Annotated in this window: 81 protein-coding genes, 3 tRNA genes and 1 pseudogene; 50 read left to right on the top strand and 35 right to left on the bottom strand. The window is 70.7% G+C overall.

Features of this window, described 5'->3' with window-relative positions; translation table 11 throughout:
- Nucleotides 1-215: 215 nt before the first annotated feature.
- The 5 genes from gyrA to ABZ780_RS29880 all read left to right on the top strand — a co-directional run bounded on the left by gyrA (nt 216) and on the right by ABZ780_RS29880 (nt 4,169).
- Complete coding sequence (gyrA, locus tag ABZ780_RS29900; protein WP_357003193.1) at nt 216-2,738, top strand: DNA gyrase subunit A; 2,523 nt, start codon at nt 216-218, stop codon at nt 2,736-2,738.
- A 4-nt stretch (nt 2,739-2,742) separates the two neighbouring features.
- A complete protein-coding gene (locus ABZ780_RS29895) occupies nt 2,743-3,654 on the top strand; it encodes a DUF3566 domain-containing protein (protein WP_357003195.1) in 912 nt (303 codons plus the stop codon).
- Nucleotides 3,655-3,803: 149 nt separating this feature from the next.
- Nucleotides 3,804-3,877 (top strand) — tRNA-Ile (locus tag ABZ780_RS29890).
- 42 nt (nt 3,878-3,919) lie between these two features.
- On the top strand, nt 3,920-4,048 hold the full coding sequence (locus tag ABZ780_RS29885; protein ID WP_357003197.1) for a DLW-39 family protein: 129 nt from the start codon (nt 3,920-3,922) through the stop codon (nt 4,046-4,048).
- 45 nt (nt 4,049-4,093) lie between these two features.
- Nucleotides 4,094-4,169: transfer RNA gene (locus ABZ780_RS29880), tRNA-Ala, on the top strand.
- 43 nt (nt 4,170-4,212) lie between these two features.
- Here ABZ780_RS29880 and ABZ780_RS29875 read toward each other — a convergent pair.
- Nucleotides 4,213-4,443: a tyrosine-type recombinase/integrase gene (locus ABZ780_RS29875; protein ID WP_357488182.1), complete on the bottom strand. Its 231-nt coding sequence runs from the start codon at nt 4,441-4,443 to the stop codon at nt 4,213-4,215.
- Here ABZ780_RS29875 and ABZ780_RS29870 point away from each other — a divergent pair.
- Nucleotides 4,418-4,633, top strand: coding sequence for a hypothetical protein (locus ABZ780_RS29870; RefSeq protein WP_357488181.1), 216 nt, complete (start codon nt 4,418-4,420; stop codon nt 4,631-4,633). The genes ABZ780_RS29875 and ABZ780_RS29870 overlap by 26 nt on opposite strands.
- A 153-nt stretch (nt 4,634-4,786) precedes the next feature.
- On the opposite strand, the gene ABZ780_RS29865 is transcribed toward ABZ780_RS29870, so the two are convergent.
- Complete coding sequence (locus ABZ780_RS29865; protein WP_357488180.1) at nt 4,787-9,271, bottom strand: HAD-IC family P-type ATPase; 4,485 nt, start codon at nt 9,269-9,271, stop codon at nt 4,787-4,789.
- A 281-nt stretch (nt 9,272-9,552) separates the two neighbouring features.
- Here ABZ780_RS29865 and ABZ780_RS29860 point away from each other — a divergent pair, with 281 nt between their 5' ends.
- The 5 genes from ABZ780_RS29860 (at nt 9,553) to ABZ780_RS29840 (ending at nt 13,389) form a co-directional block, all read left to right on the top strand.
- Nucleotides 9,553-10,932 carry an MFS transporter gene (locus ABZ780_RS29860; protein WP_357488179.1) on the top strand — a complete coding sequence of 460 codons (1,380 nt, stop codon included), beginning with the start codon at nt 9,553-9,555 and terminating at the stop codon, nt 10,930-10,932.
- A gap of 53 nt (nt 10,933-10,985) precedes the next feature.
- Nucleotides 10,986-11,639 carry a GAP family protein gene (locus ABZ780_RS29855; RefSeq protein ID WP_357488178.1) on the top strand — a complete coding sequence of 218 codons (654 nt, stop codon included), beginning with the start codon at nt 10,986-10,988 and terminating at the stop codon, nt 11,637-11,639.
- A gap of 94 nt (nt 11,640-11,733) precedes the next feature.
- Nucleotides 11,734-12,513: an NAD(P)H-binding protein gene (locus ABZ780_RS29850; protein ID WP_357488177.1), complete on the top strand. Its 780-nt coding sequence runs from the start codon at nt 11,734-11,736 to the stop codon at nt 12,511-12,513.
- Nucleotides 12,514-12,550: 37 nt separating this feature from the next.
- Entirely contained in the window at nt 12,551-12,745 is a 195-nt protein-coding gene (locus ABZ780_RS29845; RefSeq protein ID WP_357003217.1) for a hypothetical protein, read from the top strand.
- A gap of 95 nt (nt 12,746-12,840) precedes the next feature.
- Nucleotides 12,841-13,389, top strand: a complete 549-nt coding sequence (locus ABZ780_RS29840) for a YbaK/EbsC family protein (protein ID WP_357488176.1) — start codon at nt 12,841-12,843, stop codon at nt 13,387-13,389.
- A gap of 65 nt (nt 13,390-13,454) precedes the next feature.
- Here the strand turns inward: ABZ780_RS29840 and ABZ780_RS29835 are convergent, their stop codons facing one another.
- From ABZ780_RS29835 to ABZ780_RS29810, 6 genes are all read right to left on the bottom strand, one after another.
- Entirely contained in the window at nt 13,455-14,102 is a 648-nt protein-coding gene (locus ABZ780_RS29835) for a DsbA family oxidoreductase (protein WP_357488175.1), read from the bottom strand.
- 8 nt (nt 14,103-14,110) lie between these two features.
- The gene (locus ABZ780_RS29830) at nt 14,111-14,539 is read right to left on the bottom strand and encodes a SufE family protein (RefSeq protein WP_357003223.1); all 429 of its coding nucleotides are present in this window, start codon (nt 14,537-14,539) and stop codon (nt 14,111-14,113) included.
- 75 nt (nt 14,540-14,614) lie between these two features.
- The gene (locus ABZ780_RS29825; protein WP_357003225.1) at nt 14,615-15,040 is read right to left on the bottom strand and encodes a CBS domain-containing protein; all 426 of its coding nucleotides are present in this window, start codon (nt 15,038-15,040) and stop codon (nt 14,615-14,617) included.
- 57 nt (nt 15,041-15,097) lie between these two features.
- Entirely contained in the window at nt 15,098-16,867 is a 1,770-nt protein-coding gene (locus ABZ780_RS29820; RefSeq protein ID WP_357488174.1) for a proline--tRNA ligase, read from the bottom strand.
- A 55-nt stretch (nt 16,868-16,922) separates the two neighbouring features.
- Nucleotides 16,923-17,981 carry a hypothetical protein gene (locus ABZ780_RS29815; RefSeq protein WP_357488173.1) on the bottom strand — a complete coding sequence of 353 codons (1,059 nt, stop codon included), beginning with the start codon at nt 17,979-17,981 and terminating at the stop codon, nt 16,923-16,925.
- Nucleotides 17,945-19,084, bottom strand: a complete 1,140-nt coding sequence (locus ABZ780_RS29810) for a transporter substrate-binding domain-containing protein (protein ID WP_357488172.1) — start codon at nt 19,082-19,084, stop codon at nt 17,945-17,947. The genes ABZ780_RS29815 and ABZ780_RS29810 overlap by 37 nt, the downstream gene beginning before the upstream one ends.
- Nucleotides 19,085-19,332: 248 nt before the next feature.
- On the opposite strand from ABZ780_RS29810, the gene ABZ780_RS29805 reads away from it, so the two are divergent.
- The 3 genes from ABZ780_RS29805 (at nt 19,333) to ABZ780_RS29795 (ending at nt 21,524) form a co-directional block, all read left to right on the top strand.
- On the top strand, nt 19,333-20,100 hold the full coding sequence (locus tag ABZ780_RS29805; protein ID WP_357003233.1) for an SGNH/GDSL hydrolase family protein: 768 nt from the start codon (nt 19,333-19,335) through the stop codon (nt 20,098-20,100).
- Between the two features lie 2 nt (nt 20,101-20,102).
- The gene (locus tag ABZ780_RS29800; RefSeq protein ID WP_357488171.1) at nt 20,103-20,549 is read left to right on the top strand and encodes a hypothetical protein; all 447 of its coding nucleotides are present in this window, start codon (nt 20,103-20,105) and stop codon (nt 20,547-20,549) included.
- Nucleotides 20,550-20,621: 72 nt separating this feature from the next.
- Nucleotides 20,622-21,524, top strand: coding sequence for a sulfurtransferase (locus ABZ780_RS29795; RefSeq protein ID WP_357488170.1), 903 nt, complete (start codon nt 20,622-20,624; stop codon nt 21,522-21,524).
- A gap of 40 nt (nt 21,525-21,564) precedes the next feature.
- On the opposite strand, the gene ABZ780_RS29790 is transcribed toward ABZ780_RS29795, so the two are convergent.
- From ABZ780_RS29790 to ABZ780_RS29780, 3 genes are all read right to left on the bottom strand, one after another.
- Nucleotides 21,565-22,746 carry a hypothetical protein gene (locus ABZ780_RS29790; protein WP_357488169.1) on the bottom strand — a complete coding sequence of 394 codons (1,182 nt, stop codon included), beginning with the start codon at nt 22,744-22,746 and terminating at the stop codon, nt 21,565-21,567.
- Nucleotides 22,743-23,294, bottom strand: coding sequence for a SigE family RNA polymerase sigma factor (locus tag ABZ780_RS29785; protein ID WP_357488168.1), 552 nt, complete (start codon nt 23,292-23,294; stop codon nt 22,743-22,745). The genes ABZ780_RS29790 and ABZ780_RS29785 overlap by 4 nt, the downstream gene beginning before the upstream one ends.
- 68 nt (nt 23,295-23,362) lie before the next feature.
- Nucleotides 23,363-23,944: a TetR family transcriptional regulator gene (locus ABZ780_RS29780; RefSeq protein ID WP_357488167.1), complete on the bottom strand. Its 582-nt coding sequence runs from the start codon at nt 23,942-23,944 to the stop codon at nt 23,363-23,365.
- 108 nt (nt 23,945-24,052) lie between these two features.
- Here ABZ780_RS29780 and ABZ780_RS29775 point away from each other — a divergent pair, with 108 nt between their 5' ends.
- Both ABZ780_RS29775 and ABZ780_RS29770 read left to right on the top strand, forming a co-directional pair.
- Nucleotides 24,053-25,210 carry an FAD-dependent oxidoreductase gene (locus ABZ780_RS29775; RefSeq protein ID WP_357003245.1) on the top strand — a complete coding sequence of 386 codons (1,158 nt, stop codon included), beginning with the start codon at nt 24,053-24,055 and terminating at the stop codon, nt 25,208-25,210.
- A 9-nt stretch (nt 25,211-25,219) separates the two neighbouring features.
- A complete protein-coding gene (locus tag ABZ780_RS29770) occupies nt 25,220-25,783 on the top strand; it encodes a VanZ family protein (RefSeq protein WP_357003247.1) in 564 nt (187 codons plus the stop codon).
- Here the strand turns inward: ABZ780_RS29770 and ABZ780_RS29765 are convergent.
- Nucleotides 25,677-26,942, bottom strand: a complete 1,266-nt coding sequence (locus ABZ780_RS29765) for an MFS transporter (RefSeq protein ID WP_357488166.1) — start codon at nt 26,940-26,942, stop codon at nt 25,677-25,679. The two genes, ABZ780_RS29770 and ABZ780_RS29765, sit on opposite strands and share 107 nt — an antisense overlap.
- Nucleotides 26,943-27,063: 121 nt before the next feature.
- Here ABZ780_RS29765 and ABZ780_RS29760 point away from each other — a divergent pair, with 121 nt between their 5' ends.
- The 5 genes from ABZ780_RS29760 (at nt 27,064) to ABZ780_RS29740 (ending at nt 34,999) form a co-directional block, all read left to right on the top strand.
- Nucleotides 27,064-28,851, top strand: a complete 1,788-nt coding sequence (locus ABZ780_RS29760) for an HSP90 family protein (protein WP_357003251.1) — start codon at nt 27,064-27,066, stop codon at nt 28,849-28,851.
- A 2-nt stretch (nt 28,852-28,853) separates the two neighbouring features.
- Entirely contained in the window at nt 28,854-31,754 is a 2,901-nt protein-coding gene (locus tag ABZ780_RS29755) for a hypothetical protein (RefSeq protein ID WP_357488165.1), read from the top strand.
- 132 nt (nt 31,755-31,886) lie between these two features.
- Nucleotides 31,887-32,456, top strand: coding sequence for a TetR/AcrR family transcriptional regulator (locus tag ABZ780_RS29750; RefSeq protein ID WP_357004793.1), 570 nt, complete (start codon nt 31,887-31,889; stop codon nt 32,454-32,456).
- 70 nt (nt 32,457-32,526) lie between these two features.
- Nucleotides 32,527-33,864 carry a biotin carboxylase N-terminal domain-containing protein gene (locus ABZ780_RS29745; RefSeq protein ID WP_357488164.1) on the top strand — a complete coding sequence of 446 codons (1,338 nt, stop codon included), beginning with the start codon at nt 32,527-32,529 and terminating at the stop codon, nt 33,862-33,864.
- Between the two features lie 223 nt (nt 33,865-34,087).
- Nucleotides 34,088-34,999 carry a hydroxymethylglutaryl-CoA lyase gene (locus tag ABZ780_RS29740; RefSeq protein WP_357004795.1) on the top strand — a complete coding sequence of 304 codons (912 nt, stop codon included), beginning with the start codon at nt 34,088-34,090 and terminating at the stop codon, nt 34,997-34,999.
- A gap of 61 nt (nt 35,000-35,060) precedes the next feature.
- On the opposite strand, the gene ABZ780_RS29735 is transcribed toward ABZ780_RS29740, so the two are convergent.
- The 9 genes from ABZ780_RS29735 to ABZ780_RS29695 all read right to left on the bottom strand — a co-directional run bounded on the left by ABZ780_RS29735 (nt 35,061) and on the right by ABZ780_RS29695 (nt 49,069).
- Entirely contained in the window at nt 35,061-35,636 is a 576-nt protein-coding gene (locus ABZ780_RS29735; protein ID WP_357488163.1) for a snapalysin family zinc-dependent metalloprotease, read from the bottom strand.
- Between the two features lie 130 nt (nt 35,637-35,766).
- Entirely contained in the window at nt 35,767-36,750 is a 984-nt protein-coding gene (locus ABZ780_RS29730; RefSeq protein WP_357488162.1) for an aldo/keto reductase, read from the bottom strand.
- Complete coding sequence (locus ABZ780_RS29725; RefSeq protein WP_357488161.1) at nt 36,707-37,948, bottom strand: GNAT family N-acetyltransferase; 1,242 nt, start codon at nt 37,946-37,948, stop codon at nt 36,707-36,709. The genes ABZ780_RS29730 and ABZ780_RS29725 overlap by 44 nt, the downstream gene beginning before the upstream one ends.
- Nucleotides 37,948-39,264 (bottom strand): diaminopimelate decarboxylase, encoded by a 1,317-nt coding sequence (lysA, locus tag ABZ780_RS29720; protein WP_357003264.1) that lies wholly within the window; start codon nt 39,262-39,264, stop codon nt 37,948-37,950. The genes ABZ780_RS29725 and lysA overlap by 1 nt, the downstream gene beginning before the upstream one ends.
- 59 nt (nt 39,265-39,323) lie before the next feature.
- On the bottom strand, nt 39,324-41,477 hold the full coding sequence (locus ABZ780_RS29715) for a GNAT family N-acetyltransferase (RefSeq protein ID WP_357488160.1): 2,154 nt from the start codon (nt 41,475-41,477) through the stop codon (nt 39,324-39,326).
- Nucleotides 41,478-41,580: 103 nt separating this feature from the next.
- Nucleotides 41,581-42,846 carry an MFS transporter gene (locus tag ABZ780_RS29710; RefSeq protein WP_357488159.1) on the bottom strand — a complete coding sequence of 422 codons (1,266 nt, stop codon included), beginning with the start codon at nt 42,844-42,846 and terminating at the stop codon, nt 41,581-41,583.
- Between the two features lie 11 nt (nt 42,847-42,857).
- Nucleotides 42,858-44,432 carry a cobalamin-dependent protein gene (locus ABZ780_RS29705; RefSeq protein WP_357003270.1) on the bottom strand — a complete coding sequence of 525 codons (1,575 nt, stop codon included), beginning with the start codon at nt 44,430-44,432 and terminating at the stop codon, nt 42,858-42,860.
- A 16-nt stretch (nt 44,433-44,448) separates the two neighbouring features.
- The gene (locus ABZ780_RS29700; protein WP_357488158.1) at nt 44,449-46,002 is read right to left on the bottom strand and encodes a cobalamin-dependent protein; all 1,554 of its coding nucleotides are present in this window, start codon (nt 46,000-46,002) and stop codon (nt 44,449-44,451) included.
- Nucleotides 46,003-46,030: 28 nt separating this feature from the next.
- Nucleotides 46,031-49,069: an amino acid adenylation domain-containing protein gene (locus ABZ780_RS29695; protein ID WP_357488157.1), complete on the bottom strand. Its 3,039-nt coding sequence runs from the start codon at nt 49,067-49,069 to the stop codon at nt 46,031-46,033.
- A gap of 472 nt (nt 49,070-49,541) precedes the next feature.
- Between ABZ780_RS29695 and ABZ780_RS29690 the strand changes: the two genes are divergently transcribed.
- From ABZ780_RS29690 to ABZ780_RS29675, 4 genes are all read left to right on the top strand, one after another.
- Nucleotides 49,542-50,360 carry a basic amino acid ABC transporter substrate-binding protein gene (locus ABZ780_RS29690; protein ID WP_357003276.1) on the top strand — a complete coding sequence of 273 codons (819 nt, stop codon included), beginning with the start codon at nt 49,542-49,544 and terminating at the stop codon, nt 50,358-50,360.
- A 138-nt stretch (nt 50,361-50,498) separates the two neighbouring features.
- Nucleotides 50,499-52,031, top strand: a complete 1,533-nt coding sequence (locus ABZ780_RS29685) for an acyl-CoA carboxylase subunit beta (protein ID WP_357488156.1) — start codon at nt 50,499-50,501, stop codon at nt 52,029-52,031.
- A gap of 69 nt (nt 52,032-52,100) precedes the next feature.
- On the top strand, nt 52,101-53,249 hold the full coding sequence (locus ABZ780_RS29680; protein WP_357003281.1) for an acyl-CoA dehydrogenase family protein: 1,149 nt from the start codon (nt 52,101-52,103) through the stop codon (nt 53,247-53,249).
- A gap of 213 nt (nt 53,250-53,462) precedes the next feature.
- Nucleotides 53,463-56,117 carry a helix-turn-helix domain-containing protein gene (locus tag ABZ780_RS29675; RefSeq protein WP_357003283.1) on the top strand — a complete coding sequence of 885 codons (2,655 nt, stop codon included), beginning with the start codon at nt 53,463-53,465 and terminating at the stop codon, nt 56,115-56,117.
- 233 nt (nt 56,118-56,350) lie between these two features.
- On the opposite strand, the gene ABZ780_RS29670 is transcribed toward ABZ780_RS29675, so the two are convergent.
- A complete protein-coding gene (locus tag ABZ780_RS29670; protein ID WP_357003285.1) occupies nt 56,351-56,857 on the bottom strand; it encodes a MarR family transcriptional regulator in 507 nt (168 codons plus the stop codon).
- Between the two features lie 98 nt (nt 56,858-56,955).
- Between ABZ780_RS29670 and ABZ780_RS29665 the strand changes: the two genes are divergently transcribed.
- Nucleotides 56,956-57,537 carry a YceI family protein gene (locus tag ABZ780_RS29665; protein WP_357003287.1) on the top strand — a complete coding sequence of 194 codons (582 nt, stop codon included), beginning with the start codon at nt 56,956-56,958 and terminating at the stop codon, nt 57,535-57,537.
- 282 nt (nt 57,538-57,819) lie between these two features.
- Nucleotides 57,820-59,298, top strand: a complete 1,479-nt coding sequence (locus ABZ780_RS29660; RefSeq protein ID WP_357003289.1) for a glutamate--cysteine ligase — start codon at nt 57,820-57,822, stop codon at nt 59,296-59,298.
- A 33-nt stretch (nt 59,299-59,331) separates the two neighbouring features.
- On the opposite strand, the gene ABZ780_RS29655 is transcribed toward ABZ780_RS29660, so the two are convergent.
- Nucleotides 59,332-60,786 (bottom strand): hypothetical protein, encoded by a 1,455-nt coding sequence (locus ABZ780_RS29655; RefSeq protein WP_357003291.1) that lies wholly within the window; start codon nt 60,784-60,786, stop codon nt 59,332-59,334.
- 123 nt (nt 60,787-60,909) lie between these two features.
- Between ABZ780_RS29655 and ABZ780_RS29650 the strand changes: the two genes are divergently transcribed.
- Nucleotides 60,910-61,608, top strand: a complete 699-nt coding sequence (locus tag ABZ780_RS29650; RefSeq protein ID WP_357003293.1) for a PASTA domain-containing protein — start codon at nt 60,910-60,912, stop codon at nt 61,606-61,608.
- Between the two features lie 188 nt (nt 61,609-61,796).
- On the top strand, nt 61,797-62,723 hold the full coding sequence (locus tag ABZ780_RS29645) for a PASTA domain-containing protein (RefSeq protein WP_357003295.1): 927 nt from the start codon (nt 61,797-61,799) through the stop codon (nt 62,721-62,723).
- Nucleotides 62,724-62,730: 7 nt separating this feature from the next.
- Here the strand turns inward: ABZ780_RS29645 and ABZ780_RS29640 are convergent, their stop codons facing one another.
- Together ABZ780_RS29640 and ABZ780_RS29635 are read right to left on the bottom strand one after the other, a co-directional pair.
- Nucleotides 62,731-63,156, bottom strand: coding sequence for a hypothetical protein (locus tag ABZ780_RS29640; protein WP_357003297.1), 426 nt, complete (start codon nt 63,154-63,156; stop codon nt 62,731-62,733).
- Between the two features lie 98 nt (nt 63,157-63,254).
- A complete protein-coding gene (locus ABZ780_RS29635; protein WP_357003299.1) occupies nt 63,255-63,539 on the bottom strand; it encodes a hypothetical protein in 285 nt (94 codons plus the stop codon).
- 623 nt (nt 63,540-64,162) lie between these two features.
- Here ABZ780_RS29635 and ABZ780_RS29630 point away from each other — a divergent pair.
- The 3 genes from ABZ780_RS29630 to ABZ780_RS29620 all read left to right on the top strand — a co-directional run bounded on the left by ABZ780_RS29630 (nt 64,163) and on the right by ABZ780_RS29620 (nt 65,845).
- Nucleotides 64,163-65,038 (top strand): helix-turn-helix transcriptional regulator, encoded by an 876-nt coding sequence (locus ABZ780_RS29630; protein WP_357003301.1) that lies wholly within the window; start codon nt 64,163-64,165, stop codon nt 65,036-65,038.
- Nucleotides 65,008-65,229, top strand: coding sequence for a DUF397 domain-containing protein (locus ABZ780_RS29625; RefSeq protein WP_357003303.1), 222 nt, complete (start codon nt 65,008-65,010; stop codon nt 65,227-65,229). The genes ABZ780_RS29630 and ABZ780_RS29625 overlap by 31 nt, the downstream gene beginning before the upstream one ends.
- A 214-nt stretch (nt 65,230-65,443) precedes the next feature.
- On the top strand, nt 65,444-65,845 hold the full coding sequence (locus ABZ780_RS29620; RefSeq protein WP_357003306.1) for a hypothetical protein: 402 nt from the start codon (nt 65,444-65,446) through the stop codon (nt 65,843-65,845).
- Here ABZ780_RS29620 and ABZ780_RS29615 read toward each other — a convergent pair.
- Nucleotides 65,813-66,412 carry a hypothetical protein gene (locus ABZ780_RS29615; RefSeq protein ID WP_357003308.1) on the bottom strand — a complete coding sequence of 200 codons (600 nt, stop codon included), beginning with the start codon at nt 66,410-66,412 and terminating at the stop codon, nt 65,813-65,815. The two genes, ABZ780_RS29620 and ABZ780_RS29615, sit on opposite strands and share 33 nt — an antisense overlap.
- A 215-nt stretch (nt 66,413-66,627) precedes the next feature.
- On the opposite strand from ABZ780_RS29615, the gene ABZ780_RS29610 reads away from it, so the two are divergent.
- A complete protein-coding gene (locus tag ABZ780_RS29610; protein ID WP_357003310.1) occupies nt 66,628-68,184 on the top strand; it encodes a S8 family serine peptidase in 1,557 nt (518 codons plus the stop codon).
- A gap of 70 nt (nt 68,185-68,254) precedes the next feature.
- Here ABZ780_RS29610 and ABZ780_RS29605 read toward each other — a convergent pair whose 3' ends face one another.
- From ABZ780_RS29605 to ABZ780_RS29595, 3 genes are all read right to left on the bottom strand, one after another.
- The gene (locus ABZ780_RS29605; RefSeq protein ID WP_357003312.1) at nt 68,255-69,061 is read right to left on the bottom strand and encodes a WecB/TagA/CpsF family glycosyltransferase; all 807 of its coding nucleotides are present in this window, start codon (nt 69,059-69,061) and stop codon (nt 68,255-68,257) included.
- Nucleotides 69,058-70,173 (bottom strand): NAD-dependent epimerase/dehydratase family protein, encoded by a 1,116-nt coding sequence (locus tag ABZ780_RS29600; protein WP_357003314.1) that lies wholly within the window; start codon nt 70,171-70,173, stop codon nt 69,058-69,060. Before ABZ780_RS29600 ends, ABZ780_RS29605 begins: the two co-directional genes overlap by 4 nt.
- Before the next feature lie 66 nt (nt 70,174-70,239).
- Nucleotides 70,240-70,325: transfer RNA gene (locus tag ABZ780_RS29595), tRNA-Leu, on the bottom strand.
- Between the two features lie 208 nt (nt 70,326-70,533).
- Here ABZ780_RS29595 and ABZ780_RS29590 point away from each other — a divergent pair.
- From ABZ780_RS29590 to ABZ780_RS29525, 14 genes are all read left to right on the top strand, one after another.
- Nucleotides 70,534-71,322: a DUF3662 and FHA domain-containing protein gene (locus ABZ780_RS29590; protein WP_357003316.1), complete on the top strand. Its 789-nt coding sequence runs from the start codon at nt 70,534-70,536 to the stop codon at nt 71,320-71,322.
- A gap of 6 nt (nt 71,323-71,328) precedes the next feature.
- Entirely contained in the window at nt 71,329-71,814 is a 486-nt protein-coding gene (locus ABZ780_RS29585; RefSeq protein ID WP_357003318.1) for an FHA domain-containing protein, read from the top strand.
- The gene (locus tag ABZ780_RS29580; protein WP_357003320.1) at nt 71,811-73,283 is read left to right on the top strand and encodes a protein phosphatase 2C domain-containing protein; all 1,473 of its coding nucleotides are present in this window, start codon (nt 71,811-71,813) and stop codon (nt 73,281-73,283) included. The genes ABZ780_RS29585 and ABZ780_RS29580 overlap by 4 nt, the downstream gene beginning before the upstream one ends.
- 30 nt (nt 73,284-73,313) lie before the next feature.
- Complete coding sequence (locus tag ABZ780_RS29575; protein WP_357003322.1) at nt 73,314-74,804, top strand: FtsW/RodA/SpoVE family cell cycle protein; 1,491 nt, start codon at nt 73,314-73,316, stop codon at nt 74,802-74,804.
- Nucleotides 74,801-76,306, top strand: a complete 1,506-nt coding sequence (locus ABZ780_RS29570; protein WP_357003324.1) for a penicillin-binding transpeptidase domain-containing protein — start codon at nt 74,801-74,803, stop codon at nt 76,304-76,306. Before ABZ780_RS29575 ends, ABZ780_RS29570 begins: the two co-directional genes overlap by 4 nt.
- Before the next feature lies 1 nt (nt 76,307).
- The gene (locus ABZ780_RS29565; protein WP_357003326.1) at nt 76,308-77,723 is read left to right on the top strand and encodes a protein kinase; all 1,416 of its coding nucleotides are present in this window, start codon (nt 76,308-76,310) and stop codon (nt 77,721-77,723) included.
- On the top strand, nt 77,720-79,534 hold the full coding sequence (pknB, locus tag ABZ780_RS29560; RefSeq protein WP_357003328.1) for a Stk1 family PASTA domain-containing Ser/Thr kinase: 1,815 nt from the start codon (nt 77,720-77,722) through the stop codon (nt 79,532-79,534). The genes ABZ780_RS29565 and pknB overlap by 4 nt, the downstream gene beginning before the upstream one ends.
- A 24-nt stretch (nt 79,535-79,558) precedes the next feature.
- Nucleotides 79,559-80,239, top strand: coding sequence for an ElyC/SanA/YdcF family protein (locus ABZ780_RS29555; protein WP_357003330.1), 681 nt, complete (start codon nt 79,559-79,561; stop codon nt 80,237-80,239).
- A gap of 285 nt (nt 80,240-80,524) precedes the next feature.
- A complete protein-coding gene (locus tag ABZ780_RS29550; protein WP_357003332.1) occupies nt 80,525-80,986 on the top strand; it encodes a hypothetical protein in 462 nt (153 codons plus the stop codon).
- A gap of 215 nt (nt 80,987-81,201) precedes the next feature.
- Nucleotides 81,202-81,648 (top strand): hypothetical protein, encoded by a 447-nt coding sequence (locus tag ABZ780_RS29545; RefSeq protein ID WP_357003334.1) that lies wholly within the window; start codon nt 81,202-81,204, stop codon nt 81,646-81,648.
- Nucleotides 81,649-81,729: 81 nt separating this feature from the next.
- Nucleotides 81,730-82,677, top strand: coding sequence for a hypothetical protein (locus ABZ780_RS29540; protein ID WP_357003336.1), 948 nt, complete (start codon nt 81,730-81,732; stop codon nt 82,675-82,677).
- A 224-nt stretch (nt 82,678-82,901) separates the two neighbouring features.
- The gene (locus ABZ780_RS29535; protein ID WP_357003339.1) at nt 82,902-84,245 is read left to right on the top strand and encodes a peptidoglycan-binding domain-containing protein; all 1,344 of its coding nucleotides are present in this window, start codon (nt 82,902-82,904) and stop codon (nt 84,243-84,245) included.
- A 5-nt stretch (nt 84,246-84,250) separates the two neighbouring features.
- Entirely contained in the window at nt 84,251-84,913 is a 663-nt protein-coding gene (locus ABZ780_RS29530) for an ABC transporter ATP-binding protein (RefSeq protein ID WP_357003340.1), read from the top strand.
- A gap of 74 nt (nt 84,914-84,987) precedes the next feature.
- Entirely contained in the window at nt 84,988-86,166 is a 1,179-nt protein-coding gene (locus ABZ780_RS29525) for an ABC transporter permease (RefSeq protein ID WP_357003342.1), read from the top strand.
- Between the two features lie 186 nt (nt 86,167-86,352).
- On the opposite strand, the gene ABZ780_RS29520 is transcribed toward ABZ780_RS29525, so the two are convergent.
- Together ABZ780_RS29520 and ABZ780_RS29515 are read right to left on the bottom strand one after the other, a co-directional pair.
- Nucleotides 86,353-87,015: a hypothetical protein gene (locus tag ABZ780_RS29520; RefSeq protein WP_357003344.1), complete on the bottom strand. Its 663-nt coding sequence runs from the start codon at nt 87,013-87,015 to the stop codon at nt 86,353-86,355.
- 12 nt (nt 87,016-87,027) lie between these two features.
- Nucleotides 87,028-89,166: a glycoside hydrolase domain-containing protein gene (locus ABZ780_RS29515; RefSeq protein WP_357488155.1), complete on the bottom strand. Its 2,139-nt coding sequence runs from the start codon at nt 89,164-89,166 to the stop codon at nt 87,028-87,030.
- A 530-nt stretch (nt 89,167-89,696) separates the two neighbouring features.
- On the opposite strand from ABZ780_RS29515, the gene ABZ780_RS29510 reads away from it, so the two are divergent.
- Nucleotides 89,697-90,041 (top strand): hypothetical protein, encoded by a 345-nt coding sequence (locus tag ABZ780_RS29510; RefSeq protein ID WP_357003348.1) that lies wholly within the window; start codon nt 89,697-89,699, stop codon nt 90,039-90,041.
- A gap of 19 nt (nt 90,042-90,060) precedes the next feature.
- Here the strand turns inward: ABZ780_RS29510 and ABZ780_RS29505 are convergent, their stop codons facing one another.
- The 4 genes and pseudogenes from ABZ780_RS29505 to ABZ780_RS29490 all read right to left on the bottom strand — a co-directional run bounded on the left by ABZ780_RS29505 (nt 90,061) and on the right by ABZ780_RS29490 (nt 93,710).
- Nucleotides 90,061-90,711 (bottom strand): aminodeoxychorismate/anthranilate synthase component II, encoded by a 651-nt coding sequence (locus ABZ780_RS29505; protein ID WP_357003350.1) that lies wholly within the window; start codon nt 90,709-90,711, stop codon nt 90,061-90,063.
- 2 nt (nt 90,712-90,713) lie between these two features.
- Nucleotides 90,714-90,992 carry a hypothetical protein gene (locus ABZ780_RS29500; protein ID WP_357003352.1) on the bottom strand — a complete coding sequence of 93 codons (279 nt, stop codon included), beginning with the start codon at nt 90,990-90,992 and terminating at the stop codon, nt 90,714-90,716.
- A 4-nt stretch (nt 90,993-90,996) separates the two neighbouring features.
- Nucleotides 90,997-91,920, bottom strand: a pseudogene (locus ABZ780_RS29495) (class E sortase); the annotation flags it as partial.
- Between the two features lie 986 nt (nt 91,921-92,906).
- Nucleotides 92,907-93,710: a DUF881 domain-containing protein gene (locus ABZ780_RS29490; protein WP_357003354.1), complete on the bottom strand. Its 804-nt coding sequence runs from the start codon at nt 93,708-93,710 to the stop codon at nt 92,907-92,909.
- 222 nt (nt 93,711-93,932) lie between these two features.
- Between ABZ780_RS29490 and ABZ780_RS29485 the strand changes: the two genes are divergently transcribed.
- Together ABZ780_RS29485 and ABZ780_RS29480 are read left to right on the top strand one after the other, a co-directional pair.
- Nucleotides 93,933-94,196 (top strand): cell division protein CrgA, encoded by a 264-nt coding sequence (locus tag ABZ780_RS29485; protein WP_357003356.1) that lies wholly within the window; start codon nt 93,933-93,935, stop codon nt 94,194-94,196.
- A 290-nt stretch (nt 94,197-94,486) separates the two neighbouring features.
- Complete coding sequence (locus ABZ780_RS29480; protein WP_357003358.1) at nt 94,487-96,685, top strand: (Fe-S)-binding protein; 2,199 nt, start codon at nt 94,487-94,489, stop codon at nt 96,683-96,685.
- The last annotated feature ends 165 nt before the right edge of the window (nt 96,686-96,850 follow it).

Here is a 96,850-nt window from a genome sequence, read left to right as displayed (position 1 = left end):
TGTTGGTTTGGGGGTTGTTTTCGTGGGGGGGGGCTTGTTTCCCCCCCCCCCCCCCCCCGCGCCGGGGGGTTTATTTATTTCTGCGGGCCGGGGGGGGGGGGGGGGGCGCCCCCCCCCCCCCCCCCACCGATCCACAGAGTTATCCACAGCTTGACCGGTATCCACAGCGGTTATCCACAGCACGAAAACGACTTTGAGTCTGATAAGGGTATACAGTGACCGATTCTCCCGAGTCCACACCGAACGAGCCCGAGGTCCCCGCCGAGGCCATCGCCGCCGTGGTCGCACACGACCGGATCGAGCCGGTCGGGCTCGAGGTGGAGATGCAGCGCTCCTACCTCGACTACGCGATGAGCGTCATCGTCGGTCGTGCGCTGCCGGACGTCCGGGATGGGCTCAAGCCGGTCCACCGCAAGATCCTCTACGCCATGTTCGACTCCGGCTACCGACCGGACCGGGGCTACGTGAAGTGCTCCCGCGTCGTCGGCGACGTGATGGGCCAGTTCCACCCGCACGGCGACTCGGCGATCTACGACGCGCTGGTCCGGATGGCGCAGCCCTGGTCGCTGCGGTACCCGCTTGTCGACGGCAACGGCAACTTCGGCTCGCCGGGTAATGATCCGGCCGCCGCGATGCGCTACACCGAGTGCAAGCTCGACCCCCTCGCGATGGAGATGCTGCGGGACATCGACGAGGACACCGTCGACCTGCAGGACAACTACGACGGCCGGGCCAAGGAGCCCACGATCCTGCCGTCGCGGATTCCGAACCTGCTGGTGAACGGCTCCGAGGGCATCGCGGTCGGCATGGCCACCAAGATTCCGCCGCACAACCTGCGGGAGATCGGCGCGGCGGTGCAGTGGTGCCTGGAGCACCCGGAGGAGGACGAGGAGACCACCCTTGAGGCGCTGCTCGGCATCGTCAAGGGTCCGGACTTCCCGACCCACGGTCTGATCGTCGGCACCACCGCCATCCAGGACGCGTACCGCACCGGTCGCGGGTCCATCCGGATGCGCGCCGTGGTGGAGGTCGAGGAGGACAAGCGGGGTCGGCCCTGCCTGGTCGTCAGTGAACTGCCCTACCAGGTCAACCCGGACAACCTCGCCGAGCGGATCGCCGAGCTGATCAAGGAGGGCAAGCTCGCCGGGATCGCCGACATCCGCGACGAGTCCTCCGGGCGTACCGGCATGCGGATCGTGCTGGTGCTCAAGCGCGACGCGGTCGCCAAGGTCGTGCTGAACAACCTCTACAAGCACACCCAGCTTCAGGAGACCTTCGGCGCCAACATGCTGGCCCTGGTCGACGGGGTGCCGCGCACGCTCAACCTGGCCCAGTTCATCCGCTACTACGTCGAGCACCAGATCGACGTGATCCGCCGGCGGACCGCGTACCGGCTGCGTAAGGCTGAGGAGCGGGCGCACATCCTGCGCGGTCTCGGCAAGGCCCTCGACGCGCTGGACGAGGTCATCGCGCTGATCCGGCGTTCGCCAACCGTGGACGACGCCCGCCAGGGCCTGATCCGGCTGCTGGAGATCGACGAGATCCAGGCGACCGCGATCCTCGACATGCAGCTGCGCCGGCTCGCCGCCCTGGAGCGGCAGCGGATCGTGGACGATCTGGCCAAGCTCGAGATCGAGATCGCCGACCTGAAGGACATCCTCGCCAAGCCGGAGCGGCAGCGCAGGATCGTCTCGGAGGAGCTGGGCGAGATCGTCGCCAAGTGGGGCGACGACCGGCGTACGCAGATCATCCCGTTCGACGGCGAGGTCTCGATGGAGGACCTCATCGCCCGGGAGGACGTGGTCGTCACGATCACCCGGACCGGGTACGCGAAGCGGACCAAGGTCGACCTCTACCGCTCGCAGCGGCGCGGTGGCAAGGGCGTCAGCGGCGCCACGCTGCGGCAGGACGACATTGTCAGCCACTTCTTCGTATGCTCCACCCACGACTGGATTTTGTTCTTAACGAACAAGGGCCGCGTCTACCGGGCCAAGGCATACGAGCTGCCGGAGGCCAGTAGGGTAGCCAAGGGCCAACACGTGGCCAACCTGCTCGCCTTCCTGCCCGACGAGCAGATCGCCCAGATCATCGAAATTCCGAACTACCAGGTAGCCCCCTATCTGGTACTGGCCACGAAGAACGGCCTGGTGAAGAAGACGCGGCTCGAGGAGTTCGACTCCAACCGTTCCGGCGGAATCATCGCGATCAACCTGCGCGATGAGGACGAGCTGGTCGGTGCTGCGCTGGTGGCACCGGAGAACGACCTGCTGCTGGTCTCCAAGAAGGCACAGGCGATCCGGTTCAACGCCTCCGACGAGGCGCTGCGGCCGATGGGCCGGGCCACCTCGGGCGTGATCGGCATGCGCTTCACGGACGACGATGTCCTGCTCGCCATGGAGGTCGTCCGGGACGGTCGGGACGTCCTGGTGGCCACGAACGGGGGATACGCGAAACGCACCCCGATCGAGGAATACCCGGTGCAGGGCCGGGGAGGTAAGGGCGTGCTGACTGCGAAGATCACCGAACGGCGCGGTGGTCTGGTCGGTGCCGTGGTGATCGACCCGGACGACGAGCTGTTCGCGATCACCAGCAACGGTGGTGTCATCCGGACTCCGGTGAAGCCTGTACGCCGTACACGTGACCGGAACACAATGGGGGTCAAGCTGATGGACCTCCCGGACGGCGTGACTATCGTGGCGATTGCTCGCAATGCCGACGAGCCTGACGAACAGGACTAGTTGAATGACGGAGACACAGGCGAAGTCGGGGAACACGGGGACCTCGGCCAACCCGGTCGACGAGGAGGCCGCCAAGAGCGGCACACCAGCGACCGGCCGCGCGGCCGTGGGCCGGGCTACGGTTCCCGCCGACGCGCCTGCCCCGAAATTCACCCGGGCTCCCGGTATGACACCACCACCGGAGCAGCCCGGCGAGGACGGCGGCTCGGGCGACAACAAGGCGGAGAAACCCGCTGCCGAGGCGCCGGCGTCCGCCGGCCCAGCCCCGGCGGCGGCCGCCCCGAGCCCGGCTCGACCGACGACCACCCAGCCGATCAGCACCCGGCCGGGTCAGGCGACCTCGACCGGTGCCACCGGCACCCAACCCCGGATCATGCCGGGCATGACGCAGCCGCAGCCGGATTTGGGTCGTACCTCCGCTGCCGGCCGTCCGGCGAGCGGCGGCGGCCTGCCTCCGGGGATCGGCAACGCGTCCGCCGTCGGGGCCGCTCGCGTCGGTGAGGCGGTACGCGCCGCGCGTAGCTCGGTCAGTTCGGCGGCGTCCCGCGGGCCGCGCCGGGCCCGGCTGAACCTCAAGCGGATCGACCCCTGGTCCGTGATGAAGTTCGCGTTCGCCGTCTCGGTGGTGCTCTTCATCGTCGTGGTGGTCGCCACCTCGGTGCTCTACCTGGCGTTGGACGCGATGGGTGTGTTCCAGAGCGTCAACGACAGCCTGAGCGACCTGGTCAACGCCGGTGGTGGGCAGAGCACCAGCGGCTTCCAGATCACCGCCAAGGGCGTGATCCTCAGCTCGGCGCTGATCGGCCTGGTCAACGTGGTGCTGTTCACCGCGCTGGCCACGCTGGGAGCGTTCGTCTACAACGTCTGCGCCGACCTGGTCGGCGGCATCGAGCTGACCCTCGCCGAGCGGGACTGAGTGACCGGGACGCCGGGACACCGCAAAATTGCGGTCGCTCCGGCGTCCCGTACTCGGGTAGGTTTCACGGTGTCGACGGCCCGGCTCGCGGGGCCGACCCCGATTTGGGGCCGGCCAAGCGGATGGGTTAATCTTGCTCGTCGCAACACGGGGCTATAGCTCAGTCGGTTAGAGCGCAGAGCTGATAACTCTGAGGTCGCTGGTTCGATTCCAGCTAGCCCCACCGAATGTCGTCCGACGGTAGTCGAGCGCGAGGGGTCGCCCCATGATCAAGAAGCTGCTGATTCTGGCTGGCGTCGTCGGCGTGGCCGCCGTCGTCTACAGCAAGGTCAAGGCCTCCAACGACGAGCGTGCGCTGTGGCACGAGGCCACCACCTCGCCTGACCTGCGCTGACGCCCGGCCTGCGGCGAACGGTTCATCGACTGCCGCGGCCACCACGGGGCCCTAGCTCAACTGGCAGAGCACTGCCTTTGCAAGGCAGGGGTTAGGGGTTCGAGTCCCCTGGGCTCCACCAGCACTTTCCTTGGTTGACCTCGGCCCCGAGTACAGCCAAGCGGTCACACCATCTCCTCTTGGCCGAGAATCCGGTCAATGGCTGAGGCAGCCTGACGAGCCCGCGTCGGCAGGACATGGCCGTAGGTGTCGGCCGTCATCCGGATCGTGGAGTGCCCGAGCAGTTCCATGACGGTCCGCAGATCCTCCACCTGGTCGAGCAGGAACGTGGCGAAGGCGTGCCGCAGGTCGTGCAGGTGCGCTCTCGCCGTGCGGGAGCTTCGAGCCGCCGACATCGACTGGTCCACCGAGGAGGACGACCTCGCAACCGCCGTCGAGGAGTTGCGAGTCGATCTCGCCAACTCCCTGGCCGGTGTCGTGGACATCAGCAGGCTCGCGGACGGCATCCCGGGGGTGGAGTTCCGCGGCGGCCTCTGCTGGGCAGAGCAGGCACCGGCCCGCGACCCGTTCCGGACGATGGGGTAGTCGCGGCCGAGCCGGTGGGCCCGATTTGCCGTTGGCGTGGGGTCGCCCCGAAAAGCGTGATGCCTCTGCGGCATCAATATGTCTCTGAGACATCACGCTCGAACCAGCGACAGCCACAGCCACAGCGGCTCCCTCCAAGCGGCCGGGCGATGGTCAGCCCTGGGATTCGGCCGGTTTGGCGTCGCCGGCCGCCGGCTCCGCGTCATCGCCCGAAGGGTGCCCGTCCCCCGCCGACGGCAGGTTCTCCATCAGCCTGGTGAGCGCGCCGTTGGCGAAGGTGGCGCCGAGCGCTGACCCGGCTCCGATGGTCCAGCCGACCGGCCCGAGAGGCGTACAGCCGAAGAACTGACTGAGCCCCGGCGTCTGCACCACCACGACCAGCACACCCAACGAAGCCGCCGTGGACGCCAGCACCGCGGGGCTGGTGCCGCCCGCCAGGATGGTCTGGCCGAGTTGGGTGCCGACCAGCGAGACGAGAGCGACCGTTCCGGCCCGCTGCCGGCGGCCGGTGTACCGGGCCAACGTCCATCCGGCTGTCGCGCCCAGCGTGGTGGCCGCCGCACGCAGCCCGATCTCCCGGGTGAGAGTCGCGCCGAGGGACGCGTCCGGACCCTCCTTGAGTAGTCGGTCGGCGCGGTCCGCGGCAGGCGGACGGACCGCGATGGCCAGCGCCGGTGCCAGGTCGGTGAGGAGGTTGACGAGCAGGAGTTGTCGTCCGGTGAGCGCGGAACGGCCGGTCGCGGCGGCGCTCAGGACGCTGAACGCGATCTCGCCGAGGTTGCCGCCGACCAGGATGCTCAGCGCGTGCCGTACCGACGACCACATGGCCCGACCTTCGACCAGGGTGGCGATGATGGTCTCCAGCCGGTCGTCGGTGACCACCAGGTCGGCGGCGGCTCGGGCTGCTGGCGTGCCCCGCTTGCCGAGCGCGATACCCACGTCGGCCAGCCGGATCGCTGGCGCGTCGTTGGCGCCGTCGCCGGTCATCGCCACGGTCCGCCCGCACTTCTGCAACGCCTGGATGATCCGTACCTTGTGCGCGGGGGTGCAGCGGGCCACCACGTCCGTGCTCGCCAGCCGTTCGGCGAGCGCCTCGTCGTCCAGCTGGTCCAGCTCACCTGCGGTGACCACCCGCTGCACGTCGTGCTCGCTGATGGTGGCGGCGATCGCCTCGGCGGTGGCCGGGTGGTCGCCGGTGATCATGATGGTGTGTACGCCGGCCTGCCGGATGCGGCGTACCGCTGGCGCGGCGCTCTCCCGAACCCCGTCGGCCATGGCGAGGAAGCCCACGAAGGTCAGATTCCGCACGTCGCCGTCGGTGACGTCCGGGCCGTCGACGGTGCACTCGGCGACGGCCAGGATCCGGTGCCCCGAGCCGGCCCGATCGGCCAGCATCTGGTGCAGCTCGGCGCGGCCGGCGTCGTCCAGCGGCTCCTGACGACCGTCGGTGCGTCGGGCCGCGCAGCGCGGCAGCACTGTCTCCGGTGCGCCCTTGACGCTCAACAACAGGTGACCGTCGGTCTCCCCGACGCTGGCGTGGTAACCACGGGACGGCTCGAACGGCAGCCCACCAGCCGCTCGCCAGCCGGCGGCGCCGGTCTGCTCCACCACCCCGGCCGTGGTGGCGCCCCGCCGGACCGCCCGGTCGGTCTGCAACGCCAACTCCTCCGGGTTGGCCGCCGCGGGTGTCGCCCGCAGCGCCGCAGCCAGCGTCAACCGGAGTCGGTCGTCCAGCCGGTCCACCGGCGCGTACAGGTCGCCGACGCCGTCACCGACCCCGGCGAGCAGCAACTGGCCCTCGGTGAGGGTGCCGGTCTTGTCGAAGCAGAGCACGTCCACCCGGCCCAGCGCCTCGATCGTGCGCGGATTGCGGACCAGGGCCCCGTGCTCGGCCAGCCGTCGGGCGGCGGCCAACTGCGCCGCGCTCACCAGAAACGGCAACCCCTCCGGCACCGACGCGACGGCCAGGTTCGCGGCGGTCGCCGCCGTCTCCCGCAGCGGTACGCCGCGCAGCAGGCCCGCGCCGGCCACCGCGATCGCCGAGCCGGCTGCCAACGGAATGGCGGCTTTGGTCAACGAGCCGAGCCGGGCCTCCACCCCGCTCGTCGGCGGCGCCTGCCGGACCAGCGCCAGGCTGCGACCCGCCTCCGTGCCGGTGCCGGTCGCCACCACCACGGCAGTGCCGTGGCCGGCGGCGATCGTGGTCCCGTCGTAGAGCATCGAGTGCCGGTCGGCGACGTTGGCGGCCACCACCGGGCGGTCGGTCTTCGCCACGGGCAGCGATTCACCGGTCAGCGAGGACTCGTCCGCCTCCAACCCCACCGATTCGAGCACCCGGCAGTCGGCGGGCACCGAATCCCCTGATTCGACGACGATGACGTCCCCGGGCACCAGGTCCTCCGCGGCGATCACCCGCTCGGTGCCGTCCCGCCGGACCCGGGCGGTCACCGCCGAGCGGGACAGCAGCTCGGCCAGTGACCGTTCGGTGTTGCGTTCGTGCACCGCCCCGATCAGTGCGGAACCCCCCACCACGCCGCCCACCAGCGCGGCGTCGACCAGTGAGCCGAACGACGCCGAGAGCACCGCCCCGGCGGCGAGCACCGGGGTGAGCGGATTGGCCAACTCGTCCACGAAGGCGCGCAGCAGGCCGCCGGACGGGGCGTTGTCGCCGGGCGTACCGTCCCCGCTCTGCCGGCGGGACGCCTCCGCGCTGCCCAGACCGTCCGGCCCGGTGCGGAGCCGTTCCAGGACCGCGTCGACCGGCATCAGGTGCCAGGCTGTCTCCACCGGCGCCGGGGTGTCCGTCTGGTCCGGCACCCGGCCGGCCCGCCACACACCGTGGGCGAAGGCGAGCGCCGCCGCGCCGTTCACCGATGCCAGCGACCGTAGGGGCAGCTGGGTCGGTGGGGCGGTGAGTGCCCCCAGCGTGCCGAGGCCGGCGCCGGCCAGGGCCAGCCGGATGTTCTGCCCGGCCATCCGTCGGGCCACCCCGGCCGCCTCCACGAGCAGCGCCACCACCCGCAGGTCGGTGCCGACCAGCAGGTGTGCACCCCACGGTGGCAGGTCGTCCGGCCCGCTCAGGCCCAAACCGCAGTCGGAGGCGGCGAGCCCCGCCCGGTTCGCGGACACCAGCATCACCACCGCGCCGTCGCGTTGCAGTGTCCGCACGGAGTCGGCCACCCGGTCACCGCCGGGGAGCACGGCGTCGGCGAAGCCGTACCGCTGATCGTCCGGGCCGGCGATCACCAGTCGCAGCCCGGCGTGCCGGGCCGCGGTCGGCAGGCCGTCGACGCCCGGCGCGGGTTCCGGTTCGACGCGCAGCAGCGCGGCCAGCCGGTCGCCGTGCGCCAGGCCGAGCAACTGACCGCCGGACGATCGCAGCCGGCCACTGTCCGGTGTGTCGCCCGGATCGGCGGCGTGCAGCTGCTCCAGTGGGCCGAGTCGCCAGCCGTCGGCCTCCCGTGACCCGTCCGGTGCGCTCGGGTCGAAGAGTGTGAACGCCCGCTCCGCCACCTGGTCCACGTCGGCTCCCGGCAGCGGTGCCAGGTCGGTGAGGACACCCCGGTCGGAGCCGAGTACGGCGGCGTCGAGCACCAGCGTGTCGATCCGGTCCAGCTCCCGCAGCACGCTGCGGTCCATGGCGATCACGCCGCGGCGGGCCAGGATCCGGCCGAGCTGGGCGGCGTACCCCTCGCGGCCACTGCCCGGGGCCTTGGGCAGTGCGGAAAGGCCGACCGAGGCGGCGCGTTTGTGCCCGGCGAACGGCATCGCCGCCACGCCGCCCGCCACGCCGGCGATCAGCGAGCGGTTGACGTACCGCTCGATCGGGCCGTCCGGCTTTGGCCGGGGACGGTCGCTGACCTGCCACCGTGCGCAGGCCCGGTCCGGGTCGCCGGTCAACCGTGGCTCGGCTCGCTGCCAGGCCTGCAACTGTGCTCGGGCCTCGCCCCACTGCACGATCCGCTGTGCGCCGTCCAGCACGATGCCGATCCAGCCACCGGTCAGGCCCTGCACCACCGCCTCGGTGAGTGGAAACAGCACTTCGGCGCGAGGGTCGGCGCGGAGCCCCCGGTCGGCCAGCGCGTGCAGCTTCGGATGCAGGTCCACGGCGCCGACCAGCCCGACCACCTCACCGGGCACCGGCGTGAGCGGCAGGATCCGGGTCGCCGCGGAGATGGTCAGCCCCAGCACGTCGGAGGCCAACGCCCCGAGGGTGCGCGGCGTACGCGGCCCCTCCGCGGGCGGGTGCGGCGGTGGGACCTCCGGATCGGGTTCGTGATCGCAGGTCCGTTCGATCCGTTCGATCGCCGTGATCAGGTCGCGCAGCTCGGGCTCCGGTGTCCGCACCGCGACCACCACCCGGCCCGAGGGCGCGTTCACCCGGGCCCAGGCGACCCCGGGCAGCCCTTCCAACGCGTTCTCCACCTGCCGGGCCAGCTTGTCGCCGCCGGGTTGGCAGACGCCGTGCACCTCGATGTGGTGCCGGCCGGGCAGGGAGCGCACCTTGCGGCGGGTCAGGCCGGTCAGCCGGGCCAGCCGGGTCGCGGTCGGGCCGACGGTGCGGGACGCCGCACCGACCAGGTTCGGCACATTGACGGACGGCAGCAGGCGGCCGGCGGCGCGACCCACCGCCGTCATCGAGGCGTACGGCCGGAGGGGTGCCGACCCAGCTCCCTACCGCCGCTGCTTCTGCCGTCGGCCATCTTCGCCCTCCCGCTGCCTCGGATACGGGCGGCTGGCTTCCCGACGTGGCGTCCGTTATGCCCTGCGAGGAGGGGAAGTTTCCGCAGCGCGGCGTCGGGGCGAGAGGCGGGTCACCCCGGTTGACCTCAATCCGGGTTGAGGTCGCAGGCTTGGTCCATGCCGAGTAGAACGCCCCCGACCCTCTGGACGACCGACGATCCGACGGCGGGCCGCCGGTGACCGCCACCGCTGTTGCGCCGGAGTCGGGACTGTGGGCACCCCGGCTGCGGGCCATGACCGTGGGCAGCGTCGCGCTGATCTCGCTTGTCGCGTTCGAGGCGCTCGCAGTCGGTACGGCGATGCCGACGGTGGCGCGCAGCCTGGACGGTCTCGCGCTGTACGGGATCGCGTTCGGCGGGGCGTTCGCCGCCAGCGTGATCGCGATGGTGGTGTCCGGCATCTGGTGTGACGCGCGGGGACCTCGGGCGCCGATGTGGCACGGCGTGGCCTGGTTCGTCGTCGGATTGGTGGTGGCCGGAACGGCACCGGTGATGGGTCTGCTGGTCGTCGGCCGGGTGGTGCAGGGCTTCGGCTCGGGCCTGCTCTCGGTGGCGCTGTACGTGATCGTCGCTCGGGCGTACCCGGAGGAGTTGCATCGGCGGATCTTCGCGGCGTTCGCCGCCGCGTGGGTCGTGCCGTCGCTGGTCGGCCCGGCGCTGGCCGGTCTGATCGTCGAGCACCTGGGCTGGCGCTGGGTGTTCCTCGCGGTGCCGGCGGTGGCCGTCCCAGCGGTGTTGTTGATCCACCCCGGCCTGCGGTCGTTCGGCAGTACGGCCGTGAGCCGGGTGCCAGCCGGGGCGGTGGCCCGGATCGCCTGGGCGTGCGGGGCGGGGGCGAGCGCCGCGCTGTTGCACATCGGGGGACAGCAGCGCGGCGTCACCGCCCTGGTGTTGGTCACCCTCGCCGTGGCCGGCCTGCTGGTCAGTGCTCCCCGTCTGCTGCCTGCCGGGTTCCTGCGGGCCGCCCGAGGGCTGCCCACCGTGATCGGCCTGCGCGGCCTGGCCTCGGCGGCCTTCGTCGGCGCCGAGGTCGTCATCCCGCTGCTGCTCTCCCGGGAACGCGCGTTCTCGCCGACGGCCGCCGGGCTGGTCCTCACCGTGGGGGCGTTGGCCTGGTCGGTAGGTTCGTGGGTGCAGGGCCGTGTTCCGGTGCCCGCCTCCCGGGCGAGCCTGCCCCGCGCCGGGCTGACCTTCATCACGGTCGGCATCGCCACGGTGGCGCTCGCCGTCCAGCCCGAGGTGCCGGTGGCCGTGGTGGTGCTGGGCTGGGCAGCGGCCGGCGTGGGCATGGGTCTGCTCTATCCCTCGCTGTCGGTGCTCACCCTGGAGTTGTCCGCCCCCGGCGAGCAGGGCCGCAACAGTTCGTCGCTGCAACTGGGCGACTCGCTCTTCGCGGCGACCGTGCTGGCGCTCACCGGCGCCGTGCTGGCCTCCGGAAGCGCGCCGGGCCGGGGCAGTTACACGGTGACCCTGGTGGTGGCCGCCGGCCTGGCGTTGGTCGGTGCGCTGTTGGCCGGCCGGGTGGTGGTGGGCGGACGTACGCGGCCGGGTGGGTGATCCACCCGGATTCGACGGTGTGACGCCCGGTCGGGCCGGGAGGATGGCGGGCGATGAGCTTCCTGACCGTCCTGCCACTGGCCGTGGTGGTGGCCGCCGGGACGAAGTTGGTCGTGGCGGTCTTCCTCGCGTCGTCGGACCGGCCTCGGGCCGCTTCGCTGGGGTTCCTCGCCGGTGCGGGGCTGGTGGTGGCCGCCGGAGTGACGGTGAGCTGGCTGCTGACCCGGTGGCTGGGTGGGCTGGCCGCCGACGCCAGCGCCGTCGCGGGCAGGGCCGACCGCGGCCGTGTCATCGACGTGGTGGTGCTCGTCCTGCTGGTGAGTCTGGCCGTGGTGGTCTGGCTGCGCCGAAACCGGGCCGGGTCGGGCCGGTGGCTGGGCAGCATCGGGCACGCGAACCCGCGCTCGGCGCTGCGAATGGGCGCGCTGCTCGTCGTGGTGGCACCCACCGACGATCTGACCCTGGCCGCCGTCGGTGCGAGCGTGGCCCGGCGTGACCTGCCGTGGTGGCACCTGCTGCCGTTCGTTCTGGTCACGGTGTTCCTGCTGGCGTTGCCGCTGCTGGCGTTGCTGGTGCTCGGCGATCGGGCGACCCGGGTGCTGATGGATATGCGGCGGTGGGCCGAGGGGCACGCGTGGGTGGTCAACGAGGTGGTGATCGCGTTCTTCGGGCTGCTCACCGTCCTGGACCTGGTGCGCTCGGGATGAGCCGGGGCGAGTCGTGGAGTGAGCCGCCGCACATCAGGTCACGTGTCGTCCCTGAGCGCCGTCATCTGCCATGGCGAGGGACGGGAGGACGAAGATGAGGGTTCTGGTCACCGGAGCGGGTGGTCATCTGGGTCAGGCGGTGCTGGCCCGGCTCCGCGACGACGGGGTGGACGTCCGGGCCACGAGCCGGCGGTCGCGTACCGCCTCCGACGTGCAGTGGGTGGTGGTCGACCTGGCCACCGGGGACGGGTTGGCCGAGGCGGTGGCCGGGGTGGACGCGGTGCTGCACCTGGCGTCCTCGCCCCGAGGGAAGACCCACCAGGTGGACGTGCTGGGCACCCGTCGGCTGGTGGTGGCCGCCGCTGCGGCAGGCGTCCAGCACCTGGTCTACATCTCCATCGTCGGGGTCGACCGGGTGCCGATTCCGTACTACCGGCACAAGCTCGGCGCCGAGCAGGTGATCGCGGCCGGGCCGGTGCCGTGGTCGGTGCTGCGGGCAACCCAGTTCCACCAGTTCCTGGACGACATGTTGGCGACCAGCGCACGGCTGGGCCCGGTGATCGGTGACCGGGCGGTGCTCGCCCAGCCGGTCGACCCGGGCGAGGTGGCGGCCCGGCTCGCGGCCCGGCTGGTCGCCGGCCCGCTGGGCGGCATCGAGGAGTACGGCGGCCCGCAGGTGCTCCGCTTCGACGAGGCGGCCCGTGCCTGGCGAGAGGCCCGGGGCGGACGCCGGCCGCTGCTGCCGGTGCGGATTCCCGGCCGGCTCGGCCGTGAGCTACGCGCCGGTGGCCTGGTCACCGAGGCCCTGCCGCGCGGCGTACGGACCTGGGCCGATCACCTCGCCGACACGTACGGGGGAACCGGGCAGAGATGAGACGGATACCGGTTCACGTTCGCCTTACGGTGACGCCATGTTCTCCGTCGTCATCACCGTGATCCTTTATGTCGCTGGCTTCGTCTTCCTCTACGGCGTGATCCGGCTGGGTGTCCGGCACGCGTTGGAGGACCTGGAGCTGCAACGGGCCAAGGCCCAGCGCGAAGAGGAGTTGGCGGCAGCCCGTGACCGCTCCTTCATGCGCGATAACGCCTTCCTGTCCGGCAGCTGAGTCGCAGCCCGGTGCAGTCCGACCAGGTGGCGTCGTGGGACGGCTCGGAGGTCGCAGGGCCGTCTGACGCGACGGGTGCGAGGATCGCACCCGTGATGGGAACGCTGAAGACTGAACCGGCCCGTACCCGCCTGGACCTGCTCGCCGCGCCGGTGGCGGAGGCCATCGCCCAGTGGCCCGCCGAGGCGCCGGTGGACGTCGACGACGTGCTTGTCGCGCCGATCGACGCCGACCTCGCCGACACCTCGGCCTTCTGCGCCGCGTACGAGGTGGGGCTGGAGGTGTCGGCCAACTGTGTCGTGGTGGCCGGCAAGCGTGAGGGTGTGGTCCGCTACGCCGCCTGCGTCATCCTGGCCACCACCCGGGCCGACGTGAACGGCGTGGCCCGGCGGGCGTTGGACGTGCGCAAGGCGAGCTTCGCCCCGATGGACGACGCGGTCGAGTTGACCGGCATGGAGTACGGCGGCATCACGCCGATCGGGCTGCCGGCCCAGTGGCCGATCCTCGTCGACGCGCGGGTGATCGCCACGCCGCATGTGATCATCGGTTCCGGCGTACGGCACAGCAAGATCGCGCTGCCGGGGCCGGCGCTGGGCGCGCTGCCCGGCGCGCAGGTCGTCGAGGGCCTGGCCAGACCCGCCTGACCAGCCACCGGCGTCGATACCGTTGCACGTGAAACATCGCGTCGGTCGATGCGCCGGCTGCCGGCTCAGTGGGCTGCGGACTCCCGCTGCTCGACCTCGGCCAGCGCGGCGAGCAGCGTCTGCGTCTCCTGTGCGCCGGAGACCGCGTACTTCCCGGCCAGGACGAAGGTCGGCACGCTGCTGATGCCCAGGTCCCGCGCGGTGGCCAGCTGGGCGGTGATGTCGGCGACGCGCTCGTTGGATTCGAGGAACCGGCGTGCGTCGGCGGCGTCCAGGCCGATCTCACCGGCGAGGGTGGCCAGTGCCTCCCGCGAACCGATGTCGACGCCCTGGACGAAGTGCGCCTGGTAGAGCGCCTCCACCATCTCGGCGGCCCGCCCGTGGTCGGTGGCGTAGGAGACCAGCCGGTGCGCGTCGAAGGTGTTGGCGATCAGCGCGCGGTCGAAGTCCAGTCGCAGCCCGTCGCCCGCCGCGACCTGGGTCACGTGGTCGAACATCTGCCGTGCCCGCTCCGGCCCGCCGAACTTGGCGGCCATCGCCTCCACCGTCGGGCGGGGCTCGGGCACCGGTGACGGGTCGAGCTGGAACGGCCGGTAGCGAACCGTCACCTCGCCCTCGTACTGGGCGAGAGCCTCATCCAGCCGGCGCTTGCCGATGTAGCACCACGGGCAGACGACGTCGGCGTAGATCTCGATCTCCATGATCGGTGACAACCGCCCGATCAGCCCAGTTGTTCCCGGACCTGCCGCTTGAGCCGGCCCAGGATCGCCGTGCCGCCGCGTACGCGCAGCGGGCTGATCGCCTGCGCCAGGCCCATCCGCTGATAGAGGTCGTCCGGAACGGCCAGCACCTCCTCGGCGCTCGCGCCGGCCAGTCCTTCGGCGAGGATCCCGGCGAACGCCCGAGTGGTCGGCGCCTCCGGCGGGCAGTCGAAGAGCGTGTCGACGACCCCGTCCGGCGTCACCCGGGCGCGCAGGAAGAACGCCGTCTGGCACTCCGGCACCTGCTCCATGCCCTCGCGCTCGGGGGCACCCTCGGGCAGCGGCGGGATGACGTCCGCGTACTCAAGCAGCATCTCCAACACCAGGTCGCGGGGCGCGGCGGCGAACTCGTCGACGATCTCGGCCAGTCGGGCCGGCATGTCAGCCATGCGTCGAGGCTACCGCCGCCAGGGTGGGAGCCCTTGCGCTACCCGAGACGATCGGAAGGGCCCCTCCCCGGCAGGTCAGGCGGTCGAGGACTGCTCGCTGATCTCACTGAGGGCGCTGGTGGGGTCGAGCTGCATGGCCAGGTCCCCGAGCGAGACGATCCCGACGAGCTTGCGGTCGCTGTCGCAGACCAGCACCCGCCGGATGCCCCGGTCCCGCATCAGCGCCGCCGCCTCGCCCGCCGTGCAGTGCTGCTCGATCATGACCACCTCGCGGGTGACGATCGAGCCGATGCTGGTGGCCGCCGGTGAGCTGTTCTCGGCCACCGCCCGGACCACGATGTCCCGGTCGGTGAGCATGCCGGCGAGGGTGGCGCCGTCGGTGACCACCACGTCGCCGATGTCCGCCTCCTTCATCACCTTGGCCGCCTCGTCCAGGGTGGTCTCGGCCGGCAGGTACACGACCTGCTTGGTCATCACGTCACTGACCCGGTAACCGGTCATGAGCTCCTCCGAAGACGTTTTCACCCGATCGAACTGCGGTACCCCGTCACGTGGTGGCTACACCAGGTTCCCACGTTCGCTGTGTACTTCGTGGACGATGCGTTCCACCAGTCCTTCCAGCGGCAGTTCGACGCGGCTGTCGCCGACCCGCTCACGCAACTCCACGTACCCGTCGCTCAGGCGGCGACCGACCACGACGCTGCGCGGGATGCCGATCAGCTCGGCGTCGGTGAACTTCACCCCGGCCGAGACGTGCGTCCGGTCGTCGACCAGCACCCGCACGCCGACGGCGGCGAGGCGTCCGCCGAGCTCCAGCGCCGCGTCGAGCTGCGGCCCCTTGCCCGCGACCACCAGGTGTACGTCGCACGGCGCGACCGCCGCCGGCCAGCGAAGCCCTCGGTCGTCGTGGTGCTGCTCGGCGATCGCCGCAACCGCCCGGGACACCCCGATGCCGTAGCTGCCCATGGTGGGCCGGACCGGCTTGCCCTCCGGGCCGAGCACGTCGACCGCGAACGCGTCGGTGAACCGGCGGCCAAGTTGGAAGATGTGCCCGATCTCGATGCCCCGCCGGATGGTCAGCTCGCCGTCGACGCAGTCGGGGCAGGGGTCGCCGGCGCGTACCTCGGCCGCCTCGATTGTGCCGTCGGGCGTGAAGTCCCGCCCGCAGACCACGCTGGTCGCGTGTCGACCCGGCTCGTTCGCGCCGGTCAGCCATGCCGAGCCGGGCACCACCCGAGGATCGACAAGGTAGCGGACGCCCAGCTTGTCGAGCCCCTGCGGGCCGATGTAGCCGCGTACCAGCTCCGGATGCTCGGCCCACTCCTCGAAGACGGCGACCTGGGCCGGGTGCAGCGCGGCACCTACCCGCTTCAGGTCGACCTCCCGGTCACCGGGCAGCCCGATCATCAGGGGTTCGGCCCGATCGGCGCCCGGCTGGCGCACTGTCAGCACGACGTTCTTGAGGGTGTCGGCGGCCGTCCAGTCGTCGCGGCCGCCCAGCCGTCGGGCGTTGGCCAGCTCCACGAGGCTGGCGATCGTCGGGGTCTCAGGGGTGTCGTGCACCTCGACGGCCGGCTGTGCGACCGGATCGCCGGCGGCCGGCGCCCGCGTGACGACCGCCTCGGTGTTCGCCGCATAGTCGCAGGCGGTGCAGCCGACGAAGGTGTCCTCGCCGACCGGCGTCGCCGCCAGGAACTCCTCCGACGCCGAACCGCCCATCGCGCCGGACATGGCGTGCACCACCGTGTAGTCCAGGCCCAGCCGGTCGAAGATCCGCTGGTACGCCGCCCGGTGCCGCGCGTACGCCTCCCGCAGGCCCGCGTCGTCCAGGTCGAAGGAGTACGCGTCCTTCATCAGGAACTCTCGCCCGCGCAGCAGACCGGCCCGGGGCCGCGCCTCGTCGCGGAACTTCGTCTGCACCTGGAACAACGTCAGCGGGAAGTCCCGGTACGAGGTGACCAGGTCCCTGACCAGCAGCGCCGCCAGCTCCTCGTGGGTGGGTGCCAGCAGGTGGTCGGCGCCGCGCCGGTCGGCGAGGGTGAAGATGTCGTCGCCGTACTCCGCCCACCGGCCGCTCGTCCGGTACGGCTCGGCGGGCAGCAGGGCCGGGAAGTGCACCTCCTGGTCGCCGATCGCGAACAACTCGCTCCGCACCACCTCGGTGATCCGGTCCAGCACCAGCTTGCCCAGCGGCAGCCAGGTGTAGCCGCCCGGTGCGGCGCGACGGATGTAACCGGCGCGCAGCAGCAGCCGATGGCTCGGCACCTCCGCGTCGGCCGGATCCTCGCGAAGGGTCCGCAGCAACAGGGTCGACATGCGTAGCAGCATCCGCGCAGCCTAGAACGGGTGCCTCGAAAACGGCGATCCAATTCGTTGCCCGGGATCACCCCTCGCCGGGAAGTCGGCCCGCGCAGCGCACGTCCGGATCGGTCAGCGGTCGCCGGGGCATCATCCAGTCCAGGGCGGTCTCCTCCACGGGCCAGCCGCGCACCGACACCAGGCTGTAGGGCACCGCCGCCGCCTGCGGGCAGAGGACCTGCGACCGGACCTGACCGTTCGGCAGGAAACGTACGCCGGCGGTCTGGTCCAGCACGATCGTCGACGTGTCGGTGACCGTGATGAGCGCCCCGAGCACCACCTCCGTGCCGACCTCGCCGGCCGGGGGCGCGGCGGGCGCGGTGGCCCCGGCGTCCGGGGCGACCTCGACCGCGTCCGCCTCCTTCGGCGCCACCTCGATCGCGGCCGTGGGCAGCAGCGGCACCCGGAGGAAGACCGCCCCCATCACCACCGGGAGCACGGCGGCGACCGTGAACGCCAGGCCGTGGGTAAGCGCCGGGGCGATCCAGCCGGGGATCGGGCCGGTGAGCAGCACGGTGGCGGCGGGCGGCACCGCCAGCAGTGCGGCCGTGGCCAGCTCGCCCTCCTGCACCGCCGACCAGATCGCCGGGCCCAGCACGCTGTACGCCAGGACCGCCGCCGCCAGCGGCAGCGCCACACTGACCAGCAGGATGCGCGTCGGCTCCTGCGGGTGCAGGTAGCGGGTGCGCAGCGCGAGCAGCCAGAGACCGAGCATCAGCAGCGATGGCAGGAAGCGGAGCTGCCAGGTGAGCGCGCCCAGCGCGACCGCCGCGGTGAGCACCCAGCCGGGGGTACGGGCCGTTCCCGAGGCCAGCAGCGAGCGCTCCGGGTCGAAGCGGTCAGGGGCGCTGAGTCGGAGCAGCCGGCCGAGCACGCCGAACGTGAGCACGACCACGGGGAACGCCCACACCAGGGCGATCAACAGGGCGCTGAGCAGGCCGAGTGGGCTGACGTACTGCACCAGCAGCAGCATCGTGGACATGTCCTGTCGGCTGAGCTGCCACAGGCGCAGCACCAGGAGCAGGACGGGGAACGCGGGAAGTAGGGTCAGCAGCCACTGCTGCGCCTGCCGCGCCCCCGCCATCCGGCGCGGTTGGCCAGCGTCGGCGGGGTCGCTGGCGATCCGGGGTGCGCCGGGGTGGGCAGCGCGATCCTCTCCCACGGCCACTGTCGCACCTCCACCTTCCGCGCCTCGGGCTGCTGCTGTTCCGCGACCGGCTGCGGGAGGTTGTATCCCTGCTGCCAGCGGAGGTTGGCGTTGTACGCGTTCTCCCAGGTCGAGTCCTTCTCGTCGTGGGCCGAGACGTAGAGCGCGAGGTCGACCAGGTCACGCAGCGCCTTGTTGGGGCCGGTGTTGACACCCCACCTCTCCTGCGGGGACGAGCCGATGTCCCAGTGCTGTAGCGGCTTGACGTTGCGGAGCGTGACCGGGAAGCGCTGGCCGTCGTCGTCCGGCTGGTCGCCGGTGACGAAGCCGGCGAGGATCGCCGCGTCGGTGGTGACCGCCTCCACCGTGCCGTCGTACAGCATCTGGATGCACTCGCTGATGCGGTTGCGGCCGGTCGGCTTGGCACCGGCCTCACCGAGGCGCTGGATGGACGTCGAGGTGGTGAGCGAGCACACCGTCCGTCCGTCCAGGTCCTCCAGGCTGCTCACCTGCCCCTTGAAGCTCTTCAACGTCACCACCGACTGCTCGGTGTGCAGGTACGAGGAGGAGAACACCGCTCCCTCCTCCTCGCGCTTGGCGTTGATGCTGTACGAGGCGATGACCAGGTCGACGGTGACGAAGCCGTCGTTGTCGCGGGCCTGTCGACGCGCCCGGTCCTCGCTCTCGATCGGCAGGAACCGCACCTGGGAGTGGTCGAACCCGAGGAAGCTGGCGATCATGTAGGCGATGTCGACGTCGAAGCCCTTCCAGACGTTGTTGCCGAAGCGCTGGGAGATGCCGGGCTGGTCGTCCTTCACCCCGATGACGAGCTGCTGCTTTCCCTTCATGCCGGCCTGCTCCAGCAGTTCGTCGCGGGTCGGGGGGCCGGCGGCGAGCGCGATCGGGACCAGGGCCGCCGCCAGGACGGCCAGCGCGACCGTGAGCCCCACGAGGCGGATCTGGCGGGTCCGGGTGGTGCGCGGCGAGGTGGTCGTCGCCGGGGCCGGCCCGTCGGGGCTCGGCTCGCTTGCCTGACTCAACTAGGCCTCCCCTTGCGCGGCCCGGTGACCGGCCCTCCATTGTGGGGCCCGCAGGCGAGCCGACGCGACCCTTACCGAGCCGGATATCCGACCGCCGGTGCTGTCGTGGTCGACCCGGTCGGTGCGGTCGAGGGGATGGGCATCGGCCCATGATGTCCACCACGTCGTCCGTCCGGGGGCACCGACGACTGCCGCATCTGGTGACAGACTGATCGCCGCAGGCAACGGGTGGCGTGAGGGGGGCGCGGGTGCGCTGGCGCAGTTATGTCGCGGTCGGGGACAGCTTCACCGAGGGAATGGACGACGCGTACCCGGACGGCACCTACCGGGGCTGGGCCGACCTGGTGGCGACCCGGCTCGCCGCCGAGGCCGGCCCCGACTTCCGCTACGCCAACCTGGCCATCCGGGGTCGGCTCTTCCCGAGCGTGGTCGCCGAGCAGGTGCCCGCCGCGGTGGCGATGAAGCCCGACCTGATCAGCTTCGCGGCCGGCGGCAACGACGTGCTCCGCCGCACCTTCGACCCGGACAGGCTGGTCGCCCGTTTCGACGACGTGGTTCGCCAACTGCGCTCGGGCGGCGCGGATGTCCTCCTCTTCCGGTTCGCCGACGTGATGGCCCGACTCCCCGGCCAGCGCCTCGTCGCACCCCGGGTGGAGCTGCTCAACCAGGCGGTCGGTGAGACCGCCGAGCGGCACGGCGCCACCCTGGTCGACCTGTACGCCGACGACACCTTCCTCAACCCGATGCTCTGGAGCACCGACCGGCTGCACCTGTCCCCGGCTGGGCACCGGCGCGTCGCGGGGCAGGTGTTGAACGCGCTCGGCGTGGGCTGCGACGAGGAGTGGCTGATGGTTCCGCCGCATCCGGCGCCGTCGCCGTGGCTCGCCGCCCGCGCGGCCGACCTGCGCTGGGCGGGGCGGTACCTCGCCCCCTGGGTGAAGCGGCGGCTCACCGGCCGGTCGTCCGGCGACACGGTGACCGCGAAGCGTCCGCTGCTCGGGCCGATCGTCGACTGAACGTGCGAACCCTGCACACCGCGCCACTGCTGCGGCGCACCCCCGGCGGTGAGCCGGCGCCGGGCCACGCGGTGCTGGTCGGTGGCGACCGCATCGAGGCCGTGGGTCCGCTGACCGAGCTGACCGAGGCGTACGCGGGTGTGCGGGTTCGCCGCTGGCCCGGCACGCTGGGGCCGGGGCTGGTGCACGACGGCCCGCTGCCAGCGGCGCCGACCCCGCGCGAGCGGGTGCACGCGCTGCTGCGGCGCGGGGTGACGGCGGTGCTGGCCGAGCACCTGACCGACCCGGCGCTGCGGGCCGCCGTCGACCGGAGTGATCTGCTGGTTCTGCTCGCCTCCGTGCCGCCGCACCTGCTTGCGGGCGGCCGGGCCGACCTGGCGGTGCACGACGCCGACGGCACCTGCCTGGTGACCGTGGTCGCGGGCCGGATCGCCCACCGTCGCGCCTGAGCAGCCCTCACGTGCGCCGCGTCGCACCCGATGGCCCGCTGCGGGGCGGTATCGCGGCGTACCTTGGGGATCATGTCTGTGCCGAACGATCCTGATCCCCGCCTCCAGTCGTACGCGGACCCGCAGCGGCTGGTCACCACCGAATGGCTGGCCGAGCATCTGGGCGACGAGGGCCTCGTCGTGGTCGAGTCCGACGAGGACGTGCTGCTCTACGAATCCGGTCACATCCCCGGCGCCGTCAAGGTCGACTGGCACCTCGACCTGAACGACCAGGTGACCCGGGACTACCTCGACGCCACGCGCTTCGCCGAGATGTGCGCCGCCAAGGGCATCGGCCGGGGTGACACCGTCGTCTTCTACGGCGACAACTTCAACTGGTGGGCCGCGTACGCACTCTGGGTGTTCTCGCTCTTCGGCCACGTCGACGTACGACTGCTCGACGGCGGCCGGCAGAAGTGGATCGCCGAGGGGCGCGAGGTGACCCGCGACAAGCCGAACCGGCCGCGCGCCGACTACCCGGTGCCGCTGCGCGACGACGCGCCGCTGCGGGCGTTCCGCGAGCAGGTGATGGCGCACATCGCCGTCGGGCGGCCGCTTGTCGACGTCCGGTCTCCGGGCGAGTACACCGGCGAGATGCTGCACATGCCGGACTACCCGCAGGAGGGCGCGCTGCGCGGCGGGCACATCCCGGGTGCGGTGAACAAGCCGTGGAAGTCCGCAGCCAACTCCGACGGCACGTTCCGGTCCGCCGACGAGCTGCGCGCGATCTACGCCGACCAGCTCGGCCTCAGCCCGGACGACGACGTGATCGCGTACTGCCGGATCGGCGAGCGGTCCAGCCACACCTGGTTCGTGCTGCGGCACCTGCTGGGCTACCCGCAGGTGCGCAACTACGACGGTTCGTGGACCGAGTGGGGCAACCTGGTCCGGGCGCCCGTCGCGAAGGGCGACCAGCCCGGCGGCATCGCCGCCTGACGGTCCCGCCGGCACCGGCCGGTTGAGCGTCCGAGGATGCTCAACCGGCCAGGGCCAGGACGCCGGTCAGGTTGTCGACCACGCCGGTGATCTCGCCGGTCTCGGGGTGCCAGCGCGCCAGGGCGGCCGGCTCCAGGCGGAGCAGCACGGCACCCTTGTTGTCCCAGCCCAGCACCGGACAGCAGCCCTTCGCCCGGTCCCGGCCGAGGTCGAGCACGTGCGCCACGGCGCCGGTCCGGGCGTCCAGCACGGCCACCCCCTCGGCGCCGTCGATCTCGCCGTTGGTGATCCAGGCCGCCTGGGCCAGCCGTTCGCCGTGCAGCCACCCCCGGCCGTAGAACTCGTTGACCTGGTACGGGGCCGGCAGCAGCTCACCCGTGACGCGTTGTTCGGAGCGGAGGGTGCCCTCGCGGGCGGTCCGGCTGCGCACGATCAGGCCGTCCCGTTGGCCGCTCGTCTCGATCAGTGCCGCCTCGCGGCCCGCCTCCGGGTCGGGTGTGACGACCTCCCACGCCGACACGTCGATGGTGCTCGCCGCTTCGGTGTCCCGCTCCACCGCGTACGTCCGGTCGTCGCCGCCGACCAGCACCCGGTCGTTCGCCCAGACCACCAACTCCAGGTAGCCGTCGAGCGGGATCCGGCGCACGCCCGCCTTGGTCAGGTCGACCATGATCAGCTCATTGGTCTGCGCGAAGGCGGCCCAGCGGCCGTCCGGCGACAGCACGCCCGGCTTCAGGGCGGGCGCCTCGTTACCGTCCTGGTCCCGGGTGGGCGCCAGCGTCACCACGTCGAGACTGCGTACGACGCCGTCGTCGCCGAGGACCCGGACCGGGCCGTCCGCGCGGTACTCCTCGTCCACGGGTTGGAACAGCGCCAGCGCCCGCTGGACCGGTCGCTCGGACAGCCGCACGGTCGCCGGTTTGCTGAGCCGGGCCAGCGGATCGGGTGGGAAGGTCAGCTGGGCCGGTGGGTGCTGCACGGGATCGGCGTGGGTGGGCTCGACGGTCGGTGCCACCGGATGGCCCGGCGGCGGCCCGGCGGGCGGGCGCAGGGCGGCCACCGTGCCGCCGCCGACCAGCACCACGGCCAGGGCGACCGCTCCGACGGCTCGACGGGTACGTCGGGTGCGCCGGGCTCGCTCCCAGCCGGCCGCCGCCGGCTGGCTCGGCCGGATGTCCTCGACGCTGACGGTCAGCAGTTGCCGCAGGTCCTGCTCGTTCATGGGTTCACCTCCAGGCCGGTGGCCAGGTCGCCGGAGAGGGCTCGGCCCGGCCGCTTGCCCGGGGCGAGGTCCGGTGCCACCTCGCGGAGGCGGCGCAGCGCGGCGTGGCACTGGCTCTTCACGGTGCCGACGGTCACGCCGAGCGCTTCGGCGGTGGCGACCTCGGTCAGGTCCTCGTAGTAGCGCAGGACCAGGACAGCCCGCTGCCGGGGCGGCAGTTGGCCCAGCGCGTCGTGCAGCGTCAGCCGCAGCGCGCCGTCGCGGTCGACGGTCACCCGGTCCGGTGGTGCTGCGCTGAGCCACTCCCGGCGTCGGCGACGCCACCACGACACCGCGTCCCGGTAGAGGATGGCCCGTACGTAGGCGGCGGGGTCGCCGTCGCGGACCGAAGCCCAGCGCAGCGCCAGTTTCAGCAGGGCCTCCTGGAGGAGGTCCTCGGCCTGGTGCCGGTTGCCGCAGATCAGGTATGCCGCGCGGAGCAGCCGGTGTTGGTGGCTCTCCACGAAGGCGAGGTAGCCGTCGCGTCCGTCGTTCGCCGTCGGTGCCATCCGCCCCCCTCCCGGCCGTCTCGGTGCGCGTCACCTGGCAGACGCACGGGGAGGGGTAAAAGGTTGGGTCAGTTCTCGGCCAGCCCGGTCAGGTAACGCTGGAGGGTCGGTGCGATCCAAGAGACCAGCTCCTCCGGTTCCACGTCCACCATGGGCGGCAGCCGAACGATGTAGCGGGTGAAGGCGAGGCCGAGGATCTGGCTGGCGACCAGGCCGGCGCGTCGGGCGGTCGTCGTCGGGTCCGTGCCGAAGGTGGCCACGGTCGCGGTGAGCTGGTCGGCGAAGATGCCGCGCATGCGTTCGGCCGCGCCCGGGTTGGTGCTGGCGGCCCGCAGCAGCGCCACAAGCGTCTCGTCGCCCTCCCAGCGGGTGAGGAAGTGCCGGATCAACGCCTCGCCGCGTTGCCGGGGCGGCACGGCGGCCAGGTCCGGCAGTCGGAGGTCGAATTCGGCCGCCGCCGCGAAGAGCCCCTCCTTGCTGCCGTAGTAGCGCATGACCATCGACGGGTCGATCCGGGCGTCGGCGGCGATGGCCCGGATCGTGGCCCGCTCGTAGCCGTCGGCAGCGAAGCGTTCCCGGGCGGCTCGCAGGATCGCCGCGCGGGTGGCGTCCGAGCGACGGGGCTGGGTCTGGTGGGCGCGCGCTGTCATGTCAACGACCGTATGCCAACGCATGTTGACACTCAACGAGTACCCGCCCTAACGTTGCCAACAAGCGTTTGCCAACGAGTGTTGGCATTGGTCGAACCGGAGGTGGCCATGCTGCCCAGGAATACCGACGTTCTGGTGGTGGGAGCCGGCCCCACCGGCCTCGCCACCGCACTGACACTGGCCCGACGCGGGGTCGACGTGACAGTGCTGGACCAACTGGCCGAGCCACCGATCACCTCCCGAGCGGCAGTCGTGCACGCGTACACCCTGGAGGTGCTGGACCTGGTCGGCGCCGCGGCCCCGCTGGTCGCCCAGGGGGTGCGGTCGCCGGGCTTCACCGTGCGCGACCGGGACCGGGTGCTGCTGAGGGTTCCGTTCCACGACCTGCCGTCCCGCTTCCCCTACGCGCTGCTGGTCTCCCAGGCGGTCACCGAGGCGGTGCTCGCCGGGCAGTTGGCCGACCTCGGTGTGCGGGTACGGCGGCCGTCTCGGCTGACCGGCCTGAGCCCGACCGGCGACGGGGTGCTCGCGCAGGTCGACGGGGAGGCGCTGCGCGCCCGGTACGTGGTCGGTGCCGACGGCCTGCACAGCACCGTGCGGCAGGCGGCCGGCATCGGTTTCACCGGCCCCACCGACCAGGAGTCCTTCGTGCTCGCCGACGTGCGGGTGGACAGTGCGCTGCCGTGCGACGAGGTGGCGCTCTTCCTGGCGCGCTCCGGACCGCTGGTCTGGGCGCCGCTCCCGGACGGGGTGGTCCGGCTGGTCGCCGCCGTGCCGACGGCACCGGCCGACCCGGACCGGGCGTATCTCCAGGCGCTGCTCGACGAACGTGGCCCGGCGCGGCGGCCCGACCGGGTGACCGACGTGCTCTGGGGCTCCCGCTTCCGGGTGCACCACCGGATCGCCGACACCTACCGAGCTGGGCCGGTGCTGCTGGCCGGCGATGCCGGGCACGTCCACAGCCCCGCCGGTGGGCAGGGCATGAACCTCGGCATCTGCGACGCGGTCGCCGCCGGCACCGCGCTGGCCGACGTGTTCGCCGGTGGCCCGGAGACCCTGCTCGACGACTACAGCACCCGCCAGCGTCCGATGGCCGAGGACGTGCTGAGCCTCGCCGCCAACCTGACCCGGCTGGCCAGTGCCTCCCCCGTCCGCCAGCCGGCCCGCGACGTGCTGCTCCGGCTGATCGGTCTGGTGCCGCCGGCCCGCCGGAAGGTCGCGCTGCGCCTGTCCGGGCTGTCCCACCGGGAACTGACCCCGGGCTAGGCTGCGCCGATGGATCAGGTCTGGTGGGACTGGGCCGCCGTGCTGTTCGCCGTGCTGGCCGGCCTCGCGCTGCTGGCTCTGGTCATCGTCAGGCTCGTCCGTGTCCGGCGCGAGGTGCCGGCCGGCGCGGCACGGCGACGCGGTGTCGCCGAGGTGGGCGCCGTCGCCGGCACCCTGCCCTGGGTGTGGATGACCCTCGCCCCGCGTCCCGCGCCGCGCGACGTCCATCTGGTGCCGCTGCGCGACCTGGCCGACCTGCTCACCGCCCCACCGGCGACCGCCGTGGTGCAGGTGGTCGGCAACCTGCTGGTCTTCGCCGCGCTGGGCTTCTTCGCCCCGGTACGCTTCGCCGCGCTCGCCGGCATCGGCCGGCTCTTCCTGCTCGGTGCCGCCGGTTCCCTGCTGATCGAGTCCCTCCAGTACGTGCTGCACCTCGGTCGGGTGTCCTCGGTGGACGATGTGCTGCTCAACGCGACGGGTGCGGCGCTGGCCGGGCTGCTGTCGCGCCGCTGGTGGGCGCGACCGTCGGCGTTGGTGCGGCCGGTCGCAGTGCCCACCACGCCGCCAGCGTGACAAGCGCGAACGTGCCCGCCGCAGCGCCCGCCACCGGCACCGTCCCGTAGCCTGCGGCGACCAGCCCGGCCAGTGCCGCGCCGACCGGAGCCGTGAGCATCCCGAGCATCCGCTGGGCGGCACCCACCCGGCCGAGCAGTCCACTCGGCACCTCACGCTGCCCGTACGACGCCCACAGGCTGTTCCACACCACCGTGCCGGCGGCGAAGACGGCCAGCGCGATCCCGCCCGGCACCGGATGTCGGGCCATCGCGAACCCGACCAGCGCGACGGTCTGCGCGGCGAGCACCGCGCGCAGCGCGGACACCGTGCCGAGCCGCGCGGCGAGCCGACCCGCCCCGAGCGCCCCCGTCAAGCCGCCGACGATGGCACCCGCCGCGAACAACCCGTACCCGGCAGGCGGCACCCGCAGTACGTCCAGCGCGTAGAGCACCTGCACCGCCAGGAGGCCGCTGATCGCCAGGTTGCTCGCGGCCGTGAGCAGGGTGACCCGCCACAGTGTTCGGTGACCCCGCAGCCATCGCACTCCCTCGACGATCTCGTTCCACACCGAGCCACGCCGCGGAGGCGTCGCCACGACCACGGCGGGAGGCGGGCTGAGAGCCAGCACGAGCAGGGCGGCCAGGGCGAAGCTGACGGCGTCGATGGCGAACGGGAGCGCGGGGGCGAGGGCGAACAGGACGCCAGCGGCCGGCGCGCCGAGGAAGCCGCCGGCCACCGCGCTCCCGGCCTGGAGACGCCCGTTCGCCCGGGGCAGTGCGGCCGGCGGCACCACAACGGGCAGCAGCGCGAACGAGGCCGAGTCGAAGAGGGTGCCGAGTGAGGCGAGGAGGAACGCCGCCACCAGCAGCACCACGATGGGCGCCCGGTCGAGGGCGACAGCCACGGCCAGGGCCGCCACCACCACGGCGCGTACCCCGTCGACAAGGGCCATCGTCCGTCGCCGGTCCCAGCGGTCCGCGTACACGCCGCCGAGCAGACCGAACAGCAGCGGCGGCAACTGCCCGGCCACGGTGACCGCCGCGATGACCCGGGGGTCGCGGGTCAACGTCGCGGCCAACAGCGCCAGAGCCGGGGTACGCAGCGCGTCGCCGAACCGGGACGAGACGGCGGCGGACCACAGGAGCCGGAAGTCCCGGCCCAGAGCGGAGGAGGTCATGCCGGCGACCGTGCCGGCTCGACCCGGTCGAGGGTCAAGCCGCCGCCCGAAAGGGGGGCCACGCACGTCGGTGGTCATCGGTACGGTTGGCGCCGGCATCGGGACCGGGGAGAAACCAAGCGTGGACCACACTTTCCAGGTCGACCTTCGAGGCGTGGTCGACCTGCTCAGCCATCATCTCTACGGCAGCCCACGGGTCTACGTCCGTGAGCTGCTGCAGAACGCGGTGGACGCGATCACCGCCCGACGTGCCGTCGACCCGGACGCGCCAGCGCTGGTACGCATCGAGCCACCGGACAGCACCGGCGACGGAACGCTGCGCGTACACGACACCGGCATCGGCCTGACCGAGGCGCAGGTGCATGAACTGCTGGCCACCATCGGCCGCAGTTCCAAACGCGACGAGCTGGGTTTCTCCCGGCACGAGTTCCTCGGCCAGTTCGGCATCGGCCTGCTCTCCTGCTTCCTGGTGGCCGACGAGATCCAGGTGCTCACCCGGCACGGCGACGACCCCACGGTCCGCTGGACCGGCTACGCCGACGGCCGCTACGCGGTGAGCGTCGCGCCGCCGGAGGCCGCCCGGGCCGAGGTGGGCACCACCGTCACGCTGGTGCCCCGCCGCGACGCCGACCAGTGGTTCAGCACCCCGACCGTCACCGACCTGGCAAGACTCTTCGGGTCGCTGCTGCCGGTCACCGTCCGGGTCGGCGACGTGGTGACGACCACCGGCGAACCGCCGTGGTCGACCGCGCCGGGCGCGCCGCTGGACCGCGCGGCGTTGATCCGGTACGCCCGGGAGACACTCGGCGTGGACCCGTTCGACGTGCTGCCGCTGGCCGTGCCGGAGGCCGGGCTGACCGGTGTCGCGGTCATCCTGCCCACCCCGGTGAACCCGGCGGCACGGGCCGGGCACCGCGTCTACCTCAAGCGGATGCTGCTCACCGAGAACGCCGACGGGCTGCTACCGGACTGGGCGTTCTTCGCGCACTGCGTGGTGGACGCGACCGAGTTGCGCCCCACCGCCAGCCGGGAGGCCCTCTACGAGGACACCCTGTTGACGGCGACCCGGGAGGCGCTCGGCGACCAGATCCGGGGTTGGCTGGTCCGGCTGGCACGGCACGACCCGCGCCGGCTGGCCGAGTTCCTCCAGGTGCACCACCTGGGGGTGAAGGCACTGGCACTGCACGACGACGAGATGCTCCGGCTGGTCGACCGGTGGTGGCCGATGGACACCAACGTCGGCACGCTCACCCTCGCCGAGTTCCGGGAGCGCTACGGGGTGGTCCGCTACGCGGCCAGCCTCGACGAGTTCCGTCAGCTCGCCGCGGTGGCCGCCGCGCAGGACCTGGCGGTCGTCAACGCCGGCTACACGTACGACACCGAGCTGATCGAGCGGCTGCCGGTGGTGGACCGCTCGGTGCTGATCGAGCGGCTGGAGCCGAGCGACCTCACGACCCGCTTCGAGGCACTCGACCCGCAGGTGGAGTTGGCGCTACGGCCGTTCCTCACCGCCGCCCAGCGGGCCGTCGAGCGGTCCGGCTGCGAGGTGGTCGTGCGGGCGTACGATCCGGTTTCGCTGCCCGCGCTCTACCTGGTCAGCCGGTCGGCGGCGTTCAACGACCAGCTCGCGGCGAGCCGGGACCGGGCCGACGAGCTGTGGGGCGGGGTGCTCGACGCGCTCGCCGCCACGGCCCCGCCGGACCGCCCGCAACTGGTGCTCAACCACCGCAACCCGCTGGTGCGCCGGGTGGCCATGCTGAGCGACCCGGAGTTGGTCGGGCTCGCCGTCGAGGCGCTGTACGGGCAGGCGCTGCTGCTCGGCCACCACCCGATCCGCGCGGCCGACGCCGCGTTGTTGAACGATTCCTTCCTCGGCCTGCTCGGCCGGGCTGTGCCGGGACGGGAGTGAGCATGAGCGACGAGGATCTGTGGCGGGTGCTGCGCGGCATCGCCGACATGCCGTACGGGGCGGGGCAGATCGCCGCGCTGGAGCAGTTGCTGCGCCGGGTGGACACGGCCGACGACCGGCACCTCGCCTTCGTCACCCGGATGCAGGCCACCACCGGGTACGTCTACGGCGGTGAGCCGGCGAAGTCGTTCGTGAGCTTCTCCTGGTGCCTGTCCGAGTTCGACCGGGACCCGCAGCCCTACCACCAGGGCCACCTGCACCAGTTGCTGTGGCACTTCAAGTACATGGTGTCCGGCCTGCTGAAGTTCCCCGAGGTGCCGTTGGACCGCACGTACGCGGTGCTGGACGACATGGAACGGCGCTACCGGGCCGGCGGGCACAGCCTGCAGACCGTCCACAAGCACCGGTTCCGCGTGGCCGACCACGTGGGCGACGCCGAGGCCGCCGCGCACTGGTACCGGCTCTGGCAGACCACCCCCCGCGACGACCTCTCCGACTGCGCGGGCTGCGACCCGACGAGTCAGGTCGGCTACCTCGCCGAAACCGGGCGGGACGCCGAGGCGGTGGCGCTGGCCGAGCCGGTGCTCGCCGGCCGGCTCACCTGCACCGAGCAGCCGCAGGCGATCCTCACCGCGCTGCTCCTGCCGTACCTGCGCACCGGCCGGGGCGAGGCGGCGCGGGACGCGCACCGCGAGGCGTACCGCCGGCTGCGCGGCAACCTCGCCGACCTGTGGGACATCGGCGACCACATCGAGTTCTGCACGCTGACCGGCAACGAGGGGCGGGCGGTCGAGCTGGTCGAGCGGCACCTGGACTGGCTGGACCGGCCGCCGTCCCCGGCCGCCGCCATGCACTTCGCGGCGACCGCCGCCGCCGCGCTGCGTCAGGCCGGAACGGCGACCCTGTACCGCCGTGCCGCCGAGGGCCGGCCGGCCGCCGAGGTGCCGGCGTCGGCGCTGGCCGACGAGTTGACCGAGACCGCGACCGGGCTGGCGGCCCGGTTCGACACTCGCAACGGCACCACCTGCCAGTCGGAGTGGATCGGCCGCCGGCTCGCCGTGCGGTCGAGCGGCGAGCACCTGCCGCTCTCCGCGAGCGTCCGCCGCCGGCCGGCCCGCCCGGTCAGCCCGGCGCGACCGGCCGGGGACGAGCCGGCCGCCAGTCAGGGTGGGTCGTCGTCCGGCGATCGGGGCGAGGGTGTCCGCGCCGGCACCGGCGAGCCGCCGACCGTGACCCTGCCCGCCGACGCCGGCCCGGACGACCTGCTGGATCTCGCGGAGATGAGCTGGGGGCGGCACGACCGGGCCACGTTCCGGGCGGCGTTGGTCGCCTTCGACGACCGGTTCGGCGCTGACGACCTGCCCGCGCGCACGGCCGCGCACCGGTTGGCGCTGCGCGCGGCCGAGCATGGCGACGAGGACGACATCGCGGGCGCGGTCGAGATGAACCGGGCCGCGCTGGAGCTGTACCGGGAGGCGGCCGACGAGGTTTCGATCCAGGTGGTCGCCGGGCGGCTCGGCGTGCTGTTGACCCGGTCCGACGAGGCCGCCGAGGAGGGGCTGACGCTGGTCCGGGAGGCCGCCGAGGCGCTCGATCGGCTCGGCGACGACCGGCAGCGGGCGGCCGGGCACGACCGGGTGGCGTTGGCGCTGCTGCACCGGGAACGCTGGGCGGACGCCCTCGCGGCGCTCGACCGGGCACCGGCAGACGCGGGTGGCGACCAGCACCTGACGGCCCGGATCGCACTGCACCGGGCACACCTGCTGGAGCAGTCGGACCGCGCCGACGAGGCTCGCGTCGCCGCCGGTGAGGCCCGTCGGCTCGCCGGTGAGCTGGGCATCGGTGAGTTGGTCACGGCGGCCTGCCTGGCGTACGCGCGGCTGGTCGACGATCCGGCCGACGCCGTGGACGCCTGCGACGAGGCGCTGCGATCGGCGCCCGCGGAGGCGGAGTTGCCGGTGCGGGTCGCTCGCGCACGGGCGCTGCTCTCCGCCAACCGGGCCGCCGACGCGGTGGACGACTTCGTCGAGGCGGTGACGCTCTGCGTGGAGCGGGGCGCCGAGGGGGACGCGTTCCTGCGCTGGGAGCTGGCGAATGCGTACCGGATGGTGGGCCGGCTCGCCGAGGCGGCCGAGGTCGCCGAGGAGGCCGTGCTCGGTTTGGACCGGTTGGGTGCGCAGGCGGAGGCGGACCGCTGCCGGCATCTGCTGGCCGGCGTCTACGCCGGGCTCGGTGAGATCGATCCGGCTGTGGCACTCCTGGAGCAGTTGGCCGAAAACCTCGATGGACCGGACAATCTCCCGCATCGGGCGCAGGTGTTGGAGGAGGCCGGCGGGATTCTCTACGACGTCGACCGGGACGCGGTGGCCGCCGAGCGGTTCGCCGCAGCCGCCACCGCGTACCGGCTCGCCGACCTGCGGCTGGACGAGCTGCGGGCTCGTCGGCGGGAGGCGTACGCCTGGTTCTGGTGCGACGACCGGCCAGCGGCGCTGCGCGCCGTCGAGCAGGTGGACGAGTTGGCGGCGACGCTGGCCGAGATGGTGGAGCCGGCGGCGACGTACGAGCTGGCGATGGCGGCCGAGGCCGGAGCCCGGGTGCTGACCGTGGAGGACCGGCCGGACGAGGCCCTGCGGCGGCTCGCCGGGGTGCCTGACCGGCTGCGGTCGATCGAGGCGTTCGGCGAGGCCGCCCAGGTGGAGATCCTCGCCGGTGAGCTGTTGCTGCGCCTGGACCGGCCGGCGGAGGCGGAGCCCTTGCTGCGCCGCGTACTCGGTGGGCTCCCGGCCGACTCGCGGCCGGTCCGTCAGACGGCCTGGCTGCTGGCGCGTGCGCTGGACCTGCTGGATCGACCGACGGAGGCCGCCGCGCTACGCGCGGAGCACCACCTGGACGAGGACCACTGACCCTCGTCGGCCGCCCTCTGCCAGGCCAGCGGGCGGCCGACGGTGGGGCGGGCGCAACTGACCGGTAACCATCTGGGGCTGATCGCGGTCTACGCTTGCCCGGTGAAGGTGGAACAGCAGGCACGGGGTGCGGTGGGTGCGGGTCGACGCCGGTCGCGCAAGGACGAAATCCTGGAGATCGCGGTGGGTCTGTTCGCCGCCCGCGGCTACCACGGTGTGTCGATGGACGACATCGGCGCGGCCGCCGGGGTCACCGGTCCGGCGCTCTACCACCACTTCGCCGGCAAGGAGGCCATGCTGGCCGCCGCGCTGATCCCGGTCAGCGAAGGGCTGCTGGCCGGCGGGCGGGAGCGCTCAGCCGGGCACCCGGACGACCCGCGCGGCGTACTGGAGTCGTTGATCGACTTCCACGTCGAGTTCGCGTTGGCCAATCCGGCGGTGATCGCGCTGCACCTGCACGAGCTGGACCGCCTGCCGGAGGAGCCGCGACGGCGGATCCGCCGCCTGCAAAGGCTCTACGTCGAGGAGTGGGTGACCGTGCTCACCGCGCTGCACCCGGGCATGCCCGACGGTGAGGCCCGGGTGCTCGCCCACGCGGCGTTCGGCCTGATGAACTCGACCCCGTTCCTCGGTGGTGAGGTGGACCGCCGGCGCCGCGCCGAGTTGCTGCGCGGTGCCACCCTCGCCGCGTTGCTCGCCTGAGCCGACTCGTCAGAAGCGGTCCGGTCATGGTTCCCTGAGGCGTCCCGACATTCGGACACCTGGAGGAAAGATGATCGAGTCACTGCTGGTCGCCAATCGGGGCGAGATCGCCCGCCGGATCATCCGGACCGCCAAGCGGCTCGGCATCCGAGCGATCGCGGTGTACTCGGAGGCCGACGCCGACCTGCCGTTCGTCGCCGAGGCGGACGAGGCAGTGCTCATCGGCCCGCCGAACCCGACGCAGAGCTACCGCAACACCGAAGCGATCCTCGCCGCCGCGAAGTCCACCGGCGCGCAGGCCATCCACCCCGGCTACGGCTTCCTGTCGGAGAACGCCGAGTTCGCCCGTACCGTCGAGTCGGCCGGGCTGATCTGGGTCGGGCCCGGCGCGGACGCGATCACCGCGATGGGCGACAAGATCAATGCTCGGAACCTGATGGCGGCGGCCGGCGTCCCGGTCGCGCCCGGCACCACCGACCCGGCCGCCGACCTGGAGGCGGCGGTGACGGCCGCTGCCGAGATCGGCTATCCGGTGATGGTCAAGGCCGCCGCTGGTGGTGGCGGTATGGGCATGGGCGTGGCCGTCGACGAGGCCGCGCTGCGCACCGAGTACGACAAGGTGCGCGCGTTCGCCGAGCGGATGTTCGGCGACGGTTCGGTGTTGATCGAGCGGTACTTCCCCCGGGTACGTCACGTCGAGGTGCAGATCCTCGGCCTCGCCGACGGTCGGGTGGTGGCGCTCGGCGAGCGGGAGTGCTCGGTGCAGCGGCGCAACCAGAAGTTGGTCGAGGAGTCGCCGTCCCCGGCGGTCTCGCCCGAGCTGCGGTCGCGCCTCCTGGCGGCGGCGGTACGCGCCGGTGCGGCAGTCGGCTACCGCAACGCGGGCACGGTGGAATGCCTGCTCGATCCGGCCACCGAAGACTTTTTCTTCCTGGAGATGAACACGCGGTTGCAGGTGGAGCACCCGGTGACCGAGTACGTGTACGGCGTCGACCTGGTGGAGGAGCAGTTGCGGGTGGCGTCCGGGTTGGCGCCGACGTTCGACCCGGATGCGTTGACCCCGCGCGGGCACGCCATCGAGCTGCGGATCAACGCCGAGGACCCGAAGCGTTTCCTGCCCGGCCCCGGCAAGATCACGACCTGGGTGGAGCCCACGGGTGAGGGTGTGCGGGTGGACTCCGGCTACACCGAGGGCAACACGGTCACCCCGTTCTACGACAGCCTGCTGGCCAAGCTGATCATCAGCGGCGACACCCGCGACGAGGTGATCACCCGTGCGCGGGCCGCGGTCGCCCAGTTCCAGATCGTCGGCCCGAAGAACAACGTCCCCTTCTTCGCCGAGCTGCTGGAGAACGACGAGTTCCTCTCCGGCGCCTACGACACGGCCATCGTCTCCCGCATGCGCTGAGCCGGCCGCGCCGTCGACGGCCGGTGGTTGCCGGGCCGGCGGGTTGCTGCCCCGGCGGCGCGGCGACACTGGCATCCGCGCCCTTTGCTCTGCTTACCTGGACGCAACACGGGATGTCCGGATACCGGACGATCGGTGTTGCGTCCGTTGAAGCAGTGCAAAGGGGGCGTGCACCCGACCTCCGTCCCGATCCGACGTCACAGCGAGGTGACCGATGAGCCAGTTGCCAGATTCCGTCTCGATCCGCGAGGTCGGGCCGCGGGACGGGTTGCAGAACGAGGACCCGATCCCGACCGACGCCAAGGTGCGGCTACTCGACGCGCTCTCCGGCACCGGCGTACGCCGGATCGAGGCGGTGTCGTTCGTGCATCCGAAGGCGATCCCGCAGATGGCCGACGCCGACGAGGTGTGGCAGCGTGCGGCGAAGGCCGACGGGGTGCGCTACTCGGCGTTGGTGCCGAACACGCGGGGCGCGCAGCGGGCCCTGGCCGCTGGGTTCACCGAGATCGAGGTGGTGGTGTCGGCCAGCGACACGCACAACCGGCGCAACGTCAACCGCTCCACCGACGAGTCGCTGGACGACATCGCCGAGCTGATCGACCTGCTGCACGGCGCCTCCGCGCGGGTCGAGGTGATCGTGGCGACCAGCTTCGGCTGCCCGTACGAGGGGGACGTCGACCCGGAGCGGGTGGCCGGCATCGTGGACCGGGTCGTCCGCGACGGCGCGGACCGGGTGGCGTTCGGTGACACCACCGGCATGGCCACTCCGCGTCGGGTCCGCGAGCTGCTGACCGCGGTACGCGACCGCAACGCGCACGTGCCGGTGCTGCTGCACTTCCACAACACCCGGGGCACCGCGCTGGCCAACCTGCTGACCGCCCTGGAGCTGGGGGTGACCGAGTTCGACGCCAGCGTGGGCGGCCTGGGTGGCTGCCCGTACGCGCCGGGCGCGAGCGGCAACCTGGCCACCGAGGAGGCTGTGCACATGCTGCACGACATGGGCATCGACACCGGCATCGACCTGGCGGCGCTGATCGAGGCGGCCGAACTGGCCGAGGAGTTGCTCGGCAAGAAGCTTCCCTCCGGGGTGCTGCGGGCGGGTCCGCGTACCCGACTGACGCCGATGCCGAGCTGACGCGCCGCGACGTGGTGGAGGGGCCGGCAATCGCGCCGGCCCCTCCGTCGTTCCCGGTCGGTCAGCTCACGGAGGTGAGCATGCTCGGCCAGCTGTCGCGGAAGATGTCCGCCCCGGCGCGGTCCGCGCTGCGCTCGGTGGCGGCGAAGGTGCCGGCGAAGAGGTTGCTCACCCGGTTCGCCTCGGCGGTGCTCGGGTACGCGTTGGTGCAGCTGGTGCCGGCGCTACCGCCGGACATCAGGAGCGAGCAGTTGCCGTTGTAGTTGTCCGGCAGGCCGAGGATGTGCCCGATCTCGTGGGTCATGATCCGCAGCACGCTGTACTGGGCGGCCTGCTGGGTGTCGATGTAGACCCGGCCGTTGCCGAGGCTGGTCCGGACGGCGTACGAGCCGCCACCGGTGATCCGGTAGATCCGCAGGTTCGAGCCGCAGTTCGCCGAGAGTGTCAGGTTGACGGTGGCGTTGTTCCAGATCGTGGCGGCCTGGTTGGCGACGCTGGCGTAGCTTCCGGCCTGGCTGGTGTTGTAGCAGATGGTCATGGCGGCGGACGCGGGCGCGGGGTTGGCGACCGTGATGCCGAGGGTGGCGAGTGCCGTCGCGAGCGACGCGACCGCGAGCCGCTTGAGTCGTGAGGTCATCGCTGACTCCAATCTGGGAGGGGGTGCCAGGAGCCTATCCACGGACATCTATAAACTTCAATGCCCACTTCGCTGGCGCCTGGTCATCCGCCTGTCGTCACCTCCCGGATTGGTTGCCGGCGCGCAGCCGCTACTGCGACCACCAGGTCGGCTGGCGGGACCAGCGGTGCCGACGCAGGGTCGACAGCACATCCGGCTCCAGCGGCTTCCCGTCGCTCACGGCGATGTTGCTCTCGACGTGCGTGATCCGCCGCATCCCCGGAATGGTGGTGCAGACCCGGGGGTCCGCCAGGATGAAGCGCAGCGCCGCCTCCGGCATCGGCATCCCGGCCGGCAGGTCCCTGCTGAGCGCCTCTGCCCTGGCGACGCTCTCGGCGAGGTTCTCCGGCACAAAGTACGAGTTGCGCCAGTCCCCCTCCGGCCAGGTCGAGTCGAGGGTCAACGTGCCGGTCAACGTGCCCTCGTCGAACGGGACCCGCGCGATGACCGCGACGTCGTGCGCCTCGGCCACCGGGAACAACTCGTCCTCGGGATCCTGGTCGAAGATGTTGTAGATGACCTGGACGGCGTCGACCAGCCCGGTCTCGATCGCCCGTACGCCGTTCCACGCCTCCCAGCGGTTGACCGAGATGCCGATCCCACCGATCAGGCCACGGTCCCGCAGCCCGGTGAGCGTGTCCCGCCAGCGCGGGTCGTCCGTCCAGGAATCCTCCCAGACGTGCAGGTGCAGCAGGTCGATCGACTCCAGCCCGAGATTGTCCAGGCTCTTGTGGACGTACTCCTCGATGTGGTCCGGCGGGAAGACGTCATCGAGGGTCGATTCGCGGGTCGACGGCCACCGCATGTCCTTCGGCGGGACCTTCGTGGCCACGTAGAGCCGGGTGCCGGGGTTGGCCCGCACCAGGTCGCCGAGCACCTGCTCGCTGTGCCCGCGCCCGTACACCCAGGCCGTGTCGAAGAAGTTGCATCCCAGGTCGACGGCCCGCTGGAGCGCGGCCAACTTCTCGTCGTCCTCGACGCCGGTCCAGCCGTGCAGGCCGCCGCCGACCCCCCACATGCCGTACGAGATCTCACTGACCTGCCAGCCCAGCCGGCCGAACCTGCGGTATTGCATGGTCACCTTCCTGCTGCGAGGGGATGGCGGAGACGGGCCCGCCCCAGGTCCGCACCGCCTGCCGGTAGTCCGAACCGGTGATCGCGAAGGCCCGCACGAGCTCCTCGGGGACGCCCGCCGGAGGCCGGACCAGGCCCGCCGTCCACCGCGGCTCGGCACCCCGGGCGCGCTTGGCGCCGTACGTGCCGGCGCCGAGGTGCACCACGGGCAGGCCACGCTCCGCCGCCAGATCCCGGGGGCGGTACATGGTCAGGTTGAAGTACGAGTACGCCGCGGCCCGCTCCTCGAAGCCTGCCGCGCGGACGTACACCCCGTCCGGCCACAGGTAGTTGAGGCTGAACCCGACCACGTCGTCGCCGGCGTGTTCCAGGAGCACCAGGCTGTACGCGTCCAGCGCCGGGACCTGGGACGCGAAGTAGCGCTGCATGTCGGCGTCGGTGTCCGGGCCGCCGTACTTGCGCTGCGTCGCGCCGAGCAGCGGCGCGATCACGTCCACGCACTCGGAGAGCCGTACCGACTCGACCCGGTCGACCGCGTCGTCGTACCGCCGGCGTTCGCGTCGCCACTCCCGCCGGCCCGCCGCCTCGGCGGCCCGGTCGGAGACCTCGCCGCCCGGCGCGGGCAACACCGCCTCCGCGGACAGCATCGACGGCACCGGACCACGGCCGGCCGGGCCGACTGCCCGCTCCCAGGCCGCCTGGTACGCGGCCACGTTCTCCGTCGGGGTGTAGAGCAGGGCGACGCTGGCCGCACCGAGCCGCGCGGCGAGCGCCTCCACCTCGGTGAAGAGCGCGGTCAGCACGGCGTCCCGCCGGTCGCCGGTCAGCTCCTTGGAGATCGCGACAGCGCCGTGGTAGCCGGCCCGTGAACCCACCAGCAACGCGGGCAGGAACGCCGCGTGCTCCTCGGGCGACAGTGGCCGTTCCAGATTTTCCTCGGCGATGTGACTTGGGCTGTACGCCAGGTTCATCGACGGCACGCTCGCGCCGCCCCAGAGATATGTCGCCACCGCCGCCACGACGGATCCCGTGGCGTCCCTGGCCACCAGGTAATTGGTGACAAACGACGGGTCGGTCTCGGCCCAGGCCATCCACGGGTAACCGAGGTAGAACCCCTCACCCTCGGCGAGGCCGTTCCACACCTGCTCGCCGATCTCGCGGACTGATCGCAGGGCCGTGACCGACACGTCGCCGTTCATCAGCCGTCCTGGTCGCGGCCGTCGTCGAGCAGCTCCAGGGCAACCAGGTCGTCGTACGTCTCCCGCCGCCGGATCAACGAGACCTGGTCGCCGTGCACCAGCACCTCGGCGGGCCGCAACTGACTGTTGTAGTTGCTGGTCATCGTCATGCCGTAGGCGCCCGCCGTGAAGATCGCGAAGAGAGCGCCGGCCTCCAGCACCGGCAACGACCGACCCCGGGCCAGGTAGTCACTCGACTCGCAGATCGGACCCACCACGTCGTACGTCGTCAGACCCTCGAGGCCCGACACGTCGCGGGAGGACGGGACCGCCCCCGCAGCGGGCTGCACCGGCCACATGAAGTGGTAGCTGTCGTACATCGCCGCGCGGGCGATGTGCGTCATGCCGGCGTCGATCACGGCGAGTTGGTGGTCGCCGGCCTGCTTGAGATAGCGGACCGTGCTGAGCAGGATCCCGGCATTGGCGGCGATGGTACGGCCCGGCTCGAAGATGACCTGACCGCCGTCCCGGGTGAACCCGGTGAGCCGGTGCACGATCACTTCGGCGAAATCGTCCCAGCTCGGTGCGGTGCGGTCGATGTACTCGGCCGGAAAACCACCGCCCAGGTTGAGCGTCGTGATGCGGTGCCCGACCGCCTCCAGCCGCGCGACGAGGGCGAGCAGGCGATCCAGGGCCACGGCGTACACCTGCGGGTCGAAGATCGGGCTGCCCAGGTGGACGTGGAAGCCCTCGATCCGCAGCGCCTCGTCGGCGGCGGCACGCGTGAACAGCGCCTCGGCCCGCTCGATGTCGACGCCGAACTTGCCGCCCCGGGTGCCGGTGGTCGTGCGGGCCGGGGTGCGCTGGTCGGGCGCGACATCGGGGTTGACGCGGATCGCCAGCCGAGGACGTGCGCCCTCCTCACGGGCGATCCGCGACAGCAACTCCACCTCTGCCTCGGACTCGACGTTGATGCAGCGGATGTTGCGGCGAACAGCCTCCCGAAGCTCGGCCTCGGACTTGCCCACCCCGGCCAGCACCGTCCGCTCGGGGTCGATCCCCGCCACCATCGCCCGGTGCAGTTCACCCCCGCTGACCGCGTCGATGCCGGCGCCCTCCCGGCCGAGCAGCCTGAGCAGGTGCACGTTGCCCAGCGCTTTCGCGGAGAAGCACACCAGTGGGCTGATCGCGTCGAAGGCCTTGGCGAACCGGCGGTAGTGATCGATAAGGGTGCTCGCGGAGTACACGTATGTGGGTGTGCCGAACCGCTCGGCCACCGAGGTCAGCGACACCCCTTCGCACCAGAGGGAGCCGTCGCGATAGGTGAACTCATCCATCAAATCCTCATTCGGGAGATCAGCGATCAGGATATCGCCCACTCAACGAAGAGCTACCCCTATCCGTACTCGTACAGGCCGTCCTGTTCGAGGGCGCGGATCCGCTGGTAGTCCTCCTCCAGCCGGCCCGGATCGTCCGCGATCAGGTAGAGATGGCCGGGCGAGGTGAACAGGTCGACGGTCCGGTGCACAGGGGTGCCGGGCACCAGGTCCAACGCCGACCCGCAGAAGATTGAGGGGATCTCGGTCAGCCGTTGGGCTGCGCCCTCGGCGACCATGCCGTCGTAGGGCGCCACCAGGCAGACCACCATCAGGGCCCGCTGCCGCCGGTAGCCGGCGCCGATCCGCCGGGCGAAGCGATCCGGGGCGGTGTACCGCTCGACGGTCAGCGACAACTGGCTCACCCCCGTCGCCTGCGCGGGGCCGGCCGGGGTGACGCCGCCCTCCAGCCGTGCCCCGGACTCGATCAGCACCGGCCCCCGGTCGTCGACGAGCAGCTCGGTGTGTGCCGGGCCGGTACGCACGCCGAGCGCGTCCAGCACACCCTCGACGAACGGGCGCAGCACGTCCTCGATCTCGCCCGTCCCCTCCAGCAGGACCTGCCGGTCGTACACCGGTCGGCCGTCGACGAAGAAGCGGTCATCGCGCCAGATCTCGTGGATGTGGTGCCGGCCGTCGAGACTCACGCTGTTGACGAAGTACTGCTGGCCGACGAGTTGCTCCTGCACCAGCAACGAGTCGTTGAGCTGGCCCATGGCGTTCGTCGCGCCGAGCAGCTTCGCGGTCGCCGTCTGGGCCCGGGCGGCGTCCGCGCAGAAGTACACGCCTTCCGAGCCGGCGCTGGCCGCAGGCTTGACCACCACCGGCAGCACCTGGCTGGCCGCCAGCCAGTCGTCGAGCTCCTCCACGCTGCGCACCCGCGCGCCGAGCGGCACCCGCAACCCGGCGCGGGCGACCGCGCTCATCATCGCGGGCTTCTCCCGCCGGGGACGGTCGGCCGAGTGGACGTTGCCGGGCAGCCCCAGCAACTCCGCGAGGTCGTCGGCCACGTTGACGCCCCACTCGCTGCCCGCGATCACCTCGGTGGGTCGCATCGGCGCGAGCAACTCGGCGGTGGTGCTGAGGGCCTGCGGGGATTCGCCCCGCACGGTCAGCACGGTCAGGAAGTCGTCGCGGCGCAGGCCGGCGGCGTACCGCTCGTTGATGGTGCCGGTGAGGACCGCGACGCAGCGCCAACCCTGCCGGTTGAAGGCGGGTGCCAGCAGCGCGCCGGTCGAGAACGGGTCGACGATCACGATGACCCCGCCCTCGGCCACCCCGGCGGCCGGGGGAGCCACGACCGTCTCCGTCACGAAGGAGGCCCGGTATGGACGCAGGTCGAGGCCGTGGGCAGGGCTGAGCACGTCCAGTCGCATCGGCAGCGGAGCCGCCCAGGTGGCCAGCCGATCCGGTGGCCGGGCGTAGCAGAGGCTCATCGCCGGTTCGCTGAGCCGTTCGGTGCTGAGCACCAGCTCCGCCTCGTCGCAGCCGTCGTCGTCGGGGTCGAGGTGGTGCAGCGGCACCGGCACGAACCCGAGCCGGCTCTTGAAGGTGAACAGGCCAGCCTGGGCGATGTGGCCGTACAGGGTGGGGTCGGTGCCGAGGGAGATCCAGGCGAAGTCGCGCCGTCGGGCCTCCTCGAACGCGGCGAGGTAGAGCGCCCTGTTGATCATCGCGTTGCGGACCTGCGGCCGTGCGGCGGAGAAGGCCACCCGCATCGCCTCGTCGGTCGCGGCGACGCGGCAGACGACGCCGGCGATCAGTTCGTCGCCGGAGCGAGCGGAGACGAGGAAGAAGTTGGCGAGCCCGGCCTCGGTGGCGACCACCGCGTGCGCCGCCGGCAGACCGTGCGGCATGGCGGCGATCTGCGCGTCGTACACGGCGAGGAACTCGGCGAACAACTGTGGAGTGAGTCGGGCGTGCACCTCGATGGTGAGCCCTTGCGCGTCGACGTGCCGCTGCACGTCCCGGAAGTTGCGCCGTTCGGCCTTGGAGAGCCCGGCGAGGAACTCCTCCTGATCGGCCGGGGTGCGGCGTCCCCACGTCACCCACCGTGGCTTGATCCGGAAGCCCGCGGCCTGAAGGTTCGCCCACTGCTCACGGGGCGGGTCGGTCACGACGACCAGGTCCGCGTCGTCCGCCCACCGTCGGTCCAGTGCCTCCTGCGTCGTCACCGTGCATCTGCGCAGGCCGTAGTAGTCTTTCGCGCCGTTTCCGGACACGCGTCCCCTCGCTTTTCTGATCCCAGCCCGGGCGCTGTTCGACCGCGTTGTCCCGTCATGCCCCACTGTCGACTGTGGTCGACGAACCGGCGTTGCTCAGCGTAGCCCGCATCGACAAGACGGCCGCGAACGCGATCAGGGCGGCAGCCGGAGACAGCAGGCGCGCCTCGGTGGGGCCGAGCCAACCCAGGACCGCGCCCGCCCCCAGCGTTCCGACCGCGCTGCCCACCGCCATCATCGTCGCCGCCAGGGCGAACGACTCGTTGATCACCGTCTTGGGCACCAGGCTGCCGAGCAGCCCGAACTCCTCCGAGCTGAGCGCCGCCAGCGGCAGGCCCGCGAGGAACAGACACACCGCGAGCACCGCGACCGACGTGGCGAAGACCAGCGGAACCATGCACGCGACCGCCACCGCCAGCAGCACGAGGTAACGGTTGACCGGCAACCGGGTGTGCTGCCGTGCGCCCCAGACCAGACCGCCGAGGACGCTGGCCGCCGGCGGCAGGGACAGCAGCGCCACGCCGGTCGCCGCCGCGTCGCCGTTCGCCGACACGGTCGCCGGCACGGTGACCTCGAGTACGGCGAACGCCGCGGCCGCCCCGCCTGCGGCCACCAGGATCGCCACGACGCCCGGAATGCGCCACGGCCTCCGCTCGCCCCGGGCGTGGCTCTTCTTTCCACCGTCGGCTGCGCCCGGCTCGACCCCGTCGGTCTCCTTGCGCATCGTCGAGACAGCCGGTGCGGTGCCGTACAGGAAGGAGCCGACCACGAGCATGCCGCCGGCCAGCAGTGTCGTGGTGAGCGCGCTGAAGGTGCCGGTCAACAGGCCGGTCAGGGCCGGGCCGATCACGAAGAAGACCTCGATCAGCACCGCTTCCAGGGCGTTGGCGGTGTTCAGCGAAGGCCCGGGCGGGAGGATCAGCGCCCACGCGGCGCGGACGGTCGAACCCACCGGGGCCATGGTGAGCGCGACGGGCGCCACCGAGGCCACCAGCAACCAGGTCGGGCCGCTGCCCGCGGCGACGAACACGGCCAGCGCCACCGCGTGCAGCACCGCCAGTGTCAGCAGCACGACCCGCAGCCCGCGCCGGTCGATGAGCCGACCGTGCAGGGGCCAGGCGACGGCCAGCGCCGCCGAGAACAGGCCGAGGGCTGTCGCGCCGGCCGTGTAGGAGCCGGTCTCGGCGCTGATGTGCAGGAAGATCGCGAGCGGTTCGATGGCCACCGGCAGCCGGGCGAGCATCGCGGGCAACATCACCCGGGGAACGCCGGGCGTACGCCAGAGTGCGGCGTAGCGCCCGGCGGCCTTACCCAGCGACATCAGTCACCAGTTCAGACAACGGGGACGGACTCCTTCTGCACGCCCGGCCGGTAGATGCCGTCGTACTGGTCGATCAACGAGCCGTTCAACGCCTCGGTGAGTCGGAGGCGTTGCTCGAACAGCTCGTAGTAGGAGAGGTGGTTGGACGGCATGGGTGAGAGGTAGACGCTGATCACTTCCGGCGTCTCCTCGATGTCGAACGATAGTCGATCCGCCTTCTTCCGGAAGTCTGCGGTGCCGGGGAGCAGAGTCCGGTTGAAGACATTGAAGTAGTTGGTTGCCTCGGTGCTGGCCTCGTTGAGCCGGGCCTTCAGTTGCAGGCACCGGTCGAGGTACATGTCGATCGTCGGCAGGTCGTCGTCGTCATGCCCGATCAGCATGTTGAAGGTCAGGTACCGGACGCCGAGGTCCAGCATCGACGTGACGATCTGCAACTGCTCCTGGAACGGCCGCAGCTTGTTGAACTTCTTGGTGGGCTCGTCACCGAGGTACTCGAGCGGGATCTGCACCCGGTAGCAGCCGATCCAGCGGTCCCCGCTGGTGTCGTTCCAGAACAGGGTCTCCATCAACTCCCGGTCGACCTCACCCAGGTCGAGGAACTTGCCGAACTCGAGCCCGTTGGCGAACTCCCAGGAGAAGCCCATCTCGCGGGCCATCCGGAAGATCTCCAGAGTGTCCTCCCGCCCGCTGTCGTGCAGCAGCGTCCCCCGCCCCGAGCGCTGGATCCGGGACAGCGTGTTGTCCTCCTGGAACAGGATGTTCGAGATCCCCATCGACTTCAGGTACTCGAAGTGCCGCCGCACCACGTCCGGTTTCATGTAGCGGTAGTGCCCGCGCATCGGGGTCGCGCAGAACGAGCAGGTCCGGTAGCAGCCGCGCGAGGTCTCGAAACAGGTGAACGGAGCCCGCACGGTCATCGGCGGCTGCCCCTCGCCGGTGTCGTCGTACACCGACAGGTCGTCGATCAGGTCGAGCGCCATCGGCGGCAACTCGGCCAGGTTGAGCTGGGCACCGCCCATGATGACGAGCCCGTCGCCGACCTGCCGGGTCATCACCATCGACTCGATGGGCTGGCCGGTCGCCCGTGCCTGGACCAGCTTGGCGAAGGTGAGCTCACCCTCAAGCTGGATCACCACGTCGAAGCCGTTGGCCAGATACCACTCCGGCCGGGCGGTGACGTCCATCCCGCCGCCGACGACCAGCGCATTCGGGTTGACCTGCTTCAGGAACGTGGCGAACTCGGCCACCACCCGGGCCGAATTGGTGAAGTTGTTGGAGATCCCGATGATGTCGGCGGCGCGTGCCTCGTCGGCGTACGCCTCGAACGGCCCGCCGTAGCGGTGGCAGTCGATCGTGCGCGGCCCGTACTGGAACGAGGCGTAGTGCTCCGGTTCGCCGGCGTCGACCTGGGTGTCGACGATCTTGAACTCCGCGTCGACCCCCCACTCCCGCAGGTAGGCGCGAGCGCCGGCGGCCAGCGTGACGAGGGCGCTCTTGGGGTTGCGGACGCGCACCGGACTGATGGTGGTGTCCTCGTCGCGGAACGACTGCCCGGGGTACGGGGCGTACAACAGGGTGACGCGCATGTCCGAAACCTCCTGGTCAGCCCGCGTAGATGCCGTCGTAGAGACGGTGCATCTCGCGATCGTTGAGCATGGTCGTCATCTCGAGACGCTTCTGGTAGATGTCCCAGTACGTGAAGTGGTCGGTGTTGATCGCCGACAGGAAGATCCCGATCACCTCGGGGTTCTCGTCGATGTCGAACTGGAGCAGGGAGTGCAGGGTCGTCCAGTCCCGGGCACCCGGCAGCAGCGACAGGTTGAACACGTTGAAGTACGGCTTGTACTTCCCCTGCCCGACGGCCGTCAGCTCCTCCTTCAGCCGCATGCAGTAGTCGGTGAACATGTCGATGCCTTCGCGGTCGTGCTCGGGGTAGCCGATGAACAGGTCGTACGTCTGGTGGCCGACACCGTGGTCGGTGAGCATCGTCGCGAGGACGTCCACCTGCTCGTCGAAGCCGAGCAGCTTGGGGAACCGGCGCTTCTTGACGTTCATGTTGTCCAACGGGATCTGCACCCGGTAGCAACCGACCCACCGGCCGTCGACCATCTTGCTGCCGAGCAGGGCGTCGGCGAGTTCGTGATCGAAGCGGCCGTTCTGCATGAACTTGCCGAACTCGATGCCGTTGGCGAACTCCCAGGCGAAGCCGTAGTCCCGGAACATGTGGAACATCGCGAGAACCTCTTCGCGCCCGGAGTCGTACAGGTAACGGCCGGCGCCGTTCTGCTGGATCCGGGACAGGGGGTTGTCCTCCTGCCACACGATCGTCTTGATGCCGTACTCCTGGAACGTCTTGAGGTGCTTCTCCATGGTCGGCAGGCCCATGTAGCGGTACCCGCCACGGGACGGGGCCGTGCAGAACGAGCACCGCCACGCGCAGCCGCGCGACGTCTCCCAGCAGATGAAGCTGCCCTGTACGCCCTCCGGCGGCGGCCCCTCGGCCGTGTCCGTGTAGACCGAGAGGTCGGGGATCAGGTCCAGGGCCATCGGCTCGATCGAGTCCATCGGCACGGTCTCGGACGTGTCCACCTTGGTGGGGATCAGCTTGCCCCGCAGCGAGATGTTCGGGACCGTTCCCAGGTCCTGCTGGCGGTTGAGCGCGTCGATGATCCGCGCGAAGGTCAGCTCGCCCTCGCCGCGCACCACCACGTCGGCGCCCCGGGCCAGGTAGTACTGCGGGCGGGCGGTGCAGTCGACGCCGCCGACGACGACGAGGGCCTTCGGGTTGACCCGCTTGATGTGCTGCGCGAGGTCACTGACGATGTGCGCGCTGTTGGTGAAGTTGCAGGTGATCCCGTGCACGTCGGCCGAGCGGATCTTCTCGTCGGCCTCCTCGAACGGCGTGCCGTACCGGTAACAGTCCATGATCCGGGGGCCGTACGGCAGCGACTTGTACTTCACCCGCTGCCCCCCGAGTTGGAGGTCGACGATCTCGATGTCGCAGGAGTAGCCGAAGTGCGGTGCGTACGCCCGCAGCCCGGCGGCGATGGTGGTCAGCGCACTCTTCGGGTTGAGCGGCCGCTCGGTGTTGATCGGCTCGCTCTCCCCCTGGAAGATCTGCGAGGGGAACGGGGCGTAGTAGAGGTTCACCTTCATGGCATCTCCCGGGCCGATAGATCGCAGTTCACTGGACTGTCGCGGTGGACAGGTGCGGGCTATTTACCGACAGGAAGGTCCTCGCGAGACGGTCGATCATGGTGTCGACCTCCGTGTCGCGGCCCGTGCCCCAGGTGAGGGCGAGGTCCCGGGCCATCCGGGCGGCGTGGTTCGTGTCGGTGCCGACCAGGGCGTTGTGGCACACCCCGGTCAGTGCGTCGGTCGCCGCGGCGCTGCGGGGCCGAAGAACAGCGAGACAGCGGGCTGTCTCGTCGTCGCCGACGAGGTCGGCGGCCCGGTCGAGGAACCGGTCGTACGAGACCTCCGGCAGCGCCACCGCGTCGGCGCGGAGCCGGGACAGCAGATCGGTCACGGGCACCGAGGCGGGTGCCACGACGTTCAGGACGGTGCCCGGCCGCACCGGGTGGTGCGGTTCGGTGAGCGCGGCAACCACCCGCGCGACCACGTCGACCGGAGTCCAGTCCACGTGCAGGCTGGTCGGTGGCCGTACGCCGAGCCGCAGACAGAGCCGCAGGATCATGGTCACCGAGGACCGGGGATTGGCGTGGCCGGTACGCGAGTGGGCGGCGACCTCCCCCAGCCGGACGACGACGGCGGGGACACCCTGCTCGGCGGCTGCCCTCAGCAGCTGCTCGCCGACCCACTTGGACTGGCTGTAGCCGTCGGCCGGCAAGGTAGACCAGGGCGGCAGGAACGCCTCGGCGAGTGGCGTGCCGGGGGTGTGGCGCACGGTGGTCGTCGACAGCGAGATGATCCGCTTGCGGACGTGGGTGCCGGCGAGGTGGATGAGGGTGCGCAGGCCGTGGACGTTCGTGGCGCGTAGGTCGGCGTAGTCGCGGAGGGTGTCGACGCGGCCTCCGGCGTCGACGATCGCGCCGACCTGTCGACAGAGCCGCCGCCAGTCGGCGGCTGGCAGACCGAGGTGGGGCTTGTCCAGGTCACCGGCGAGGGCGGACCACCGGATCATCTCCGCGGGCCCGTAGCCGGCGGCCGACAGCGCCGCCCTGACCCGGTGCCGGGCCGCCTCGTCGTCGGTGGCGCGGACCAGGCAGACGACCGGTCGGTCGCCCTGCGCCGCGAGGGCGGCCAGCACGTGCGAGCCGATGAAGCCGGTCGCGCCGACCAGCAGGATCGTGCCCGGGTCGTCGGGCCGCCGCACCCGCGTCCGGCCCAGCTCGCCGAGGCGCAGGTCGTCGGCCAGATCGTGCGGCGTCACGTCGGGCGGGGGGAGGGAACCGCCCCGGCGGACCAGTTCGGCCTGAGCGGGGATGGTGGCGCAACGGATCAGGTCGCGCACGTCCAGCCGTATCGCGAAGGTGCGTTCGAACTCCACCGCGAGTCGGGCGGCGCCGAGCGATGTCCCGCCGAGGCAGTAGAAGTCGTCGTCGTAGGCGCTGATGCCCAGCACCCGCGTCCAGATCTCGGCGATCCGCGCTTCGACGCTGTCCGGTGGGTACGCGGCCTCGGTGTCGGCGGTCTTCGGCGCGGCGCCTGCCAGGCGGCGGCGCAGTCGCTCCTGGTCGACCTTGCCGTTGGAGAGCAGCGGCAGGGTGGCGAGGCGGACGAACCTGCCGGGCACCAGCGCGGCGGGCAGCGCGGCCCGGGCGTGGTCGCGCAGCGCCTCCTCGGTCACCCCGCGCTCGGCGGAGTAGAAGCAGACCATCGTCGCCGCGACGCCGGCCTCGTCGACGACCACCTTCACCTGGTGGACGCCGGGCAGCGTGGTGAGCGCATGCTCGATCTCGCCCAGGTCCACCCGTATCCCGGCGATCTGGACCTGGGCGTCGCGGCGGCCGCTGAACATCAGCAGGCCGTCCTCGCGTACCCAGCCGAAGTCCCCGGTGCGGTAGAGCAGGTCGCCGGCAACCTCGTCGTACGGGTTCGGAACGAAGACCTGTCGGGTCCGTTCGGCGTCGCCGTGATAACCGGCGCCCAGGCAGACGCCGGCGAGATGGATCTCCCCGATCTCGCCACGGGGTGTCGGGTGACCGTGCTCGTCGAGGAGCAGCACCGACGTGTTGGGCAGGGGCAGACCGAGGGGGATGACCTGTCGGTCGCCGTCGTTCACGGCGTGGAAGACCGAGCCGATCGACGCCTCCGTCGGACCGTAGGTGTTTGTCACGCGGATGTCCGCGAACATCCGCCGGAAGGCCTGCACCGTGTGCGGTTTCGCGGCCTCGCCGCCGATGAAGACCTGGCGCATCGACGCCAGCAGGTGCCGGTCCTGTGGACGGTGCTGGAGGCGTTCGACCAGCAGGTCGAAGATGCTGGGGACGAAGTCCGTCATGGTGACGCCGTGCCGGTGGATCTGGGCGAGCGTCGCGTCGAAGTCGAGGATCCCGGTGCGGTCCGGGATGACCACGGTGCCGCCGCGGGTCAGCGGCCACAGCAGTTGCCAGATCGACGAGTCGAAGGTGTGCGCGGAGTTCTGTAGGACCACCCCGCCGTCGGCGGCGAACCGTTCCGTCATGGACAGGAAGCGGTTGACCAGCCCATGGTGCAGGTTGATCGCGCACTTCGGCAGACCCGTGGAGCCACTGGTGAAGAACGCGTAGATGGGGTCCTGGGGCCGGGGACGATCGGCGGCGGGTGCGGGAACCCGGGTCGTGGCCGGCTCCGTCCGCACATCGATCACCGGCAGGGCGAGGGCCCCGTCCGGCGGCGGCGACCCGAGGGCTGCGACGGGGGTGAGGCCGTCGAGCATCCGCACCTGGCGAAGGGCCGGCCAGGCGCGGTCGAACGGCACGAACGCAGCGCCCGACCGCATGGTGCCGAGCATGGCGACGAGGAGCCCGACCCGGTCGTCGAGCAGGAGCGCGACGAAGTCGCCCCGCCCGGCACCGACGGCGAGCAGATCGGCGGTGACCGCGTCGGCCAGCCGGTCCACGTCCCGGTAGGTCAGCGTGCCGGTGGGATGGATTATCGCGGTGTCGTCGGGGTGTCGGCGGATCGTGTCGTCGATCAGGTCGACGACGGTCTCGTGGATCGGACGTGGCCGGATCGGTCCGGTGAGGAGAGCGCCGACCTCGGTGGGGTCGGGGCGCACGCGCTCTGTCCTGGCGACGGTCAAGGTGTTTCTGAGGACACCACGGAGGCACCTCTCCCGAGCAGTTCCACAATATGCGTAGCGAAAGTCCCGTTGATGGGATTGGCAGTCAACGTTGACTGCGTCGCATCGTAACTACAGTCTTTTGAAATTGTCTACACATCGATAATGGCAATTAGTCGCGGAGAATAGGGCATAGTGTCGATTTCGGTCCACATCGAACTGACGCGTCGTCGGGTGCTCGCGGCGAGCCGACCCGTCCGGTCGTCGGCTGCCACCTGCTAGCAGCTCAAACTCGGTAGGGGCAAGGTTTCTCAGCACTCGGGATCGGTGGCTTCGCCGTCCCGTCAGCCGGCCTGCGGCGACGCGCCACTGGGGACCATCGGATCTATGCGGCAATCCCAGAATCAGGTACGGTCCCTCTGCCGTCACTCTGTACTCCCGTTATCCCGGGGAACAAAGGGGCATTACTGTGAATACATATAAGCCGGCCCGAACCGTCGCCCTTGTAGTCACTATCGGTGCACTCATCCTCAGTGCCGGATGTGCCAAAAAGGACGAGGGTGAGGTTCAGGCCAGCGGGGTCAAGCTGGTCAAGGCGGGCACCCTGACCATCTGCACCCACCTGCCGTACCCGCCGTTCCAGTCCAAGGACGCCAGCGGCAAGGTCGTCGGCTTCGACGTCGACGTGATGGACCTGGCCGCCAAGAAGTTGGGCCTTGAGCAGGCGATTGTCGACACGCCGTTCGAGGGGATCAAGTCCGGTCAGGACCTGAACACGGGCAAGTGTGACGCCGCCGCCGCGGGCATGACGATCACCGAGGAGCGGCGCAAGGTGATGGACTTCTCCGATCCCTACTTCGACGCGACGCAGGCGATGCTGGTCAAGATCGGCAAGCCGTACAAGTCGCTGAACGACCTGAGGGGCAGGAAGGTCGGCGTTCAGGCGTCGACCACGGGCCGTGACTACGCCCGCAAGTTCGAGAAGGAGTTGAGCCTCCAGCTCGTGGAGTTCGAGGACCTCGCCGCCGAGCAGCAGGCTCTCGCCAACGGGCAGATCGAGGCCGCCATCAACGACCTGCCGGTCTGGGCGGAGTACATCAAGAAGAACCCGGGCGGGTTCGAGGTGGCGGCCGAGTTCGACACCGGCGAGCAGTACGGGATCTCGGTGCGCAAGGACGGCAACCCGGAGCTGCTCAAGGTGATCAACGAGGAGTTGGCCAAGGCGAAGCAGGACGGCACGTACGACGCGCTCTACGAGAAGTGGATCGGCAAGAGGCCCAGCGTCTGACCCGACCCGCACCCTCTGCACGACACTCGGCGGTTGGTTCGCCGCCGCACGCCCGGGTACGTTAGCCTAACGATCGTTTAGGTCGGTCGGCGGGCCCGTGCGGCTAGCCGGCGTGGGTGGCGGCAGTAGGGGGTCGGCGTGACGCTCGACGGTGAGGCGCTGGAGCAACTGCGCAAGCGGGCCCGGTCCGGCGGCGCGGACAAGTACCACGCGGCCAACGCGGCCAAGGGCAAGCTCTTCGCCCGCGAACGGGTCGCGCTGCTCGTCGACGAGGGCTCCTTCGTCGAGGACGGCCTCTACGCCAACGCGCTCGCCGAAGGGCTGCCCGCCGACGGCGTGGTCACCGGCACCGCCACCATCGACGGCCGGCAGGTCTGCCTGATGGCCAACGACTCCACCGTCAAGGCCGGCAGTTGGGGCGCCCGCACCGTCGAGAAGATCATCCGGATCATCGAGCGGGCGTACTCCACCAGCGTCCCGATGGTCTACCTGGTCGACTCGGCCGGCGCCCGAATCACCGACCAGGTCGACCTTTTCCCCGGCCGGCGCGGCGCCGGCAAGATCTTCTGGAACCAGGTGCGCGCCTCCGGCTCGATCCCGCAGGTCTGCGCGCTGTTCGGCCCGAGCGCCGCTGGTGGGGCGTACATTCCGGCGTTCTGCGACGTGGTGGCGATGGTCGACGGCAACGCCAGCATGTACCTCGGCTCCGACCGGATGGTCGAGATGGTCACCGGGGAGAAGACCACCCTGGAGGCGATGGGTGGTGCCAAGGTGCACACCGCCGAATCCGGCGTCGGGCACTTCCTCTGCAAGACCGAGGCCGACGCGCTCGACGTGGTGAGGACCTACCTGTCGTACCTGCCGGCCAACTGGACGCAGTCGCCGCCGACCGCGCCGGCCGTCGCCGCGCCCGCGAAGGCCGACCTGGCCGCGCTGGTGCCGGCCAGCGAGCGGCAGGCGTTCGACATGCGGCGGTACGTCAAGGGCCTGCTCGACGAGGGTTCGTTCTTCGAGATCCAGGCGCTCTGGGCCAAGGAGATGACCATCGGCTTCGGCCGGCTCGACGGCGAGGTCGTCGGCGTGCTCGGCAACAACTCGATGTTTAAGGGCGGGGTGCTCTTCGTCGACTCGGCCGACAAAGCGACCCGGTTCGTGCAGCTCTGCGACGCGTTCAACGTGCCACTGCTCTTCCTCAGTGATGTGCCCGGCTTCATGGTCGGCAGCGCGGTGGAGAAGCAGGGCATCATCCGGCACGGCGCCAAGATGATCACCGCGATCTCCGAGGCGACCGTCCCGAAGATCTGCGTGGTGGTCCGCAAGGCGTACGGCGCCGGCCTGTACGCGATGGCCGGCCCCGGCTTCGAGCCGGACGCCACCATCGCGCTGCCCAGCGCGAAGATCGCGGTGATGGGGGCCGAGGCCGCGGTGAACGCGGTCTACGCCAACAAGATCGCGGCGATCGAGGACGAGGCCGAGCGGGCCGCCTTCGTGGCCGCCAAGCGGGCCGAGTACGAGCAGGACATCGACGTCGTACGGCTCGCCAGCGAGTTGGTGGTGGACGCCATCGTCGAGCCGCACGACCTGCGTACCGAGCTGGTCCGCCGGTTCGCGGCGGCACGTACCAAGGACCGCTCCTTCTCCCGGCGCCGCCACGGCATCACCCCGGTCTGATCCCCGACCACCCGCAGCGACCGTCCGGCGTCACAAGCGTAGGGCGGTCGTCCACACAGGAGGACTGAGATGGACTTCCGGCTCACCGACGAACAAGCGGCGCTGCGGTCCAGCGTGCGGGACTTCGCACGCGAGGTGGTCGCCCCGGTCATCGCCGAGCACTACGAGCAGCACACCTTCCCGTACGAGGTGATCCGGCAGATGGGCAAGATGGGCCTGTTCGGCCTGCCCTTCGCCGAGGAGCACGGCGGCATGGGCGGCGACTACTTCGCGCTCTGCCTGGCCCTGGAGGAGTTGGCCCGGGTCGACTCCAGCGTGGCGATCACGCTGGAGGCGGCGGTGTCGCTGGGCGCGATGCCGATCTACCGGTTCGGCACCGAGGAGCAGAAGGCGACCTGGCTGCCGAAGCTGCTCAGCGGCGAGGCGCTGGCCGGCTTCGGGCTCACCGAGCCGGGCACCGGCTCCGACGCCGCCGGCACCCAGACGCGTGCGGTGCTGGACGGTGACGAGTGGGTCATCAACGGGTCGAAGGCGTTCATCACCAACTCGGGCACCGACATCACGGCCATGGTCACCGTCACCGCGGTGACCGGCACGAACCCGGACGGCTCGAAGGAGTTGTCGACCATCATCGTGCCCACCGGCACGCCGGGGTTCACCGTGGCGCCGGGCTACTCCAAGGTGGGCTGGACCGCCTCGGACACCCATGAGTTGACCTTCGACGACTGCCGGGTGCCGGCGGGCAACCTGCTCGGCGAGCGGGGCCGGGGCTTCGCCCAGTTCCTGCGGATCCTCGACGAGGGCCGGATCGCCATCGCCGCGCTGGCCGTCGGCCTCGCCCAGGGCTGCGTCGACGAGTCGATCAAGTACGCGAAGGAGCGGCACGCCTTCGGCCAGCCGATCGGCGCCAACCAGGCGATCCAGTTCAAGATCGCCGACATGGAGTTGAAGGCCCACACCGCCCGGCTGGCCTACTACGACGCCGCCGCCCGGATGCTGGCCGGCGAGCCGTTCAAGCGGCAGGCCGCCATCGCCAAGCTGCACGCCAGCACGATCGCGGTGGACAACGCCCGCGAGGCCACCCAGATCCACGGCGGCTACGGCTTCATGAACGAGTACCCGGTCGCCCGGTTCTGGCGGGACTCCAAGATCCTGGAGATCGGTGAGGGCACCAGCGAGGTGCAGCGCATGATCATCGCGCGGGATCTGGGTCTCTGAGCGACCCCGCACCAGGCACCGTCACCGCCGCGCCTTCTCCGGGCGATCCCGGGAGCCGGCCGAGTTGGCCCGCCGGCACGCCGTGCGGCCCACTCGGTCGCCCAGCCGTGCCAGGCCGGGTTGTCCGTTCGGCTGTCGGATATCGGCGAGCGGGCGTCGGTAGCCCGACGTTCGACTGCCGCTCGTCGGAGCCGAACCGTACTCTTCGTGCCCATGACTCCGGATCAGGAGTGGTCGCGGAGCCCGGCCGGTCGTCCCAGGTTGCCGGAGCTGCTCCATCGGCATCGACGTGCCGCCGGCCTGACCCAGGCGGAGCTGGCGTCCCGAGCCGGGGTGGGCGTGCGGACGGTGCGCGACCTGGAACGGGGCCGGTCGGTCCGGCCCCAGCGCACGACCGTCGAGCTGCTCGCCACGGCGTTGGAGCTGACCGGTGCCACCCGGGCGGCGTTCCTGGGCGCGGCCCGCGGCACCGCCGGTGGTGAGCCTGCCCAGCCGGACGGCGTCCCCGGTGTGCTCAGCGGTGACACCGGGCCAACCTGGTCCGCCCCACCGGTCGCCCTGCCGCCGCCGGTCGCCCTGATCGGGCGCGACCGCGACGTCACCGAGCTGGCCGAGATGCTGATCGCGGAGCGGGGGCCCCGACTGGTGAGCCTGGTCGGGTTGGCAGGGGTCGGCAAGACCGCACTCGCGCTGGCGGTGGCCCACGCGGCAGCCCGGGCGTACCCGGCCGGCGTCGCCGGGGTGCTGGTCGGCGAGGGCTCGGACGGCCCGGACGTGCTCGCCGGCACGATGACCGTGCTCGGCGTGGCCCGGCTGCCGGAGCTCGTCGCCCGGTTCGCCGGACGGCCGGTCCTGCTGGTGATGGACGCGGTGGAGCGATCCCCGGGCCCGGTGGCCGAGACACTGCACCGGCTGACCACGGTGCTGCCGTCGCTGCGGGTGCTGGTCACCGGGCGGCATCCGGTCGGGCTGCCCGGCGAGCGGGTCTGGCCGGTAGCCCCGCTCGAGGTGCCGCCGCCCGACGCCCAGCGTTCCGGACCGGCCGCGCTCGGGTCGTGGCCGGCGGTCGCACTGTTCATCGCCCGGCTCGCCCAGGTCCGTCGGGAGCCACCCACCCCCGAGGAATTGCCGGCGTTGGCCGCGCTGGTTCGCCGACTGGGTGGGCTGCCGCTGGCCATCGAGCTGATGGCCGCGCGGGGACGGCTGCTCGACCTCACCGAGCTGCTCGACCGGTACGGCGACCGGGTGCTCGACCTGGCCACCCCCGCCGACCCGGGCTGGGACGCGCCGGAGTCGGCAACCCGCCGCCGGTACGGCACCGATGCCACCCGGGCGGCGGGGGCGGTCACCCTGCGGGATGCGGTGGCGAGCAGCTACCGGCTGCTCGCGCCCGATGAGCGGGACGCGCTGCGGCGGCTCGCCATGTTCGGCAACCGGTGGTCGGTGGAGCTGGCCGAGGAGATGCTCGCCGACGAGGCCGACCGGGACGGCACGGTGGCCGTCGACCCGGTCCCGCTGCTGGACCGGCTCGCCGAACTCGGCCTGTTGAGCGTGCGCGGCACCGGACCGTTCCGGTTTCGCCTGCTCGACGCCGTCCGTGAATTCGCTGTCGAGCAGGCGGTCGGCGGTGGCGAACTGGCCTGCCACCGCCGACGGCATGCCGAGGTGGTCGCTCGCCTGGTGGCGCGGACCGCCGGCGACCTGGCCGGTCCCCGGCTGCTCGACGCGGTGCACCGGCTCGACGAGGCGAGCAGCGACATCAGCTCGGCGCTGGCGCACGCCGCCACCGACGATCCGCTGACCGCCCTCCGCCTGGCGGCCTGCCTGACCCGCTGGTGGCGGTTCCGGGGGCGCGACGTGGCCGGCCGGCAGTGGCTTCGGCGCCTGTTGGCCGATCCGAGGACCGCCGACGCCGGCCCGATCCTGCGCGGTTGGGCCAGTCTCGGGGTGGCGCGGCTCGCTGCCGAGCATGGCGCGGAGGCCGACGAGCTGCCGACCGCGCGGGCCGCGCTGGCCATGTTCCGGAAGGCGGGCGACGTGACCGGCGAGTTGGAGGCGCGCAACGTGCTCGGCGCGCTGCTGACCACCGTCGGCGCGCACGACGAGGCCCGCGAGCAGTCGGAGGCGCTGCTCCGACTGGCCGTCCGCAACGGGCGCACCCGGGACATGGCGGTGGCACAGAACAGTCTCGCCTGGCACGAGATCCGGGTCGGTGACCTGGCCGCGGCCCGTCGCCGGCTGGCCGCCGTGGACCGGCTCGCCGCCGAGGGCGGTGAGCCACGGTTGCGGGTGCTGGCCTGGGCCAACCGGGCCGAGGTCGCCCGCCTGGAGGGCCGGTACGCCGACGCAGTCGACGAGGGTCGGCGGGCGGTGGCGGCGCTGTCGGAGTTGGGTGATCCGGGCCATCGCCGCCGAGTGCTCGGGACGGTCGGGCTGGCGTTCGCCCAGGACGGGCGTGCCCCGGAGGCGACCGAGGTGCTCACCGAACTGCGTACAGGGGTGGCGGTTGCCGTACCGGGGCGACGCTGGGCCGAGCGGGCCGGACCGCCCCGACCGCGCTCGGACGGGGCCGCGCTGTCCTGGGGCGGGCCGGAGGCGGGAATCTGCGCGTTGATCGAGGGGAACCTGGCCCTGCACCGGGGTGACCGGGAGTTGGCGGCCGAGTGGTTCGCTGCCGCCGTCGAGGCCGATCACGATCGGCGGGGCGTGGTCGAGGCGCTGGTGGGGCTGGCCGCCAGCACCGGGGACCCGATCGTCCTCGATCGTCTCGACCGGGTCTGCGAGGAGAGCGGCATCCGGTTGTTGCCGCAGGAGTCGGGCTTGCTCTATGCGCTGACGGCCGGGCGGGGTGGGCCCCCGGGCCGGTAGTCGGGCGGGGAGTGGCGCGAGCGAAAGCCCCCTTGGTGCTACCCCTCGCTGTTCGCCCGCGCCGTCACCCCCCGGTGATTCCCCGGTGGAGCCAGCCTGCCACCGCCGCTGGGGCGGAAAGTGCCCTTCAAGCGGTTTGTCCGGCCGGCAAGGTCAGTTCTGCCGGTCTTTCTGCCGGTGCTGTTTCGACACTGCTCCGCGCGCGTTCCGCCCGCGCGGGACGGCTGGCGGGGTCAGGCCGCGCCGGTGTCCTCGACCAGCTCGTGCCCCTGGTCAGTGCTGCCGGCGGTGGCACCGGGATGCACGGCGTCGCGCACCCGGCGCAGGCCGTCGAGCAGCGCTGCCAGGGCCTCGGGGTCGAGTTGGCCGGTGAACCACTGCTCGATGATCCGCAAATGCCCGGGTAACGTCTCATCGAGCCGTTGCAGGCCGGCCGCGGTAACCACCGCGTACGAGCTGCGTCGGTCGTTCGGGCAGGCGCGGCGGGTGAGCAGCCCGTCGCGTTCCATTCGGTCCACCACGCGGGTCACTCCGCTGGTGGACAGGGATGTCTGAGCCGCGAGGTCGGTCATCCGCAGTTGGTTGCCCGGCGAGCGGGCCAGTCGGGTGATCACCTCGAACTCGACCGAGGAGAGGCCATGCTCTTCGAGTTGGGCGGAGAACCGGGCCGACAGCCCGGCGTGTGCCTCGTAGAGCAGGCCAACGGCGGTAATCCGGGGGTCGTCGAACACGTTGGTCACTCGTTCACTCTACCAGTACTTGACACGGGGAATATTGTCGCGGTTATAGTTGCTCAGGCAGTTGTTGGGCTACTAAACAATTCTCCTGGAGGAACAGCATGACCAGCAGCACCGATGCGGTTACCCGCGACTGGGACGGCCTCACCATCCCGGCGCCCGGCACCTACGTGCTGGACGCGGCGCACAAGCGGGTCGGCTTCGTCGCCCGGCACATGATGGTGAGCAAGGTCCGCGGCGAGTTCAACGAGGCCACCGCCACCATCACCATCGCCGAGGACCCGCTGCAGTCCTCGGTCGTCGCGACCATCCAGGGTGCCAGCATCGACACCACCCAGGCTGACCGGGACGGGCACCTGCGCAGCCCCGAGTTCCTGGACGTCGAGAAGTACCCGACCCTGGAGTTCCGCAGCAACGGCGTCAAGTCCCGCCGCGGCAACGAGTTCGTCCTCACCGGTGAGCTGACCATCAAGGACGTCACGCGTCCGGTCGAGCTGGAGGTGGAGTTCGAGGGTGTCGGCCGCAGCCCGTTCGGGCAGGACATCTTCGGCTTCTCCGCGAGCACCGAGATCGACCGCGAGGAGTTCGGTCTGACCTGGAACGTCACCCTGGAGACCGGTGGAGTGCTGGTCGGCAAGAAGGTCAAGATCGAGATCGAGGGCGAGGCCATCCGCCAGGCCTGATCCCTCGGATCGCCGGTACGCCGGGCCCACGCCGCAGGTCGGTGTGGGCCCGGCGTCGTCTCCGAGCGCGTGTGAATTGTCACGAGCTGTTCGCACTGTCATCGGGTCCGATCCGGCCCGGACGGGGTAGAGACGGCGCCACGAGTGCGTCCGCTCCGGCCGGCATCGGATCACCGCCGTCGGCCTCTGGCCCTGGCCAGGCGAACGCTCCTAACGTGGTGGTTCACAATGCGCTTTCCGGGACGGCAGGATCCCGACCGCGCCGGCTGTCGGGAGGACACAATGGGCAGGGACGTCGCGCAGGGCGCCTTCACCCGGGAGGACCGCGTCCGTTACCGGCAGAAGGTCCGGCGATGTCTGGACGTCTTCGCGCTGATGCTCGACGACTTCGGGTTCGACGCCGACCGGCCGATGACCGGCCTGGAGATCGAGCTCAACCTGGTCGACTCGGCGGCCGAGCCGGCGATGCGCAACGAGGAGATCCTCGTCGACATCGCCGACCCGCTCTTCCAGACCGAGTTGGGGCAGTTCAACCTGGAACTCAACGCCGAACCCCGGCTGATCGAGGCCGCCGGTTTCGCCGACTACGAACACGACCTGCGCAGCAGCCTCTCCCGGGCCGACGAGCGGGCCGCCAAGTCCGACGCGAAGATCGTCCTGGTCGGCATCCTGCCCACCCTCACCGAGCGCCACCTGGTCGAGGACAATCTCTCCACCAACGAGCGTTACCGTGTGCTCAACGACCAGATCGTCGGCGCCCGGGGCGAAGACATCGAACTCGACATCCGTGGCGTCGAGCAGTTGCGGACGCACACCGACTCGATCGCCCCCGAGGCGGCCTGCACCAGCCTCCAGTTCCACCTCCAGGTCGCACCGGACAGCTTCGCCGACTACTGGAACGCGTCCCAGGCCATCGCCGGAGTGCAGGTGGCGGTCGGGGCCAACTCGCCCTTCCTGTACGGCCGCCAACTCTGGGCCGAAACCCGGATCGCCCTGTTCAAGCAGGCCACCGACACCCGCCCGGAGGAGCTGAAGGCCCAGGGCGTACGCCCCCGGGTCTGGTTCGGCGAGCGGTGGATCACCTCGATCTTCGACCTCTTCGAGGAGAACGTCCGGTACTTCCCGCCGCTGCTGCCGATCTGCGAGGACGAGGACCCGGTGGAGGTGCTGCACGCCGGTGGGGTGCCCCAACTGGGCGAGTTGCGGCTGCACAACGGCACGGTCTACCGGTGGAACCGCCCGGTCTACGACATCATGAACGGCCGCCCACACCTGCGGGTGGAGAACCGGGTGTTGCCGGCCGGCCCGACGGTGGTCGACATGCTGGCCAACGCGGCCTTCTACTTCGGTCTGGCCCGCGGCCTGGCCGAGGCGGACCGGCCGATCTGGAGCCAGCTCACCTTCAGCTCCGCCGAGGAGAACTTCCATTCCGCCGCCCGGCGCGGCCTCGACGCCGTGCTGCACTGGCCCCGCCTCGGCGACGTACCGGTCACCAAGCTGGTGCTGGACCAGTTGCTGCCCGTCGCCGCGACCGGCCTGGACGGGTTCGGGGTCGACCCGGCGCAGCGGGACCGGCTGCTCGGCATCATCGAGCAGCGCTGCCGCACCGGCCGCAACGGTGCCGTCTGGCAGACCGAGGCGGTCTGGGCGGCGGAGCGACACCGGGGGATGGACCGCGCCGCCGCACTGCACCACATGGTCCAGCGCTACGCGGAACTGCAACGCGGCAACGAGCCGGTCCACACCTGGCCGGTCGACTGACGATCCCCCGGTCGTGCTGCTCGCGGGCCGGGATCAGTCGGTGGTGGGGCGGGCTGGCCGACGGCGCCGGCCAGCCGGAGCAGGGCTCTCCGTCGGTTCGCCGCCGGTGGGTTCAGCCGCATCCGAGAGATCCGGGTCCGTGCGCGGCGACGGCACCTGGGGTACGCCGGCCCGGTCGCGGCGCGGGGGAACGGCGACGCCCCGCGTCGGGGCCGCGTCGACGTCACGTGCGCGGGGAACGGCGGCGTCGCGGGCCCGGGACCGCGTCGCCCGGCTCGTCGGCGGGGTGGAGTCGGCCCCGCTGTCCTCAGTGGAGGCCCCGCTGGCCGTCAGCGCCCCGGATCGCGCCTCGTCGGTAGAGGTCACTTGAGCGTCGGCACCCGGGGTCGGGCCGGGGGAAGCTGCCGGTGCGGTCGCCGGCCGGTTGGCGGCCCGGGTCCGCTCGACACGTTCGGCGAGGACGGCGACCAGCACCGAGCCACCGATGCCGGCGATCACCGCGTACGGGGCGATGAGCTGGGTGGAGAACTGCGCCGGGCCGAGCGTCGCCCAGCGCGGCACGGTGGTCAGGTAGGCGAGCGCGACGAGGAGTGGGCCGGCCGCGCCGGAGGCCGCCGCACCGACCCGGTGCCCGCCCGACCGCGCGGCCCGTCGGGCGGCCAGCGCGCCTATCACCAGCGCGGGAACAAGTGCCAGCAGCGCACCGGGCCAGTAGAGCTGGCCCCCGATCCAGTACCGCGCGTGGTCCGGGTCGAGCTGCCAGGTGCCGAGCTGGGCGCCGGTAAGCCCGCGTCCGACGCGTACCCCGTCGATCACCGAGACCACCGCGAGCAGCCAGAGCCAGGCGGCCGTGGCGGTGACGTTCAGCGCGGCGGTACGCGAGCGCAGCGCCCAGAGCGCGACGAGGACGCCGATCAGGATGCCCAGCGCCGCGTGCAGGGCGGCGACCCGCTGCGGCACGCTTGTGTCGGCACCCACCGCGACCCGCGCCGGCACGGCGACCAGCAGCACGGTGACCAGCCCGCCGAGCCCGGCGGCGAGCGCCAACGCCAAGCTGCGGAGCAGGCCGTCGCGTTCGCCGGGCAGCGTTTCGGCCACCTGCGTCGGCCGGCCGGCCGTCGCGCTCGGTCCGTCCTGAACCGCGTCGGTGCCCGTGCCCGCCGGACCGGCCACGAGCGCCGTCGGCTCCGGTGCGTCGGCCTTGTTCCGCGGGGCCGGTGCCGGCTGAGTGGGCGGCGTCGGGTCCGGCAGGGGTACGCGCCGGTGGTGCAGCCGCTGCGCGCAGACCGCACCCAGCACCGTTGAGCTGGCGGCGAGCCAGGTGGCCCAGGCGAGGCCATCCGCCCAGGCCGTGTCGTTGGCCCCGGCATCGGTCGGCGTCCACGTGATGACGCCGAGCCCGTAGCCGAAGCCGAGCTGCGCGGCGCCCGCGCCGGCAGCGACCCCGATCGCCGTCACGATCGATACTCCCCAGCCCCGTCTGGCCATGCCGGGCAGCGTAACGTCCCGTCGTCGGCGCGGCGAGTCGCAGCGACCCGCCGGATTGAACGGTCGGCACAACGAGGTTGGGCGGCGAACGGTACGGTCGCCGGTGATGAGGCGGTGGGCGGTATGACGGACGCGAACACGGGTCGGCAGGATTCCGCCGGCATCCGGGGCGGCGGTGGTGCGGGTCGGGCCAGCGTTCTGCTCGGTGGCGGGCTGGTCGCCGTGCTCCTCGCGGTCGTCGGTGCGACAGGCGGCTGGCTGCTGGCCGGCGAGGACGACGGAAGCACGGTGGATCCGCAGGCGGTGGCGAGCGCGACCGCCACGCCGACAGGTCGGGCCACCCCGTCCCGACCGGGTACGAGCCGGACCACTCCCGCCGCACCCCGGACATCCGCCGCACCGACCAAGGGGGCGGGGCTGACCGTGCCACCGGTCGTCGGCATCGACTTCGAGAAGGCTCGCGACACGCTGCGCAAGCAGCGGTTGGGCTGGCGGCTCGTCTTCGGCAACGGCAGCGGCCGTACGGTGGAGAGCACCTTGCCGGAGGTGGGCACCGAGGTGGCCCGGGGCACCACGGTGCAACTTCAGGTGGCCGGCCCGCCGCCGCCCGCCGAGGTGCCGGACGTGATCGGCGACGACTGCGCCGAGGCGGCGGACGACCTGGTCGATGCGGGTCTCTACCCGCGTTACCGCAGCGGGCGCAACGGAGAGGTCAGCCGGCAGGAACCGGCCGAGGACGGCCCCGCTCGCTGGAACGACGAGGTCAGCATCTGGTGCGGGTCGGATCCGCCGAACCAGCCGACGACGAAACCCCCCGCCTGACCGGCCGCGCGCCGATCCCACCGCCGGCCCGACCGTTTGGCCCGTCACGCCCGCCCGACCCGATCGGAGCCGGCCGGGCGCCCTGCGGCACGCGGTTCGCGTCGCTGATCCCCGCCCAGGTCGACCGGGGCGGTTAGGTTGGCGGTCGAGGGCCATGGTGCCCGCCCCGGTTCGGGAAAGGACGTGCGATGAGCGACGACCGCCAGGAGCCGCCCACCGGGGAGCCCGACGACGACCGGACGCGCGCTCTGCCACCCCCCGCCGACCAACCGCGGCCACCGGTGCCCGCCGCGTCGCCGGACGAGACCATGCCCATCGACCGCTCCGCGTCGGCCGGGCGCACCGCGTCGCCGGACGAGACCGCCCCGATCGACCGCTCCGCGTCGCCGGACGAGACGATGCCCATCGACCGCTCCGCGTCGCCGCACGAGACCGCGCCGATCGAGCGGGCCGCGTCGCCGGACGAAACCATGCCGATCGACCGGACCGCGCTGGGGCAGCCGGGTGACCGGACGGCTCGGATGCCGGTGGAGCGGTCGACGACGCCGCCGTGGGCCGGGCGGGCCGAGGTCCGGGCGCCCCGACCGGCCGAACCCGCCGAGGGCTGGTACGTCGAGGAGCAGAGCGGCAGGCGCTGGTGGCTGCCGATCCTCTGGGGGGTGCTCGCACTGCTCTTCGCCGGACTGCTCGGGGCGGCGCTCTGGGTGGTGCTGAGCGCGCGGGACGACGACCCCGACGGCCCGGGGTCGACTCCGTCGCTGCCGCCGGCCAGCGCCACCACGGCGGCGCCGACCAGCGCCGCGCCCACGTCGGCGGCGCCGACCAGCGCATCGCCGAGCAGCCCGCCGACCAGCGCCGCGCCGGAGGAGGTGCCGATGCCGCCGCTGACCGGCCTGCCGCAGGCCACCGCCGAAGGGCTGCTGGACCGGCTCGGCCTGACCTACCGGGTGGTGTACCGCCCGTCCGAGTTGCCGCCGGGGACGGTGGTGAGCACCGAACCGGAGCCCGGCACGCCTGTGCCGACCGACGAGGAGGTGCTGCTGGTGATCTCGCAGGCCCGGTCCTCGACGGGCAGCCCGGCCAGCCCGAGCCCGACGGTGACGGGCACGCCGTGACCGACGCTCACCACATCCGGCGGCGGGTGCCGACCAGGCCGAGGCCGGCCAGCGAGATGGTGAGGCCGAAGATGCCGGACCAGAACAGTGAGCGGCGGACGTCCGTGGCGCTGTGCCCGGCCGGAGCCGCCTCGGCGGTCTCCTGCTGGCCGTCGGACTGACCGCCGGCACCGGCGCCGGCCGCCGGGCCGGTCGGGTCGACCCGCCCCTCGTCGGCGGTGATCCAGTCGGGTTCGGAGTACGTCGGGTCGGAGTCGACCACGGTGATCTCGGGTGCCGGCACCGGAGTGACGAGCCGGGTGGACGACAACGCCGGGTCGCGGGCCAGCACCACGAGGGTGGTCACGGCCCCGAGCAGGGCGAGGAGTCCGAGAGCATAGGTGATACGGGAGCGGTTGTGCCGCCGCACGGCGGGCTGATTGACCATGACCATCCCAGGCTCAGGGTCCTGGACGTGCGGGTGGAACGGTGCCGGGGTGGGCGTACCAATTCTATGGCGACGGCACGCCTACCCGTGGCGGTTCGCGCTGGTCAGCCAACTTTGACCGGAGTACGGGCGACCGGTCGCCGGGGCCGCACGGTGTGCTGGCGGGGCTGAGGTGCGGCCTGCACCTGCCGCAGCCCGTCTCGCTGCACGAAGATCGACCGTCGGTTGACCGCGTCGCCCGCGGTGTTGAGTTCGTAGCCGTCGAGCCAGAGCCAGCCGTCGTAGGTCGGCCATTCAAGCACCCGGATCACCCGGAACATGATGGGCCTGAGGAACTGGACACTCGCGGCGCGAGTCACATGCAGTACGTCACCGGAGCGGGGAAGCACATGGGCTCCTGGGGAGGGTCGGCCGGCGACGTGCCGGCGGTGACTTGTCGGGGACGTCTCGGCCCGGTGACGGGGTCGCTCCTCTTGGGCCGCTGGTGCGAGGTGGCGGTGGTCGGGCCGTACCCGCTGGTGGCGTGCCGCCACCCGACCATCACCTGACTGCTTCCGGGGAACCGCGCCCACCGCCACAGCCGGCTGGCTTGCAGCGGTGGGGTCTTCACCCCGGGGCAGGTCTGTGCGTCGCTGGCCGGGCCCGTGCCCCGAGAAACTCTCCGAGATCGGTGGGGTCACCACACCCGGAGAGCGGATCGAGACGCTGAGTGATCCATGCCATACGGACAGAGTGCATCAGCGACGTGCTTCATGCAAGTTGCACGTCGACTTTTGCCAATACGTGAGTCCGACACGCAAATCGCCGCTTGAAGCCATCCGCGTGCGGACGGCACACTGGGGGCCGGTTTCGCCCGTCGCGGCCGTCCGATGCCGGCACCAACCCCTCGCCGCGAACGCCCGCCGGCCGACCATCGCGCCCCCGGCGGGCGGCAGTCAGCGGCGCGTCAACCGGAGGTAGCCCGCGTGGGGTCGAGCAACCAGCGGTGGGAACCAGAAACTCAGAGGTCGCGATGAGTGAGCGACGCAGCCCGACGATCAGACGGCGAAGGCTCGGTGCGGAGCTACGCCGGCAGCGGGAGTCGGCGGGGATAACCATCGAGGTGGTCGCCGAGCAGTTGGAGTGCTCGGCGTCCAAGGTCTCCCGGATCGAGACCGGGCACACCACGGCCACGCCGCGCGACGTGCGGGACATGCTGCGGATCTACGGCGTGGTGGGTGCCGAGAGCGACGAGCTCGTGCAGATCGCCCGGGAGGCACGGCAGAAGGGCTGGTGGCACCCGTACAGCACGGTGCTGGTCGGGGCGTACGTCGGACTGGAGGCCGCCGCGAGTTCGATTCGGGCGTACGAGCAGCAGGTGGTCCCCGGTCTGCTGGAGACCGAGGAGTACGCCGGGGCGATGATCCGCGCCGCCCGCCCCGATTTCACCGCCGACCAGGTGCACCAACGGGTGCGTGTCCGTCTGGGTCGTCAGTCGTTATTGACCCAGGACGATCCGGTCGATCTGTGGGTGGTGCTCGATGAGGCGGTGGTAAGCAGGCCGGTGGGCGGGGACGAGGTGATGCGCGGCCAACTCAGGCGGTTGGTCGAAGTGGCCGAGTTGCCGAACGTGACGCTGCAGATCCTGCCGTTCGAGGTGGGAGCGCACGCGGGCATGGACGGGACCTTCACGATCCTCAGCTTCCCCGAGCCCGGTGATCCGGATGTCGTGTACGCGGAGAACGCCACGGGTGGGCTCTTCCTCGAGAAGAGCGACGAACTACAGAAGTACAGCTTCATCTTCGATCACATCCGTGCTGCGGCCATTCGTCCGGAGGAGTCCGTCGCACACATCGCAAAACTGGCAGAGGAGCCGAGATGGCGACCAAAGGGTTCCCCGTGGACCTGACGCAGGCAACGTGGTTCAAGAGCTCGAAGAGCGGGCCGAACTGTGACAACTGCGTGGAGGTGGCGTACGTGACCGGTGCTGTCGGAGTTCGGGACTCGAAGGACAAGGCCGGTCCGGCTCTGGTCTTCGCGCCCGGCGACTGGCACGCCTTCGTCGCCGGTGCCCGGGGTGGTGTGTTGAGCACGTCCTGACCCAGCGGTCAGGTGAGGTCCCCGTCCGGCTCGACCGGGCGGGGACCTTCCGCGTCCCGGTTTCGGGCTGCCCCGGGGTCGGATCGGCCGGGTCCCGGTGAGGTTCCGCCGGGATTCCCGTCGCCACAGCGCGCCCGCCTCGTTGAACCGGTCGGTACGGCGCTGGATCACGACCCGCCGCACCGACCGCACCCGAACGAGGTAGGCGATACGGATGACGACGATCGGTTCAGACAACCTCACCAACGGTCCGGGCAAGCCGGAGCGGTTCGGTGGCAAGTACCGCGGGGCGCGTCGGGACACCGTACTGACCGAGGTGGTCTCGACCGAGCAGGAGTTGAACGGCCGGGAGTCGTCGGACTCCGAGGCGGCCGACGCGCCGCTCTCGTTGCCTTCGCTGGACCCGAACCCGCTGGTCGAGCCGTCGTTCCCGCCGACCGGCTGGCCGATGGAGCCCGCCGGTTCGCTGGCCGACCACCCGCTGCTGCGCGGCCTGCTGATGGAGTTGCCCCCGAAGGGCAGCGTGCCGCCGCCGGGCTGGCTGGACCGCTGGTTCGAGGCCACCCGGGCGATCCTGGAGCTGCTATACGTGCAGGGATCCGGTCGCTCGCGCTGAGCGTGGCGCATTCGGAAGCGCCCGCTCGGCGAGCCGGCTGTGCCGGAGTGCGTGCCGGACGCCGATGGCGGCCACCGCGAGTGCGCCGACGGTGATCGCCGGCCCGGTGACGCCGGGCTCGGCGCCGAGGTCCGCCCCGGCGGCCGCGATGACCGCCGGCACGGTCGCCAGGGCTGTCACCTGCAACGGCAACCCGACGAGCGGGTGCGCCGCGGCGGCGCGCAGCCCGTGCGGGGCGGGCGTGCCGGGGGCCGTCTCGAACGCGCCGGCGCCGGCCCGCAGGCGGCGGATCCGTCGTACGGAGCAGACTGCCACCACGAACGCCGGCCCGATGGCGAGGGTGAGCGCCGCGGCGGCCTGGTCGACCGGCGCGGTGCCGGCACTGAGCAGCCCGCCGATGGCCGCCGCCGCGACGAGCGCCACGCCGGCCAGCGCCAGCGCCAGCAACCATCCGGTACGCCTGCGCAACGCGGAGGTGTCGCGCAGCCGGGGCAGTCCGTCGGCCAGGACCCCGGCGGCCAGCCAGACCGCGGCTACCGGCAACAGGATGGCGAGCTGACTTTCCATGTTCGAGAGTCTTTCCCGATCCGGAGCTCGGCGAATCCGGGTCGGTCCCCGGTTCCCCCCGGAAGCCAGCCCGTAGGGGCCATCCCATCGAGGTGATGGACGTTTCGACATGTTTCTCAACCCGACTTACCGATCTACCCTCGGCTAGATCGGCAAGTGTCGATCGAGTTGATCGGTGGTAGTGGTTTCGCCGCCGGTCGGAGGGAGGTAGGGAGATGGGTCTTCCACGCAGGTCCGTACTGGTCGGGGTGGTAACCGCGACCGTGCTGGCCGTCGGTACCCCGGCCCTGGCCGCCGAGCCCGTCGGCGTGGTCCGGGAGGCCGGCGGAGCCACCGCCGTCCAGGACAGCTACATCGTCGTCCTCAAGGACAGCGCCGTCGCCCGCAACCGGGTCGGCGACGCCGCGCAGCGGCTGACCGGCCGGCACGGCGGGTCGGTCGCCCGCACCTACGGCACGGCGCTGCGTGGCTTCGAGGTCACCGTCAGCGCGAAGGCGGCGGCTCGGATCGCCGCCGACCCGGATGTGGCGTACGTCGAGCAGAACCACACCGTGTCGATCTCCGGCACGCAGGCCAACCCGCCCTCCTGGGGTCTGGACCGGATCGACCAGCGCAACCGGCCGCTGGACAGCTCCTACACCTACCCGAACACGGCGAGCAACGTACACGCCTACATCATCGACACGGGCATCCGCTTCGCCCACAGCGACTTCGGTGGCCGGGCGACCTCCGGCTTCGACGCGGTGGACGGCGGATCGGCCGACGACTGCAACGGGCACGGCACGCACGTCGCCGGCACCGTCGGCGGTTCCGCGTACGGCGTGGCCAAGGGCGTCCAACTCGTCGGCGTACGCGTGCTGAACTGCTCCGGCAGCGGCACCAACGCTGGTGTGATCGCCGGCGTCGACTGGGTCACCCAGAACGCGATCAAGCCGGCCGTGGCGAACATGAGCCTCGGCGGTGGGGCGAACAGCTCGCTGGACACCGCGGTCCGCAACTCGATCGCGTCGGGCGTGACGTACGGCCTCGCGGCCGGCAACGACAGCGGCGCGAACGCCTGCAACACCTCGCCGGCCCGTACCGCCGAGGCCATCACGGTCGGCTCGACGACCAACACCGACGCCCGTTCGTCGTTCTCCAACATCGGTACCTGCCTGGACATCTTCGCCCCCGGGTCGTCGATCACGTCGGCCTGGCACACCAGCAACACCGCGACCAACACGATCAGCGGCACCTCGATGGCCACTCCGCACGTGGTCGGCGCGGCTGCCCTGGTGGCCAGCGCCAACCCGAGCTGGACCCCGCTGCAGGTCCGTAACGAGCTGGTCGCCAACGCCACCCCCAACGTGGTGACCAGCCCCGGCACGGGCTCGCCGAACCTGCTGCTCTACGTGGGCAGTGGCGGCACCACGCCGCCGCCTCCCACCGGCTGCACCGGCACCAACGCCACCGACGTGACGATCCCGGACGCCGGGTCGGCCGTCACCAGCTCGATCACCATCGCCGGATGTGCCCGCAACGCCTCCTCGTCCTCCACGGTGGCGGTGAACATCGTGCACACCTACCGCGGCGACCTGGTCATCGACCTGCTCGCCCCGGACGGCAGCGCGTACCGGCTGAAGAACAGCGGTTCGGACAGCGCCGACAACGTGATCGCCACGTACACGGTCAACCTGTCCAGTGAGGCCGCCAACGGCACCTGGCGGCTCCAGGTGCGCGACGTGTACTCGGCCGACACCGGCTACATCAACAGCTGGACCCTGACCGTCTGACCGATCTTCCTACTGGACGAGGCCCCACCCGTTGTCCCGGGTGGGGCCTCGTGCCGCGCTAGTTCGAGGGTCAGACCGCGAAGGTGGCCGGTCGCTCGGTGGCCGGAGCCGGCGGGCGGGCCTTCCACAGGCCGGTCTTCTGCCCGGCCAACCGGGCCAGGTAGGCGGGGTTGAGGATCACGTAACGCTTCCAGAGGCGCTTCGGCTCCAGACCGAGCCGCCAGAACCACTCCAGGCCGGCGCGCTGCATCCACGGCGGAGGCTGACGCAGCAGCCCGGCGTGGTAGTCGAAGGCCGCGCCGACCGCCATCAGCGGCATGTCGAGCAGCGGGCGCATGGCGTACGTGAAGACCTCCTGGCGCGGGCAGCCGAGCCCGACCAGGACGAGCCGGGCACCACTGGACCGGATCCGGTCGGCGATCTCGGCGTCCTCGCCCGGCTGGGCCGCGCGGAACTTCGACGGCTCCACCCCTGCGATCTTGAGCGCGGGGAACATCCGCTCCAACGCCGGGATCAGCTTGGCCAGCGTCTCCTCGGTTGAGCCGTACAGGTAGACCGGCAGCCCTTCGTCCGCGAAGCGGGAGAGCACGTGCAGGGTCAGCGTCGGCCCGTAGACACGGTCGGTGAGCCCGGCGTGGTGCAGCAGGTTGAGCGCCCAGCGCACCGGCTGCCCGTCCGGGGTGACCACGTCGAAGGAGTTGAGCCGGGCGTTGTGCGCCGGGTCCAGCACGCCGGTCATCACGCCGTGCACAGCGAGTGCGGTAAGCGCGAGCGGACGCCGCTCGTGCGCCGCGGTCACCACCGCGTCGGTCGCCGTGGTGTAGTCGGTGGCGTCGACGAGGACGCCGAGCACGTTGCGCTTGGTCTGTGCGGTCATGACTGCGGCACCCACTTGTCCACGTTGGCCTCGTAGATCTCCCGCAGGATCATCGGGACGTCGTACGTGATCTTCCAGTCCGGGTACTGCTCCTCGAACCGGCCCATGCTGCTCACGTACCACTGGTGGTCGCCGGTGCGGTTCTGCTCGACGTAGTTGATCCGCGCCTCGCGGCCGGTGATCTCCTCGGCGATCCGGAACGCCTCGATGTGCGAGGTGTTGGAGTGCCGGCCGCCACCCAGGTTGTAGACCTCGGCCGAGCGGGGCGCACGGAAGAACGCCTCGAACGCGGTCAACACGTCGTGGGAGTGGATCGCGTCGCGGACCATCTTGCCCTTGTAGCCGAACAGGTTGTACGTCCGGCCCTCCATGACGCAGCGCATCAGGTACGCGAGGAACCCGTGCAGCTCGGCGGCCGAGTGCGCCGGGCCGGTCAGCGTGCCACCCCGGAAACAGGCGGTCTTCATGTCGAAGTAGCGCCCGTACTCCTGCACCATCACGTCCGCGGCGACCTTCGAGGCGCCGAAGACCGAGTGCAGCGAGTGGTCGATCGACATGTCCTCGGTGATGCCCTGGTACCAGCGGTGGTCCTCGGGCAGCTCGTACCGGGTGTCCAGCTCGATGAGCGGCAGGCTGTTGGGCCGGTCGCCGTAGACCTTGTTCGTCGAACAGTGGATGAACGGCGCGTCGATCGCGTGCCGCCGGGTGTTCTCCAGGATGTTGAGCGTGCCGCCGGCGTTCACGTCGAAGTCCGTGTACGGCTCCTTGGCCGCCCAGTCGTGACTCGGCTGCGCCGCGCTGTGGATCACCACGGCGATGTCCGGGCCGTACTTCTTGAAGACCTGCTCAAGACCGTCGCGGTCCCGGATGTCCACCGCGAAGTGGGTGTACGAGTTGCCCAGGTCACGGCTCAGCCGTTCCAGGCTCCACGAGGTGGAGCCGTCCTCGCCGAAGAAGTACCGGCGCATGTCGTTGTCGATGCCGACGACGTCCAGGCCGAGGCCGGCGAAGTGTCGGACCGCTTCGGAGCCGATCAGACCACCCGAGCCGGTCACCAACGCGACAGTCACACGCCACTCCTGGTCCATCGGAGGCAGAAACCATCGGAGCATAGCGTGATGCCCGGCACGCCCCGATACGACGGAAGGGCCCCGCATTTAGCGGAGCCCTCGTCATTTTGGTGGGGATGGGGGGAGTTGAACCCCCACGCCCTTTCGGGCACACGGACCTGAACCGTGCGCGTCTGCCATTCCGCCACATCCCCGTGGCACAACCCGGACCACTCTAGCCGCCTCGGGCCCGCTGTCTCCAACAGGCCCCGGTGAGACTAGGCTGTTCCGGGCGCTCGCCACGAGCGGTTACCGTTCGTGGCGGACGAAAGAGTAGCACGGCAGTCCCGGCCCTTCCGAACGGACCGGGAGCAGGCCGGCCGAGCGGCGTGTGAGCTGCGCGCGCCCCGGCCGGATACCATCATGGCCTCGGGACCCGAGGAGGAGCCGGTGAGCGTGCTGCAACGCTTCGAGAAGCGTCTGGAAGGCCTGGTCGAAGGGGCCTTCGCCAAGGTCTTCAAAGGGGTGGTCCACCCCGTGGAGATCCTCAATGCCATGCAGCGGGAGGCTGAGGCGCACAAGGCGATCCTGGCCGGTGGGCGGACGTTGGTGCCCAACCGCTACGTGATCGATCTCTCGCCGTTCGACCACGGTCGGCTGGCACCGTACGCCGCCGCGCTGGCCCAGGAACTGGCCCAGTCGCAGGCGGAGTTCATCGGCGAGCAGGCCTGGACGGTCTACGGCGACGTGATCGTCGAGATCGAGCGGGGCGAGGGCCTGGACACGGGAATGTTCCGGGTCACCGCCGAGGTCTACACCGGTGGCGAGGTCGCCCCCGTGTCGGCACCCGGCTACGACGCCGGCCCGCCCGCCTACCCCGCGTACGACCAGGGCGGGGGCTACGGCCCGCCGCCCGGGCACGGTGGCGGCCGCAACGTGCGGCTGGTCTCCGGCGACGGTCGCACCTACCCCCTCCAGATGGGGTCGACGGTGATCGGTCGCGGTGACCAGGCCAACCTGCGCCTGCCCGACGTCGGCATCTCCCGGCGACACGCCCGGCTGGATTTCGACGGCGGCCAGGTCGTGCTGACCGATCTGGGTTCCACCAACGGCACCATGGTCAACGGCCAGCGGGTCTCGGCCGTCGCCCTCAACCCTGGTGACATGGTCCAGCTCGGCACCACGACGCTGACCTTCCGCGTGGACGGCTGAGCCGCCTTGCCGGCACTGGTCATCACCGTTGCCCGGTTCGGGTTCCTGATCCTGCTGTGGATCTTCGTGTTCACGGTGGTCGGCGTGATCCGCCGGGACCTCTTCGCGGGAGCCCGGTCCGGTCGCCTGGTGGCGGCACCACGCGCGGTCGGCGCCTCGACGGGGCAGGCGGCCAAACCGGCGAAGGTGAAGCGGGGGCGGGCGGCCCACCAGTTGGTGGTGACCGCCGGTCAACTGGCCGGCACCCGGATCACCCTCGGCGAAGCGCAGATCACCATCGGTCGAGCCGAGGATTCCACGCTGGTCATCACCGACGACTATGCCTCCGCGCGGCACGCCCGGCTCATGCCGCGCGAGGGGCAGTGGTTCGTCGAGGACCTCGGCTCGACTAACGGGACTTACCTCGATCGCGCTAAGGTCACCGGACCAACCCCCGTCCCCCTCGGCGTGCCGATCCGGATCGGCCGCACTTCCCTCGAATTACGGCCATGACTCTGACCCTGCGCTATGCGGCCCACAGCGACCGCGGTCTGATCCGTGACGGCAATCAAGACTCCGTCTACGCCGGGCCGCGGCTACTCGCCGTTGCCGACGGCATGGGCGGCATGGCCGCCGGTGACGTCGCCAGCAACATCGTCATCGGTGCCATGGCGCCGCTCGACGAGGACGTCCCAGGGGACGCACTTGTCGACGCGTTGCGTTCGGCCGTGGGCACCGCCAACCAACAGCTCCGCGACACGGTGGACGCCAACCCGCAGTTGGAGGGGATGGGCACCACGCTGACGGCGACCCTCTTCTCCGGCAGCAAGCTGGGGATGGTCCACATCGGCGACTCGCGGGCCTATCTGCTGCGCAACGGTGAGTTCGCCCAGATCACCAAGGACGACACGTACGTCCAGATGCTCGTCGACGAGGGCCGGATCAGCGCCGAGGAGGCCAGTAGCCACCCGCAGCGCTCGCTGCTGACCCGCGCCCTGGACGGCCGGGACATCGACCCGGAATATTCGGTGCGCCAGGTGCTGCCCGGCGACCGCTACCTGATCTGTAGCGACGGCCTCTCGGGCGTGGTCAGCGCCGAGACCATCGGTGAATCCCTCCGGGAGTACACCGACCCGCAGCAGTGCGTCGAGCGGCTAGTCCAGCTCGCGCTGCGCGGCGGCGGTCCGGACAACATCACGGTGATCATCGCCGACGCCACCGACCACGACATCGTCGAGGCGACCCCGATCGTCGGTGGCGCCGCCGCCCGGGACCGGGGCATGGCCACCTCGGCCGACAACTCGACCCCCGCCGCGCGGGCCTCGGCGCTCTCCGCGCCGCGCCCGGCCGTGCCGGAGGAGCCGGCGGCCTCGGACGACGAGCCGGAGCGGCGCAAGCACCGGCCGGTGCGGGCCACCGCCATGGCGCTGGCCCTGCTGGTGATCCTCGCCGGTGGGCTCTTCGCCAGCTGGACGTACACCCAGCGCCAGTACTACGTGGGCGCCACCGAGGAGGGGCAGGTCGCGGTCTTCCGGGGCATCCAGGGTCAGATCGCCGGGATGGACCTCTCCACCGTGCACCGCACCAGCGGCACCCGGCTGGACGACCTCACCGTCGCCGCTCAGGACACCGTCAAGGTGGGCATCCGGGCCAAGAGTGAGCCGGACGCCGAGCGTCAGCTCGCCGAGCTGACCAGCGACACCCCGAGCAACCCCAACCTGAAGCCGATCTGCCCGCCCGACCCGACGGTGGTGGACGGCACGCCGACGCCCACGCCGACAGCGGCCCTGCCCGGGACGACCCCGAGTCCGAACGGCAGCCCCAGCGCCGGCCCACCGGCGACCCCCAACGGGGTCGTGAGCCCGACCATCGCGGCCACCGCCGATGCCGGCGCAACCGATCTGACCTCCCCATCCGACGCCACGCCCTCCGACTCGACACCGCCGGCGCTCGACCCGGCCGGCTGCCGGTCTCCTGAGTGAGCGTCGGCTGAGATCCCAAGGACTCCACCCGTGACCGTAGCGGCCACACCGGCACCCTCGCCCGCCACCACGGGCGGGGATTCCGGCGTACGCCTGGCCCGGTCCCGCCGCAACGCCGAGCTGTCCCTGCTGCTGCTGGCCATGGTGCTGGTGGCCGCCTACATGGCGACCGTCGAGGCGAACCTGCTGGACACGGTCACCCCGGACTTCTGGATGCCGGCCGCAGCGGTCGGCGCGGTCTTCCTCGGCCTGCACCTGGTGATCCGGTTCCTCGCCCCGTTCGCCGACCCGGCCCTGCTGCCGGCGGTGGCCCTGCTCAACGGCCTCGGGGTGGGCTTTCTGCGCCGGATCGACCTGGGCGAGGCAGCAGTTGCCGACCGGGAGGGCCTGGCCACCTTCGCCGGTATCGGCGGCCGGCAGTTGGCCTGGACGCTCGTCTCGGTGATCCTCGCCGCCGTCCTGCTGGCCATCATGCGCGACCACCGTTCGATCTCCCGGTACGCGTACACCCTGGGGCTTGCCGGCATCGTGCTGGTGATGCTCCCGGCGGTGCTGCCCAGCAGCATCTCCGAGATCAACGGCGCCAAGCTGTGGATCCGGGTCGGTGGCTTCTCCATCCAGCCGGGCGAGTTCGCCAAGCTGGCGCTGCTGGTCTTCTTCGCCTACTACCTGGTGCGCAAGCGCGAGGTGTTGTCGCTGGCCAGCCGGCGCTTTCTCGGCATCGACTTCCCGCGCGGGCGCGACCTCGGCCCGGTGGTCGTGGTCTGGCTGATCAGCGTCCTGGTGCTCGTGTTCGAGAAGGACCTCGGCACCTCGCTGCTCTACTTCGGCATGTTCGTGGTGACGCTCTACATCGCCACCGAACGCGTCAGTTGGCTGCTGATCGGTCTGATCCTCTTCTTCGGGGGCGCCTACCTCGCCTACGTCCTCGGCTCGACGGTCGGTGGGCCGTTCGCCAACTTCTACGTGCGTGCGGAGATCTGGCTGGACCCGTTCGCCGATCCGCACGGCAAGGGCTACCAGCTCGTCCAGGGCCTGCTCGCCCTCGGTACGGGTGGGCTCTTCGGCGCCGGTCCGGGCGGCGGTCAACCGGACATCCTGCCCGAGGTGCAGAACGACTTTATCTTCGCCGGCATCGGTGAGGAGATCGGCCTCTTCGGCCTCTCCGCGCTGCTGGTGGTGTATCTGCTGATCGTGGAGCGGGGCCTGCGCGCCGCGCTCGCGGTGCGCGACTCGTTCGGCAAGCTGCTCGCCGGCGGTCTCGCCTTCACCCTGGGCCTGCAGGTCTTCGTGATCGTCGGCGGCATCAGCAAGCTCATCCCGCTCACCGGTCAGACCACCCCGTTCCTGTCCGCCGGTGGCTCGTCGCTGATGGCCAACTGGCTGCTCATCGCGGTGCTGCTGCGGGTCTCCGACGGTGCCCGTCGGCCGGTGACCGGCGGTGGCGGCAAGGCGGCCCGACCGACGGGCGGCCCGCCCGAGCAGTTGCATGGTGCTCCCACGGAGGTGATCAGGCCGTGAACGCACCCCTGCGCCGGGTCGGTGTCGTCGTCATCGTCCTGTTCGGTCTGCTCTTCGCGAACCTGAACTGGATCCAGGCGTACAAGGCCGACGAGTACCGCACCAGCGACTACAACGGTCGGGTCCAGGTCGCCGACTACAAGCGCAAGCGCGGCAACATCGAGGCCGGCGGCACCGCGCTGGCCACCAGCAAGGAGACCACCGGCAAGCTGAAGTTCCAGCGCAGCTACCCGGGTGGCGCCAAGTACGCCCACGTGCTCGGCTACAAGCCCGTCAACCTGGCCGATCAGGGCATCGAGCGGGTGGAGAACGACTTCCTGGCCGGCACCAGCGACCAGCTGATCGGCGACCGGTTCAAGGACCTGTTCACCGGTGACGAAACCGGTGGCGGCAACGTGCTGCTCACGCTCTCCAAGCAGGCTCAGGACGTGGCGTACGACCAGCTGCGAAACAACCAGGTGGGGGCGAAGAGGGGCGCGGCGATCGCGATCGACCCGCGTACCGGTGCGGTGCAGGCGCTGGTGTCCATGCCCAGCTTCGACCCGAACCCGCTGGTCAGCCACAACACCACCGAGGCGGCCGCGGCGTTCAACAAGCTGGAACAGGACCCGGAGCGCCCGCTGAACAACCGCGCGCTCGGCGAGACGCTGCCGCCGGGCTCCACCTTCAAGATCGTGGTCGCCGCGGCGGCGCTGGAGAACGGCATCGGAAAGACCACCCAGATCCCGGCGGGGTCGAGCTACACCCCGCCCACCTCGGGCAGCCCGATCCGCAACGCCGCTCCGTCGATCTGCCCCGAGCGGCAGGTCACCCTGCTGGACGCGGTCACCGAATCGTGCAACACCGGCTTCGCCCAGCTCGGCGTGCGGCTCGGCGCCGACACGCTCAAGGAGAAGGCCCGGCAGTTCGGCTTCGAGCAGGAGGACCTCACCGTCGGCCAGCTCGGCGAGGGCGGCCTGCCCACGGCGGCCAGCCGGACCGGAGACATGCAGAACCCGGACGGCAGCACCGACCCGGCCGCACTCGCCCAGTCCTCGATCGGGCAGAACAACGTCCGGATGACCCCGCTGGAAGGCGCCATGATCGCTGGCGCGGTCGCCAACAACGGCAGCCAGATGCGGCCGTACCTGGTCCGGCAGTTGCTCGCTCCGGACCGGACCACGAGCTACTACACCGCCAAGCCGCGGGAGCTGCGCCAGCCGGTGAACGGCCAGGTCGCCGGTGACCTGCGCGAGATGATGGTCAGCGTGGTGCAGAACGGCACCGGTCGGAAGGCCTCGATCAGCGGTTACACGGTCGGTGGCAAGACCGGCACCGCGCAGTCCGCCCCGGACCGACCCGACCACGGTTGGTTCATCGGCTTCGCATTGGACAAGAACGGCAACCCGGTCTCCGCGGTCTGTGTGGTGCTGGAGCAGGCCGGGAGCGGCGGCAGCGCCGAGGCCGCCCGGATCGCCGGCCAGATCATGCGGGCCGCCATCGCCGACCCCGGGGGTCGCTGACATGCTCAGCCCCGGCGTCCAGCTCGGCAACCGCTACCGTCTCGACGAGCGGATCGCCAGCGGCGGCATGGGCGACGTGTGGCGCGGCACCGACCAGGTGCTCGGCCGGACGGTCGCGGTGAAGAGCCTGCTCCCCGCGCTGCTCGACGACCCGGACTTCGCCGAGCGGTTCCGCGGCGAGGCCCGGACGATGGCCACCATCAACCACCCCGGCGTGGTGGACGTCTACGACTTCGGCAACGACCAGCAGATCGCCTTCCTGGTCATGGAGTACGTCGAGGGCGACGCCCTGTCGTCCACGCTGAGTCGGGTCGGTCGGCTCACCCCGGCCCGCACGATGGCCCTCGTCGCGCAGGCCGCGGACGCGTTGCACGCCGCCCACGAGAAGGGCATCGTGCACCGCGACGTGAAGCCGGGCAACCTGCTGGTCCGGCCGAACGGCACACTCGTGCTGACCGACTTCGGCATCGCCCGCTCCGATCTGGTCGGCCAGCTCACCGCCGCCGGCTCGGTGCTCGGCACCGCCTCGTACATCTCCCCGGAGCAGGCGACCGGCGGGGTGGCGACCCCGGCGTCCGACGTGTACGCCCTCGGCGTGGTCGCCTACCAGTGCCTCGCCGGCCGGCGACCGTTCGAGGGCGACAACCCGCTCGACATCGCCATGCGGCACGTCCGGGAGAAGCCCCGGCCGCTGCCCGCCGACATCCCGCCGCAGGTCCGGGCGGTGGTGGAACGTGCGTTGGCCAAGGACCCGGCCGCCCGGTGGCCCAGCGCCGCCGCCCTCGCCGGGGTCGCCCGCCAGCTCAAGGCCGCGCTGTCCCAGCAGGCCAGGGCCGGTGGCAACCCCGGGCCGGTCTCCGCGGCACCGGCGTCACCGGCCGCACCCGGCCGGGCGCAGGTGCCGGCGGCGCAGCAGATGCGGCCGCCCGGCGCCCCGCACCGTCCGGTGCCCGTGGCGCAGCGGCCGACCTCGGTCCCGCCGGCGCAGCAGCTCCGCCCCACCACCGTCGCGCCGGCCGTGCCATACGCCCGGCCGCCGGCCGCCCCGACCGGCTACCCGCGTGGTGCAGCAGCGGTGCCGCCGGCACAGACCCGACAGGAACACCCTCCGGCGTACGTCCACCCGGCCGGCCCGACGCCGTCCGCGCCGGACGCCCACCGGTCGCGGCCCGGAATGGTGCTTCTCGCCATCCTGCTGGCCGTACTGGTCCTGGTTTGCTCCGGCGTGATTTCCTACAACCTGCGGAAGCAGTCGCAGTCCGGTGCCGCCGGTGCGCTGGCTACACAGACTGCGACGTCCGGCGCGCTGGGGCTCGACGGACGAGACGATGCGACCCGGACGTCGTACCGTCGTGAGGTACGACTCCAGCCGGGCGACGGCGGGACGACGACGAGCGAAGGACGACAGACGCGATGACAGCGCAGGCCCGCCTGCTCGGTGGCAGGTACCAGGTCGGCGAGCTGCTCGGCTATGGCGGCATGGCCGAGGTGCACCGCGGTCGCGACCTCCGGCTTGGTCGGGATGTCGCGATCAAGATGCTCCGTACCGACCTCGCCCGGGACGCGACGTTCCAGATGCGGTTCCGTCGGGAGGCACAGAACGCCGCCTCGCTCAACCACCCGGCGATCGTGGCCGTCTACGACACCGGCGAGGAAACCGCGCCGACCGGTGAGACGCTGCCGTTCATCGTCATGGAGTTCGTCAACGGGCGGACGTTGAAGGAGGTGCTCGGCGCCGAAGGGCGACTGCAGCCCCGCCGGGCGCTGGAGATCTGCGCCGACATGTGCGCGGCGCTGGAGTTCAGCCACCGGCACGGCATCATCCACCGGGACATCAAACCGGGCAACGTCATGCTCACCCAGACCGGCCAGGTCAAGGTGATGGACTTCGGCATCGCGCGGGCGCTGGCCAGCGGCGCGACCACCATGACGCAGACCAGCGCGGTGATCGGCACGGCGCAGTACCTCTCCCCGGAGCAGGCGCGCGGTGAGGCCGTCGATGCCCGCTCCGACGTGTACGCGGCCGGCTGCGTGCTCTTCGAGCTGGTCTGCGGGCACCCGCCGTTCGTCGGGGACAGCCCGGTCAGCGTCGCGTACCAGCATGTGCGGGAGACGCCGCCGACGCCGAGCGACATCAACCCGGACGTCAACCCGGCCGTCGACGCCATCGTGCTCAAGGCGCTGTCGAAGAACCCGCTCAACCGCTACCAGAGCGCCGGGGAGATGCGGGCCGACCTGCTCCGCGCCGCCGCTGGCCGGCCGGTGCTGGCCACTCCGGTGCTGCGCGAGGCCGAGACGGTGGCGATGGCTCCGGCCGGCGGTGGGGGCGGCTACCCGGCTGCCGCCGCTGGGGCGCAGACCCGGCAGATCCCGGCCCGGGTCGGCGACCCGCGCCAGCGGAAGGCATCCTCCTGGCTGATCGCCCTGTTCAGCGCGGTCGGCGTGCTGGCGGTGATCGCCCTGGTGGCGGCGCTGCTCTGGAGCCAACAGCAGGACAAGAACCTGAAGTCGGTGCCCACGCTGGCCGGTAAGACGCAGGACGCCGCGTTCAGTGAGATCCGCAACGCCAACCTCCAGCCGGTGCTGGGTGACCCGGTTTCGAACAGCACCTGCAAGGAAGGCACCGTGGTCGGCCAGAACCCGCAGCCGGACACTCGCCTGAAGGCGGCCAGCACGGTCACCATCCAGATCTGCGCCGGCAAGCCCGAGGTGACGATTCCTCCGGGTCTGGTCAACTCCCAGGCCGAGAACGTCGAGCCCCAGCTCAAGGCTCTCGGGCTGGTGGTCGAGCAACGCCCGGTCGACAACCCTGCCCAGAAGGGCATAGTGGTCAGGGTCAACCCCCCGTCCGGGACCACCGTCGCCCAGAACAGCAAGGTGACGCTCGACGTCTCGCGGGGCAATGTCAACAAGGTCCCCAACGTCGTCAACTCGACCAAGGATGAGGCCGCTCAGGAGCTCCGCGCGGCGGGTTACGAGGTCAGATTCCGTGATGGTGACGAGGTGTCGCCCGACCGGGCCGGCCGCGTCCAGTCGCAGAACCCGAAGGCCGGCACCGAGTTGGCCCAGGGCAAGACGGTGACCATCGAGGTCAGCATCCCGGAGAAGGTGGACGAGACGCCCAGTCCGCCGCCGACGACGCCGACGCCGACGACCACGCCGACCACGCCGGGCGGCGGTGGCGGCTCGGGTCTGCCGTTCCCGCCGATCCGGCTCCCCGAGGAGTAGGCCGTCGCACGTCGGAGCGCCCCGGTGGGCAGCGGCCCCAGCGCTGGCCGGTGGCGACGGAACCTGCTCCGCGGGGCCGCCGCTGGCCTGGCCGCGCTGCTGCTCGCCAGTGTCCCGTGGCTGTGGACGACGATCGGTGCGCGCGGGCACGTACACGACGAGGCGGATGCGCCGGCCGCCGACGTGGTGATCGTGCTCGGCACCGCCGTGGCGGCGGATCGACAACGGCCGGGAGAACGGCTCGCCGGCCGCCTGGAGACCGCCGCCGAGTTGGTGACCAGCGGACGGGCCAAGGTCGTCCTCGTGTCGGGCGACGGCGGCGGCAACTCGGGTGACGAGACGGCGGTGATGACGTCGTACCTCGCCGATCTCGGTGTCGACCCGCGTCGCGTGGTGGCCGACCCGTTCGGCCTCGACACCTACGACAGTTGCCTGCGAGCGCGTGAGGTGTACGGCGTCGAGCGGGCCCTGATCGTGACCCAGTCCTACCACCTGTCCCGGGCCGTGACGCTGTGCCGACATCTCGGCCTCGACGTCGACGGCGTGACCGCACGCTGCGACGGTTGCGGTCGCGCGCTGCTCGCCGAGAAGTCGGTCCGGGACTACTTCGCCAGCGGCAAGGCGGCGTGGGACGCGGTCCGAGGCCGGGCACCGGCGGTCAGCTCGCCCGCGGATCCGGCGGTCCAGAACGCGCTGCGCGGCTGACCTCGCGGCGCTGGGCGGTGGCCGCTGTCGATCCGCTCCCAGACAGCTTCAACGGCCTGCCCAGGAGGCCCGGTGGAGTCCTCGCGTCGTCCAGCCGCCACCGATTGTCGAGCGCCCCGTCGCAGGCCCATCGACCGTGAGCGACCAGGGCTCGTCGGTCCCACCCTCCAAAGGGGACAGCGCGGCCGCCCTCGGCCAACTATCATTCGTGTTTCTTGATCCTTGGCTGCGGTGAGGGAATCAGCGGGCGCCGTATGTCCGCCGACCAACCTTGGAGGAAAAACGGTGAAGCGTGTCGCGTTTTCGGTAGCAGGGGCTGTGGCTGCTACGGCTTTCATTCTCGTACCGGCTGGGGCCGCGCAAGCTGCGGATGGCGGTGATGGAAGCGTTCTCTGCAACACGGGCGAGATCTGCTTCCGCAAGGACACCTACGGCACCGACCAAATGCGCAAACAGTTCTGGAACGGCGCCAACCATGGCGCGAACTCCAAGCACGGCGACTACATGTGGTTCTATGTTTCGGGTGGCTACACGACCACCGAACGAGTTATGGACAGCGCTCGGTTCCTTACCAATCGTGACACCGAGTGCACTGTCTACGTATGGGACGTCGACAGGTACGGCAACTGGTTCACGTACGCTTCCCAGGGCGCGAACAGTGGCGGTACTTCTCGTAGCATCGACCCATACAACAACGGTCACTCCCGCTGCGGCGGCTCGGCGAGTTACAACCCGAAGAACCTGTAACACCCAGGGCGTGCGTCCTGGAAGAATCATCTTTCCTGCGTCCATCGCTCAAGTTGAACAGGGTCTGCCAATTTCCGCCAACCCCACCTGGTCGCAGCAAGCGGCGTGGCTACGGCGTGCCAGCGCCGTGGCAGTGGTGTTCTTACATCTAGCAACGGAGGAAAGTTTCCATGAGGACAGCTCCAGCTAAATCTGCCGGCCGAAGGATCGCCAGCTTGGGCTCCGCCGCAGCGCTAGTGGCCGCCGGTGTCACGATCCCTGCCACGGCGGCGCAGGCCGATGACAGTGGTAACGGAACCGTTGTGTGTGTCGTCGGCGAGATCTGCTTTAGCAGCGACAAGTATGGCGGCAACACCATGCGGAAGCAGTTCTATAACGGCGCCAACCATGGCGCGAACTCCAAGCACGGTGACTACCTGTGGTTCTACGTCCCCGGTGGCTACACGACAAACGAACGCGTTATGGACGGCGCGGAGCACCTTAATAATCGCGATACCGCGTGCACGGTTTACGTGTGGGACGTTGACGGTTACGGCAACTGGTTCACGTACGTGTCGGTTCAGAACGACGGAATGCCTTTCCCCGTCAGATCCGCTACGCCCCGTAACAACGGCCACTCCCGCTGCGGTGGCAGTTCAAGTTACAACCCCAAGAACCTCTGATACTTACCTGACCGTATGCGTGGGCGGACGGGACGTCCGCCCACGCATAATTCCTCATAAACTCCTCTGGAGGTGTTCCCGGTGTCCGCGCTACGCCGCGCTGAGCCCCGTCGCCTGCTGACTGTCCTGCTCGCGCTCGCCTTAACGACGGCCGGTTGCGGCAGCAACGGAGGAACGCCGTCGGGTTCGGGACCGACCGGCGTCGCCGGTCGGACGGCAGCGCCCAACCAACCCTTCGACGCCCTGCTCGGCGAGGAGTACAGTTCGGTCGAGTTGGCCAGGCTTCGCATACGCGATAAATGCCTTGCCGACGCTGGTTATCCGCAGAACCGTGACAATTTCAGCACGTGGCGTCCGCCGGACCCGTTCGAGCCACTGCTGCTGTCGGCCCAGAACCTGGGGCCGACCAGTGAGCAGGAGGCACGACGTCTCGGCTTCGGTGCAGACTTCCCCGGCGAGCCTGCTCGAATCGTCAGCCTTGATGCTGGCTACGACACGAACCTCAAGCGGTGCGAGGCTGAGGCGTGGACGCGGTTCGGCCCTAAGGCCAAGCAGACGATGACCGACTACTTCGACTTGTTCAACGTGCTCGGGCCGTACCGGTACGAGGTCGAGCGCGAGATGCCCTCGGATCTGGCGTCCAAGCTATATGACTGCATGGCCACGAAGAACTACCGGGCAGACCGCGATGCGTTCCTCAGGACACCGAACTACACCCTCTTCGGTGTGCAGTTCGGCGCCAGCGAGCGCGGCCCCGAGGAGGACTGGCAGCCGGCTAGCCGACCCGGAGTGGTCCAGGTCGGTCCAGCCATCCCCGCCCGGCGGTATGTACCCACGCCGGCCGAGTCGGATCTCGCGGTGGCCTGGTTCCAGTGCAGTAAGGACGTCGGACGGGTCGAGGCTCATCTCGCTGCCGCGTTCCGGGTGCAGCAGCGCTACGTGGACCGTTACGAGAGCCGCATAACGGAGCTCAATGAGCAGATCAAGACCCTCGCTCGCCAGTCGGCCGGCCTGCTGGCCCAGAATTAATGCGGCAGGCATCGCGTGTGTCTGGCGCGTCGGTGTTGTGGCAGCCAGGTCGTCGAGTTGCTGCACACCACGCACGCGCTTACGGGTCGGTGACATCCACGCCGCCCAGAGATTGCTGCCTACGACGATGATGACGACCATGTGCCACGGGGAGAAATTCTTCCGTCGCGACGTGAACGGTGCGGTGACGCGAGAACTCCCGCCGGCCAGCGCTGCGAACGCAGATGCAGCGCAGCACAATCGGCTTCGGCTTTGATCAGGAGAACAATGTGACTGGCGTGTCGAGATGGCGCTCGCGGCGCGGCCTCCAGGCCGTGATTGGGACGGTCGGCGCTGTGGCGCTGTTAACCGCCATGTCGCTGGTGTTGGGATCGCAGCTTCGCTCGCCGGAGCAGGCTGCGGCCGACGCCGCACCACCCACGGCATCCCTGATTACGGTCCCGGCCGAGCTGCGCGTGCTCTCCCAGCCGGTCGTGCTGCGCGGTCGCGTGGTTGCCGGCGCGAGTCGGAAGATCAAGCCTCCGGGACCCGCTATCGGCCCAAATAGTGTCGTCACGTCCGTCCCGGTGAAGAACGGGCAGTCCATTAAGGAAGGCAAGGTCCTGCTCGTGGTGACGGGGCAACCGGTCATCGCGCTGAACTTGGCCTTCCCGCTCTACCGGGATCTTGTCGGCGGCGTGCGTGGTCCGGACGTGTCCGAAGTTCAGCGCGCTCTTAGCCGACTCGGCTATCGTGTCCGCGTTTCCGGAACATTCGATAGGTCTACTCAATCAGCGGTCGGGCGACTATTCAAAGATCGCGGGTTCGAGGCCAGCCCTGGCAAGGCCGAGGCGGCGGCCGCGTTGCCCGCTGCGCGTGCCGCCGTCGGGCAGGCCCAGGCTAGCTTGGAAAAATCGGTAGCGGCGAATACCGGCGTGGCCGATGCCAAGGCGGTATTGAAGGCCGCACAGACGACGCTGGCCACCACGGAACGGGAGGCTGGTCCAAGTCTGCGGCAGGCCGGTGTGATCCGGATCGGCTCGGCCGGCACCGTTACCAAGGTGCTGGTCCGCGTCGGACACCTACTTGATAAGCCGGACGCAGCTTTGTTCGAGGTGGATGGTAGCGCTGCATATGTCGTTGCCGCAGCCAGCCGGGACCAGATCGACCTGATCACCGCTGGCCAGCCGGCGTCTATTGCGGATGAAGCCACCGGTCGTACTGCTGCCGGGACCATCAGACAGATCGCAACCGAGCCCAGCAACGACCAGGAACTCGGCCTGTCCGGTTTCATTATCAGCGTTACCTTCACCGGCGAGGCGATGGCGCCGATCGCCGACCGGACCGTCCGGGTCGATCTCGCCGCAGCCGCGAGCGACACACCGGTGCTCGTCGTTCCTGTCGCGTCGGTTTATTCGCGCGCCGACGGCAGCACCTTTGTCACCGTTCTGCGGCCCAACAACACCATTGACGACGTCACGGTCAGCGCGGGGCGGGTGGCTGGAGGTTGGGCCGAGGTGACGCCGCAGGGCACCGGCACATTGACCGCCGGGGACCGGGTCGTGGTCGGCCAAGGCAACCAGGGCTAGCAGCGGTGCTGGAGCTGACCGGCGTGAGCCGAACCTACGATGATGGGCATCCAGTGCACGCGTTGCGTCCGACCAATCTGCACATCGCGCCAAACGACTACGTCACGATCACCGGCCCCTCTGGATCCGGAAAGTCGACTTTGCTCAACATCTTGGGACTGCTTGACGCTCCCAGTAACGGCAGCTATCGAATCAACGACGTAGAGATGACCGGTTTGCGGGAGACCACCCGCGGCGCCGCTCGGGGGCAGCTTTTCGGCTTCGTGTTCCAGGCCTTCCACCTGCTGTCGGGTCGGACCGTGGTGGAAAACGTGGAGCTTGGCATGCTGTACGGCCCGCAGACGCGGCGTGAGCGGAGGCGGCGCGCTGAGGAGGTGCTGGAGCGGGTTGGACTCTCCCACCGGGCCACGGCTGACCCACGGACGCTATCCGGGGGCGAGCGCCAGCGGGTGGCCATCGCTCGGGCGGTGGCCTACCGGCCGCGGGTGCTGTTCTGCGACGAACCGACCGGCAACCTCGACTCAGCCAACACAACCACAGTGCTGGAGTTGCTGCGGGAGCTGCACACCGAGGGCCAAGCCGTCATCGTCGTCACCCACGAGGCTAATGTGGCCGCCCAGGGCGCTCGTCGGCTCCGGGTCGACGATGGGGTGGTGTCAGAGGAGTGAGACGCATACCGCGTTTTGCGACCCGTCGGACCGACGAGTCGCTGTGGGAGACACTCGGTGTCCGGCCGTCTCACATGGGTCTGATCGACTGGGCCAGGGAAGCGACCCTGTCAGTGATGCGGCATCCGGGACGCGCCCTCATGACTGCGGTGGGCACCGTACTCGGCGCGGTGGCGTTCGTAGCTACCCTGGGGATCTCCTCCACCATAAGTCAGCAGGTGTCGAGCAGCTTCGACATCAGGCGCGCCACCGAGGTCGTCGTCTCTCCGCAAAGTAAGGGTTTGGACATCAGGTGGCAGGACGCCGAATCCCTGACCCGACTGCGGGGACTGAACGGCGTCGTCGATGCGGGCTCGCGCATCAGTCTTGGTGAGCAACCCATTGCTCGCGGGCTCGGTGCCCCAACAAGCCCATTCGCAGTATTCGGGGTCGACCCGGGTGCGCTGGCCGCGATCGAACCCCGGCTCACCGTCGGTCGCTCCTTCGATGCATTTCATGAATCTCGCGGGGCGAACGTCGTCCTGCTGTCGCAGCCGGTCGCAGATTCCCTGGGCATCACCCGGGTCGGCGCCGCCGTATTCATCCATGACCGGGCCTTCACGGTCATGGGCATCTTCTATGACGTCGGCCGGCGCCAGGACTCACTCACCGGGGCGCTCATGCCAGCCTCGACGGCTGAGATCCTCCTAGAGTCGTACCGTCAGGGAGCGGAGGAAGACGCTAACCGCGAGGTTCTGATCCGGACCTCTCCCGGTGCGGCTCAACTGATCGGGTCGCAGGCTGCGACCGCGCTGCATCCCGAGAGCCCGCAAGACCTACGAGTCGTCGCGCCTCCCGACCCGCGACAGCTGCGCCGGGAGGTGGAAGGCAACGTGGCGCTGTCGACCGTGTTGCTCAGCATCGTCGCGCTTGCCGTAGGCGCGGTGACGATCGCCAATGCAGCCGCAGCCTCCGTGACGACGCGGGTCGCGGAGATCGGGCTACGTCGCGCGTTGGGAGCTCGCCCGTCACACATCTTCGCGCAACTGGTCGGCGAGACCACGGTCTTAGGCACCATCGGTGGCGCGGTCGGCGTCCTTATTGGCGTAGCGACCGTTGCCACCGTCAGCATTGTGAACCGCTGGAGCCCGGTGCTCGATATGCGCGCCGCGATGATAGCTGTAGCGGCAAGCGCGGCGACAGGACTGGTAGCGGGCCTTTGGCCTGCCGCTCGCGCGATCCGGATCCAACCGGTGTCCGCGCTTCAACGGTGACCCACTTGGCGAATCGCTAACGCCGGGCGTGGTCCCGCGCTCTGGACACCCGCAGCGGGCTTTGTGGCCCGAGGACAGGCAGACGGGGCGTAGGACGATCGGACGGGCTCCTCCCATAGGGAGGAGCCCGTCCGTGTTGCCGCATGGTGTGGTCCGGAGCGCCTCGCCCTGTTCGGCTGGCCCAGGTCAGCGCGGGCGGGGAACCCTCCGCGCCTTCTCGCGGCGCGCGGGCATCGCCGGGTCGGCGACGGTACCAGCGGTCTGCAACCGGAACTCGGTCTGCCTACCGATATCGAATCGGGCGGCGACGCGGGCCAGGACCTTGTCGGCCGGCCGGGCGGCGATTTCGAAGTGCGAGGTCTTCACCGGGGTTAGGTCGCCGCCCCACACGACCGTGCCCTCGCAGTCGGCGAGAATGTCCCGCACGATGGCCTCGTGGTGCGGCCACAGCCGCTCGCTGCCGGCCACCGGGTAGGCGGTCGGGTGCAGGGCGATGGCGGTGCCGGACAGGTAATTCGACTCGAATTCCGCCTGGACCGCGCGCTCCGTCATATGCCCCGTGATTCCGCCGCCTTCACCCGTGTCCAGCGGCGCGATCTCGTAGTGCCAGCGGCGCGCGACGTGCAGCAACATCGCAGCGGCGCTGCCCTGTCGCACTGCAACCGTGGCGTTCGATCCCTCGACCCGGTAGGTGGTGATGGCGGCGGGGTCGATCTTCCAACCATTGGCGGAGACACCACGTGTCCACCGCGCAGGGGCTTTGCCCGCAGCGTTGGCCGGCAGGCTGGGCGCGAGAGCGAGGACGCCGCTGCCTGCGGCAGCCCCGAGGAGACTGCGTCTGGTAACCATGTGGATTCCTAACTAGTCGCTGAGGGCGGATACGCCGGGGTCACTTCCATCGCGCCAAACGTTGTGGTCCAGTCCCCAGTTCGACTGGAACATGTACTCCTTGATCTGGTTGAAAGACCAGTTCGCTGGCAAGGGGTAACCCAGGTTGCCGGAGAAGCCCCAGGACATGCCGGAGACCAGGGACCAGCGGGCGCCGACCTCGTGCGAGATGCGACTGCACACGTTGCGGGACCCGTAGACACCGAAGGTGTATGGGTTACCGTGATTGGAGAGCAGCGCCTTGACGCCCTCGAAGTACGGTTTGATGTTGCTGTCGATCTCCGAGTCCATCGCGTCGTAGTCGACTGCGAAGTAGATGCAGGTGCCGGCCGGGATCCTGTGTTCGAGCGACTTCTGATAGGCGGCCCAAGCCTGGTCGAACCCCTTCTCGTATGTGAAGTTGAACAGCTCTCTCCCGTTGTACTGAAAGATCGGGAAGAACCGCAGCCCAGCGTCGATGATTGTCTGGGGCTCGCCGGGCTTCAGCGCTTTGCCGAGGTAGTACGGGTCCGTCGGCGGCAGATGCTCGTCGAGGTAACGCCCGACGATCCGGTAACCGGCCGACTTCAGTGCGGCTGCGCGGGCGGCGGTGATCTCGGTGATGCAGTCGCAGCCGGTGGCGGGTCGATCCGTGTCACCGCTGGAGACGAGTAGTTGCGCCCACGTCGTGTAGTCGTTGTGCCCTGTTACGGGAATTTGCGAGAAGCGCTGGAATGCCTGCACCCAATTAAGGTGGGTGCTGGTCAGCGTGTCGGTGCCGATGTCCTCCGGGCGGTACATCAACGGCACCTGGGGGTTTCCCGGAAGCATTGTCGGCGAATTGAAGTAGCATGCCGACCGGAACAGATACCTGAGGTCGCCGGTGAGCGTCCCCGAGCCCCTTCCTCTGAGGCCGGACTGGGTGCCGGGACCGAAGTATCCGTTGATGGAGTTGAGCGCGATGCCAATCTCGTACTGGACCGCCATCATGAAGCCCTGCTGGACATCCCGGGAGTAAATGCCGTCGCAGGGGACTAGGCCCATCGCTGGGATGCGGATTCCCGCGACGTAGCGCGAGTTGAGCCTCTTCTGGACGTTCTGGATATTGATGTCACCACCCGGCACAAGCCGGAACTGGTCCATCCGCATCAACGCCTTGACGATGTGCGGCCACATACCAGTCTGGGCGTATGTCAGTCCGGCGTCCCTGTAGAGCTGCTCAAGGGATGTCTGTGAGGCGGGCCCCCAGACGTCGTAGAGCGTGGATGCCCAGTAGCCCTTGCAGAACAGAGCGCTGTTGTAGATGCGAACAAGATTCGGCCGGCCCAACTCTTCGCTCGGCATCTTGTTGCGCAGCCGGACAGCGTCGAACGTGCCGGGTCCGAAGCTCTGGACCGTTGGGGAAATGCCGAGCTCGTGTTGGAGCGCTTGGGTCAGGGAGAGCGCCGTGGACCATCCGGTCTTCCCGTTCTCGGGGCACCTGATGTATCCCGGAGCGTTCGCGTACGTGGCGTTGACCCACTTCTGGGCCGCGTACACGTGAACGTCGCCGGCGCCGATCCACGGTGCCGCCGGGTCGATGGTGGATCCCGGCTTGGCGTACATGTGGAGGTGGCCCGGGCACTGGGTGTCGTATTCGTGCGAGTGCGGATAGATCTGGAGGCCGGTCCTTCTGGGAGCCTCCTCGCGAAGATGCTTGATGAGCGCCCGGTACGCCTGCAGCATGGGCTCGCTTGCGGTGTGGTTCAATCGCATTAGGGCGCAGATCGAGTAGAACCCCGCGTTGCGCCCCAGTCCGTTGATATATCCCGGAGCGTTTGCCTCGCCTCGCTCGTAACCCCGGCCCTCGTAGATGTTGCCGTGTTTGCAGATGAGGAAGTTGTAGCCGATGTCTCCCTCGAACTCGTCGTTGCTGGTGTGATTGTCGTATACCTCGGCCACGTCGCGGCGGCAGTCTTCCTCCGTCGGGTAGTCGTTCTCATCGCCACCGCCTCCGCGATAGTGGATGAACACCCCGCCGACCGGGTTCCATTGAGGGTTGCTGCTCGGTATGGGCCCAAAGATGGCGTGGTCGCGCTTTTCCGCAGGTACGTAGGGGGCCCAGGTGGCACGACTGTGGATGGTAATCGGCATTGCTCCTCGTTTCACCCGATGAATCGAGTTGGTAGGGGCAGGGAACGCGACGGAACCAGTCGCACGCGTAGGTCATTAGTTGCAGATCCGCAGGCGGTGCCGGCCTGTTGATCCGCAAAATGGCACCTCAATGCACCACGCAAGGGTTGCCCGAAAGCGAATTATCTTCGGCGCGCTAAGGGAATGTTAGTGCACGATCCACTACGGTGGGGGGCGGCAGATCGGACATAATTCACATTCACGTGAGCTGATCAAACTTGTAGGTGCTCCGGTCGCGGGAGGTGTGCGAGGCCACAGGGTTGAAGAGCGTGTTCGATATGATTGGGATCACGTCCGGGTGGTGGTGCGTCGGGCTTGACGGGCATCTGGGTTGATCGTGGCTGACGCGGCGGGTCGTGTCGGCGATGGGCGTCCCAGGGCGGATGAGTGCCCCGGGAGCCTCGGGGTGGCGTTCGTCGCGGACTTCCGCCGCTCCACGGTGGAATTCACCGTGTTTGTACAGCGGTGCCCATCGCCCTATCATCTGCCCGATGAGCGTCGAGATCGAGCGGGGCAGTTCGAGGCTTCGCACCTGGGTGACGGCTACCCGAGTCGCATGGGTCGGGACCGCCCTGGTCGTGCTCCTGCTGGCATTTCCGATCTATATCCTCGGGCCGGGAGATCACGAACAGAAGGCCTGCGGGAACGCGTTGAGCCTGGATCTGGACCTCTGGGTGGGCCCATCGGACGGGAACTACTGGGAAAGGGCGTACCGGACGTGCAACGCGAAACGTATCGATCGGCTCGGCCAAGCCCTCGGCGTCGTCTCGCTGACGGTCCTCACTGTCACGCTGCTCGGTACGGGTACCCGTCGCAGAGGTGGTAAGGAGTCCTGAGCCGCCAGGACGCGCCAGATCAGGTGGTGGCGAACGCTGCCCGGCGGCGGGTGTCGACCTCGGCTGCCAGCGCCGGTGCCCGATCCAGGGCCTCCGGGTGACCGCAGCCGGCCAGCCAGTTGGCGAGCATCAGGTGGCCGCCCTCGGTGAGCACCGACTCCGGGTGGAACTGCACGCCCTCGATCGGCAACGTCCGGTGCCGCATCGCCATCACCACGCCGGACTCGGTCCAGCCGGTGACCTCCAGCTCGTCGGGGAGCGTCTCGGGCAGCACCGCCAGCGAGTGGTACCGGGTGGCGGTGAACGGGTCGGGCAGACCAGCGAGTACGCCGACCGAGTGGTGCCGCACCTCGGAGGTCTTGCCGTGCAGCAGCTCGGGAGCCCGCGTCACCGTCGCCCCGAACGCCTCACCGATCGCCTGGTGACCGAGGCAGACGCCGAAGATCGGTAGCTTGCCCGCGTACTCCCGGATGACGTCCAGGCAGATGCCGGCGCGGTCCGGGCTGCCCGGCCCGGGTGAGAGCAGGATGCCGGCCGCGCCGACCCTGCCCACCTCGGCGACGTCGATCTCGTCGTTGCGGCGGACCTCGCAGTCCACGCCGAGCTGGCCGAGGTACTGCACGAGGTTGAACACGAACGAGTCGTAGTTGTCGATCACCAGGACGCGCATGGTCACCTGCTCGGGGAGGACGGTGCGGGGTTGTTCTGGTCGGTGTCGTACGGCAACTCGTGCTCGTCACCGGCCGGGGTCTCCCCGGTCACCGCGTCACCGCCGCCCGTCTCCGCGGGGACGCCGGACTCGACCTGCACGTCGTCGAAGGGCAGCAGCGGCTCGGCCCAGGGGAAGGCCACGAACCAGAGCAGGGCCACCGCGGCGGCGGCGAGCAGCACCGAACCGGTCAGCTTGCCGACCAGCCCGAAGGGCAGCTTGCGCCAGATGAACGCGTACATCGGGTCAGCCTCCCAGCTCTGCCGGGCGGCCCGCCGTCTTGGGTTGGGTCCGGTCCAGCTCGGCGTGGATGATCAGGCGCTGGTAGTTGTCGAACTTCGGGTTGCAGGTGGTGAGGGTCAGCATCCGCTTGGTCGGCTTCTTGTCCGGCTGGCCGGGGACCGGCGCCACCACCTCGACCTGCGTCGGCTTGACGATCCGGGACTGCGACACCTTGTAGACGTACCACTCGGTCTTGCCCTCGACCACGATCGCGTCACCGTCGTCGAGTTCGTCGAGCCGCCAGAAGGTGGCCCGGTTGCGGTGGCCGGCGACGGAGAAGTTGCCGACCTGACCGGGCAGCGCGCTGGCCGGGTAGTGGCCAGGGGCATACCGGATGTCGGCCTGGGTGACGCCCTCGACGACCACCCAGTTCTTGTCGAGCTTGGGGATGTAGAGGCCCGCGATCGGCTTGCCGCGCACCGGCGGTGACGGCTTGACGCTCGGGACGGCCGATGGCGCCACCGTCGGGTCGTCGGTCGGGCCCCACGCCTGGGCGAGTTCGTTGCTGAGGTCGTTCTGATGGGCGTCGACGATTGCCGACTTGCCCCAGATCTCGTAGCCGGCGAAGAGCAGCACCACGAGGCCGAAGGTGATCAGGACCTCGCCGGTGATCCGGATGCCGCTACGGATCCGGGAGCCGAGTGACGGGCGGGTGAGTTCCGAGTAGACGCTCTTGTAGCCCTCGCCGGTCTGGTGCGGCCGGAGTTGGACCACCCGTTCGCCGCGCCGGGGGCGGGGAGGTTCGGCGGCGCTCTCGTCCGCACCGGCCGGATCGTCGGTGGTCGGGGTGCGGGGGACGGCGCCCATCAGGGCCGTGGAGTCCATCACCGGGGGCCGGGGCGCGGGCCCGGAGGGCACGGCGGGGATGAGTGCGGTGGCGCCCGGGTCTGCTGCGCGCTCCGGGCCGCGCTCCGAACCGCGGCTGGGCCCGGCCGGGGAGACCGGCGCGCCGCCCGGAGAACCGGTCGGGCGGGTGGAGCGCGGACCGACCTGCGGGAGGAACGCGGTCGGCGCGTCGCCCCCGGACGGGTTCGAGGCGCCGGACGGGTTCGGGTTCACGTCAGGTGGGTTCGAGGCGCCAGGCGGGTTCGAGGGACCGGCGGATGCCGTCGGCCGGGCCGGGGGGTAGGAAGTCGGCGGCGTCGAGGGACCGGACCCTGCCGGCCGCGTCGGAGCGCCGCCGGGCGTACCCGACCAGGTCGGAGCGCCACCGGGACGGCCCGGCGCGGTGCCCGGCCCGGTCGGTACGCCGGGCGGGCCGCTGGGGGCAGGCGGGCGGGTGCTCGCGGTGCCGGGCGCTGGCGGGCGGACGGGGACGTTGCCGGGGACGGCCGGCCGGACCGGCCCCTGATCGGGGGAGGCGGTCGGTCGGCCGGGGCCGGTGGGGGGACGGCCGGACCCGACGTGCGGGCCGGGGCCGGTCGCTGCGGCGTTGGCCGCTGCGGCACCGGGCCAGGGCGGCGGCGCGGCGGGGCCGGGGTGGCCCGAGGCGCGCGACGGGTCGGGTCGGCCAGCGCTCGGCGGGGCCGAGTGATCGGTCCGGGGAGGGTAGTCGGTCCGGGGAGTGTGGTCGGTCCGGGGAGTGTGGTCGGTCCGGCCAGGGCGCGGCTGGGAGGCGCGGTCATCCCAGGGTGCACCGGTGGCGCGCGGCGGCTCGGGAGCGGTCGGCGGGCGGGCCGGGCCGGGCCGGGTGGGCAGCACCGGCTCAGGCCAGTTGCCGGCGGGGGCCGGCCGGCCGGGAGTCGGCTCCGGGCGGCCAGGGGTCGGCTCGGGCCGGCCGGGAGTCGGCTCCGGCCGGTTGACCCTGGGTAGGATGTCGGTCGGTTCGTCGGCCTGGTCCCGGTGTCGCCCGTCGCGCCGCTCGTCCGGGCCGCTCACCTGGGCACCGTCGCCGAGCGCAGGGCGGTCGAGTCCTCGAAGGCCGGGACCGTCACGGTGGAGACGGACTCCTTGTAGCCGAGCTGGTAGTCGTCGACAGCGCCCTTGAACAACCGGACTCCCTCAGAGCTGGCGAGGGCCTGCTGGAGGGCAGCGGGATCGCCGATCGCTACGATCTTGAACGGTGGGGAGTACACCCGCCCATGTAGCAGCAGGGTGTTACCGACGCAGCGTACCGCGCTGGTCGCGAGCACGCGGACGTTCATGATTGACATGGCCTCCGCCCCTCCGGCCCAGAGTGCGTTGACCACCGCCTGGACGTCGCCCTGGTGCACGACCAGGTCGTCGTTGCTGGCGTCGGAGTGAGCCACGTCGTTGTGCTGGGGCGCGTCGTTCAACTCGACCGTGACACCGGTGCCGGTGAGCGCCGTGAACCCGGCCGACTGGAGGCTGCGCTGGGCACGGGTCTGCTGGGCCTGGATCGGGGCGTCCGAGTCGGCCAGGGTGTCGGTGCGATCTTCGATCTCGTTGCGCAGCGTGGCTGCCCGGCGTTCGCTCGCCGCGACCTGCTCCCGGCGCTCCTCGATGAGCTGGTTGAGCTGGGGCCGCCGGTCTTCTCGCAGTGCGGTGCCGCCGGCCGTGGTCGCGGTGGTGGTGAAGAGCAGCCCCGCTGCGGCGGCGATCAGGGGCACGCCGATCGACCAGCCGGGTCGACGTTGCCGTGGTCGCCGGGGCAGCAGTCCGGCGACGGCCCGTCGGAGGACCTTCTGCCAGGAGGCCGCGCCGGATGTGTACTCCACCGAGCGTTCCTTCCGCGTGTCGGGGGCCGGTCCGCCCCGGTTGGGCCGGGTGATGCGAACAGTCCCGCCTTTTTCGGTCACTCCGCGCACCGGCCTGACCCCATTCGTGGTCCAGGCGGCCGATCGGGACTACGCTAGCTGTCGAACATTATTGGCCATGACCGTCGCTTCCGCGCCCGGTTGTCAGGCCGGCCGAGGTCGTCACCCCCTCTGGAGAGCGTCGTGCCCAAGTCCCAGGTCCGCAAGAAGAAGGTGTACACCCCGCCGACGGATGTCCGTCCGACGACGGCGGCGTCGACGCGCAAGCCTAGCCCGGTGTGGTTGCCGGTCACCGCGGTCGCTCTGATCGTCGTGGGTATCGGCTGGCTGGTGGTCTACTACCTCTCCGAGCAGCAGTACCCGGTCGCCTCGTGGCAGTACTGGAACCTCGCCGTCGGCTTCGGCGCGATGGTCGGGTCGTTGGCGCTGCTCTCCCGCTGGCGCTGAGCCGGCGCGGCGCCCACCGCGTCGCAGAGGATTTGGTCATCCCGACGCGCCCCTGCCCGGCACGACCGGGCGGGGCACCCTATGGTGTCCGCAGGCGGCGTGGCCTACTGCGAGATGACTCACGTTACCGCTGGGTAACCTTGCGCGTAGGCTGCACTGTATGACCGAGCGGAGCGAGGTCATCGACCGGTCCGGTCGCAGGTGCGGCGGCGGCGCGATGCCGGCTTCGTCCTGACCCGGCCCCGGTCGCTGTACTGCTCGACAGCAAGCACACCGGGGAGGCCAACTCGATGGGCAGCGTCCAGATCGTCACCACGATCCTCGCGGCCGGCATCACCGCCGTGGCGGTGTGGCTGGCGGTGCGTGCGGTCCTGAAGATGACGGCCGTCATCCGACTCGGGCAGCCCGCCCCGGAGCGGTTCGACGACAAGGCCACCCGCACGAAGACCATGCTGGTGGAGACCGCCGGCCACACCCGGATGTTCAAGTGGGGTGTGGTGGGGGCGGCCCACTGGTTCGTGATGGTCGGCTTCATCGTGCTGTCGCTGCTCGTGCTCGAGGCGTACTTCGAGGTCGTCACCACCGATGGTGGCCTGCCGATCATCGGGCACTGGACGATCTTCGGCCTGGTCACCGAGATCATCGGTGTGCTGGGCCTGGTCGGCATCCTGGTGCTGATGGCGATCCGGCTCCGCAACCGGCCGAGCCGGCCGGGCGGCCGGTCCCGGTTCACCGGCTCCAGCATGTGGCAGGGCTACTTCGTCGAGTGGATCGTGCTGCTGGTCCTGGTCTTCGGGTTCGTGATCCGGGGCTTCAAGGTCGCCACCGACCACTTCGAGTTCCCGTTCTGGGCGACCCCGGTCAGCCACGCGGTCGGCGCGGTGCTCCCCGACTGGCAGGACGGCGTGAGTGTCGCCGCCGCCATCAAGATCATGATTTCGATGACCTGGCTGATCGTCATCTCGCTGAACGTCACCATGGGTGTCGCCTGGCACCGCTTCCTGGCGTTCCCCAACATCTTCTTCAAGCGTGAGCCGGCCAAGCCGGCCGGCTCCGGTCTCGGCGCGCTGCGCCCGATGACGAGCCAGGGCAAGCCGCTCGACTTCGAGGAGGCCGACCCGGAGAAGGACCAGTTCGGCGTCGCCCAGGTCGAGCAGTTCAGCTGGAAGGGTCTGCTGGACTTCAGCACCTGCACCGAGTGCGGTCGCTGCCAGTCGCAGTGCCCGGCCTGGAACACCGGCAAGCCGCTGTCGCCCAAGCTGCTCGTGCTGAGCCTGCGCGACCACGCGTACGCCAAGGCGCCCTACCTGCTGGCCGGCGGTGGCAAGGACCTCACCGGCGAGGAGAAGGCCACCCAGGCGCAGCTCGCCCACCTGGACGTGCTGTCCTTGGCCGAGGGTGACAAGCCGTTGATCGGCACCGCCGAGGAGGGCGGCGTCATCGACCCGGACGTGCTCTGGTCCTGCACCACCTGCGGCGCCTGTGTCGAGCAGTGCCCGGTGGATATCGAGCACGTGGACCACATCGTCGACATGCGCCGCTACCAGGTGCTGATCGAGTCGAGCTTCCCCTCGGAGGCCGGCGTGATGCTGCGCAACCTGGAGAACAAGGGCAACCCGTGGGGTGCCCCGCAGAACACCCGCGAGGACTGGACCAAGGGCCTCGACTTCGAGGTGCCGCGGGTGGGCGAGGTCGACGACTTCGAGTACCTGTTCTGGGTGGGCTGCGCCGGCGCCTTCGAGGACCGGGCCAAGAAGACCACCCGGGCGGTGGCGACCCTGCTCAACGAGGCGGGCGTGAAGTTCGCGATCCTCGGTGAGGGCGAGACCTGCTCCGGTGACCCGGCGCGGCGGATCGGCAACGAGTTCGTCTTCCAGATGCTCGCCCAGCAGAACGTGGAGACGCTGAACGAGGCGTTCGAGGGCCGCGAGAAGACCAAGCGCAAGATCGTGGCGACCTGCCCGCACTGCTTCAACACCCTGGGCAACGAGTACGGCCAGCTCGGCGGCGAGTTCGAGGTCGTCCACCACACCCAACTGCTGGCCCACCTGGTGTCCATCGGCAAGCTCACCCCGGTGCAGCCGGTCGACGGCGGTGTCACCTACCACGACCCCTGCTACCTGGGCCGGCACAACCGCATCTTCGCCGCTCCCCGCGAGGTTCTCGGTGACGCCATCCGGGGCGAGCTCACCGAGATGCCGCGAAACAGCGAGCGCTCCTTCTGCTGTGGCGCAGGCGGCGCCCGGATGTGGATGGAGGAGAAGATCGGCAAGCGGATCAACGTGGACCGGGTCGAGGAGGCCATGGCCACCGGGGCGAAGACCGTCGCCGTCGGCTGCCCGTTCTGCTCGACGATGCTCAGCGACGGGGTCAACGGCAAGGGCGCCGGCGAGCAGGTCGAGGTGATCGACGTGGCGACCGTCCTGCTGCGCTCGGTGAAGCCGGAGGCCCCGGCCGGTGAGCCGGCGGTCGTGCCGACCGCAGGCTGAGGCGTACCCCCGGCGGAAGCTGGACCACGACGGCGGCGGCCCCCCGGCGGGGCCCCCCCCGCGCGGTGAGCTGTCCGGGGGGGTGTCGTTTGATAGGTAGAGCCCACGTCTGAAAACCACAGACATATAACCGCCGCGGGGTTTGCCGGGTGAGGGTGTTGAGAG

Origin of the sequence: Micromonospora sp. NPDC047467 (assembly GCF_040643095.1) — a bacterium.
In the GTDB taxonomy this organism is placed as follows: Bacteria; Actinomycetota; Actinomycetes; order Mycobacteriales; family Micromonosporaceae; genus Micromonospora.
Note: the sequence above shows the minus strand (reverse complement) of the source record. Positions and strands in the feature narration are given on the sequence as shown.

What these genes read in the sequence shown, in the direction of transcription:
- ABZ780_RS29875 (WP_357488182.1), bottom strand. Translation starts at nt 4,443, where the DNA reads ATGTCGGCGGCTCGAAGCTCCCGCACGGCGAGAGCGCACCTGCACGAC.
- ABZ780_RS29885 (WP_357003197.1), top strand. Translation starts at nt 3,920, where the DNA reads ATGATCAAGAAGCTGCTGATTCTGGCTGGCGTCGTCGGCGTGGCCGCC.
- ABZ780_RS29615 (WP_357003308.1), bottom strand. Translation starts at nt 66,412, where the DNA reads ATGGAAAGTCAGCTCGCCATCCTGTTGCCGGTAGCCGCGGTCTGGCTG.
- lysA (WP_357003264.1), bottom strand. Translation starts at nt 39,264, where the DNA reads ATGGATGAGTTCACCTATCGCGACGGCTCCCTCTGGTGCGAAGGGGTG.
- ABZ780_RS29765 (WP_357488166.1), bottom strand. Translation starts at nt 26,942, where the DNA reads ATGACCTCCTCCGCTCTGGGCCGGGACTTCCGGCTCCTGTGGTCCGCC.
- ABZ780_RS29610 (WP_357003310.1), top strand. Translation starts at nt 66,628, where the DNA reads ATGGGTCTTCCACGCAGGTCCGTACTGGTCGGGGTGGTAACCGCGACC.
- ABZ780_RS29785 (WP_357488168.1), bottom strand. Translation starts at nt 23,294, where the DNA reads ATGGCACCGACGGCGAACGACGGACGCGACGGCTACCTCGCCTTCGTG.
- ABZ780_RS29640 (WP_357003297.1), bottom strand. Translation starts at nt 63,156, where the DNA reads ATGGTCATGGTCAATCAGCCCGCCGTGCGGCGGCACAACCGCTCCCGT.
- ABZ780_RS29820 (WP_357488174.1), bottom strand. Translation starts at nt 16,867, where the DNA reads ATGCTGCTACGCATGTCGACCCTGTTGCTGCGGACCCTTCGCGAGGAT.
- ABZ780_RS29840 (WP_357488176.1), top strand. Translation starts at nt 12,841, where the DNA reads ATGGGAACGCTGAAGACTGAACCGGCCCGTACCCGCCTGGACCTGCTC.
- ABZ780_RS29655 (WP_357003291.1), bottom strand. Translation starts at nt 60,786, where the DNA reads ATGGCCAGACGGGGCTGGGGAGTATCGATCGTGACGGCGATCGGGGTC.
- ABZ780_RS29675 (WP_357003283.1), top strand. Translation starts at nt 53,463, where the DNA reads ATGACTCCGGATCAGGAGTGGTCGCGGAGCCCGGCCGGTCGTCCCAGG.
- ABZ780_RS29745 (WP_357488164.1), top strand. Translation starts at nt 32,527, where the DNA reads ATGATCGAGTCACTGCTGGTCGCCAATCGGGGCGAGATCGCCCGCCGG.
- ABZ780_RS29625 (WP_357003303.1), top strand. Translation starts at nt 65,008, where the DNA reads ATGGCGACCAAAGGGTTCCCCGTGGACCTGACGCAGGCAACGTGGTTC.
- ABZ780_RS29680 (WP_357003281.1), top strand. Translation starts at nt 52,101, where the DNA reads ATGGACTTCCGGCTCACCGACGAACAAGCGGCGCTGCGGTCCAGCGTG.
- ABZ780_RS29500 (WP_357003352.1), bottom strand. Translation starts at nt 90,992, where the DNA reads ATGTACGCGTTCATCTGGCGCAAGCTGCCCTTCGGGCTGGTCGGCAAG.
- ABZ780_RS29480 (WP_357003358.1), top strand. Translation starts at nt 94,487, where the DNA reads ATGGGCAGCGTCCAGATCGTCACCACGATCCTCGCGGCCGGCATCACC.
- ABZ780_RS29845 (WP_357003217.1), top strand. Translation starts at nt 12,551, where the DNA reads ATGTTCTCCGTCGTCATCACCGTGATCCTTTATGTCGCTGGCTTCGTC.
- ABZ780_RS29895 (WP_357003195.1), top strand. Translation starts at nt 2,743, where the DNA reads ATGACGGAGACACAGGCGAAGTCGGGGAACACGGGGACCTCGGCCAAC.
- pknB (WP_357003328.1), top strand. Translation starts at nt 77,720, where the DNA reads ATGACAGCGCAGGCCCGCCTGCTCGGTGGCAGGTACCAGGTCGGCGAG.
- ABZ780_RS29700 (WP_357488158.1), bottom strand. Translation starts at nt 46,002, where the DNA reads ATGAAGGTGAACCTCTACTACGCCCCGTTCCCCTCGCAGATCTTCCAG.
- ABZ780_RS29825 (WP_357003225.1), bottom strand. Translation starts at nt 15,040, where the DNA reads ATGACCGGTTACCGGGTCAGTGACGTGATGACCAAGCAGGTCGTGTAC.
- ABZ780_RS29710 (WP_357488159.1), bottom strand. Translation starts at nt 42,846, where the DNA reads ATGTCGCTGGGTAAGGCCGCCGGGCGCTACGCCGCACTCTGGCGTACG.
- ABZ780_RS29830 (WP_357003223.1), bottom strand. Translation starts at nt 14,539, where the DNA reads ATGGCTGACATGCCGGCCCGACTGGCCGAGATCGTCGACGAGTTCGCC.
- ABZ780_RS29705 (WP_357003270.1), bottom strand. Translation starts at nt 44,432, where the DNA reads ATGCGCGTCACCCTGTTGTACGCCCCGTACCCCGGGCAGTCGTTCCGC.
- ABZ780_RS29505 (WP_357003350.1), bottom strand. Translation starts at nt 90,711, where the DNA reads ATGCGCGTCCTGGTGATCGACAACTACGACTCGTTCGTGTTCAACCTC.
- ABZ780_RS29525 (WP_357003342.1), top strand. Translation starts at nt 84,988, where the DNA reads ATGGGTCTGATCGACTGGGCCAGGGAAGCGACCCTGTCAGTGATGCGG.
- ABZ780_RS29850 (WP_357488177.1), top strand. Translation starts at nt 11,734, where the DNA reads ATGAGGGTTCTGGTCACCGGAGCGGGTGGTCATCTGGGTCAGGCGGTG.
- ABZ780_RS29600 (WP_357003314.1), bottom strand. Translation starts at nt 70,173, where the DNA reads ATGCTCCGATGGTTTCTGCCTCCGATGGACCAGGAGTGGCGTGTGACT.
- ABZ780_RS29755 (WP_357488165.1), top strand. Translation starts at nt 28,854, where the DNA reads ATGAGCGACGAGGATCTGTGGCGGGTGCTGCGCGGCATCGCCGACATG.
- ABZ780_RS29770 (WP_357003247.1), top strand. Translation starts at nt 25,220, where the DNA reads ATGGATCAGGTCTGGTGGGACTGGGCCGCCGTGCTGTTCGCCGTGCTG.
- ABZ780_RS29660 (WP_357003289.1), top strand. Translation starts at nt 57,820, where the DNA reads ATGGGCAGGGACGTCGCGCAGGGCGCCTTCACCCGGGAGGACCGCGTC.
- ABZ780_RS29815 (WP_357488173.1), bottom strand. Translation starts at nt 17,981, where the DNA reads ATGGCGGGGGCGCGGCAGGCGCAGCAGTGGCTGCTGACCCTACTTCCC.
- ABZ780_RS29515 (WP_357488155.1), bottom strand. Translation starts at nt 89,166, where the DNA reads ATGCCGATTACCATCCACAGTCGTGCCACCTGGGCCCCCTACGTACCT.
- ABZ780_RS29630 (WP_357003301.1), top strand. Translation starts at nt 64,163, where the DNA reads ATGAGTGAGCGACGCAGCCCGACGATCAGACGGCGAAGGCTCGGTGCG.
- ABZ780_RS29665 (WP_357003287.1), top strand. Translation starts at nt 56,956, where the DNA reads ATGACCAGCAGCACCGATGCGGTTACCCGCGACTGGGACGGCCTCACC.
- ABZ780_RS29650 (WP_357003293.1), top strand. Translation starts at nt 60,910, where the DNA reads ATGACGGACGCGAACACGGGTCGGCAGGATTCCGCCGGCATCCGGGGC.
- ABZ780_RS29855 (WP_357488178.1), top strand. Translation starts at nt 10,986, where the DNA reads ATGAGCTTCCTGACCGTCCTGCCACTGGCCGTGGTGGTGGCCGCCGGG.
- ABZ780_RS29565 (WP_357003326.1), top strand. Translation starts at nt 76,308, where the DNA reads ATGCTCAGCCCCGGCGTCCAGCTCGGCAACCGCTACCGTCTCGACGAG.
- ABZ780_RS29590 (WP_357003316.1), top strand. Translation starts at nt 70,534, where the DNA reads ATGGCCTCGGGACCCGAGGAGGAGCCGGTGAGCGTGCTGCAACGCTTC.
- ABZ780_RS29645 (WP_357003295.1), top strand. Translation starts at nt 61,797, where the DNA reads ATGAGCGACGACCGCCAGGAGCCGCCCACCGGGGAGCCCGACGACGAC.
- ABZ780_RS29520 (WP_357003344.1), bottom strand. Translation starts at nt 87,015, where the DNA reads ATGGTTACCAGACGCAGTCTCCTCGGGGCTGCCGCAGGCAGCGGCGTC.
- ABZ780_RS29795 (WP_357488170.1), top strand. Translation starts at nt 20,622, where the DNA reads ATGTCTGTGCCGAACGATCCTGATCCCCGCCTCCAGTCGTACGCGGAC.
- ABZ780_RS29580 (WP_357003320.1), top strand. Translation starts at nt 71,811, where the DNA reads ATGACTCTGACCCTGCGCTATGCGGCCCACAGCGACCGCGGTCTGATC.
- ABZ780_RS29725 (WP_357488161.1), bottom strand. Translation starts at nt 37,948, where the DNA reads ATGAACGGCGACGTGTCGGTCACGGCCCTGCGATCAGTCCGCGAGATC.
- ABZ780_RS29535 (WP_357003339.1), top strand. Translation starts at nt 82,902, where the DNA reads ATGCAGCGCAGCACAATCGGCTTCGGCTTTGATCAGGAGAACAATGTG.
- ABZ780_RS29510 (WP_357003348.1), top strand. Translation starts at nt 89,697, where the DNA reads ATGAGCGTCGAGATCGAGCGGGGCAGTTCGAGGCTTCGCACCTGGGTG.
- ABZ780_RS29620 (WP_357003306.1), top strand. Translation starts at nt 65,444, where the DNA reads ATGACGACGATCGGTTCAGACAACCTCACCAACGGTCCGGGCAAGCCG.
- ABZ780_RS29735 (WP_357488163.1), bottom strand. Translation starts at nt 35,636, where the DNA reads ATGACCTCACGACTCAAGCGGCTCGCGGTCGCGTCGCTCGCGACGGCA.
- ABZ780_RS29865 (WP_357488180.1), bottom strand. Translation starts at nt 9,271, where the DNA reads ATGACGGCGGTGGGTCGCGCCGCCGGCCGCCTGCTGCCGTCCGTCAAT.
- ABZ780_RS29790 (WP_357488169.1), bottom strand. Translation starts at nt 22,746, where the DNA reads ATGAACGAGCAGGACCTGCGGCAACTGCTGACCGTCAGCGTCGAGGAC.
- ABZ780_RS29775 (WP_357003245.1), top strand. Translation starts at nt 24,053, where the DNA reads ATGCTGCCCAGGAATACCGACGTTCTGGTGGTGGGAGCCGGCCCCACC.
- ABZ780_RS29605 (WP_357003312.1), bottom strand. Translation starts at nt 69,061, where the DNA reads ATGACCGCACAGACCAAGCGCAACGTGCTCGGCGTCCTCGTCGACGCC.
- ABZ780_RS29730 (WP_357488162.1), bottom strand. Translation starts at nt 36,750, where the DNA reads ATGCAATACCGCAGGTTCGGCCGGCTGGGCTGGCAGGTCAGTGAGATC.
- ABZ780_RS29780 (WP_357488167.1), bottom strand. Translation starts at nt 23,944, where the DNA reads ATGACAGCGCGCGCCCACCAGACCCAGCCCCGTCGCTCGGACGCCACC.